The sequence below is a fragment of the Streptomyces canus genome, assembly GCF_041435015.1.
Classification (GTDB): domain Bacteria; phylum Actinomycetota; class Actinomycetes; order Streptomycetales; family Streptomycetaceae; genus Streptomyces; species Streptomyces canus_G.
In genome coordinates, this window is record NZ_CP107989.1 from 9190054 (window position 1) to 9302960 (window position 112907).

Sequence of the window (112907 nt, forward strand, 5' to 3'; positions counted from 1 at the left end):
GCCGGGTCGATCAAGGAACACCAGGCTCGCCGAGGTTGAATGCCGAGCCGAGACCTGCGCTGCTCGCCTACGGCAGGGTCCATTTCTGGTTGGTGCCGTTGTTGCAGGACCAGATGTTCAGCCGGGTGAGGTTGGCGGTGTTGCCGCCGGGGACGTCCAGGCAGCGTCCGGACTGCATGCTGCGCAGGCTGCCGTCAGCCTGCTGAGTCCACTTCTGGTTGTCTCCGCCGTTGCAGGTCCAGATGTCGACGAGGGTGCCGTTGATCACACCCTGCTTTACGACATCCAGGCATTTCCCGCCGATGGTCAGGCTGCCGTCGACGTTGTAGGTCCAGGTCTGTGACCCTGGCTTCTGGTTGCAGTCGTAGAGCTGCACCGCGGTGCCGTTGGTGGTGTTGCCTTGGTTGAGGTCGAGGCACTTGCCGGCGAGGCCGGAGGGCACGGGGCCCGAACGGGTGGGGATCGGGTTGCTCCCCGGGGTGACGGAGAAGTTGTCGAACTGCTGTGTCTGGTAACCGCCCCCGTTCACGCTACTGGTGGAGTCCACGGTGCCCAGTCCGGCGCGGCCGTGGGTGTAGCTGTTGTCCGTGACACTGCCCAGAGCCGTGCCGTCGAGCTTGGCGCTGATGGTCGACCCCTGCATCGTCAGTGAGACGGTGTGCCACTGGCTGGTGCCCGGTGCCGTTGTAGTGCCGCTGGCGAGGGTCGTGAACCCCCACGTGTTATTGCTGTTGACAACGGACTTGACGATCGACCACGTGCCGGTGCTGCTCACCCGCAGGTGGTACGCCTGCAGGCCGTTGTCGTTGCGACCTTGCATGCCGATGCGGCCCAGCAGCTCCACCGCTCCGGACTGCTCGAACATCGTGTCCGCCGTGACGGTGTAGTTGCCCCATGAGTCGTCGCCCATGAGGGTGTACGGCGCGTAGTAGTTCTCGCCGGTCCAGCGGACGGGAGCCGCTGGTGCCATCTGGCGCAGGCAGGTGCCGGTGCGTCCTCCGCCGCAGGCCACGGTCTGGAAGGCGCCGTTCATGTCGGTGAAGTACTTCGGGGACGTGGTGGTCGCCGGGGTCTGGAAGTTGTTGGAGTACGGCAGGCTCAGGGGGGCCGCCGAGGGCGCGGTGGCGGTTCCCTTGCCCTGCCCGGTCGTCGTGGTGACCGTGTACACGTAGCCGGGCTGCAGTGCCAGCGTGTAACTGCCACCGGAGGGGGTGACGTCGGTGGTGTGCACGAAGTGGTCACTGTCGTTGGGCGAGTTGAGGTCGGTGCCCCAGACGTGCACCTGGCCGGTGGACAGGCCGCCCGTGACGTGAACGGTCAGGGACTGCGCGGCCGTGGCGTCCACCGTCTCGATGACGGTGCTGTAGTCACTGTGGTTCGGCGACTTCAGTGTCACGTAGCTGCCGTTGGACTTGGCGCCGCCCAGGTAGCCGCTGGCCGAGTCCTGGTACTGCCAGCCGATCTGCGCGAACTGGGACGTGTGTGCGAGGACCCAGGCCGTCTTGGCGATGCTGTAGTGGCCCGACCAGGGCTGGTTGGCGACGGCCAGCCCGTTGAAGGCGAAGTAGGTGTTGGGATAGAGCGCGGCCACGAGCGGCCAGTTGTAGTAGGCCGTCATACGGCCGTCGATGTAGTCCCGGTTGACGGCCCGTGCGACCGATGTCGCGCCGGCCTCGGCGTCCTCCGACCCGTTCTCGCTCGCCCACAGCGGTTTGCCGAGGTTCTGCGCGGTGCTGGTGCTCGCGCAGCTCTTGAAGTCGGAGTTGTTGCCGATGGCCCCGCCGTTGCTGTAGCCGCAGGGGTAGTGGACGCCCACGATGTCCACCGCGTTCTTGAACGTCGGGTCGCCGGCCATCGCGTCGGCCACCGACCAGTTGTCGTCGGCCGCGACCAGCTTGGTGGCACCGTAGCCCTTGGAGACCAGGGCGGACTTGAGGTTCTCGTACCAAGTCTTGTTGAAGCCGCGCTCGTTCCAGCCGCCCAGGTAGTCGATGTCGAGCTTGTGCTGGGCGGCGCAGCCCATCCAGTCCGTCAGGTAGCTGATCGCGTCGGAGGTGAAGAAGGTGTTGCTGCCGCCACCGACCCAGCCGGGCGCGCCCCAGGCGAGCCCGTAGAGTTTGATGTCGGGGTTGCGGGTCTTGGCCTGCTCCGCGAGCCACCACTCGTAGCCCTGGTTGCAGTCGACCACGCCCTGGGTGTGCTCGTGGCTGGCCTCGGCGCCGTCGGTGGTGTTGGTGTCGCCGCCTATTTCGATCTTGAGGGACTGGAGCGAGGCGCCGTAGCCGGGCTTGAACAGGTAGTCGAGGATCTGGCCGCGCTGCGGCTCCGGATAGTCGATCAGCAGCCGGGTGTTGCCGCCGCCGCCGGAGATCGCGCCCACACCGTCGAAGGTCCGGCCCGTGCCGGAGCCGTCGACGGTGATCGAGGTCTCGGTGGCCGCCTGTGCCGCCGGCGCCGACCAGCTCACCAGCGCCGCGGCGGCGAGGGAGAGGGCGGCCAGGAACGATGTCCGTCTCGTGCGTCGCCGGTGGATCGGGGACCTAAGGTTCATGTCGCCTCCAAGGGCGCTAGGCCATCAATTGAGAACAGGTACGAACGGACCCGAGACCGCGGAGGGCTTGGCATGTCCTACGGACAGCGGCGGATACGCCATGACGGCACGAGTGCGGTACGGCAGACCCCAGCTCCCGACGTCGACCAGGACGCGTGCCGACCGGATGCCATCACCGCGGGACGCTGCTGCGGGACGGTGCCGGCTCATGTGGCCGGCACCGTCCCGCAGCCGGGATCAGCCCACGTTTACAGCACCGCGGGGAGAGCCATCGCAAGCACCGCGGACAACTTACGGATACGAGAGGTGGATTGCTTCATCGTCTGCCCCTCCCGCCGGTTCGGGCGATCCAGTGAACGTTCATACGGCGGCTCCGTGGGTGTATGTGGTGCGTGTGACGCTGATCTTCGTCCCGCCCGGACCTGAACGCCGCGAAGGCGTGGGGCGCGCCGGTGAGCGGCACAACCACCCGGTCGAGGGGGCGGCCCAGTCGGCCACTGCCTCGATCAGCGGTTCCCGCTCCGCGAGGGCGAGCAGGTCCTGAGCAGGTCCTCGCGCCAGGTCTGCGGACGCCGGTCGAGGTCCCGGAGGTGGCGGTCGGCGTCGATGAGGGCGGCGCGGGTGGGTGTGCGGGTCACGGCGGGTTCCAAGTCGGTCGGTCTGGTGGGGCCGCGTCAGACAGTGGATTCCTCACCGGGCGGGAGGATGTGCCAGATCTCGGCCGAACGGATGGGGGCGGCGCATGGAAAGGGCGACGCCTGGCAGTCCTCGCCGGGCGTCGGGTACTGCGGCGGCCGAGTCGCTGCCACCGCCTAAGAATTAGCCGCCTTATCGAGGATTCCGTCAAGAGTGCGCGCGGCTCTTTTCGAGCCTTCCGGGCAGGACACTTGGGGGTTCTGGTGCGAAAGAGACGATATATACCCTCATGTTCGATCGCTCGCTGAGCTTGCGACCGGATCACCCGGAAATATGAGTACGATTCATTTTCCCGGGGTGCGATACGAGGCTTCGCAACGTTCAGCCACCGTCGTTGGTGGCGATCCGGGCCCCGCGCCGTCCGACGACTTGGGGCCGCGCCGCCCATCCTCAAGACGCTTCGGAAGAACACGGACGATCCGTTGACTTCTACGCGACCGGGAAGCTAACTGCAGCGTCGTCCGGTTCGACAAACGGTGCACCGGAACTGGAAAGACCTGCGCCGCCGCTTCTGCGGCGGCGGTTGGTGGCCGGCCGGCGAGGAACGGGAACTGTTCGGCCCGGCGAGGGTGCACACCACCCGCTATCGCTACCGCGGATCAGTCATCCCCTCTCCATGGCCGGTCGCGGGATGAAGGCAACTCTCAAGAGTCTTCCGGGACTTGTGGAGCGCCCGTTGCGTTGAGAGGCGCGTGGCGGGTGCGGGAAGCGGTCCGGAGAGACGGGCCGGTCGAAAGCCGGTACCGCGCTCGGGGCCGACTTCACGGACTGGAACTGGAAGACCCCGGCTTCCATCACAGCGTCCTGTCCGACTTCCGCGACCGGCTCGCCGAAGGCGACCGCGCCGACCGGCTGTTGGGTCTCGCGCTTACCCGGATCCGGCGGGCCGGCCTGCTCAAGGGACCCGGCAAGCAACGCGCCGACTCCACCTACGTACTGTCCGCCGCGCGGGAGCTGACACGCCTGGAACTGGTGTCCGAGGCGGTTCGCGCCGTGCTGGAGTACATGGCCCGAGATACGCCGGAACTGCTGGATGAGCTGGTCACCGCCGAGTGGGCCGAACGCTACGGGCGGCAGGTGTGCCTGTGCTCCCAGCCCAGCCACCCCGTCGCCCGGCTCGAGCAGGTGGGCGCCGACGGCCGCGAGCTGCTCGGGCGCCTGTTCGCCCGCTTCTCCGGCGGCGCCGTTCCGGCGCAGGCCGAGGTGCTCCGAAGGGTCCTGGTGCAGCACTTCCTGAGGGACGGGCGCGGAAGGTTCCGGCCGCGTACCGAGCGCGATGGCCAGCCGCCGTCCCGGGTGCGGATCACGTCGCCGTATGAGACCGAGGCTCGCTGGACGCGGCGCGGTGACACCCGCTGGACCGGCTATCGAGCGCACGTGACCGAGACCTGCGACGACAAGCGTGTCAACGTCATCACCGACGTGGCCACAGTCGTCTCCAGCGCGGACAGCCGGGCCCTGCCCGGCATCCATGCCCGCCTCAGGCGGCTGCGCCTGCTGCCCGGACAGCACCTGGTCGACGGCGGCTACACCTCCGTCGCCGGCATGGACGCCGCAGCCCGCCTCCACCGAGTCACCCTGATCGGGCCGCTTCCACCCAGCACCACCCCGCAGCACCGGGCCAAGGACGGCTTCGGCCGCGAGAACTTCGTCATCGACTTCGACCGACGCGAGGTCACCTGCCCTAACGGGCAGGTCAGCGGCAACTGGCGGGACCTTCCGGTGGCCGAGCCGACATCAGAGTCCCTCAAGGGGAAACGCCCGGTCGCTGACACGAGGACCTCCTGGACCCGCCAGGCTCGGTTGTAGGCACGGTCGTCGACCAGCACCCACCCGAAGAGCAGGCGCAAGTCGTCGATGCCTTGTGCGCGGTCGGCGGCGGAACGCCCTCTTCTGCCGGGGCGCGGGATCTCGGTGGCACGGCCGGGGTCGGCATCCGCAGAGCCCAGCCGCCCTCTTCACTCGACCTGTCAAGGCAAATAGATCCAATGAATCGAGTCACTCAGCCCGGCACTCGAACGCGTCTCAGCTGCGATATTGGGGCTGGTCTGGCAATTTTCGTCGAGGCCCTAGACAGATCGCGGACTAGTGCCTGTTAATACATCCGATGTTGCTCGGCTGAACACACGCAGTGCTCAAGGCCTGTCATGGCAGCGTGTGCTGTCCTGCGAACTGCCAGGAGAAGACCTTGTCAGAGTCGATCACCCGCCGACGGGGCGCTCGTCGGCATCGCGGTTACTCACGGCGGGCTTCGCCGTCGCGTGCGGGGCACCGGTATCGAACGGAAGACCTGCTGCCCAGCGCGCCGTAACGCTTGTGCCGGGCGCCTCACTCAGGGGGCCAGTAGACCTGCGGAAGCCGGCTCGACCAGCAGTTCACGCTGCGGAGCGTCACCTCCTGAGCGCCCCAGCCCCCTCGACCCGCACGTCCCCAGGCGGAAGAGCCGCACGTCCCCACCCAGCAAAGAAGGGCCGCCCATGCACACCTCCCCAAGACTCGCCGCCAGACTCACGGCCACGGCATCCGCCACCTGTCTGGCCGCCGCCGGACTCGCCCTCGTCCCGGCGGCAGACGCCTCGGCCGCGGGCGCGCCGCAGGGCGGCCACGTCTACACCCTGACAGTGGCCAACAGCGGCAAGAACGCCGCCGTGCTGTCGGACTCCCTGGCCAACGCAGCGGCGGTCGTGCAGAAGACCGCCTCCGGCGGCCCCGGCCAGCTGTGGGAGGCGGTCGACCACGGCGACGGCACCTTCTCGCTGGTCAACATCAACAGCGGCAAGTGCATGGACGTCCAGAGCGGCTCCACGACCGCGGGGGCCGCGATCATCCAGTGGCCCTGCAACGGCGCCGGCAACCAGAACTGGACCTTCAGCGGTTCGGCGATCGTCTCCGCCCGCAGCGGCCTGTGCCTGGACGTCTCCGACGGCTCCACCGCGCAGGACCACGCGATCATCCAGTGGACCTGCAAGAACACCACCAACCAGCAGTGGAGTCTGACCGAGCGCCCGCGCTCGGCGACCTGGGGCCCGGCCATGGTCAAGGGCGGCCAGAGCTTCACCTCGCAGACCATCCGGATGGTCGTCCACAACAACACCTCCGGCGCGGGACTGCGCATCCGGCTGTCCAACCTGCGCAGCACGACCGCCCTCTCGGTCGGGGCCGTCACCGTGGCCGTCCAGTCCAGCGGCGCCACCGCGGTCGCGGGCACCACACACACCGTCACCTTCGGCCGGTCGGCCACGCCGACCATCCCCGCCGGGCAGGAACTGACCAGCGACGTCATCCCGATGCCGGTCGCCGCGGAGCAGAACCTGCTGGTGAGCGTCTACCTCCCGGGCACCACCGGCGCCTCCACCTACCACAACGACGCCCACCAGACCTCGTACCTGTCCGCCGCGAGCACCGGCAACCACGCCGCCGAGGAGGCCCCGACGAACTTCACCACCACCACGGCCCGCTGGTTCTACGTCGCGGGACTCGACGTCGTGTCACCCACGGCCAGGGGAACCGTCGTGGCCATCGGCGACTCCATCACCGACGGCTCCAGCGCCACCGACAACGCCAACCAGCGCTGGCCCGACTACCTCGCCCGGCGGCTGCAGGCCGAGTCCGGCGGCCAGCGCCTCGGCGTGGCCGATGCGGGCATCGGCGGCAACCGCGTGGTCACCGACAGCCCGAACACGGGGCAGGGCATCGCGGCCGTCACCCGGTTCTCCCACGACGTCCTGACCCAGCCGGGCGTGAAGGACGTCATCCTGCTGGAGGGCATCAACGACATCAACAACACCACCACCCCCACCAGCGCCGACCAGATCATCGCCGGCTACCAGACCATGATCGACCAGGCGCACCAGGCCGGTGTCCGGATCCTCGGCGGGACCATCCTGCCGAACTCCACGCAGACCACCGACAAGGCCGCCATCCGCGCCCAGGTCAACCAGTGGATCCGCACCAGCGGCGCCTTCGACGCGGTGATCGACTTCGACGCGGCGCTCCGGGACCCGGCCAACCCGGCGCAGCTGCTCCCCGCCTACGACAGCGGCGACCATCTGCACCCCAACAGCGCCGGCATGCAAGCCATGGCCAACACGGTGAACCTCTCGCTGCTCACCTCCTGAGCGGTACCCACCTCCCGGACGGCGTAGTTCCGTTCGGCGCCCCCTCTCCGCGTACGGGGCACCGGACGGAACGGCCCGTCATCCGTGCGCCTGCGGGCAACTGCTGCCCACAATGACGGCCAAGGCATACCGCTCCTCAAGGCCATCATGGAGACCGCCGTGGACGACGAGCTGATCACACGCACATCCTTGCCGCATCCAGGTGCCGGTAGGAAAAGGCGGCTGAGCGGCGCATCGCCACGGTCACCCAAGTCGACGCGCCGGCCAACGCCGTCGGGATGCAGTGGCGTCTCATGATCTACCTCGGCGCCCACGGTGCGATGAAGAGGCGTACCCGGATGTTCGCACTTCGGGCGGAGTCCTTCCCCGCGAGGCAGTCCGGGAGTCAGTGTTCGTTCGCCGTGATCGTCGCCCCCGCGAGCCTCTCCGAAAACGCCGTAGGGATACAGCTTCTCGACCAGGCCAAGAAAACGTACCCACCATCTCCAGAAGCTGGGTCGACGCCGACTTCAAGAACACCGTCATCAAGCACGGCACCAACCTCGGAATCGACGTCGAAGTGGTCAATAGAAACCCGGAAATCCGCGGCTTTCACGTCGTCAAAAGACGCTGGGTAGTAGAACGAAGCCTCGGTTGGCTCATGCTGCACCGACGCCTGTCCCGTGATGACGAGACCCTTCCCGCCAGCTCCGAAGCCGTGATCCACATCGCCTCGATCGACAACCTCACCATGCGCGTAACAGACGAGACCACACCCGCCTGGCGAGGAACTTACTAGAACTTAAAGGTCAATTCGGCTAGACCAAACACCCTCTCAGAGTCTTCAGACGGAGAGGACAGTGGAACGCCACGCTTACCGAATCCGGTCGGCACCATGGGTCGGCATCCCCCGCTTCGACTACAACCCCTCCGACCGCCTGCGTTTCATTCTCCGAGGCGGCAACCCCCACCGAGCCACCGAATGGGCCGACATCCCCCAACGCCCCCTCGAAGACTGGCAGACCTGGAAGCGGCCAGACAGCAGAGACTGCGCTGGAAAGCCGCGATGCAGCCGGCCCGCATCGACTACGCCGAGGCATGCCGCGTGAAGCGCCTCGAAGCCCAGGCAGAAGCATGGCACCCCGCGAGTCGGCTGGCCGAATACGTCGCCGCCGCCCGAGCCCAAGTAGAAGCTCTGCCGAGCGGGCAGGACCAGAGCCGAGGCAGAGATGGGACCCATGTAGTCATCGTGATCGCGGGCTGCGCGGACCCAGATCGTTCGCGCGCCACGGGATGATGGAACCGCAACGGGTGCCGGGGAATGTGCACAGACGCACGGGAGTTGCCGCGACGGCCGCTGGCCTCCTGCCGCGCTGCTGAGCGGGAGGTCCGGCGACCGCGATGCCTTCGGGTCCGGCCCCTCGAACTCCGGGCAGACCGGCCCCGACCGACGCCGAGATGCTGGCGGCGGCGAGCGGGTGTTTTCGGGCCTGCACCACAGGACGTGCGTCTCTCGGGGCTGTGTGCCACCCCGCTCCGTGTGGGCGGCGGCTTCACACAGTCATCGGATGAATGCCGCTTCGGGGCGATTAGGGTATCGCCCAGTGAAGTCGTGAAAATGCGAAAGGTTGAGCTTTCTCTCGTTCCGGCAGAGCGAAAATTCGTCAACTAGCTGGCATTTTGATGTTTCCAAGCTCACGTGGGGTGGTCGGAACGGAGCCGTCGAAGCCCAGTAAGACATCGGATCTATTGCCATGGTGCCTCACACGGACGTCACCGTCATCAAGCCGCCGAGATCATAGACCGGCCCGTCAACAGGATGAAAACTTCTCATTGGTTGGTGACGCACGAGTATCAGTTCCGCGAGTTCCCGAACAGCAGGCGATAGCCGATCAGCAGCACCAGGGAGCCGCCGATGGCAGCGCCCCAGGTGTAGAGGTCGAAGAAGTGACTCTCCACCGGGCGGTCGAGGAAGCGCGAGGAGAGCCAGCCGCCGACGAACGCTCCCGCGACCCCGATGAGGGTGGTGCCGATCAGGCCGCCCGGGTCGCGTCCCGGCAGCAGGATCTTGGCGATGGCTCCGGCGAGCAGACCCAGGATGATCCAGCCGATGATGCCCACGTTGTAGTCCTCCAGTCAGGTCGGGGCCGGGGCAAGTCCGCCCGGCACCGTCCTCAAGTTGCCTGATTGCGCAAGCCTATGGACTGATGCGAGGGACGAACGAGCCCTGCCGCGCCTGGTGACAAGTCGTCGACGTTCTTTCACACGCTTATTACATTGCGCAATCGACGAACTGGAGGTGCCCTCGTGGACGGAACCCCGCCGCCCTTACACTGAGACATCGCGCATGCGTCGACAGTGACCGGGACGGGAGGGGACCGTGGCGACACTCGCCGGTGGTTCGGAGGATCCGTCCGCCGAGGTACTGACGGAGGCGGCCGCCGCGTTCGGACTCCTCGCCTCCGCCGCCCGGCTGCACATCATGTGGGCGCTGTCCCAGGGCGAGAGCGACGTCACCCACCTCGCCGACCGGGTCGGCGGCGCGCTGCCCGCGGTCAGCCAGCACCTGGCCAAGCTGAAACTCGCCGGGCTCGTCCGCTCCCGCCGTGAGGGCCGCCGGCAGGTCTACTACGTCGACGACCCCGACATCGTGACCGTGGTCCGCGTCATGGTCGGCCAGCTCACGGCCCGTACAGCCCCGGCCGCTGCGCGCGGTACCGTCTCGGGCAGGCCTTGATCCGTTTCCTGTGCCGGGTGCCGTCACGGGCGCGGGAAACGCCGTAGGTGAAGGCGAATGTGTCCGCGAGGTTGCCGCGTTCCTTCATGAGATCTCTCACCTGTGAAATGCGGCGGGCTCCGTGCTGCCCGGGCCAGGGGTTTGTTAGATTGCGCAACTACGCAACCCAGGCGAAGTTCCTGCTTGGGCTGCCTGTACACCGCCGCGCTTGCCCGGCCGCCCACCCCATGGCCCGGCCTGAGAGGCCCGACCGTTTCCTGGGAGTGGTAGATGAGCGACCCGTGGGACGGACCGGGCGGTCAGGCCACGCGCAGCCGCACCGGCCGGGTGCCGGAGCAGCGGGCGGGCGCGTCCGGCGGCGCGCCTCGGCCCGGAGGCCGGGCCGCGGCGCGGGCCGAGGCCCGCTCGCACGGTGGCAAGCGTTCGCGTCGCCGGGCCCGTCCGGTGCGACGCGGCAGGCGGGTGCTGAAGATCGTCGGGATGTGCCTGGCGATGCTCGTCCTGGCCACGGCCGGTGCCGGATGGTGGTTCTACCAGCACCTCAACGGCAACATCAACAGCGTCTCGCTCGACGGCAAGGGCGGTTCGGAGAAGGCCGACGCGTTCGGCCGCACCCCGATCAACATCCTGGTCATGGGCTCGGACGGCCGGACCAGCAAGGCGGACTGCAAGCTGGGCGGCGGATGCTCCCAGACCGGCGTACAGACCGGAAACGGCAACGCCGACGTACAGATGGTGGTGCACATATCCGCCGACCGCTCCAACGCCACCGTCATGAGCATCCCCCGCGACACCATGGTCGACGTCCCGGCCTGCAAGGACACCGGGAGCGGCCAGTCCACGCCCGGCTACTACGGCCAGATCAACAGCGCCCTCCAGTACGGTCCCGCCTGCCAGGTCGCCACCATCCACCGGCTCACCGGCATCCCCATCGACCACTTCGTCAAGCTCGACTTCTCCGGCGTGGTCAAGATGTCCGACGCGGTCGGCGGTGTCTCCGTGTGCGTCGACCACAACGTGTACGACACCTACTCGCACCTGAAACTGTCCAGTGGCAGCCACACGCTCAAGGGTGAGGCGGCCCTGGAGTTCGTCCGCTCCCGCCACGGCTTCGGGGACGGCAGCGACCTCGGCCGCACGGTCTCCCAGCACATATTCCTCAGCGCGATGATCCGGAAGTTCAAGAGCGCGGGCACGCTCACCGACCCCACCGCGGTCTACGACCTCGCCGACGCCGCCACCAAGGCGCTCACCGTGGACGACGGTCTCGGCAGCGTCAAGAAGCTGATCGGGCTCGCGGCCGACGTGAACAAGGTCCCCACCAAGCGGATGACCTTCACCACGATGCAGACCGCCGCCGATCCGAACGACACCAACCGGGTGGTGGTGGGCGCGGGTGCCAAGGCCCTCTTCTCCAGCATCGCCGACGACCAGTCCCTGACCACCGGCTCCGGAAAGAAGTCCACGGCGGCCTCCGCGACGGCCACGGCTTCGGCGGTACCCGCCTCCGAGATCGCCGTGACCGTCGAGAACGGCACCGAGATCACCGGCCGCGCCTCCGCGATCGCGAACGCGCTCACGGACCAGGGCTTCAGCTCCGCGACCACCACCGCCAACGCGCCGAGCCCGGCGACCACCACCACCCTCACCTACGGCACCGGCCGGAAGGCCGCGGCCCAGACGGCCGCCAAGACGCTCGGGCTCTCCACCTCACACCTCGAGGAGGGGACCGGTACCGGTCTGACCCTGGTGATCGGCAGCGACTGGACGAGCGGCACCACGTATCCGGGCGGTTCGTCCTCGCCGGCGCCCGCCGACACGAAGGCCGCGGTCTCCAACGCGCACGCCCAGACCGCCGACGAGGCCAAGAAGTGCGCCAAGGTCAGCCCCTACAAGACGGTCGCCCTCAACGGGGTCGCCATGACACCGGAGCAGGCGTACGCGGCGTCGCCCCACAAGAAGGACTCCGACGAGTGAGGCGGGGACGGGCCCGCGGTTGTACAGTTGCGCAAGCTGGCAATCGTGAGTGAGAAGGGACGTGCGGCATGCTGCGCAACGGACTGGAGCCCTGGCATCTGCTGATCGTGGCGATCATGATCATCTTGCTGTTCGGCTCGAAGAAGCTGCCCGAGGCCGCCCGCGGGCTCGGCAAGTCGATGCGCATCCTCAAGAGCGAGGCCAAGGCGATGAAGGAGGACGGCACGGCCCACTCCTCCGCGGCCCCCGCTGAGTCTGCCCCGCAGGTCGTCCAGTCCGCGCCGGTGGAGACCACGGCAGCGCAGCCGACGGCCGAGAGCAACCCTGCCCACTGAGCTCCCGTACGGCGTCCTTCGCCGGGCGACGGTCTCCTCGGCGTGGCCGAAGAACTCACCGTCGAGGCGGCCCAACAGCCGTACAGCAAAAGCGTGTTGCGGCGCGGAGCGGCATGTCGTCGACGAAACCCGGCTGCCCGGACGGTGATTGCGGGAGCATTCCGGCCCGTGTCCGTGATGCAGGCGGCGGCGATCGCTGTCGGTGGGGGCAACTAAGCTCCCGCCCATGAGCGAGGCAGACGAGGTCCCCGGCAGACGAGTCGTCGACGGGCGCTTCGCGTTGGAAGCGCGTCTCGGCGGCGGCGGGATGGGCACGGTCTGGCGGGCCAGGGACCTGGTGCTGCACAGGATGGTCGCGGTCAAGGAGGTCCGCCCGCCGGACCGGGACCTCGCCGAGTACGACCCCGACAGCGCGCGGATGCTGCGCGAGCGGGTGCTGCGCGAGGCGCGGGCCCTGGCCCGGATCGACCATCCCAACGTCGTCACCATCCACCACATCGTCGACGGCGGCGACGGCACCTACCCGTGGATCGTCATGGAGCTGGTCAGCGGCGGCTCGCTCGCCGACCGGCTGACCCGGGAGCCGATGCCGCCGGCCGAGGCGGCGCGGATCGGCCGGGGCGTGCTGGCCGCGCTGGCCGCCGCGCACGAGGCCGGAATCCAGCACCGGGACGTCAAGCCCGCCAACGTCCTGCTCAGGTCCGACGGGCGCCCCGTCCTCACCGACTTCGGCATCGCCGCGATTCGCGAGACGACCAGCCTCACGGCCACCGGCTCCATCATCGGCACCCCCGACTTCATGGCACCGGAGCGGATCTCGGGCCACGAGGGCGGCGCCGCCTCCGACCTGTGGTCACTCGCGATGATGCTGTACACCGCCGTGGAGGGCCACCACCCGCTGCGCCGCGGCAGCACCCTCGCCACCCTCGCGGCCGTCCTCAACGAGGACGTGCCGCCGCCCGTGCGGGCCGGTGCCCTGGGTGACGTACTGATGAACGTGCTCGTACGGGATCCGGCGGCGCGGCCGTCGTCCGCCGTGCTGGACCGACGGCTGGCCGAGATCGAGTCGGGGTCCGTCGGCCCGGTGACCGCGTGGCACCAGCCCACGGCCCCGTACCCGCCGTTCGCCGGTGCGGCCCCTTCGTACCCGGGGGCCTTCGCCCCGCGCACGGCTCCCCTCACCGGAGCCCCCGCTCCGGCGGGCGTAGCAGGCCCCGTCGGATTCGGGCCGCCACCCGTTCCCGCCGGGCCCGGCCAGCCGGTGACCTCGCCCGTCCGGGCGGGACGCAAGAGCGGGGCGGGACTGCGTGTCGTGCTCAGCGTCTCGGGGACCTCGCTGGCCGGGGCCCTGGTCCTGATGTGGTGGCTGCTGCCCTTCGGGGGAGACGCGGGCGGATCGGGCGAGGCGGCGGACGGCGGCGCCTCCTCCTCCGTCGCATCGGCCCGCGAGGCGACCGGCTCCCCGGCCGCCGCCCCGGCCGTCCAGCAGTCGAGGGACACGACGACCACGAGCCTGCTCACCCCCGACGGCATCCGCACCGCCATCAAGGCGTTGAAGCAGGAGACCGGGCGGGACAGGTTCGGCGACTTCAGCGTCTACGAGGACTTCGTGTCGGCCGAGGTGATGGTCAAAGGCAGCGACAGCAAGTACGACACCTACACCTACCGTCCGGGACAGGGCGTGGAGAAGGGCCTCATCAAGGGCACCCTGTCCGGCGGCGACCAGCCCTTCCGCCTCGACGGCTTCAACTGGGACAAAGTGCCCACGCTCCTGGAAGAGGCCCGGAAGAAGCTCGACGTCGACCATCCGAACACCCGTTACGTGCTGGTGAGACAGCCCAACGACGTCTTCGACACCCCCCTCGGCATGGCCGTCTACCTCAGCAACGAATACAGCCAGTCCGGCTATCTGGAGGCGAACACCAAGGGCAAGGTGACCCGCGTCATGCCCGCGGAGGACTGACGGCCTTCCCGGGGGGCTCGTACAGCGCTGAGGCGCCGCTACCGGCTCGTCTCACAGGCGGATGACGACGAGAGCGGTGTCGTCGGCGTTGCCGGTGGGTGGGAGCAGCTCGGCCAGGAGCGCGTCGGCCAGGTCCTCGGGGGCGGCGTGGCGGTGGCGGGTGAGCGTGTCGGAGAGGCGTGCCAGGCCGGTGTCGATGTCCTCGGTGCGGCGCTCGATCAGACCGTCGGTGTAGAGGACCAGCGTGGCGCCCTCGTCGAAGGGCGCGGTGGCCTCGGGACGGATGGTGTGTTCGAGGCTGGCACCGAGCGGCGGGTCGGTGGCCCGGTCCAGGAAGGTGACCGTGCCGTCGGGGCGGAGCAGGGCGGGCGGGAGGTGGCCCGCGCTGCTGTAGGTGAGGGTGTGGTCGCCCCAGTCGATGAAGGCCGTCGCCGCCGTCGTCGACTCGGCGCCGTCGACGGAGCGGGCGTACAGCCCGAGCGCCTCCAGAGCCCGGGCAGGCCCGTCGGCGACGCGGGTGGCGGCGCTGAGCGCGCTGCGCAGCTGACCCATGACGCAGGCGGCCGCCAGACCGTGACCGACCACGTCACCGACGGCCACCGCGAGACAGTCGTCGGCCAGGTCGACGAGGTCGTACCAGTCACCGCACACGTTCAGGGAGCCGACGGCGGGCCGGTAGCGCACGGCCGCCTGATGGTGGCCGAGGGGCCCCGGGGCGGGCAGCAGGGCCTCCTGCAGAGCCAGGGCGACCTCGCGTTCGCGGGCGTGTGCCTTGCGCAGGCGTTCGTTGACCTCCTGGAGTTCCCGGGCGCGGGTGTACAGCTCGGCCTCCAGCACGCGTGCCCGGCTGTCGCCCCCCGGTCCGCCGCGGGCACGAATGAGTTCGGTGACCTCCTCCACCCGGTGCACGAGCAGCTTCACCTTCCCGTCGGTGCCGAGGACGGGCGCGTTGACCGGGCTCCAGAAGTGCTCCTGCCAGTGGCCGGCCCGATGGGGATCCTCGATGTCGTAGCGGAGCACCGCCATCGTGTCGCGCTCCCCGGAGGCCACCGCACGCAGCATCGACTCCCGCGTCTCCCGCATCCCGGCCGCGGCCGAATCATTGGGGTTCTCGGGGAAGACATCGAAGATGTAGCGGCCCAGCAACTGCTCGCGGGCACGACCGGTGAGCCGTAGGAAGTCGTCGTTGACGTCGACGTACACCAGCTCGGGCGTCAGCAACGCCACCATGCCGGGCAGAGCCCGGAACACCGCCGCGTAATCGATGTGCGGTTTCCTCATGTGCAGCCTGCCTCGACACGAGCCATCATGATGTGATTTTCCACGATAGATGGGAACAGGTCGCCGCCTCGACAGCTACCGTCATGACGCGACAGCGAACGACCTGGTCGGTTTTCTCATGGGCGCGGCCCCGGGCCGACCGCCCGAGTCCCGGAAGGACCCACTCGCATGCGTTACGCAGTCCTCGGTACCGGCATCGTCGGCCGGACGCTGGCCGGCAAGCTCGCCTCCCTCGGTCACGACGTCGTCATCGGCACCCGCGATCCCGGGGCCACTCTCGCCCGCACCGAACCCGACGGCATGGGCAACCCGCCGTTCGCCCAGTGGCACGCCGACCACGGCCAGGTGCGTCTGGAGACCTTCGAGGAGGCGGCGGCCTTCGGCGAGACGGTCGTCAACACCACCGCGGGCGAGCGGAGCCTCGATGCCCTGCAAGCGGCCGGCGCACCCCACCTGAGCGGCAAGATTCTCATCGATGTCGCCAATCCGCTGGACTTCTCCGGCGGGAGGCCGACGCTGGACCCCGTCAACACCGACAGCCTCGGCGAGCGCATCCAGCGGGCCTTCCCCGAGGCGAAGGTCGTCAAGACCCTCAACACCATGAACTGTTTCGTCATGGTGGAGCCGACCCGCGTGGCAGGGGAGCACACCGTGTTCGTCAGCGGTGACGACACCGGGGCCAAGAAGGCCGTCACGGCACTGCTGGGCTCCTTCGGCTGGCCCGAAGCGAACGTCATCGACCTGGGCGACATCACCACCGCCCGCGGCGTCGAGATGCTCCTGCCGATCTGGCTGCACCTGTACGGCACGCTCGGCCACGGCGACTTCAACTTCCACATCCAGGGGGCCCGGCCCGGCGGCTGATCCCAGGTCCAGTCCGAGCTCGGGCATGGGGCAGGGCCCTTCGGCTCACGCGGTGACCGTGCGCGTGGCGGTGTGATGGAAGGGTGGGCCTGGTGGGTTTCCGTTCGCGGCGATGAGTTCCGGGCGAGTCGGGAGTCTGTTCCGGAGACTGCCGTAGAGACATACGGCCGTCTGGAGACGTAGGGCCGTCGTAGCGACCGTACGACTGTCGCAGAGAGCACACGACTCTGCCCGGCACGAGACATCACGGAGGAACCATGACCACCACGTCTGACGACCCGAGCGCCGCGCTGCCCGACCGCCCGCCCGTCGTCGACCTGGCCACCTGGCAAAGCGCACGTGACGAGCTTCTGGTCCGCGAGAAGGCCCACACCCGTGAGGGCGACGCCATCGCCGCGGCCCGCCGCCGGCTGCCGATGGTGGAGTTCGACGGGACGGTCGAGGTCGTCGGCCCCGACGGCCCGGTGCCGTTCCTGGACCTGTTCCAGGGACGCGACGAGCTCGTGGTCTACAAGCACATGTGGTACGACGGCGCTCCATACCAGGGGCAGTGCGAGGGCTGCACCACCACGGCCTGGCACCTGAAGGACGCCGTCTACCTGAACGCGCGCGGCGTCTCGTTCGCCATCGTGACCACGGGCCCGTGGGACGAGGTGGCCCCCTTCGTCGAGTTCATGGGCTACACCCAGCCCTGGTACTCGGTGCGGGGCGTGGACGGGCCGGTCGGCGGGGACATGGGGTACCTCACCTGCTTCCTCCGCGACGGCGACCGCACGTTCCTCACCTACTCCACGACGGGCCGGGGCAACGAGCGGGTCAGCGCGTCCCTCGGCCTGCTCGACATGACCCCCTACGGCCGCGGCGAGACATGGGAGGACAACCCCGAGGGCTGGCCCAAGGGGCGCGGTGCGTGCTGGACCTGGCGCTCGGACGCGGAGGGCAACCCCACCTGGGGCCCGACCGGCCGCCCCGTCCCGCAGTGGACCCGCCCCGGCGCGACCCCGGTGCAGACGCTCGGCCGACACGGTCACCACCACTGACACGCCTCCGTCGACGGCGCCGGCGAAGGTGCCCGGCGCCGGTCGGAGGCCCTGAAGGACGTACGTGTCGGCGGCCCCGGTAACCGCTGCCCCGCTCTACCGCTCTTTCTCAGCCGACAGGCGGACGCACCGAATCCCGGATCACGAGTTGCGTGCTCAGCACGACGTGGTTGTCGGAGGCGAACCCCACCTCGCGGTCGAGGGCGAGGCGTACGGCGGTGCGGCCCAGTTCCTCGTACGGGACCCGGACGGTGGTGAGGGCCGGGGTCAGATCGGCGGCGAACGGGACGTCGTCGAAGCCGACCACGGAGACCTCACCCGGGACGGACAGGCCGGCCTCGCGCTACGTGGCCGGGGGAGCCGGGTCAAGACCTGCGGGGCCCAGGCGTCATGGATCCGCCTGGGCCCCGGGGCGGGCCGGCGTCGATGCGCCGCCGCCGTGATGACGTACTGGAGGGTGTGGGCGCGGCTGAGCAGGATCAGGAGTCAGTAACGTGTCGGTGCGCCCGACCCGACGCCGAAGACGCGCCTCCATGACGCCGGGGCACCGTTCACCGGGAGGCCGCCCCGGCCGGCGGACCGCTCACGGACGTGGAGTCGGCGATCACAACCTGCCCGACCTGTCGGGGCTCTGGTTCTTCCGCATGCGGACGGCGACGAAGAAGGGTGTGTGAAGAGTCTTGAGGTAGCGGACCTCGTCGACCTGGCGGGCGGCCTCCGTGGCCCGTGGCTCCACGAATCGCTCCAACGCGAAGCCGGCGTCGAGGAGTTCTCCCAGGAAGGTCTGCATCGTCATACGGCGGTGGGAGTTCGTGGTGCCGCTGTCCCCGAACCGCGTCTCGACACGGTCCTCGTCGAAGTAGGAGCCGCCGTGCCAGACCCAGTCGGCGGTCGGATGGACCGTGGAGACCAGCAGGATCCCGCCGGGACGCAGCACGCGGTGCAGTTCGGCCAGCAGTTGCCGACGGGCCTCCAGGTGATGATGCACCAGGGCCATGACCCCCAGGTCGAACGAGTCGTCCGGCAGGAAGTCGAGGGGTTCCTCCAGGTCGTGGTGGTGCAGCGTGACGGCGTCGTCGTCGCCGATGCGGTCGCGGGCATGGCCCAGCAGCGTCGCGCTGCCCTCGACGCCGACCACCTCGGCCGCGCCTCGTGCCCGCAGTTCCGTGATGTAGTGCCCGGCGCCGCAGCCGATGTCCAGGACGCGCAGCCCGGTGACGTCACCGGCCAGGGCGAACATGGCGGGCCGGTCGGTGTGGGCGTTGTAGGGGCCGTCGGTCGCGTTGTCGGCGAAGTAGTCGCCGAGAGCCCCCTCGTAGGCGGTGTTGATGCGCATCACCGCATGCTGCCAGGGATTCAAGCAGGGACAACAGACGACGGCAGGGGGTCACGGTCCCCGGCCAGCCACAGTGTCATGAAGGCCGCCAGCCCTGCCGTGGCCCCGAAGGTGAGGGCGGCGGGGACGCCTGTGCCGAGAGCGGAGAACACATGTACGGGACCCCACACGGTGGCGGTGTCGTCGATCACCATGTGCAGGACCTGGCTCGCGAGCAGTCCGAGCACGGTCGCGCAGACCGCGCCCGCCGCCATCGCCGCCACGGTGGTCCGGGTGAGCAGGCCGGGCAGCAGACGCAGTGACCACCACACCACGGCCAGCAGGAGCACGTCGGCGGCCCGGTACAGCAGCCAGTGTCCGAGGGACGTCGTCGCCGGACCCGACCAGGCGCCGAGCAGCAGCCACTGACGCAGCAGGTCACCGGGCTCGGACAGCAGGCCCGCGCCGTTGAACGTGGTCTGTATCGAGGCCGCCACCGACTGGTACGACAGGACCACCAGGGACAGCGCGACCACCGCGGTTCCGGCGCTCGCCGCCAGGCGCGCGGGGCGCGCCGGCACCTCGCGCCGGGGCAGTGGTTCCGCGCCCTTCGCGGAGACGCGGGCCACGAGCACCGTGAGCAGGGCGGTCAACAGTCCCGCGAACACCGGGACCGGTCCGCTGGAGGCGATCACCCCTGCCAGTTGCGGCAGGACCCGGTAGCTGCCGCGCCCCCGGGACGCGATCAGCCAGGGCGCGGAGACCGTCACGGCCAAGGTCGCGGTCACCGGTCCCCAGGCCCACAGCGCGAGCAGCGTGGCCGGTGTACGGCCCCCCGTCGGCGGGATCCTGCGGAGCAGGAGCAACGTGCCGGCCAGGTAGCACGCGAAGACGGCCACGAATCTGATCTGCATCGCGGTGCTGTACAGACCGGCGTACCGGGTGTCTCCGCCCGTGCCCGCGTCCGCGGATCCGTCGGAGGGCAGAGCCACCGAGGAGTCGTACGACCAGGGCGTGAGCCAGCGCCGCAGTTCGTTCACGGAGTCCACGTCGAACACGCTGGTACTGCCGCGCAGTTGCAGTGCCTGCGCGCTCGCGCCCGCCCACCACAGCAACAGCGTGATCAGCAGGCCTCCGACCAGGGCTGGTATGACCGCGCGCCGGTATGTCATGTTGGCTTCCCCCACCTTGTCCCTGTGTCCGTGTGGTCTCGAACAGAGGAAGAGTAGGGCGTGGTGATCGTGTGAGAACGGGCGGGGCGATCACTCCTGCCGCTCTCCGGTGCGGACCGGTTGGGCGAGATCCGCAGAGCGCTGCGCCAAGGGTGAGTCGGCTGCCTTCCCGGCTGTCGATCTCGAGCCCGGCGCACCCTCTCTGATCGTTTTCGAGGACGCGTGACTCCCGGAGCCGCCCCCAGGCCGATAGTGTCGACGGCGCCTGAACCAACGACCAAGGCAGAGAAGTTGACCACGCAGAACCACCCCGTCGATCACGAACTCGTCCAGGCCGCGGCGCACGTCGCTCGCACGCGTTGCCGGGGCGACAACCACACCATGGCAGCCGCGGCCCGTGCCCGGGACGGGCGGATCATCACCGCCGTGAACGCCTACCACTTCACGGGAGGCCCCTGCGCCGAACTGGTCCTCATCGGCGCGGCGGCCGCCCAGGGCGCCTACGAACTGGTGACGGTCGTCGCCGTGGGAGACCGCGACCGTGGGGTCGTTCCGCCGTGCGGCCGGTGCCGACAGGTCCTTCTCGACTACTTCCCCGACCTCGAGGTCATCGTCGGCGAAGAGGCCCGCATCCGGAGCGTGCGCATCACCGACCTGCTGCCCGAGGGCTACGTCTGGGCCGACCACCAGCTCGACGCCGAGTGACACCGATCGCTGACGACGGTGTCGACGGGAGCGTGGCATGGTCATCAGTGCAGGGGACAGCAGCCTCGTAAGCCTGCCCCGGAACCGGCGGCCCACCCGACCCTAGGAGCGACAACCATGCGGTACCGCACACTCGGCAGCTCGGACCTGAACGTCTCGGAGATCTCGCTCGGGTCCTGGCTCACCTACTCCGGCGGCGTCGAGGCGGACGCGACCCGCGCCTGCACCGAGGCCGCCTTCGACGCGGGCATCAACTTCTTCGACACCGCCAACGCCTACGGACGGGGAGCCGCCGAGACGGCCTGGGGAGAGATCCTGTCCTCCCACCCCCGTGACTCGTACATCCTGGCCACCAAGGTCTATTTCCCGATGTCGGACGACCCGGCCGACCGCGGGCTGTCCCCCGCCCATATCGCCCAGCAGATCGACGCCTCCCTCACCCGCCTCAGGACCGACCACGTCGACCTGTACCAGGCGCACCGCTTCGACTCCGGCGTGCCGATCGAGGACACCGTCGAGGCGTTCCAGAAGGTCGTCGAGCAGGGCAAGGCCCGCTACATCGGCTTCAGCGAGTGGACCCCCGAACAGATCCGGGCCGCGATCGACCTCGCCGGCCCCGATCTGTTCGTCTCCTCCCAGCCGCAGTACTCCATGCTCTGGCAGGCCCCCGAGGCCGAGGTGTTCGGCCTGTGCGCCGCCAACGGCATCTCCCAGATCGTCTGGTCCCCCCTCGCCCAGGGCGTCCTGACCGGCAAGTACAAGCCCGGACAGCCCGTCCCCGAAGGAAGCCGGTTCGCCTCCGCGGACATGGCGGTCTCCCAGGACCTCGTCTACAGCGACGCCATCCTCGAAGCGGTCCAGCGCCTCGTCCCGATCGCGGAGGAGGCGGCGATGAGCATGGCCACCCTGGCGCTCGCGTGGGTCCTGCGCCGCGGCGAGGTCGCCTCCGCGATCACCGGCGCCTCCCGCCCCGACCAGGTCCACGCCAACGCCGCTGCCTCCGGCGTGGAACTGTCCGACGACCTGCTGACCGCCGTCGACCAGGCCCTCGGCGAGGTCCCCGTCACCGAGCCCACCCTCGCCCCCGGCGCCGAGGCCGGCATCAAGCACCGCTGAACTCATACGGCTGTCCGTCCCGGCGGGCCCGACCGGCACCCTGCCCGCCCTCACCCTCGCCGCCGGCCCGCTCGGCAGGGCAGGGCAGGGCAGGGCAGGACTGGCTGACGCTGCCCGCGAAGTGCGGGGCGAGGGGGCGGACACCACCGGCACGAAACGGCAAGGAAGACCGCCCGACCGCCGTGGCGTCTCATCAGCCGCTCTGCCCGGCGCCAGGCGGTTCCCGGAATGCGACGGCCCACGCGGCCCGAGCACAGCCGTCCGCCGAGGAACCTGCCGGTCCGGTGCGCGAGGAAGACGCCCGCCACAACGGCAGGAGAGGAAGTCGCCCGCCACCACAGCACCGGCCGCGGCGTCGATGACACCGGGCCGGCTGATGTGGCCGCCGCGGGCCGGCGCGCCCGCGGGGAGAGCACCGCTCTGCCCCGCCGGGCCGGACTGCTCGGCGTGCCGGACGTGAGTGGGTGCAGGTTCGGCCCCCCCCACCGACCAGCGGCCGATGCCGTGCGTTCAGCAGCTGCTGGTCCAGGTGTGCGAGTCTCCCCGGTCGTTGGCGCCCGCGTTGGACGGCACCTCCTGCCCGGGGCTCAGGCAGATGGTGACTCCGCCGCCCTGCCAGGCACTGGCGTACACCTTGACGTGGTCCTTGATGCCCGGGCCCGAGATGCCGTGGTTGGCCCACGAGCTGTCCTCGTCGGCGATGTTGCTCTCCCACCAGCCGTCGTCGCCGGTCCAACCCACCGACAGCCCGCCGTAGTTGGCGTCGGTGTAGGCGCAGAAGCTCCCCTGGGCGCAGGGTGCGGCGGCCTGGGCCGTGCCCGGTACGACGGCCAGGGCGGTGCCGGCGGCGAGGAACAGTCCGGCCGCGGTGATGAAGGTCTTGCGCATGATGTCGATCCCTTCGATGTGGTGTTCGTGAGGTGAGGTGACAGGAAAGAGCCTCAGAGGCCGTGCCGGACGGCGTACCGCAGCCCGTGGTCCCGCAGCCGCCGGTGTTCGGCGATCACGTCGGCGTACTCGGCGCGCAGCTCGGCGGCGTGCCGCTTCTCCAGCCGGGCACCGGTCCGGGCGAGGTCCGTGCGCCGCACGCACCGCGCCTCGGTCACGGCGAACCGCTGTTGCAGAGCGGTCGCTTCCCGTGGAACGAGGCCACGGGCCCGGCGCTGCCACGCACCGCGCAGCTCCCCGGGGTTGTCGGCCTGCTGTACGGGGGCGACACAGCGCGACCAGCGGGCGAGCGCGGCCCGGTAGGCCGGGTCCTGGGTCACCCGCCGGTGAGCGGCGGCGGCGAGGTTGTCGACCGTGACCTCGGTGCGGAACCAGCGGTCCAGGTCGCCGTACAGGACCCGCTGTGCTGCGGCGAGACAACCGTCGCTGTTGGCCTGGACGACCAGTCCGGTGTCCGTGCGGGTGGACAGCTCACGGCGCCCGGCGCCGAACAGGGCGTCGGACAGGCGCTGTTGCTCCTTCGAAGCGCTGACCCCCTGTTCCCGCGAGCCGCGCTCCACCGGGATACCGAACCCGTGCCGGGCTGCCCAGCCGGGATCGTCGATCCCGTACGGGAACTCCCGCTGCGGTGCGACTCCCCGCCCCTGCCCGTCGCCGCCATCGGAACGCGCCGGTATCCGACGCTCCGTCAGGCACCGCCGTACAAGCGCGGATTCGGCGCTCTTCAGCAGATCGTCCTGGGCGCGGACGGACCGCGGTACGGGCCCCGGGCCGCTCCCGTCGCCGCCGTCCGCGCAACCACCCGCCAAGGTGGTCACGCACACGGACAGCGCCACAGCGGAGACAAACCTCGAAGCCCGCACCGCGGACACCCCCGTCCTTCGTCCGGCCGTACCGCAGCGGGCTCAGCCGTTTCCGACTCCTCGTCGGCTCGCCATCCAGTAGAGGGGAGCGCGGGACGGCTGTGATCCTCGGAAGTCATAGGGAGGGTCTTGCGGACGTTGCGTGATTGACGCCCCCGCGCCCCCTGCCTACGGTCGCCCCAACACATCTGAACAGGCAGGTTCGACGATGACAGACTCCTCGGGATCCCCCGACAGCAGATCCATCGCCTGGCAGCTCCAGGTGGAGACCCACGGGCTGGACGTGATCGGCGACGCCGAACGCAAGGGCACCCCGCGGACGCTGTTCTGGCCGTGGTTCGGCGCCAACGTGTCCATCCTCGGCCTGAGTTACGGCTCCTTCGCCCTGGGCTTCGGGATCTCCTTCTGGCAGGCGCTGGTGGCCGCCGTGATCGGGATCGTCTTCTCGTTCCTGCTGTGCGGCTTCGTCGCGGTCGCCGGAAAGCGGGGCTCCGCGCCGACGATGGTGCTCGGCCGTGCCGCCTACGGGGTGCGCGGCAACCGCCTTCCGTCGGTGGTCTCCTGGGTGCTCACCGTCGGCTGGGAGACCGTGCTGTGCTCCCTCGCCACCCTGGCCACGGCGACCGTCTTCGGACGGCTCGGCTGGGGCGGCGGCACCGGGACCCAGGTGATCGCCCTGATCGTGGTCGCGGGGCTCACCGTCGTCGGCGGGGTGATGGGCTTCGACCTGATCATGCGGCTCCAGACCGTGATCACCGTGGTGACGGGCGTACTGACCGTCGTCTACATAGGCCTGGTCGCCGACCACATCCACTGGAGCTCCGTCAGCGCCCTCCCGGCGGGCTCCGCCCAGGAGTTCATCGGCGCGCTGGTCTTCATGATGACCGGTTTCGGTCTCGGCTGGGTCAACGCCGCCGCCGACTACTCCCGCTATCTGCCCCGGACTTCGTCGAGCCGGGGCGTGGTCGGGTGGACCACCTTCGGGGCCTCCGCGGCCCCGCTGCTCCTGCTGGTCTCCGGACTGCTGCTGGCCGGATCGTCCACCACGCTCAACCAGGCCGTCGCCGCCGACCCGATCGGCGCCCTCACCACCCTCCTGCCCACCTGGTTCCTGGTGCCTTTCGCCGTCGTCGCGGTTCTCGGCCTGGTCGGCGGCGCGGTCCTCGACATCTATTCCTCGGGCCTCGCCCTGCTCTCGGCGGGCCTCAGGATCCCGCGTCCCCTGGCGGCGCTCGTCGACGGCGTCCTGATGATCGCGGGCTCCCTCTACATCGTGTTCTTCGCCGACGACTTCCTCGGCCAGTTCATGGGCTTCCTCACCACTCTCGGCGTCCCCATCGCCGCCTGGTGCGGCATCATGCTCGCCGATCTCTCCCTGCGCCGCCGTGACTACGACGAGGCCGACCTCTACCGTCCGAGCGGCCGCTACGGCGACGTGCCGCCCGCTCCGCTGATCCTGACGGTTCTCGCCACCGCCCTCGGCTGGGGGCTGGTCACCAACTCGGCCGCGAGCTGGCTGGACTGGCAGGGCTATCTCCTCGCGCCCTTCGGCCTCGGCGGCAAGTCCGGCGCCTGGGCCTACGCCAACCTCGGGGTGCTGGCCGCCCTGGCGCTCGGCTTCCTCGGCACGCTGGCCTTCGGTCGCGGGCGGGTCCGCGCACAGGAGGGCGTCGTATGACGACCGGGTTGCTCGCCGTCATCGACATGCAGCGCGTCTTCGCCGAGCCCGAAAGCCCCTGGGCCACCCCTCGTTTCGCCGAGGCGGCGGCAGGCGTACGGCGGCTGGTGCCGGCCTTCGCCGAACGGGTCACGTTCACCCGCTTCGTGGCCCCCGACCAGCCGACCGGTGCCTGGCGGGCGTACTACGCGCGGTGGTCCTTCGCCCTGAAGCCACCGGACGCCCCGCTGTGGCGGCTCACCGACGAGTTCGCCGACCGGGCACCGCACGTCATGGACGCGACCACCTTCGGCAAGTGGACCCCCGAACTCGCCACGCGCGTCGGCCCCGGGGGCCGCCTGGTCCTGGCCGGGGTCAGCACCGACTGCTGCGTCCTGTCCACGGCCCTCGCCGCCGCCGACGCGGGCGTCGAGACCCTGGTGGTGTCCGACGCCTGTGCCGGGGCCGACGACGACTCGCATGCCAAGGCGCTGGACGTGATGGAGCTGTACGGCCCGCTGGTCCGGGTCGTCACCGTGAATCAACTGATCGGAGACTGAAGGTACTTGGCGATATCCGGTCGGTACCGGGCAGCGCTCCGCCGTGTTGAATCGCTCGTAGCGCATCACGAACGGACGGCTCCCACACGCCAGGAGGCATCGTGACCGCCGCACCCGAGACCGGCCTCACCGAGCGGGAGATCATCGAACGGGCCGTGGCCCTCAGGCCCGCCCTGCTCGCACGCCAGGCGGAGACCGAACGGCTCACGCACTACCCCGAGGACACCCACGACGACTTCCTGAGGGCCGGCCTCTACCGAATCCTGCAGCCGCGCCGCTACGGCGGCCACGAGTTCGGCCTGCCCGTGTTCTACCGTGTGGTCGTCGAGATCGCCCGCGGCTGTCCCTCCACCGGCTGGGCCCTGTCCCTGACCGCCGCCCATGTGCTCCAGGTCTGCACGGTCTTCGACGAGAAGGCCCAGGACGAACTCTTCGGCACCAGCGGCGACTTCCGGGCCGCCTCCACCGTCGCGCCGGTGGGCATCGCACAGCCCGACGGCCCCGACCACGTCATCCTCGACGGCACCTGGCCCTACTCCTCTGGCGCCCCCTACTCCACGCACTACCTCGGCCAGACCCTGCGCGCGGGCAGCCCACCGGGCCCACCCGTGCTGTTCGTCGCCCCGCGCTCGGCGTGGACGGTCCTCGACGACTGGCGGGGCGCCCTCGGTCTGCGCGGCACCGGATCCAACAGCATCCGAATGGACCAGGCCCGTATCCCCGCGCACTTCACACGGGAGACGAGCCTGCTGGACCTGCCGGTGGAGGGCGGCAGCGTCGGCTCGAAACTGCACGGCAACGCGATGTACGCGGGACGCGCGCCCAGCTTCTTCCACGGCGAGCTGGCCGCCGTCATGATCGGCACCGCCTACGCCGCCGCCGACGAGTACGCCCGGATCGTCGCCGCCCGCCCCCTGCTCCTGGAGCCCGACCGCACCCGGGCCGACCTGCACGACTACCAGCGCCACCTCGGCGAGGCCCTCGGGGTGATCCACCTGGCCGAGGCGGCCCTCAGGCAGACCGCCGAGGACTGGATGGAGGCCTGCCGCCGCAACGTCAGCGGCGAGGCGCCCTTCACCGTGGTCGAGGACAACCGGCTCGCGCTGACGTTCCTGAACGCGGGGCGTATGGCCTGGGACGTCCTCCAGGGCATCCTGTTCCGCACGGCGGGCTCGCGCCACGCGCGCGACGGCGAACGGATGCAGCGCTACTTCCGGGACGCGGCCACGTACTGGACCCATGTGGGACCCAGCATGTACGAGCCACTCGTACGGCGGGTCGGATGCGACACCCTCGGTCTGCCCTCGGAGCACATCGCGCTGATTCCCTGACGTCCCGAACGCATGCTCTCGGCACGCTCGGGTACGCGAGCAGGACCGCGCCCCGGGCGATCATGTCCGCGGGCGGGGCCGCACGACCGCCGCTACCAGGGGATCTGCCATGGACACACCCGCCAACGACCACACCGCCACTCCGGCCCAGCGGGCGCTGGACGCGCTGACGCAGAACACCGAGGACGCGACGGCGCTGGACACGCTCGCCACCAGCGACGTACTCATTCCGGTGCCCGACGACGCCGCGGACGAGGACACCACCGTGGCGCTGCCCGTGCTGGAACAGCAGGACGGCGCTCCCGTGGTGCCCGTGTTCACCTCGGAGACGGAGATGGCCGAACTGCTTCCGTTCGTGTCCCGCTACCGTCTGGTGCCGCTGGGCGCGCTCGCCGCGCAGTGGCCGGACGGCGATCTGTCGCTCTCGATCGACGCCAGCTCCACGCACCCGCTCACCCTCACGTCCGAGGGCGTGCGCACACTGCTGGCTCGGCCGTAGGGCTGATCACGCAGTGGGGCCCGGCCACCACATGCGACGGAGGGGGAGCGGCCGGGCCCGCAGAGGGGTGCGGACTGCTCCCGCCGCCGCGCCCCGGTTCTCGCATGCGAAAACAGAGATGAGCGGCGCCGACCCTGCTCATCCCCGGCGCGCCGTGCGATCGCCGTGACCCGACCATAGGACCGATCCGGACGGCCGTCGCTCCGGAATACGTGGCGCATGTCCGCAAAGCGCGGCGGATCGGCGGACGCGACGGCTCACGTGGTGCGCAGTGTCTGCGAGGGTGACTCCCCGTAGCGTTCCCGGTACCGCCGCGCGAACCGGCCCAGATGGACGAACCCCCACGCGTGAGCCACTGCTGTCACAGTCGTCGTGCCCGGCGCCGCCGCCCGCAGCTGCCGGTGGACGCGCTGGAGCCGTACCTCGTGGACGTACGCCATGGGCGACATGCCGACATGGCTGCGGAAAGCTTCCTGCAGTGTGCGCAGACTGACCTGGGCGATGGTCGCGAGCCGGTTCGCGTCATACGGCTCGGCGGGCAGCTCCTGTACGGCGTCCATGACCCGTTTCACCGACGCCGGGCGCATCGGCGGGGGAGGGGCCTCCAGCGCGTCGCGGAAGGTGTGGTCGGTGGCCAGCAGTATTCCCTCCAGGAGGGTCTGTTCGAGACGGCCGCGGATCATCGGATGGCTCAGCAGTCCGAGCGGGACGTTCCGTTCGAGCAGGTTCCACATCGCGAGGCGCATCCAGCTCTGGCCCGGCCCCCGCGAGACGTCCATGTACGGCCCGAAGCGGGGCGGGCGCCGCACCGACCGGCCCAGCAGCACCTCCAACTGCCTGAGCACGGCCGCCTTGTCGATCTTGACGGTGAGTGCCTGGCAGTCGCCGGACCAGGTGTCGATGCGGATGTCCCGCGCCGGGTCGAAGACGAGCGCCCGCCGCGCGGTCGCGAAATCCGTGCCCCCGTGCCCCTCCTGGACGCTGAAGCAGCCGCCGAAGGGCACGGCGACGTGGTAGACGCCCGGCTCGCCGAAACTCATCCGCATCTCGGTGCCGAAGCGGACGTCGCCCACGGTGAGCGCGCCGAGGTCGACGACGCTGAGCCTGGTCTCGAACTCCGTGGCCCGGCCCGCGACTTCGAGACGCAGGTCGTAGTAGTGGGCCGCGATCGCGTCGTGCGCCTCCTCCAGGGAGTTCGTCGCGTAGCTGTGGAACCCGGCCGCCCGGTCCTCTCCCACGGCCAAGGCGTCCACCCCCTTCCCCGCTCGGCGTCTGCTGTTCAACATGACCCGCGGACGGGCGGTCATGCCGGGCAGGAGCGGACGCGGGTTTCACAGCGCCTTTCCGGGGTTGAGAATGCCCCGCGGATCGAACACCTCCTTGATCCGGCGCTGCAACGCGTGTGCGGCGGACCCGAGTTCCTCGGCCACCCACTGCCGCTTGAGCACGCCCACCCCGTGTTCACCGGTCAGCGTGCCCCCGAGCCTGAGCGCCAGCGCGAAGATCTCTCCGGCCGCCTCCCACGCGGCGTCCGGCAGCCGGTCCAGGTCCGGGTCGACGACGATGATCGGGTGCAGGTTGCCGTCCGCCGCGTGCGCGATGGTGAATACCGGGACGTCGTGGCGGGCCGAGATCGCCCGGATCTCCCGCACGGCCCGAGCGAGCCGGGAGCGCGGCACCGCGATGTCCTCGATCAGTGGCCGGCCCAGCCGCTCCAGCGCGGGCAGCGCGAGCCGGCGGGCTGCCAGCAGCGCCTCGGCCTCGGCGGGGTCCTCCGTCGTCTCCACCGTCGAGGCGAGGGGCCCGAGCAGCCCGGCGACGGCTGCCGCCTCGGCTGCCGCACCCGCCCCGTCGCACTGCACCACCAGCAGCGCGGCCCCCCGCTCCCGCAGCGCCGGATCGATGGCGTGCAGCACGGGCCCGTCGACGAGCTCGGCCAGCGCCGGCTCGACCCCGGCCCGGGCGATCGCGTACGACGCCTCGGCCGCCGCCTCGAAGGACGGGAAGTACGCGGCGAGCGTGGCCGTCGCCACGGGAACCGGCCTGAGCCGAAGCGTCGCCGAGGTGATCACCGCGAGGGTGCCCTCCGAGCCGGTCAGCAGCGCGGTGAGGTCATAGCCGGTGACCCCCTTGACCGTACGACGGCCGGTGCCGATCACCGTCCCGTCGGCGAGGACGGCCTCCAGACCGAGCACGCTGTCCCGGGTCACCCCGTACTTCGCGCACCGCAGGCCGCCCGCGTTGGTCGCGATGTTCCCGCCGATGGTGGACAGGGCCGCACTCGCCGGATCGGGCGCGTACCGCAGTCCGTGCGCACTCGCGGCCCGGTCCAACTCGGCGGTGATCACGCCTGGTTCGACGACGGTGAGCTGGTCGTCGGCCGAGAGCTCGCGGATGCGGTTCATCCCGGAGAGATCCAGCACCAGGGCGCCCTCGTCCGCCGTCGCCCCGCCCGACAGGCCGGTGCCCGCGCCCCGCGGGACGACCGGTACGCCCAGTTCGTGGGCGTGCCGCAGCGTGACGGTCACGTCCTCCGTGCGCCGGGCATGGACCACGGCCAGCGGCTCGCCGGTGGGCCGGGTGCCCGAGCGGTCGGTGGCGTGGGCGGCGAGCACACCCGGGTCCGTGCTCAGCCTGTCGGGCGGCAGATCGCGGGCCAGCAGCCCCAGGAAGCGCGCCGACACGGTGGTGTCTTGCGTTGCCGTCATGGGTTCAGCGCACTCGTTTCTCCACGGCCCGCACACCGTGCGACTCCGCCCACGCTGCGGTCCCGCAGGCCGTGGCGAACGGCAGGAGCAGGGCGAGAGCGGCTGCGGACGTGCGCAGGGAACGTCGGAACAACACGGGGTGGGGTCTCCCTCAGGCGGCTTGGCCGGTGGCGGCGCGGTGGGCGAGTTCCTGCCGGACGAGCGGCAGGACGTGACGGGCGTAGTCGACGGCGTCGTTGAGCGGGTCGTAGCCGCGGATCGACAGCAGGTCGCAGCCGATGTCGACGTAGTCGAGCAAGGCCTGCGCCACGGTCTCCGGAGAGCCGACCAGGGCGGTGGACGCCCCGGCCGCGTTGGTGGCGACCGCCGGGGCGGTCCACAGGCAGCGGTCGTAGACCTCGCCCCGCTCGGCGATGTCGAGGAGGCGCTGCGAGCCCACGTTGGCCGGGCGCCCGGTGGTGCGGTAGTGCCGCAGCAACTCGGTGTTGCGCGCCTGGTCCTTGAGGACGCCGAGCGTGCGGTGCGCCTTCTCCCAGGCCAGTTCGTCGGTGGGCGCGATGATCGGGCGGAACGACACCCAGATCCGGGGGTGGGGGCGACCTGCGGCATCGGCGACCGCGTTCACGGCGGCGATCTGTTCGCCGGTCTCCTTGAGCGGCTCGCCCCACAGGCCGAAGATGTCGCCCTGCTGTCCGCCGACCCGGTACGCGTCCGGCGAGGAGCCGCCGACGGAGATGGGGATCAGCCCGTTCACCGGCTTCACGTCCGAGTAGTAGCCCTCGAACCGGAAGTGCCTGCCCTCGTGCGAGACCGGACCGTCGGACTGCCACACCTTCCTCAGGATCTGGATGTACTCGTCCGAACGCTCGTACCGCTCGGCCTTGTTGAGATAGTCACCCTCCCTGCGCTGTTCCTCGTCGCTGCCGCCGGAGATGATGTGGACGCTCAGCCGCCCGTCGCTGATCCGGTCCAGGGTGGCGAGGGCGCGGGACGCGTGGGTGGGGAAGACGACGCCGGGCCGGTGGGCCAGGATCGGGCGGATGCGTTCGGTGTGGGTCGCGACGAACTGGGCGACCTGGAAGGCGTCCGGCGACGCCGAGTGATAGGCGACCAGGGTGTGGTCGAAGCCGCCGTCGTCCAGGGCGCGGGCGTACCTGCGCAGGTGGTCGCGGTCGAAGCCGATGCGGCTCGCGGCGGCGGGCCCTGAGGCTCCGGAGTCGGTGTGGACGGCACTGATGAACTCGACAGGCATGAGGGCTCCTAGGGGAGAAGAGACGTGTCGGCCGACTTCGCCACGTCCACGTTGGGCTCCAGAACACCGATGCCGTTCATGAGGTCGGCCACGTCCTGGACGGTCGTGTTCACGTCGTCGGTGATCGGCAGGACCTTGCTGTACGCCGCCGAGGCCAGCGTCCTCGCCACGGAGGCGTCGGCGCCGTTGCGGGTCTCGATGGCCTCGGCGTAGGCGTCCTGGTGGGTGCTGGTCCATTCCAGGGCGGTACCGAGCCGCCTGAGGAAGTCGGCGAGCGCGGCCTTCTTCGCAGGGTCGGCGAGGGCCTGGTCGGAGGCGCCGACGAAGCCGTAGCCGCTGACCCGGCCGTCGGCACCGTCCACGAGCAGCTTGCCGCCCTGCTCCAGGCCGACGGCCTGGTAGACGCCGAAGGTCGCCCAGGCCTTGATCTTCCCGGAGGCGAAGGCGGCCTGCGCGTCGGTCGGCAGCAGATACTGCACCTTCACGTCCGCGTAGCTGAGCCCGTTCTGCTGGAGCGCATTGGCCAGCAGGTACTCGGCGATGCTGCCCTTCGCGGAGGACACCACGACCTTCTGGCTTTTGAGGTCCTTGACGCTGTCGATGCCGGAGTCCTTGCCGACGACGATGCCGACATGCCGGCCGTCGTTCTTCAGGGCGGCCACGTTCTTGAACTTCACCCCACCGCTGAGCGCCTGGAGGGCGGGGAGATCCGCGGAGTACGTCGTGTCGGCGGCGCCCGCCTGCACGGCCTGGTAGAGCGGGGCCGCGCCCTCGAACTCGGCCCACTTCACCTTGTACTCGGCGCCCTTGAGGGCGTCGGAGGCGGCGACGATGGTCTGGAGGGTCTTGGCCTGGTCGCCGATGACGAGGGTGCCGTCCTTCGACGAGGCGTCCGCCGAGGAGTCCGCGCCGCAGGCGGTCAGCGCCAGCAGGGCGGAGAGGCTCAGTGCGGCGGCTGCGATTCTGCGGATCACGACGGGGTTCCTTCCCACGTACGGGTCACGCCGAGCCAGTTCAGGAGGCGGGCGCGCAGGGTGACGAACTCGGGGGCGGTCAGGTCGCGGGGGCGGGGCAGGTCGACGGTGAGTTCGTGGGCGATACGGCCCTCGTCCATCACCAGCACCCGGTCGGCGAGCAGCAGCGCCTCCTCCACGTCATGGGTGACCAGGAGGATCGCGCAGCCGTGCCGCTGCCACAGCTCGGCCACCAGCTGCTGCACCCGGCCCCGGGTGAGGGCGTCGAGGGCGCCGAACGGCTCGTCCAGCAGCAGCAGTTCGGGCTCGCGGACCAGAGCGCGGGCCAGGGAGACGCGCTGGGCCTGGCCACCGGAGAGCGTCTTGGGCCACACAGAGGCGCGGTCGGCGATGCCGACCTCGGCGAGGGCCCGCTCGGCCAGGGCACGGTCCGGACGCCCGGGCAGCCCGAGGACGACGTTGCGCCACACCTTCAGCCACGGCAGCAGCCTCGGCGACTGGAAGGCGGCACTGCGGCGGGCGGGCACGGTGACCTCGCCGCCGATCTCCTCGTCGAGCCCGGCGAGGATCCTGAGCAGCGTCGACTTTCCGCAGCCGCTGTGGCCGAGCAGGGCCACGAACTCGCCCTCCCGGATGTCGAGATCGAGCTCGTGCAGCACGGTGTTGCCGTCGAAGGCCCGCGAAAGCCCCCGTATCTCCACACTGTCGGCCATGCCTATGCCTCGCCCTCGAAGTTGGCCCGCCAGGTCAGCAGGCGGCGCGAAAGGATCCGTACGGCGAAGTCACAGGCGAGTCCGAGGAGCGCGTACACGACGAGGCAGAGCACGATGACGTCCGTGCGGAAGTACTGCTGGGCGTTGCTCATCAGATAGCCGAGGCCCGCGTCCGCGTTGATCTGCTCGGCGAAGACCAGCGCCAGCCAGGCGGTGGACAGCGCGTACCGGAGCCCCACGAGGGCGCCGGGCAGCGCGCTCGGCAGGATCACGTACGTGATCAGCCCCAGCCTGCCGAGCCCCATCATCCGTGCGGCCTCGACGAGTTGGGAGTCGGTGGAGCGGATGCCGCCGTAGATGTTGAAGTACAGCGGATACGTCACGCCGAGCGCGACCAGGGCGATCTTCGGCGTCTCCTCGATACCGAACCACACGATGAACAGCGGGATCAGACCCACCCACGGGATCGCCCGGAACATGCCCATCGAGGAGTCGATGACGTCCTCGCCGAGCCGGAACAGCCCGGCGAGCAGGGACAGGCTCAGCGCGATCACCGCACCGATGAGGAAGCCGGTCGCCGCGCGGCGGCCCGACGCGGCTATGGCGCTGGGGAGTTCGCCGTTCCTGGTCAGCTCCACAGCCTGCTTCAGCACGTCGACCGGCGAGGCCAGGACGGACTCCGGGAGGACCCCGGTGGCCGAGGTGAGGAACCAGAGCAGGACGAGACCCACGGGGCCCGCGGTCCTCCGCACGGAACGGGGGATCGTGACACGGCCGCCCGTCTTCGCGGTCCCGCGGATGGTGATCCGGGCGGGCTTGTCCAAGGTGGTCGGCAGTGCCGGCGAATGGGTCGTCATGGCCGGCTTCCCTTCGTGGCCGGGCGGTCCGGGTCGGCGGACCACGCGGACCAGGAACCGGGGAAGAGGGCCGCTTCGAACCCGGCGATCTCCAGCGCGGCGATCTGGTGGGCGGCGGTGACGCCCGAGCCGCAGTACACGCCGATCCGGTCCGCCGTACCGGCACCCAGCTCCTCGAGCCGCTTGCGGAGCTCCTCGGCCGGCAGGAAGGTGCCGTCCGCGGCGAGGTTCCGCCCGGTCGGCGCGGACACGGCGCCCGGGATGTGACCCGCGCGCGGGTCGACCGGCTCCACCTCCCCGCGGTACCGCTCGTCCGCCCGTGCGTCCAGGAGCAGCCCGGAGAAGGGGAGTTCGGCGGCTTCGTCGGCATCGAGAACGGGAAGCGCGCCCGCTCGCAGGACGACGTCACCCGGCGGCGGATCCGTCGGGAGCCCTGACTCCAGGGGCAGCCCGGCGGCCCGCCAGGCACTGAGTGCCCCGTCGAGCAGCGTCACTTGGTCGAGCCCCGCGTGCCGCAGGAGCCACCAGGCCCGGGCGGCAGCCGTGTTCCCCGAGTCGTCGTAGACGACGACCGGTTGGCCCTCCCGGACGCCCCACCCGCGTGCCGCCTCCTGCAGGTCCCCGATCGCGGGCAGCGGATGCCGGCCGCCCTCGGGGCTCGGGGCGGAGGCGAGTTCCGTGTCCAGGTCGACGTGGACCGCGCCCGGGATGTGTCCCTCGACGTAGTGCTCGCGTCCGTGCGGATCGCCCAGCGCCCAGCGGACGTCCAGCAGGGTCGGGGGAGTGGCGGAGGCGAGTTGCTCGCGGAGCTCCGCGACGGTGGTCGTGACGGTCATGCCCGCTCCTCGGCGATCAGCGGCAGTTCGGGGGACCGGCGCAGCCGCTCCAGGAAGAGGACGACCGAGGCGGCGGCGGTGCGGTGCAGGGCGTCGTTGAGGACGTCGTGCCGGCCACCGTCGAACAGGACCGTGCGGACACCCGCGTACGTGCGGACACCCGCGTACGCGGCGAGGGCCTTGTCGACCGGGCTCACCGTGTCGTCCTTGCCGTGCAGCGCCAGGACGGGTACCTGAACGCGGTCGAGGTGGAGTTCGGGCGGTTCGGGGAGCGATCCGAGCGCGCCCCGCCGGAAGTCCGGGTCGTTCGCGAGGCGCCCCTGGTGGGTGGGGCAGCCGGTACGGGCCTCGACCTCGGCCTCCCAACTCCCCGATGTCCAGGGGGAGGTGGGCAGACCGACGAGGATCAGCGCGTCGGCGCCGGGCGTCCGCTCGGCGGCCAACCGGGCGGCGTACAGCGCGCCGGTGTCGGAGCCGACCAGCACCTTCGGGCCGGGCAGTGACTCGTCGGCGAGGAGCTTGGCCGCCTCGTCGAGCACGGCGGGGTCGGCGGACGCGTCGCCGAGAGCGCGGACCCGATAGGCGTCGAAGGCGAGCCGGCGGCCGAAGCGCTCGTACACACCGCCGTGTTCGCCACGGCCGGCCAGCACGATCAGGGTGCCGCGCGCGGCGAGACCTTCGGGTTCGTCCCAGGAGAAGGGTGAGGGCATGAGGGGGTCAGCTCCCGTTTCAGGGCAGGGGGCATCCGTACGGAAAGGGGCAGCCGGAGACGGCTGTCACGTGTCAGCGGGAAGAGAGCGCGGTCGGCTCGGACCGCGAGGAGAGGTTGCGGAGGATCAGCGACAGCGCGCGCTGCACGCCACGCCGAAGTCGATGACTCGGCGCTGCGTCAGAAGGGCAGCGGTAGCGGTCGTGTGCAACATGCGTTCATCATGACCGGCCGTGACGCACCACGTCCAACGACGATTCCGCATCGAAACCGATCAGGGATCGCGATCGATCGCGCCGGGCGACTAGGGTCGCGGCATGCCCCAACCCGTCCTGGACATCGTGGCCCTGCGCAGCCTGACCGCGATAGCCGACTGCGGCGGCTTCCACCGGGCCGCCCTGGCCCTCACCCTGAGCCAGTCCGCCGTCAGCCAGCACGTGCGCAAACTCGAGAAGGTCCTGGGGCGGGCCGTCGTGGAGCGCGAGGGACGCGGCACCCGTTTCACCACCGAGGGGCGCCTGCTGCTCGAGCAGGCCCGCCGGATCATCGCCGTCCACGACGAGGCCGTACGCACACTCCTCGGTGCCGACGGCGACACGGTCACGATCGGTTCCACCGAGCACGCCGCCGACCAGTTCCTGCCCCGGCTGACCGCCGCGGTCGAGGCGGTACGGCCCGGCTGCCGGGTCCGCTTCCGCATCGACCGCTCCGCACGGCTCGTGGAGGCCGTGGAGCGCGGGAGCGTGGATGTCGCGGTGTACGTCACCGAGGCCGCCGCGACCGAGGGCACCCGCGTCGGCGGCCTGCCGCTGACCTGGCACGCCGTGCCCGGCTGGGAGCCGCCGCCGGCGCCCGCTCCGGTGCCGCTGGTGGCCATCGAGGACCCGTGCGCCATCCGCCGCCGGGCCATCGCGACCCTGGCCGCGCGAGGAGTGCCCGCCACGGTCGTCGGGGACGCCGGCTATCTGGCGGGCGTCCTGGACATCGCCCGTACGGGGCAGGGGGTGGCGCTGCTCGCGGCGGTCGGACCCGCCCCCGACGGGCTGACTCCCTGCGAGGGTCTGCCCGAGGTCACCCCGATCCCCATGAGCGCGCTCGCCCGCCCGGGCGCGGACCCGGCAACCGTCGAGGCCGCCTTCGCCGCCGTACGGGAGCTGTTGGCGTAGGGCGTGCTCCGGGGCGGGGCCGGTACGACACGACCACTCGACCCCGCCAGGACCAGGACGCCGGCGCCGCTGCCCGCGGCCGGCTCCAGCAGGACCCCTTCCCAGGGAGTCGTCACCTGGTGCTCGGTGATCTGCGATGCGCTCTCTCCGTCACGCATGCGCGGGGCCCGCGTCCTCGATCACCACGCAGGCGTCCCTAGCCGTCGAGCATCTTCGCCAGCACTTCGCGCTGCAGCGGCAGCACCTCGGAGTGCAGGTCACGGCCCTTGCGGGTGAGGGACACCCACACCCCCCGCCGGTCCTCCACGCACATGGACCGCTCCACCAGGCCGTCCTTCTCCAGGCGGCCGATCAGCCGGGACAGCGCGCTCTGGCTCAGATGCACCCGCCCGACGAGGTTCTGCACCCTGCACTGGTCGCCCTCTCGGGGCGACTCGGTGGCGAGGATGTCGAGCACCTCGAAATCGCTCGCTCCCAGCCCGTGCGGGTGCAGCACGCGGTCGATCTCGCACATCGTGCGCGCATGCACCGCCAGGATGTCCCGCCACCGTTGCTCGAGGCTGGTCGAGACCGTGTTCACCGCCATACATGCACGGTAACACCGATGCCGCCATTTGTTGACTGTGCAACTAGTGCATGTGCAAGGAGAGGCGTCAGGCCTGCGGATCCTGGGTGATCCCGACCAGGTTGCCGTCCGCGTCCTTGACGAAGGCGATCAGCTTGCCGCCGCCGACGTCCTGGACGTCCTGCAGCGTCTCGGCCCCGGCCGCCACCAGCGCCGCGAGCGTCGCCCGGATGTCATCGACGTGCCAGTACGGCACCGGGCCGGTCATGCCCCGGGCGTGCCCGTTCGGGTCGAGGCCGACGTCCTGTCCCGCGTCCTTGAAACCGACGTAGTACGGCTCGTCCGCATACGGCTCCACCCCCAGCAGCGCGCTGAACAGGGCCTTCGCCGCGGTCAGGTCCTTGACGGGGTAGATGATCGTCTTGAGGCCGGCGGTCATGGTGTGCTCCTTCGTGAAGTTCCCGACGGTCGGTGTCGGTGGTTTCACGCTAGGCCTGGGGAGGGCAGGCGCGCTTCTCCGATCCTGATCGGTCACCGCCCGCCGGAAACGAACGCGCCGGGTCAGGTCGCCGTGAGCGCGTCCCGGCGCGCACTCGCCCAGTCGGGGGAGGCCGCGTTCTCTGTACGGCGTGCTCGGCGCTGCCGCCTCGGGCGTGGGCGCCGGCCGCGGCGGGGGAGGTTGTGGCGTGGACCGACTCACCGTGCCCGACCGGCCGCCGGGTTCTCACGCCCAGCGGAGGGCGCGTCCTCGTCGGCCAGGGCTAAGACACGCTCGTCGTCGACGCGGGCGACCCGGACCGTCCGCACGATCGTCCATGTGTGTGCCGATCGGGTCGCCCCGCCAGTGACCGCCCGTACCTACCGGCGCCCGCTGCTCGATGTGGGACCGAGGCACGTCGATGTGTGCGTCGCCGGGCGGCGTGAACGCACCAGCAGGACCGATTGCGTGGCCTTGGCGGCTGGCGGCCGCCCCGGTTCGTCGTCGACGCGGGCGTCGCGGCCCGTCCGCACGATCGTCCATGTGTGTGCCGATCGGGTCGCCCCGCCAGTGACCGCCCGTACCTACCGGCGCCCGCTGCTCGACGTGGACCGAGGCGCGTCGATGTGTGCGTCGCCGGGCGGCGTGAACGCACCAGCAGGACCGACTGCGCGGCCCTGGCGGCCGGCGGCAGCCCCGAAGCCCGGCCTCAGGTCGACTCGCGCCGGACCAGCTCCGTGGGCAGGATCACCGCTGCCGGATCCTCTCCACCCAGCTGGGCCAGCAGCACCCGCACCATCTCGGCGCTGATGCGGTCGTAGGGCTGGCGGATCGTGGTGAGGGGAGGAGTGGCCTCGGTCGCGGCGATGGAGTCGTCGAAACCGCCGACGGCCACGTCCTCGGGGATCCGGCGGCCCGCTCGGCGCAGCGCCGTCAGGGCGCCCAGCGCCATGAGGTCGGAGGCGACGAACACGGCGTCCAGGTCGGGAGCCTGCGCCAGCAGCCGTTCGGCGCCCGCCTCCCCGGCGGCCCGGCTGTAGTCGCCGGAGACGACGAGCCGCTCGTCGATCCCGACGCCCGCCTCCGTCAGCACCTCCTTGTAGCCGGCGAGACGGTCGACACCGCCCGGCGAGTCCAGCGGGCCTGTCACGATGCCGATCCGGCGGCGACCCAGGGACAGCAGATGGCGCACCATGTCACGGGCGCCGTCGCGGTCGTCCGCGGCCACGTAGCTCACCTTGGAGCCGGACCTCATGGGTTTGCCGCACTGCACGACGGGCACGCCCGCCTTGTGCAGTTCCTCGGCCACCGGGTCGGCGGAGTGGCTGGTGACCAGCAGCACGCCGTCGAGGTGGCCCGCCGTGATGAACCGCTTGATCCGGCGCCGCTCGTCCTCGGTGCCCGCCAGCATCAGCAGCAGGGGGATGTCGTGCGCGGCCAGTGCCTGGGTGCAGCCGCGCAGCAGCACGTTGAAGTTGGGGTCCTCGAAGAACCGCTCCTGGGGCTCCGTGAGCAGGAAACCGACCGAGTCCGAGCGGCCGGTGATCAGCGAACGGGCGTGCCGGTTGACGACGTAACCCGTCTTGCGGATGGCGGCGTTGACCGCCTCCAGGGCGGGTGGGCTGACGTAATGTCCGCCGTTGAGGACGCGCGAGACGGTGCCCCGCGAGACCCCGGCCACGCGGGCCACGTCGTGGATCGTCGGTGGTTTGCGCCGGGCCCCCGCATTGTTCATGGTCAAGACTCTAAGCCCCTGTGGGCGGCACGAGGGTGCTCGAGCGGCGGGACGGCACGGGCAGGAGGCGACCACACTGGGATCGTGCACAGAAAAGCTTGCTGTAAGGCACTTGGCAAGGGTTGCTTCAGTACGGTTATCTTGGGCCGCGCACTTCTGGAGCCGTGTGTGCACGTTCCCAACCACTCGAAACGGGAGAGACCATGCCGGAGACCACCCCCAGGGGCCTCACCAGGCTTGCCTTCGGCGGGGACTACAACCCGGAGCAGTGGCCCGAGAGCGTCTGGGACGAGGACGTCCGGCTGATGCGCGAGGCCGGGGTCACGATGGTCAGCGTAGGGATCTTCTCCTGGGCGCTCCTGGAGCCGGAACCCGGCGTGTACGACTTCGGCTGGCTGGACCGGATCCTCGGACTGCTGCACGAGAACGGCGTCCGGGTCGACCTGGGCACGCCCACCGTCGTCCCGCCCGCCTGGTTCTACCGCGCCCACCCCGACGCACTGCCGGTCACGGCCGACGGCACCCGCCTCGCGTTCGGCTCGCGCGGCGCCATCTGCCACAGCAACCGTGCCTACCGGGCGGCCGCCGCCAACATCACCACCCGGCTCGCCGAGCGGTACGCCGACCACCCGGCTCTGGCGATGTGGCACGTGCACAACGAGTACGGCGTCCCCGTCTCCGCCTGCTACTGCGACTCCTGCGCCGCCCACTTCCGCCGCTGGCTCGCGGCGACGTACGGCGGCGTCGACGGCGTCAACGAGGCCTGGGGCACCGCATTCTGGGGCCAGCACTACACGAGCGTCGAGCAGATCGACCCGCCGCGTACCGCGGCCACCGTCGGCAACCCCGGCCAGGCGCTGGACTACAAGCGGTTCGCCGACGCCACCATGCGGGAGAACTTCGTGACGGAGCGGGACATCCTGCACCGGCTCTCCCCGGGCGTCCCGGTCACCACCAACTTCATGACCGCGCTCAGCCAGTGCGACTCCGTCGACTACTGGGCCTGGGGCCGCGAAGTCGACATCGTCACCAACGACCACTACCTCATCACCGACGGCCGCCGCACCCACGTCAACCTCGCCATGGCCGCCGACCTCACCCGCTCGGTCGCGGGCGGCGCCCCCTGGATCCTGCTGGAGCACTCCACCTCGGGCATCAACTGGCAGCCCCGCAACCCCGCCAAGGCCCCCGGCCAGATGGCCCGCAACTCCCTGGCGCACGTGGCCCGCGGCTCCGAGGGCGCCATGTTCTTCCAGTGGCGTCAGTCCCGGCGCGGCGCCGAGAAGTTCCACTCGGCGATGGTCCCGCACGGCGGCACCGACACGCGCGTGTGGCGCGAGGTCGTCGAACTGGGCGCCTCTCTGGACTCGTTGAGCCCTGTCCGCGGCTCCCGCACCCAGGCGGACGTGGCCGTCCTGTGGGACTGGCACTCCTGGTGGGCGCAGAACCTCGACTGGCGCCCCAGCGAGGGCCATGACGCGCGCGAGCGTGCCGACGCCTTCTACGAGGCCCTCTACGACCGCCACCTCACGGTCGACTTCGCCCACCCGGAAGCCGACTTGTCGGTTTATCCCCTTGTCGTCGTTCCCGCCCTGTACCTGATGACGGAGACTGCCGGGAACAACCTCAAGTCGTACGTCGAGAACGGCGGCACCCTCGTCGTGTCGTACTTCTCCGGCATCGTCGACGAGCACGACGCCGTCCACGCGGGTGCCCATCCGGGCGTGCTGCGGGATGTCCTGGGCCTGACCGTCGAGGAGTTCTCGCCGCTCCTGTCGGACCAGCTGGTGCGGATCACCGGACCCGACGGCTCCGAGCTCACCGGCGACGTGTGGACCGAGTTCGTCGTGCCGCGCGGCGCCGAGACGGTGTGGACGTACGCGGATGGCCTGGCCGCAGGTCACCCCGCCGTCACCCGGCACCGCCACGGTGAGGGCACGGCCTGGTACGTCTCCACGCGCCTGGCCGCCCAGGGCCTTGACGCGCTGCTCGGCTGGGCCGCCGAGGACGCCCAGCTCCCCTCGCGCGCCGACCTGCCCCACGACGTCGAGGTGGTCCGGCGCAACGGAGAGTCCGGTTCCTACGTCTTCGTGATCAACCACACCGCGTCGGAGGCCAAGGTGCCCCTGGACGCGGCGGGCACCGAACTGCTGACCGGCGAACGTGCCGCGGGCCGCCTGGCCGTCCCGGCGGGCGCCGTCCGGGTCGTCCGGCTCGACGCCTGAACCGACTCCCCTCCGCCCGCGAGACCACGAGCCGCGGGCGGAGGGGGCCTCACCCCAGGGAGCGGCAAGCCCGCGGATTGGCCTCGCAGGCAGGCCCGCATGCGCTTGCGGTCGGGATTGGCCTCGCGGCTCGGCCCCGGGTCCCGGCTCTGCCTCGCGGACCGGATCGGCCGCAAGCCGGCGGACCGGCATCACGGCCCGGATCTGCCTCGGGTCCAGGATCAGGCCCCGAACCCCCGGACTGGCCCCGGGTCCAGGACCGGCCCCAAACCCTGAACCGGCCCCGGGTCCAGGATCAGGCCCCAAACCCCGAACCGGCCTCCGGTCCAGGACCGGCCCCGAACCCCGGAGGAAGCCCCGAACCCCGGCCCGGCCCAAAACCCCCGCCCGGCCCAAAACCCCGGACCCAGCCCCCAGCCCCCGGAGGCAGCCGCGTTTGGCCTCCCGACCGCCCTGAGTGCCAACAGCCCTTTTTCTCAGAGGAGTTCGATCTCGGACAAGCTCGGTGACTCCGGGACAGGGCGGCTTCGACTGCGGGACAGTGGACGCACCCAGAAGGAGGGCGGAGGGGACGAGATGCTGAGGATCCCGGCCGGCCAGCGGCGTCTGGACATCCTGGAGTGGCTGAAGGACCCGGCCGCGCACTTCCCGCCGCAGCGGCACGGCGACCCCGCCCGGGACGGAGTCACCGCCGACGCCGTCGCACGCAAGCTCGGTGTGCGCCGCTCGGTCGCGGAGACCCACCTCGGCCTGCTCATGGACATCGGCCTGCTGCGTACCAGGAGAATCCGGTGGCGCACGTACTACCGTCGCGACGAGATGCGCATCGCCGAGGTGGCGCGCATGTTCGAGAAGGGCTGGTAGCGACCCGCACCGGAAGGGCAGGCACCTGATGGACCGTTCCACCGCACTGACTCCCCGCCACTACGTCGCGATCGGCGGCCACGGCCCCGAGGACGTCGTAGCCGACGCCCGCGGCCGGGTCCTCACCGGAGTGGCGGACGGCCGCATCCTGCGCATCGACGGACTGACGGAACCGCTCGCCGCCCGCGTCGAGGTGCTCGCCGAGACCGGCGGCAGGCCGCTCGGCCTCGAACTCCTCCCGGACGGTGCCCTGTTGGTGTGCGACGCCGAACGCGGACTGCTGGGCGTCGACCTCGCCGACGGCACCGTACGCGTCATCGCCGACGAGGTGGCGGGGGAGCGGCTGCGGTTCGCCAGCAACGTGGTCGCGCTGTCCGACGGCAGCGTGTACTTCACCGTCTCCAGCCGTCGTTACCCCCTGGACCAGTGGATCGGCGACATCGTCGAACACACCGGCACCGGCAGCCTCCTGCGCCTGGCGCCCGGCGACGACACTCCCGAAGTCCTGTTGGAGGGGCTCCAGTTCGCCAACGGCCTCGCCGCGAGCGGCGACGAGTCCTTCCTGGTCGTCGCCGAGACGGGGGCCCGCCGGCTCACCCGTTACTGGCTCGACGGACCGCAGGCCGGACGCGCCGAACCCCTCGCCGAGAACCTGCCCGGCATGCCCGACAACATCTGGCGCGGCGGACCCGACGGCCCGATCTGGGTCTCGCTCGCCGGGCCCCGGGTACCGCCGCTCGACCTGCTCCACCGCGCCGCCCCACCGGTCCGCCGAGCCGCCGCCCGCATCGCCGTACGCGCCCCCTACCGCCCCACGGGCAGCATCGGCGTCCTCGCGGTCGACGACACGGGCGAGGTCGTCCACCACCTCGCCCGCAACCGTTCCCGCTTCCGCATGGTCACCAGCGTCTGCGAGGCCTCCGGCCACCTGGTCCTCGGCAGCCTCTGGGAGCGCGGCATCGCGCTGTGCGAGCCGCCCGCCGCGAAGTGACCCCGGCGGCGCCCCGGCGTTACCCTGGTCCTCGGTCGCGATCACCCTCGCGGCGCGGCGGTGGGGCCCGCCGTACCCGAACCGCGGCGAAGGCGCCGCCAACGGTCCCTACTTGCGGTGGAGCGCGCCCGTGTGCCGGGCCCCGGCGAGTAGGAGAGACACGACCATGACAGCCCCGGAGAGCCTCCGCGCCCCCGCCGGACCCGCGCGCCCGTCGCTCTGGCACGGTCAGGTGCCGGTCGTCGCGGTGGTCGCGCTGGGCGGCGCCCTCGGGGCCGCCGCCCGGTACGCCCTCTCCCTCCACTGGCCCACCCCGCCCGGCGGATTCCCCTGGGCGACCTTCTGGACCAACGTCGTCGGCTGTGCCGTCATCGGCGTGTTCATGGTCGTCATCACCGACGTGTGGGCCGCCCACCGCCTCGTCCGCCCCTTTTTCGGCACCGGCGTCCTGGGCGGCTTCACCACCTTCTCGACCTACGCAGTCGACATCCAGAAACTCGTCGATCGCGGCCGGCCCGCCACGGGCCTGGCCTATCTCGCCGCGACGCTGCTCGCGGCCCTCACCGCGGTGTGGCTCGCGTCCACAGCGACCCGTCGCGTCCTGAAGTGGAGGCAGCCATGACGAGGCTGACCGGCAGCGCCCTGCGCGTGACCGTCTACATCGGCGAGAACGACACCTGGCACCACAAGCCCCTCTACACCGAGATCGTGCACCGCGCCCACGCGGCGGGGCTCGCCGGGGCCAGCGTCTTCCGCGGCATCGAGGGTTTCGGTGCCTCCTCCCTGATCCACACCTCCCGGCTGCTGTCCCTCAGTGAGGACCTGCCGGTGGCCGTCGTGATCGTCGACACCGAGACCCGCGTACGGGAGTTCCTGCCGCAGCTCGACGAACTCATCACCGAGGGCCTGGTGACCCTCGACCCGTGCGAGGTGATCCGGTACGTCGGCCGCGACGGAACTCAGGACGCAAGCCAGGGCAGAACGGGCATGAAGGGTAAGAAGTCGTTGTGAACTGGATGCTGGTCGTCACGGGTGCCATGGTCGGTGCCCCGCTCCGCTATCTCACCGACCGCGCGGTGCAGTCCCGGCACGACTCGCTCTTCCCCTGGGGCACCTTCGCCGTCAATGTCACGGGCTGTCTGGTCCTCGGCCTGCTCACCGGGGCCGTGGCCGAAGGGGCTGGCGGATCCCACCTCCAGCTCCTCCTGGGCACCGGTCTGTGCGGGGCCCTGACGACGTACTCGACCTTCTCCTACGAGACCCTGCGGCTCAGCGAGACCGGGGCACGCTTCTACGCGGCGACCAACGTGGCCGCGAGCGTGGTGGCGGGTCTCGGGGCGGCCTTCGCGGGCGTGGCGCTGGCGCGGGCCGTGTGGGCGTAGGCCTCGACGCTTGTCCGCGTGTAGTAAGACTGTGCCCTCCGCACCTGCCTTCCCCTGAGAAGAACTGGATCCCATGAGCGTCATCAGCGTCGGTCAGGCCGTCGTCCTCGGAGCCGTCGAGGGGGTGACCGAGTTCCTGCCCGTCTCCTCCACCGGCCATCTGAAGATCGTCGAGGGTTTGATGAACATCCCCGTCGACGACGACGCCGTCGTCGGGTTCTCGGCCGTCATCCAGGTCGGCGCGATCGCCGCCGTGCTCGTGTACTTCTTCAAGGACATCGTGCGGATCGTCTCCGCGTGGGGGAGAGGGCTGGTCAACAAGGAGGAGCGCTACCACCACGACTACAAGTTCGCCTGGTGGGTGATCGCCGCGACCATCCCGATCGTCGTCGTCGGCCTGGCCGCCAAGCCGCTCATCGAGGGACCGCTCGCCTCCCTGTGGGTGGTCGCGGGCTCCCTGATCGTCGGCAGCGGGGTGATGTGGGCGGCGGACCAGATGGGGCGGCACAAGCGCGGTGAGGACGACACCTCGTTCAAGGACGCGATGCTGGTCGGCAGCTCGCAGATCCTCGCGCTGCTCTTCCCCGGCTTCTCCCGATCCGGCGCGACCATGTCCACGGCCCTGATCCTCGACCTGGACCGTGTGGCCGCCACCCGCCTGTCGTTCTTCCTCGGCATCCCCGCCCTCACCGGCGCCGGCATCTACGAGCTCAAGGACGCCCTCGGTGCGGGCGTGGGGGCGGCTCCGCTCGCCGTCGGCACGGGCGTCTCCTTCGTCGTCGCCTACGCCTCCATCGCCTGGCTGCTGAAGTTCGTGGCCAAGCATTCCTTCAACGCCTTCGTGGTCTACCGGCTCGTCGTGGGCCTGCTGCTCTTCGGCCTGCTGACCACGGGGACGCTCAGCAGCTGACCGCCAGGCGGGTGCGAGGCGGCTCCGGCTCCTCGCACCCTCGTCCGCCCGGCCCCTTGACAGCACCCTCTCGCCGCCCGGAGTATCTCTCCCGTGAACCTGTCAGACAGCCGGACAGCCAGTCAGCCTCCGCGGCGCATCAGCGCCATGGAGGCGGTGCTGGCGCATCTGCGTGACGCCATCGAGCGTGGGGAGTACGCCATCGGCGACAAGCTCCCCTCCGAGGCGGAGCTCTGCCGCACCCTGGAGATCAGCCGACCCGTCCTGCGTGAGGCCCTCAGGGCCCTGCAGACCATGGGCCTGACGGTCTCCAAGACCGGCAAGGGCACCTTCGTCGTGGCCAACGCGGTGGAGGACCCCACCTTCGGCGACTACGCGGCCAGCGACCTCCTGGAGGTGCGCCGCCACGTCGAGATCCCGGTCGCCGGGTACGCGGCCCGGCGTCGCACCCCGGAGAACCTGGACCACCTGGCCCACCTGCTGGACCGGATGGAACGGGAGACCGACACCACGGCGTGGGTCGCCATGGACACCCTCTTCCACCTCGCCGTGGCCGAGGCCGCCCAGAACCCGGTCTTCCGCCGGGTCATCGAGGAGATCCGGGACGCACTGGCGCGTCAGTCGGCGTTCCTCAACGAGCTGGGCGGGCGGCGGGAGCAGTCCAACCGCGAGCACCGCGCGATCGTCGAGGCGCTGATCGACGGTTCCGAGCACGACGCGGTGGAGGCCATGTCCCACCACCTCGACCGCGTAGAGACCACCCTCACCGACATCGTGCGTTCCCCGCGCACGGACAGTCCCACGGAAGGCGGACCCGAGGCGTGAGCGAGCAGTCACTGCACGACGGAGTGCAGAAACGTTCCGGCCATGTCGACGCCGGAGACGAGGGCTACAGCAAGTCCCTCAAGTCACGACACGTCAACATGATCGCCATCGGCGGCGCGATCGGCACCGGCCTCTTCCTGGGCGCCGGCGGCCGTCTGGCCGACGCCGGCCCCTCCCTGTTCATCGCCTACGCGGTCTGCGGAGTCTTCGCCTTCCTCGTCGTGCGGGCTCTCGGCGAACTCGTCCTGTACCGGCCCTCCTCCGGCGCCTTCGTGTCGTACGCCCGGGAGTTCCTCGGCGAGAAGGGCGCCTACGTCGCCGGCTGGATGTACTTCCTGAACTGGGCCACCACCGGCATCGCCGACATCACCGCCGTCGCCCTCTACACCCACTACTGGGGCATGTTCTCCGACATCCCGCAGTGGGTGATCGCGCTCATCGCGCTCGCGGTCGTCCTCACCGTCAACCTCATCTCGGTGAAGATGTTCGGCGAGCTGGAGTTCTGGTTCGCCATCATCAAGGTGGGCGCGCTCGTGGCGTTCATGCTGATCGGCATCTTCCTGCTGGCCACCCAGCACCCGATCGACGGCCACCACCCCGGCCCGTCCCTGATCACCGACAACGGCGGCGTCTTCCCCAGCGGCCTGCTGCCCATGCTCCTGATCATCCAGGGTGTCGTCTTCGCCTACGCCTCGGTCGAACTGGTCGGCGTCGCCGCGGGCGAGACCGAGAACCCCGAGAAGATCATGCCCAAGGCGATCAACTCGATCATGTGGCGCGTCGGCGTCTTCTACGTCGGCTCGGTCCTCCTGCTCTCGATGCTGCTGCCCTGGAACAAGTACAGCGCCGGCGAGAGCCCCTTCGTGACCGTCCTGTCCAACATCGGCATCCCGGCGGCCGGCGGTGTGATGAACCTCGTCGTCCTCACCGCGGCCATGTCCTCGCTCAACTCCGGCCTGTACAGCACCGGGCGCATCCTGCGCTCCATGGCGATGTCCGGCTCCGCCCCGAAGTTCACCGGCGTGATGAGCCGGAGCCAGGTCCCCTACGGCGGCATCCTGCTCACCAGCGGCATCTGTGTCCTCGGTGTCGGCCTCAACTACGTGGTCCCCGCCGACGCGTTCGAGATCGTGCTCAACTTCGCCGCCATCGGCATCCTCGCCACCTGGGGCATGATCATGGTCTGTCACCTGCTCTTCTGGCAGAAGACCGAGAAGGGTGACCTCACCCGCCCCGGCTACCGACTGCCGGGATCCCCGTGGACCGAACTCGTGACGCTGGCCTTCCTCGCCTCCGTCCTGGTCCTCATGTACGCCGACGGCGGCGCCGGCCGCACCACCGTGCTGTGCCTCCCGCTGATCGTCGCGGCCCTGATCGCCGGGTGGTTCGCCGTCCGGGGCAGGGTCTCCCGTACCTCCACCGAGAGCGAATCCACCGGCGCGTGATCGCTCGCGCGCATACCGAGCCCGAATCGACCGGCACGCACGCGTGACCCGCGTGACGTCCCCGGAGAAGCAGGAAGTGATGCACAGCAGTCCCGTCGCGGCCGCACCCCTGGTCCGTGAACCCCTCCACGCTCCCGTCGCCCACCTCATCCGCGGTGGGCTGATCGAGGGCACCCACTACGGTTCCGTCGTCGTCCTCGACGGCGACGGGGACGTCCGTTTCCAACTCGGTGACATCGAGGCCGCGTTCTACCCGCGGTCCGCGCTCAAGCCGGTCCAGGCCGTCGCCATGGTCCGGGCCGGGCTGCCGCTCGACGGCGAGCTCCTCTCGCTCACCGCGGCCAGCCACTCCGGCGAGGAACGCCACCTCGCCGGGGCTCGGCGGATCCTGGAGCTCGCGGGCGTGTCCGAGGACGCCCTGCGCAACGTCGAGGACATGCCGTTCGGCCCGGCCGTGAGGGACGCGTGGATCCGGGAGGGCCGCGCGCCCTCGCGGCTCGCGCAGAACTGCTCCGGCAAGCACGCGGCGATGCTGTACACGTGCGTGCTCAACGACTGGCCTCTCGAGGGGTACCTCGACCCCTCGCATCCGCTCCAGCAGGCGATCGCCGAGATCGTCGAGGACCTGACCGGGCAGCGGATCGCGCGGGTGACCGTCGACGGGTGCGGTGCGCCATTGTTCTCCGTCTCGCTGCACGGCCTCGCCCGGGCCGCGGCACGGATCACCTCGGCGGCTCCCGGTACCCCCGAGGCCCGGGTCGCCGACGCGATGCGGGAGCATGCCGAGATGGCGTCCGGGGCGGGGCGGGACGTGGCCGCGCTGATGAAGGCCGTGCCCGGACTGCTCGCGAAGGACGGGTTCGAGGGCGTTCAGGTCGCCGCGCTTCCGGATGGGCGCGCTGTCGCCGTGAAGATCTCCGACGGGGCGAATCGGGCGCGGGTGCCGGTTGCCGCGGCGGCGTTGGCGTGGGCCGGGGTGTCGCCGGATCTGCTCACGGAGTTCCGGGGGGAGGCGCTTCTTGGAGGCGGCCTTGAGGTCGGGTGTGTGCGGCCCGTTCGTTCGCTGGAGCCCGTTGGTGTCTCGGCTTGCGCCTGAGGATGTGCCGGATTGCTTTGAATGGCGGCTGACGGCCGGTAGTGGCTGGTCGCGCCGCGCGGCGGAGCCGCACATGGATACAGCCCCGCGCCCCCAAGAGATTCACCCTCACCCTCTCGGAAAGAGGAACCGAACCACATGAGCGTCGTCGTTACCCGCCGTGAGCACGACCTGCTCGGGGATCGTGATATTCCCGCCGATGTCTACTGGGGTGTCCACACCCTGCGTGCCACCGAGAACTTCCCCATCACCGGGACGCCGATCTCCGCCTACCCGCACCTCATCGACGCGCTCGCCGCCGTCAAGGAGGCAGCAGCTCTCGCCAATGAGGAGCTCGGGCTGCTGGAGCCCAGGAAGGCCGCCGCGATCGTCGAGGCCTGCCGGGAGATCCGGGACGGGAAGCTGCACGACCAGTTCGTGGTCGACGTGATCCAGGGCGGGGCGGGCACCTCGACCAACATGAACGCCAACGAGGTCGTCGCCAACCGGGCGTTGGAGCTGCTGGGGCACGAGAAGGGGCAGTACTCGTTCCTGCACCCCAACGAGGACGTCAACCTGGGCCAGTCGACCAATGACGTCTACCCGACCGCCGTCAAGACAGCGACGGTCTTCGCCGTGCATGGACTGCTCGAGGCGATGGCTGTACTGCAGGACGCGTTCGCCCGTAAGGCCGTGGAGTTCCGCGACGTGCTCAAGATGGGCCGTACACAGTTGCAGGACGCCGTCCCCATGACGCTGGGCCAGGAGTTCTCGGCCTATGCCGTCATGATTGACGAGGATCGGTCCCGTCTTGACGAGGCCGTCCAGCTGATCCACGAGATCAACCTGGGTGCCACGGCGATCGGGACCGGACTCAATGCTCCCGCCGGGTACGCCGAGTCGGCCCGGCGCCACCTGGCCGCCATCACGGGGCTGCCGCTGGTGACCGCGGCCAACCTGGTGGAGGCGACGCAGGACTGCGGTGCGTTCGTGCAGATGTCCGGTGTGCTCAAGCGGGTCGCGGTCAAGCTCTCCAAGAGCTGCAACGACCTGCGGCTGCTGTCGTCCGGGCCGCGCGCGGGCCTCGGCGAGATCAACCTGCCGCCGGTGCAGGCCGGTTCGTCGATCATGCCGGGGAAGGTCAACCCGGTGATCCCGGAGGTCGTCAACCAGGTCGCCTTCGAGGTGATCGGCAACGACGTGACCATCACGATGGCCGCGGAGGCGGGACAGCTCCAGCTCAACGCCTTCGAGCCGATCATCCTGCACTCCCTGTCGGAGTCGATCACCCACCTGCGCGCCGCCTGCCTCACCCTCGCCGAACGCTGCGTGGACGGCATCACCGCCAACACCGAGGCGCTGCGCCGGACGGTCGAGAACTCCATCGGCCTGGTCACCGCCCTCAACCCGCACATCGGGTACACGGCCGCCACCGACATCGCCAAGGAGGCCCTCGTCAGCGGCCGGGGAGTGGCCGAACTCGTCCTCGAGAAGGGCCTGCTGCCGGCCGAGCGCCTGGCGGACCTCCTGCGTCCGGAGGTACTCGCCGGCAGCGGCACGGCACAGGCGATCTGACGAGCGGCCTCCTCGCGCCGCGTGACACCGGTGTGCCGCGCCGCACCGACACGCGGCGCCGTCACACCCAGGGGTGAACCGCGCCGGGGGAGTGCACCCGTCACAACCGAATGCTGGCGGGAGAACGAGAGACGACGTCCCCTCGGCCGGTGCCGCTGATCGGCGCAGCCCGTGTCGCTATTCCCCGTAAAGTCTTATTAATACTCATATGGTGAATTGTGCGGCCTTCGAAACAGGCCGTCTCCTGTCCTGGTGAAAGACCCTGCACACTCTGCGCCGGGCGGAGCGATGGAATCCCTTCGGTGAGTCCAGGAGAATTTCATGCGTGTGGCCGTGACAGGTGGCGGCGGTTTTCTCGGTTCCCATCTATGCGAAGCACTCCTTCGGCGCGGCGACGAAGTCGTATGCCTCGACGACTTCTCGACCGGCGATCCGGCGAACATCGCCCCCTTTCTCGGAGATCCGGCTTTCGAACTCGTCCGCGGGGACGTCAGCCTTTCCGTGGAGGTGTCGGGCACCGTCGACGCAGTGGCCCACCTCGCCAGCCCCGCCTCGCCTCCCGACTACCTCGCCCGCCCGCTGGAGACGCTCGCCGTGGGCAGCAGAGGTACGGAGAACGCGCTGCAGCTCGCGGCGCGTCACTCCGCTCGCTTCGTGCTCGCCTCCACGAGCGAGGTGTACGGAGACCCCGAGGTACACCCTCAGGACGAGACGTACTGGGGCCACGTCAACCCCATCGGCCCGCGCAGCGTCTACGACGAGGCGAAAAGGTTCTCCGAAGCACTGACCCAGGCCTACCGGACGAACCGCGGAACGAACACGGGAATCGTGCGGATCTTCAACACCTATGGTCCGCGCATGCGCCCGCACGACGGCCGGGTCGTCTCCAGCTTCGTCGTCCAGGCACTCGCCCAGGAGCCGTTGACCGTCTACGGAGACGGAAAGCAGACCCGCAGTTTCTGCTACGTCGACGACCTGGTGCGCGGAATCGTCGCGATGCTCGACCACGACGAACCCGGACCGGTCAACCTCGGGAACCCCGTCGAACTGACGGTCCTGCAACTGGCGGAACTCGTTCTCGACCTCACGGGATCGCAGGCCGAGATCCAGTTCCACTCGCTGCCGGTCGACGACCCCACCCGCCGCCGGCCGACCATCGCCAGAGCCATGCAGCGCCTGGGCTGGAGCCCCGAAATCGGCATCGAGGACGGGCTGCGGCGAACGGTGGAATGGTTCGCCTCCCGGCCGGACGACATCGCCGCCGCGCTCTCCGCGATCCGGGGAGGTCAGCACGACGGCGTCGTCACGGCGGCCTCCTGCCGGGTCGGCGCGACCGTCGCCGCCGCGTCGTGACCCAGACGGATCACGGTGGCCGGACGCCCGGCACCGCCCTGGACGGTGCTGCGGGTGCGGCGCACACCGACGAGGCGATGCTGAGAACCCACCTGCGGACCCTGTCGGCGGGCAACGTCGTCGACATGCCCGCCGACGGACCGGTTTTCGGCAAACCGCGCAGAAGGCTCACGCCCGGACCCGCGTCCTGCATTCCGCTGCTGGGGCGCCTCGACCAGATGAAGGTGTCCCTGCTCGCGGTGGGCTGGTGGGCCGCCTTCGTCTGCTTCTGGGAGTGGTGGCTGCGTCCGGAACACCGGGCCGGCCTGGTGGGCTTCGCGGTGAACAGCGCCCTCCTGGTGTACCTGTCCGTGCTGCCGCTGTACTTCGTCGTCGTGATGGTACGGCTGCGCACCTTCGACCCCGCCGTCGAGGTGCCCCGGCTGCGGACCGCGTTCGTGGTGACCCGGGCCCCGTCGGAGCCCTGGGCGGTCGCCCGCACCACCCTGAGCGCGATGCTGCGCCAGGAATTCCCGCACCCCTACGACGTATGGCTGTGCGACGAGGACCCGAGCCAGGAGATCCTGGACTGGTGCGAGGCCAACGCCGTGCGCGTGTCCTGCCGCCGCGGTGCCGCGTCGTACCACCGCGACGTCTGGCCCCGCCGCACCCGGTGCAAGGAGGGCAACCTCGCGCACTTCTACGACCACTGGGGCTACTCCGACTACGACGTGGTCGCCCAGTTGGACGTCGACCACGTACCGCACCTCCGCTACCTGGGGGAAGTGGTCAGGCCGTTCGCCGATCCGGCCATCGGCTACGTCGCCGCACCCAGCGTGTGCGACGCCAACGCCCGCACCTCGTGGTCGGCACGCGGACGGCTGTACCGCGAGGCCACCTTCCACGGACCGATGCAACTGGGCCACTCCGACGGTCTGGCACCGCTGTGCATCGGTTCCCACTACGCCGTACGGACCCGTGCTCTCCAGGACATCGGCGGGCTCGGCCCCGAACTGGCCGAGGACTTCGCCACCACGTTCCTGCTGAACTCAGCGGGCTGGCACGGGGCGTTCGCCATCGACGCGGAGGCGCACGGCGACGGCCCCATCACCTTCGCCGCCATGGTGACTCAGGAGTTCCAGTGGTCGCGGAGCCTGGTGTTCATGCTGCTGGGCATGCTCCCGAAGCATTTGCGGCGCATGCCCGGCCGGCTGCGGATCCGCTTCGCCTTCGCCCTCTCCTACTATCCGCTGCTCGCGCTGACGACCACCGCCGGACTGCTGCTGCCGCCGATCGCCGCGGTCACCGGCCGGCCGTGGATCAACGTGAACTACGGCGCTTTCCTCCTGCACTTCTGGGCCATGTCGTTCTTCCTGATCCTGCTCACCCTGCTGCTGCGCAGACGCGGCCTGCTGCGGCCCGTCGACGCGCCGCTGCTGAGCTGGGAGGGCTGGCTGTTCGGGCTGACCCGCTGGCCGTGGGTCGCCTGGGGAGCCGCGGCCGCGCTGGTGCAGCGCCTGCGGCCGAGGAAGGTCGTCTTCACGGTGACGCCCAAGGTCCGTGACGGCATGGAGCCGTTGCCCCTGCGCGTGGTGCTCCCCTACCTCCTGATCACCGTCGTCCTGTCCGGTGCGGCCGTGGTCGGGCAGCTGACCGGACCCGCCATCGGCTATGTGTTCCTGTGTCTCCTCGGCTCGCTCTCCTACGCCTTGGTGACCCTCGCCGTCAGCGTGCTGCACATCCGTGAGACCGCGAGGTCCGCGGGCGTGGGCGCGCATCGGGCGCTGCGGACGGCGATGCTGCCGCTGGCCTCGGGTCTCGTCGCGCTCGTGCCGCTGGGTTTCGCGCTGCTGCTGTTCCCGACCTATGTGCGGGGCTTCCTATCGGGCTGATGCCGGTGGTCGCCCGGCGTCCCGCCCGCAACGTCCCCCTCCCTTGTGACGAAGAACGAGGTTCCCGATGTCCGAAACCGTCCTGGTGACCGGTGGCGCCGGCTTCATCGGCAGCCACACCTGCGTCGAACTGCTCGCCCACGGCTACGAAGTCGTCGTCGTCGACAACCACGTCAACAGCTCTCCCCACGCCTTGGAGCGCATCGCCAAGACCGCGGGCCGACCGCTCGCCGCCGCCTACCAGGTCGACGTGCGCGACCGGCCGGCTCTCGCGCAGGTGTTCGCCACCCATCAGGTGGACGCGGTCATCCATTTCGCGGCCCACAAGGCGGTCGGGGAGTCGGTGGCGCTGCCGGTCGAGTACTACGACACGAACGTGGGCGGCACCTGCGCCCTGCTGTCGGTCATGCACGAGCACGCCGTCCGACGGCTGGTCTTCTCCTCGTCGTGCTCCGTCTACGGCGACGCGCGGACCGTGCCCCTGACCGAGCGGAGCCCGGTGGCGCCCACGAACCCCTACGCCCGCACCAAGCTGACGTGCGAGCGGATCCTGGAGGACGTCTGCGCCCACCTGACGGACATGAAGGTGCTCGCCCTGCGCTACTTCAACCCGGTCGGAGCCCACCCCGGCGGGCTGCTCGGCGAGGACCCGCGGGGCGTCCCCGACAACGTCATGCCGTACGTCGCCCAGGTCGCCGTGGGCCGACGGGAGCGGCTGAGCGTCTTCGGGGACGACTACCCCACGCCGGACGGCACCGGAGTGCGGGACTACATCCACGTCATGGACGTCGCCGAGGGACACCGGGTGGCCCTCCAGCACCTGGACGACCGCACCGGCATGCGGGTGTTCAACCTGGGCACGGGCACCGGCACCTCCGTGCTGCAACTGGTCGCGGCCTTCGCCGAGGCGAGCGGCCGACCCATCCCCCACCAGGTCGTCGACCGCAGACCCGGCGACGTCGCCGAGCTCGTCGCCGACGCGAGCGCGGTGGCCGAGGCCTGGGACTGGACCACCACGCGTGACCTCGCCGCCATGTGCCGTGACGCCTGGCGGTTCCAGGAACTCAACCCCCACGGCTACGCCCGCTGACCCGTCGACTCGGCGGTCCCAAGACAGGAGTACTCCCATGCGGTTGACCGTCATCGGTACGGGCTACCTCGGAGCCGTGCACGCCGCGTGCATGGCGGACATCGGACACGACGTCCTCGGTGTCGACACCGACAGCGGGAAGATCGCGGCACTCGCGGCAGGCCGGGCGCCCTTCTTCGAACCCGGCCTGCCGGAGATCCTCATCAGGAACACCCGTGCCGGGCGGCTGCGTTTCACCACTTCCCTGCAGGAGGCCGCCGATTTCGCCGACGTGCACTTCGTGTGCGTCGGCACACCGCAGCGCGCCGACTCCCTCGCCGCCGACCTGCGCCATGTGGAGGCGGTCGTCGACGGTCTGGCACCGCTCCTCACCCGCGACAGCCTCATCGTCGGAAAATCGACCGTGCCGGTGGGCACCACCCGGACGCTCACCCGCAGGGTGACCTCACAGGTTCGCCCCGGCGTCGACGCCGAGGTCGCCTGGAACCCGGAGTTCCTGCGCGAGGGATTCGCCGTACAGGACACCCTGCGCCCCGACCGGCTGGTCGTGGGAGTCACCTCGCCCCACGCCGACCGGACGCTGCGCGATGTCTACGCACCGATGCTGCGGACCGGTGTCGCCTACGTCAGCACCGATCCCGCCACCGCGGAACTGGTGAAGGTCGCCGCCAACTCCTTCCTGGCGACGAAGATCTCCTTCATCAACGCCATGGCGGAGGTGTGTGACGCGTCGGGCGCCGACGTGGTGACCCTGGCCGAGGCCCTCGGCCATGACGCCCGCATCGGGCGCGCCTTCCTGTCCGCGGGCCTCGGGTTCGGCGGCGGCTGTCTGCCCAAGGACATCCGCGCGTTCCTCGCTCGGGCCGAGGAACTGCAGGTGGGGGAGGCCGTGTCCTTCCTGCACCAGGTCGATCAGATCAACCACCGGCAGCGGCGGCGGACCGTCGACCTGGCCCGGCAGCTCCTGGGCGGTGAGTTCGCCGGACGGCGGGTCGCGGTGCTGGGCGCCACCTTCAAACCCGACAGCGACGACGTGCGGGACTCGCCGGCGCTGGCCGTCGCCGCCGAGATCGCCGCCCAGGGCGCCGACGTCCGCGTGCACGATCCGGAAGGCATCGACAACGCGCGGGCGGCGCTGCCCGGACCGTCCTACTCCACGGACGTCATGGAGGCGTGCCGGGACGCGGATCTGGTGCTGCACCTGACTGAGTGGCGCCAGTACCGGGCGCTGGACCCGGTGAAGCTGTCCCAGGTGGTCCGGGCCCCGCGGATGATCGACGCGCGCAACGCCCTGGACCCGGCCCTGTGGCGGGAGGCCGGCTGGCACGTCCGTGCCCTGGGCCGCCCGGTCCACGTGCCGACGCCGGGCCCGGGCGACACCCTCCGGGTGACGATCCCTCAGGCGGGCGGACCGGTCTCCACGGCTCCCACGCCGGGCGATCCGCTCAGTGGCGCTCCGAAGTAGTCCACCTGCCCGGGGTCGACCCCCATGGCCCGCAGGTCCACCGCGGCAGCGGCCAGCGTGTCGGCGCACCGTCCCGTGAGTGCGCCGCGCCTCGGTTCGCTGCCGCGCAGGTTCGGCCCGGCCGCGGGCACCGGGACCTGGGCGAGGCACGGGTCGCGGTCGGTGCCGGTGACCTGCGCGCCCAGCGACTCCTGACTCGTCTCCTGGCGCCAGGTGGCCAGGTCGCTGTACTCGCGCCCGCCCCACAGCAGGGCCCAGACTCCCGAGCTGTGATAGTCGTTGCCCTGCATGAGCACGGACGACGCGTCGAAGGCCCCCTGGGCCGCGACGACGGGCGAGCCGTCCGTGACGAACACGTTGTTGCGCACGGTGACGCCGCGCAGGCTGGGCTCGAGCCGGAGCGCCGGTGCGCGGACGGCGCCGTTCGCCGTGGTCAGCACCGTGTTCTGGTAGATCGAGAGATCGGACACCCGCCATCCCAACGCGACGATGCCGCCGTAGTGGGCGAGCTTGCGGCCGTCGTCGTGGCTGATGTTGTACCGGATCGTGTTGTCCCGGTGCGCCGTGTTCGGGGCGGCGGAGTACGCCAGGAAGCCCGAACCGTCGTTCCGGTAGGCCAGGTTGTACTGCATCAGCGAGTGGGACACGTTGTTGTCGAGGCCGAACCCGCCGCCGTCCACCGTGGAACCGGTGTGGTTGCCGTAGGAGACGTTCTTCTCCAGCGTCATCCACGACGAGTCGTACGTCCAGATGCCCTCGGGGCCCTCGACGGCGTCCGGCGAGGACGAACTCCCGTTGTCGTGGCTGACGGACCGCTCCACCCTGCCTTGGTGAACACTGCCGAGGACGATGCCGCTGCCGGTGTTGCGGTCGGACGCGAGGGGGTCTCCGACGTTCCGGTAGGCCGTCACCCTCGACACCGTCACCTTGTCGTGCGCGTAGGCGGGCGCGTCCGCGGAGAAGGGCGGACCGTCCGCCACGAGACCGGCGTCCTGGTTGTCGTGCAGTGCGCAGTCACTGATCACCACGTCGCGGAAGCCGGACGCCTCGGTGCCGCCGTGCAGCCGGAGGCCGTCGCGGAACCCCGACACCTCGACATCCGAGACCCGGACGTACGGCAGCTTCCGGTCGCCGGGCAGATCGTTGACGAAGGCGATGCCCTCGTGCGTTCTGTAGGACGCGGCGTCGCCGACGAGGGTCAGGTCACGGATGACGACTCCGCTCGTGTTGTGCACCTCGATGGCGCGCGTGCCGCGGGCCGTGATCGTCGCGCGACCCTCTCCATAGGATTCGATCACGACAGGCTTGTGGGCGTTGCCGGCGTCCCCCTGGCCGATGGTCAATCTGCCCGCAAAGCGTGCCCCCGCCTTCAGCCGCAGCCGGTCGCCCGGCTTGAACCGCAGGGCGTCGGCGCGCACGAGCGTGCGCCAGGCGGTCTGCGGTGTCCGACCGTCGTGGCCGTCGTCTCCCTGAGGACTGACATAGAACGTTCGTCCGTCCCTGGGGTTCTCCAGCAGGGGTACGTACGGGTCGGGTGTGCTGCACCCGGCCAGCAGCAACGCCGTCGCGCACAGGCCGGCCGCGGTACTTCGCCGCAGCGGACCGGCGACCGCCCTGGTGCCCTTCCGGTGGGCCGACCGCTGCAAGCCGGTGGCTCCGTCGCCTTCGTTCCGCTGGCGCAACATCGCTCCTGTCTGCTCGATGGCCGAGCGGACCCCGATTCATGAAGGCCCGCAGACTCACCCTGACGTGCGGGGCCGGGGTCGGCGGGCCAGCACGCGGAGTTCGGCTCAAGACATGCCTGATTGGCCTCCTGCCGATACCGCCGAGCTGACGGAGACCCGAAGACACCCCGAAGACAGGCGTGCGGCATGATGACGCTCATGTCCTCGCAGTTCCAACCGGTCCTGGAGCGCATCGCCGCCGAGATCGAACGGACCCCCGGCCGCGGCCGCCCCGCCGACTACATCCCGGCGCTCGCGGCCTGCGACCCGCGCAGTTTCGGCATGGCCGTGGCCGAGCTCGACGGCACGGTGTACGGGGTGGGCGACTGGCGGGAGCCGTTCTCCACGCAGTCCATCACCAAGGTCTTCACCCTCGCTCTCGACCTGGCCCGCGAGGGCGACCAACTCTGGGAGCACGTGGGCCGCGAGCCCTCCGGCAACCCCTTCAACTCCCTGGTCCAGCTGGAGTACGAGAACGGCATCCCACGCAACCCGTTCATCAACGCGGGCGCGCTGGTGGTCACCGACCGCCTCCACACCCGTACCGGTGACGCGACCGGCGAACTGCTCGCCTTCCTCCGCTCGGAGTCCGGCAACCCCACCCTGGACTTCGACAAGGGGGTCGCCGCCTCCGAGTCCGCGCACGGCGACCGCAACGCCGCCCTGGCCCACTTCATGGCGTCGTACGGCAACATCGGCAACCCGGTCCCGGTCCTGCTCGACCAGTACTTCCGGCAGTGCTCCCTCCGGGCCTCCTGCGCCGATCTCGCCCTGGCCACCACGTTCCTGGCCCGGCACGGTGTGCGTGCCGACGGCACGCGGCTGCTCACCCAGAGCCAGGCCAAGCAGGTCAACGCGGTGCTGCTGACCTGCGGCACGTACGACGCGGCGGGTGACTTCGCCTACCGCGTGGGCCTGCCCGGCAAGAGCGGTGTGGGCGGCGGCATCATCGCGGTGGTCCCGGGCCGCTGCACCCTGTGCGTATGGAGCCCGGGTCTGGACGAGCGGGGCAACTCCGTGGCGGGCGTGGCGGCCCTGGACAGGTTCACGACGCTGACGGGTGTCTCCGTGTTCTGAGAGGGGGTGAGCGCATCCCGCACCCGACCACGCACCGGTCACACCCCGGTCGTCACCTCGTCGCCTTCCAGCCACCCGAAACTGACACGCTGCTGACGTGTTGGCCAAGGTTCCCGTAGATCTCCGTCGCTGCCAGATCCTCGGTCTGGTCGGCACCGCCTTCCTCGCCGCGGGTGGTGAGACCTCAGGAGCGCTGCCCGTCCGCGAACTCCTCACCCCGGCCTCGCCCCAGGCGGCACTCGGCCTGGTCGGCGCCTACTTCGGCGTCGTCCTGCTGATCGCGGCCTGGCTCCTCCTCGGCCGCCTGGTGCGCAGCCCCGAGAAGCGGCCCACCACGCGCGAGCTCATGGCCGTCCTGGTCATCTGGTCCCTCCCGCTGCTGCTCGCCCCGCCCCTGTTCAGCCGGGACGTCTACAGCTACCTCGCCCAAGGCGCCATGGCCGATGCCCACATGGACGTCTACAGCCACGGCCCCGCCCTGCTCGGCGGTCCCCTCGCGGACGAGGTCGCCCCGATGTGGCGCAACACGGCCGCCCCGTACGGACCCGTGTTTCTCGGCGTGGCCTCCGCGCTGGCCAAGGCGTCCCACGGCGAACTCCCGGCCGGGCTGCTCGGGATGCGGCTCGTCGCCCTGCTCGGCGTGGCCCTCATGGCGGCCGCCCTGCCACGCCTGGCCCGCCACAGCGGCGCGGACCCGGCTGCCGCGCTCTGGCTCGGCGCCCTCAACCCGCTCGTCCTGCTCCACCTGGTCGCGGGTGCCCACAACGACGCCGTCATGCTCGGTCTGCTCGGTCTCGGCCTGGTCGCCGCCCTCGGCCGGTGGCCGGTCCTGGGCGCGGTCCTCGTGACGCTCGCCGCGCTGGTGAAGGCGCCCGCCGTCCTGGGACTGGCGGCGATCGTCGTGCTGCGGATCCGGGCCGGTGACCACCCGGCGAGAGCCGTCCTGACAGCCGCCGTCTCGGCAGCCGCCACCACGGTCGCCGCCACGGCCGTCGCGGGCACCGGCTACGGCTGGATCGGCGCCCTCAACACCCCCGTGTCGTCCGGGAACTGGGCCCTCACCAGCCTCCTCGGCCGCGCCACCGGAGCCCTGCTGGAACGTCTCGGCAGCGACCTGGCACCGCTGGCCGTCCCCGCCTGGCACGCCCTCGGCGTCGTGACCGCCGTCGCCGTCATCGGCCACATATGGTTGCGCCTTCGCCCGCGCCCCGTCTACGCCCTGGGCCTGAGCCTCGCCACCGTCGCCGCCCTCGGCCCGGCGATCCGCCCCTGGTACGCCCTGTGGGGACTGTTCCTGATAGCGGCTGCCGCGCCGAGCGCCTCGGTACGGCACCGGGTGGCCGCCGTGACGGGTGTGCTCGCGCTCGCCACCCTCCCGAGCGGCGGCCCGGCCGACGCCGGGCAACTCGTCCTCGCCGTCTCCGGAGGCGTCCTCGCCCTCGTCGTGCTCGTCCAGGCCCACCAGACGGCCCAGGCCCCCGTGACGGGACGTACGGCATGAGGGCCCCGACCACGGATCGCGGCCGACTGCTGCTGGGCCTCGTCGCCGTCGCCGCCGTCAGCGCCTTCACGGCGACCGTGCCGCTCCTGCGCGACTGGTTCGACCTGCGCGTCTACCACGGAGCCATCGACACCTGGGTCCATCACGGCGGACGGCTCTACGACTACCGGGTGCCGGGGACGACGTACGGCTTCACCTACCCGCCGTTCGCGGCCGTCGCGATGCTCCCGATGGCCCTGTTCGACCTGCGCACCGCGATCGTGGTGGGCCTGCTGCTCAACCTGGCGGCACTGGCCGTGGTCGTGCGCCTGCTCACCGGCCGGGCCTGGCGGCGGCACGGCTGGTACGGCTGCGCACTCGGCGCCTGCGCGCTCGCGCTGTTCGAACCGCTGCGCGACACCTTCAGCTTCGGCCAGGTCAACCTCCTGCTGTTGGCGCTCGTCCTGGTCGACGCGTGGCTGCTCGCGACGGGCCGGGAACGCCGGGCCGGTGTCGGTATCGGTCTGGCCGCCGCGGTGAAGCTCACGCCGGCCCTCTTCATCGGACTGCTTCTGGTCGCCCGGCGCTGGCGCGCGGCGGCGGTCGCCACGGTCGTGGCCCTGGCGGCGACGGGGTTCGCGGCCGTCGTGGCCCCGGACGCCTCGCGTTTCTACTGGACCGACGCCCTGTGGGACACGACCAGGGTGGGCCGCCTCGACTATGTCTCCAACCAGTCGCTGCAGGGCATCCTGGCCCGGCTCGGCGAACCGGACCGCGGGGTCTGGGCGGTGGCCGTGGCGCTGACCCTCGGTGTGTGGGCCGTACGGGGCCGGCGGGCCGTGGCGGCGGGGGACTGGGCGGCCGCGTTCGCACTGACGGGGCTGACCGCGTGTCTGGTGAGCCCGATCACCTGGGTGCACCACCTGGTGTGGCTGTTGCCCTCCTTCGCCGTCCTCGTGCGTACCGGGCACCCGCGGATCGCGGGCGCCCTGTACGCCGTGCTGTGCACCAGCGTGGTGTGGCTGTGGTTCGACGACGCGTCGGGCGTCGACGGCTTCCTCGGCAGCAACATCTACACCTGGATCACCCTGGGCCTGCTGCTGTGGCTGCCGGTGGGTCAGACGCGATCCACCCGCCCGATCCGGGACCGCAGGGCCAAGGCCATCGATCCCGCACCGAGTCCGGCGGCGCCCAGGATGGCCCAGGTCTCCAGCCAGCCCGGCCCGTCGTCGTGCGCTGCGACGGCCGCCGCGACCGGTACGGCGTCGGGGCCCGGCCGCGGTCTCGCCCGCAGCGCGTCCAGCGAGCCCACCGGATCCACCCGCCCGGCCGCGCCGAATCCCCAGTCGAGCAGCCGGCGCGCCTCCTCGTAGACCGCGAAGCCACCGCCGACCTGAGGGTTCATCACCGTCACGACCAGCGTCCGGCCGCCCCGTCGGGCGGCGGCGACGAGCGTGTTGCCGGCATGACTCGTGTAGCCGTTCTTGATCCCGATCAGCCCGTCGTAGCGTTCCACCCCGTCGGCGCCGGTCAGCAGCCGGTTGGTGTTCCGGATCCCGTACGACCATCCGCCCGGGCCCGGGAACCGCGCCTCGGCCGTGCCGCAGTACCGCGAGAAGTCCGCGTTGCGCAGGCCCGCCCGGCCGAAGACCGCGAGGTCGTACGCGGAGGAGACCTGGCCCGGCGTGTCGTAGCCGTCGGGGGAGCGGACGTGGGTGTCACGGGCGCCCAGGGCGCGCGCCTTGGCCTGCATCCGGGTGGCCGCCGTACGCCAGCCGCCGCTGAGCCGTGCCAGGACGTGCACGGCGTCGTTCCCGGAGTTGAGGAAGACCCCGCGCCACAGGTCGGCCACCTGGTAGGTCCGTCCCTCGGCGACCCCGACGAGACTGCTGCCGGGGCCGATGCCCGCGAGGTCCTCCGCGCCGACCGTGTGTCTGAGGCCACCCGGCAGCACCGGCAGGACGGTCAGGGCGAACAGGGTCTTGAGCGTGCTGGCCGGGGGCAGCCTGCGGTGGGCGTCGTGCGCCGCGAGAACCTCCCCGCTGTGGGCGTCGGCCACCACCCACGACAGCGCGGACACGTCCGGGACCCGGGGCGCGCCCCGGCGCGGCCGGACCTGGGTGCCGGAGTGGTACAGCAGGTCGGGAGAAGCGGCCGCGGCCAGTGGCCCGCCGGGCGCGGCGGGGTCGGAGCCCGTGTGCGCGGCCGCCGTCGTGGGGGCGCACACCAGAAGTCCCGTCATGCACAGTGCGCAGGCCGAGACGGCAAACCGGGAGGGAAATCCGATAGTCATACCGCAAAGCTAGGAACGGACCGTCCCTGCATCGCGCTGGCCGGGCCGGGGGGCGGGCACGAACACCCGGATGCCGCACACCGCTCGGCGTGTCGCGGCGCTCCGGACCGGCCTGGCCGAGCAGGCCTCGGCTATCCGCTGGGCAGTGTCGGCTGGATCCGGCGCAGGAAGGTCGCGTTGTCCGGCGTCTCGCGCATGCGCTCCAGGAGGGTCTCCAGGTTGGCCTGGCCGTCCCGGCTCTGCAGCGCCCGGCGCAGACCGTGCACGGTCGTCAACTCGGCCGGGGGCAGGAGGAGTTCCTCGCGGCGGGTGCCGGACGGGTTGATGGCGACGGCCGGGAAGACGCGCCGGGAGGCGAGCTCGCGGTCCAGCCGGAGCTCCATGTTGCCGGTGCTCTTGAGCTCCTCGAAGTAGAAGTCGTCGGCGCGCGAGCCGGTCTCCACCAGGGCGGTGGCGAGGATGGTGAGCGAGCCGCCCTCCTCGGCGAGCCGGGCGGCGCCGAAGAACTTCTTCGGCCCGATCAGCGCCGTGGCGTCGACGCCACCGCTGAGGGTGCGGCCGTTGCCGGGAGCCGCGTTGTTGTGGGCCCGGCACAGCCGGGTCAGGGAGTCGAGCAGGATCACGACGTCCTCGCCGGCCTCGACGAGCCGCTTGGCCCGTTCGATCACCAGCTCGGCGAGCGCGATGTGCTCCTTGGGCGTGCGGTCGAACGTCGAGGCGTACACCTCGCCGCGCACGGAGCGCCGCATGTCGGTGACTTCCTCGGGGCGTTCGTCGAGCAGCACGACCATCAGGCGGCACTCGGGGTGGTTGCCGGCGACGGCGGCCGCGATCTGCTGGAGCAGGACGGTCTTGCCGGTCTTGGGCGGGGCCACGATCAGCCCGCGCTGGCCCTTGCCGACGGGTGCGATCAGGTCGGCGACCCGCCCGGTCAGGCCGGACGCCGGGTGTTCGAGACGGATCCGCTCACGCGGGTGCAGCGGAGTCAGGTCGCGGAACGCCCGACGCTTCGTGTCAGGCGTGCGGCCGTTGACCCGGGCGACCTCGGTGAGGGCGCGCTGGGTGCCGCGCACCCCGTCGACCTGGTCCCCCTTGCGCAGGCCGAACCTGCGGATCAGCGCGGGGGAGACCTGGAGGTCGGTGGGCGAGGGCAGCAGGCCGGCGGCGCGCAGGTGGCCCTTCCCGCTCGCGTCGACGTCGAGGACGCCGGTGACGGCCCGGACCGGGGGCTGCTGCTGGACTGGAGGGTGTTCGAGAGTGGTGGTCATGGTGGTCTGTCCTTTCGAGGACGGAAGGCATGGGACATGCGGAAGGAAGGGGGAAGCCGCGAGAGGGAAGGCGGACAGCGCCTTCGGCGGCGGGAAACAGCACCTCGGGTGTGGCAGGGCCACTGATCACGAGATGGTGAGGAGAAGCCGGTACATCGACCGGCGAACTGAGGAGGAACTGGCACCGGCGCCCTCAACAGGGCGTACACAAGTGCTGTCGGCAGAGTAGCACGCGGCTGTCAGCGATGGGCCAGAAGTCCGTAGAGAAGCGGGATCCGCGGCTCGGGAAGCCGCCACCAGCCGGACGGCGTGCGCTTCATGTGGGGCCAGCGCGCCCACGGCAGCTCCTCGTTCTCCCGGAGTCGCCGGACACTCAGTCCCGCCCCCGTCAACGCGCCCACGACCTCACCTATTCCGTGCATCCACTCGTAGCTTTCGGTGGCCCCCTCCACGGGCGGGCCGTCGGTGTAGGTGCGGGTCGCGTCCCGGCGCACGGGCCCCTCGCCACCCAGGTAGTCGTGGCGCAGCAGCAGCTCGGGCCCCTCGCCCGGCGCGGGCTTCGGGCCCAGCGAGTTGAGCAGCGGATGGAACTCGACGACGTACAACAGGCCGCCCGGACGCAGCAGTTGGGCGATCACGCCGGCCCATCGCTCGAGGTCGGGGAGGTAACACAGGGCGCCCTTGCCGGTGTAGACGACGTCGAAGCGCCGCCCGCCCAACGCCTCGACGGCGTCGTAGACGTTCGCCTGCACGTACTCGACGGCCACGTCCGCCCGCGCCGCGATGGCGGTCGCGGCCGCCACCGACGCCTCCGAGAAGTCGAGCCCCACCGCGCGGGCGCCACGGCGGGCCAGGGCGAGCGTCTCCGTGCCGAGATGGCACTGGAGGTGGAGCACGTCACGGCCGGTGAGGTCGCCGAGGTCCTCCCACTCGAAGGCGGCGAACCAGCGCTCGGGGTCGAGGTCCTGGTCGAGGCCGTAGAACCGGCTGGCGAGGTGGACGGGGGTGCGGGCGTCCCAGTTGGCCTGGTTGGCCCGCATCAACCGCGCGTGCTCGTCGGACGTCATGGCACCATCCAACCAGCCGTACGCGTGCCTCTCATATTTCGTGCGCGTCGGGTGTCGATTCGGGTCGGTCCTGTTCGTCGGGTGGGTGTAGGAAGCTCATGAGGACCGGGAGGATCCATGAAGTACATGCTGCTCGTCTGCGGCGACGACACCAACGACGCCTCGGGCATGGCCCCCGTCGAACCCTGGGTCGAGGAACTCGGGGACCGCGGCGTGCGGCGGCACGGGCACCGGCTCGCGTTGCCCGCCGACGCGGTCACCGTGCGGGTGCGCGGCGGTGAAGTGCTGCGCACCGACGGGCCGTTCGCGGAGACCAAGGAGTACGTCGCCGGCTTCGACATCCTGGAGTGCGACAGCCTGGAGGAGGCGATCGAGGCGGCCGCGAAGCACCCCGTGGCCACGGTCGGCGCGATGGAGGTGCGCCCGTTCTGGGAGGACGAGGACGCCGAGGGGGAGATCCGCCGGCTCGACGCCGACCTGACGGACGCGGCGCGCGCGGGCGACGCCGAGCGGGTGGTCGCCTGCTACGCGCGGGACGCGGAGGTCGTGGAGAACGGCCGACACCGCAGGGGCGTCGAGGCGCTCCGCAAGGCCTGGGAGGCGGTGGGGCCGGTCACCCGCGAGGTACTGGAGTTCCGGGTCCACGTCGACGAGAGCATCGCGTTCGGCCACGCCCTCGTCCGCGCCGACGGAGACCTGCTGCGCGTCACCACCGGCTACCGCAACGTCGGTCCGCGCTGGCTGATCGTCCACGAGCACACCACGGAGGCCACGTCATGAAGTACGCCCTGCTGATCTGCACCCCCGTGGGCGGTGCGGAACTGAGCCCCGCCCAGATCGCCGACGACCCCCGCTTCACCTCCTACATCGAGGAGGTCCGCAGCCGCGACCTCGTCAAGGGCGGCGCCCGTCTGCGTCCCGCCTCCGACGCCACCACCGTGCGCGTCCAGGGCGACGAGGTCCTGCTCACCGACGGGCCGTTCATCGAGTCCAAGGAGTACATCGCCGGCATCGACTTCATCGAGGTCGCCGACCTGGACGAGGCGATCTCCCTCGCGTCCCGGCATCCGGCGGCGCTCGCGGGCGGCTCGGTGGAAGTACGGCCAGTGTGGGAGTGACGGCCGAAGAGGCGGTCGCCGCCGCCTTCCAGGAGGAGTGGGGCCAGGTCGTCGCCACCCTGATCCGGGTGACCGGCGACTGGGACCTCGCCGAGGAGTGCGCACAGGACGCCTTCGCCCAGGCCCTCGACCGGTGGCGGCGCGACGGCGTCCCGCGCCGCCCCGGCGCCTGGCTCACCACGACCGCCCGGCACCGGGCCATGGACGTACTGCGCCGGGAGGCGGTCGGGGCACGGAAACTACGGGAGGCGGCGATGCTCACGGCACCCGAGGAGCCGTACGACGACGACGTCCAGGACGACCGGCTGCGGCTGATCTTCACCTGCTGCCACCCCGCGCTGCACATCGAGGCCCGCGTCGCCCTGACCCTGCGCACCCTCGCGGGCCTGACCACACCGGAGATCGCCCGCGCCTTCCTCGTCCCCGAGGCGACGATGGCACAGCGCCTGGTGCGCGCCAAGAAGAAGATCCGCAACGCCGGCATCCCCTACCGCGTACCGCCCGCCCACCTCCTGCCCGAGCGCACGACCGGCGTGCTCGGCGTGATCTATCTGCTGTTCAACGAGGGGTACGCGGCCACGTCGGGGGCCGATCTCGTACGGCGGAACCTGTGCGCGGAGGCGATCCGGCTGGCCCGCGTGCTCGCCGGGTTGATGCCCGACGAACCCGAGGCCCTCGGTCTGCTCGCGCTGTTGCTCCTGCACGACGCCCGCCGCGAGACCCGCGTGGACGCGAACGGCGAACTGGTGACGCTGGAGGACCAGGACCGCACCGCGTGGGACCACGCCGAGGTCGACGAGGGCACCGCCCTGCTGGAGACCGCACTGCGCCGCGGACGCCCCGGGCCGTACCAGATCCAGGCCGCCATCGCCGCCTGTCACACCACCGCCGCCTCGGCCGAGGACACCGACTGGGCCGACATCGCCGCCCTCTACGGCGAGTTGGTCCGCTTCGTACCCTCGGCCGTCGTCCGCCTCAACCGTGCGGTGGCCGTCGGCATGGCAGAGGGCACGGACGCGGGACTGGCGCTGGTCGCGGAACTGGAGCGGGAGGGCGAGCTGAGCGGCTACCACCTGCTTCCGGCCACGCGCGCCGACCTGCTGCGCCGCAGCGGCCGTACGACCGAGGCGGCGCAGGCGTACGAGCGGGCCCTGGAGCTGGCGGAGAACGACGCCGAGCGGCACTTTCTCGAGAAGCGTCTCGGGGAGTGTCGATCCCCGTAGCGGCCGTTCGGGGGACCGGGCGTCGCGGCCTGTGCGGTCGCCGCCGAGCCCCTGAGCTCAGGAGCGCTGAGCTCAGGAGGCGGACGCGACCCGTGCCTCCGCCTCCTTCGCGATCTGCTCGAACCGCGCCCCCATGGCCGCCGCCAGGGCCTGCGCGCCCGACAGCGGACGGACCATCACCATCAGCCGGTCGATCAGGCCGCTCTCGTCGAGGTGGATGAAGTCGCAGCCGTCCAGCGCCCGTTCGCCGACCCTGGTCGCGAACACCAGTGCGTGGTCGCGGCCGTCCTCACTGCTCAGCTCGCTCACATACCGGAAGTCCTCGAAGACCTTGACGACCGCGCCCAGGATCGCCGCCGTGATGGCCTTGCCCTCGTACGGCTTGAACACCACCGGACTCGTGAAGACCACGTCCTCGGCCAGCAGGGCCTCCACGGCGTCGAGGTCACCCGCTTCGACCGCTTCTCGGAACGCTCGCATCGAGCCTCCATAGTCAAGTTGTTGAGTAGGTGTGGAATAGAATAATCACCTGCTGCTGGCGTGTCCACATGTCGCCCAAGTACGCCGTCCTGGCGGCCCTGCTGGAGGGCGAGGCCTCGGGCTACGAACTGTCCAAGGCCTTCGACGTCTCGCCGGCGAACTTCTGGCCCGCGACACCTCAGCAGCTCTACCGCGAGCTGGAACGACTGGCGCAGGACGGGCTGATCGGCCCTTACCTCACGCTCGTGGGCGGACTCACCCCTCGAAACGGACATCATCCGCTGGTGCGAGCGCGCTCTTGCCATTGTGAAACGCCGCGCTCCCCTAAGCTGACGCGGATGTTCAGCCCAGAAGGCCCCAGCCTCCGCGAACTCGCCGTCCAGGCGCTGTCGTCCGTCGAGCGCGGCTACGACCTGCTCGCCCCCAAGTTCGACCACACCCCCTTCCGTACGCCGGACCCGGTGCTGGACGCGGTCGCGTCCGCGCTCCGCCGCATGGGCCCCTTCGACGCCGGGCTCGACCTGTGCTGCGGTACCGGCGCCGGAGCCCGCGTGCTGACGCGGGTCTGCCGGGAGAGCGTGACCGGGATCGATTTCAGCGCCGGGATGCTCGACGTGGCCCGAAAGCGGACGCGGTCCGGGGGGCCGCGCGTGTCCTGGGTACGGGGTGACGCGCGCGCCCTGCCGTTCGCCCCCGCCTCCTTCGACCTCGTCGTGAGCTTCGGGGCCTTCGGCCACTTCCTGCCGGCCGAACTGCCCGGCCTGTTCGCCCGGACCCGCGAGGTGCTCCGGCCGGGCGGCACGTTCGCCTTCCCGGTCGTCGCCCCACCCCGCCCCTCGTCTCCCGCCTACTGGACGCTCCTCGGTTTCGACGCCGCGATGCGGGTGCGCAACGCCCTGTGGCGGCCGCCGTTCGTCATGTACTACCGGGCCTTCCGGCTCGGGGACGTACGACGGGAACTGGAAGCGGCCGGCCTTCGGGTGGAGCTGTACGCCCTGCCCGAGTTCGGCGTGCGCCGGGACGGCAGCCCACGGGTCCGGATGGTCGTGGCGAGGCGTCCGGTCCAGGCGGCCGGGATGTCCACCTAGTCCGGGCCGTCGTGAACCTTCGCGCACGTCCCGCCGTCACAGCGCGCTGTACAAGGCGTCGATCAGCGCCATCTTCCGGGGATCGTCGGCGATGTGAGGACCCATCCTGTTCATGACGTAGCCCAGTGAGACCCCGGCCTCCGGATCGGCCAGGCCGCACGATCCGCCGAAGCCGTCATGTCCGAAGGCCCGCGGATTCGGCCCGTACGAGCCGTTCGGCCCGCTGAGCCACAGGCCGAGCCCGAGCTCCGTCTCGCTGCCGAGCCCCGCGCCCAGCACCAGGTCGCGGCACCTGCCCTGGCTCTCACGGACCCGCTCGGCGGCCTCGGGGGACAGGACTCGGTGGCCGTCGCGGGTACCGCGGCCCGCGAAGATCCCGTAGAGCGCGGTGACGGCCCGGGCGGTGCCGTGGCCGTTCGCGGCGGGGATCTCCGCGGCTCGCCACTCGGGAGTGTTCGCCTCACCGGCCCCCACCACGGGGTTGGCCAGCGCGGCGATCGCCGCGGGCGCCAACTGGGCGAAGATCGCGGCCTGTTCGCTTGCCGACGCGGCCGGCGGATGCACCAGCTCGGCGGCCCGCCCGGCCTCCTTCTCCGGCAGCCCGATGGTGAAGTCGATGCCGAGTGGCCCCGTCACCTCCCGCTCAAGGAAGGCGCCGGGCAGCAGTCCCGAGACCCGCCGGACGACCTCCCCGACCAGGAAGCCGTAGGTGAACGCGTGGTACCCGGACACCGTGCCCGGCTCCCACCAGGGCTCCATCGCCGCGAGCCGCTCCGTCGTCAGCTCCCAGTCGAAGAGCTCGGCGAGGGAGTGGGGCTCGCGCAGCCCGGACAGCCCGGCCCGGTGCGACAGCAGGTGCCGTACCAGGACCTTCTCCTTGCCCGCGGCGGCGAACTCCGGCCAGTAGGCGGCCACCGGGGCGTCGAAGTCGAGCAGGCCCCGGTCGGCGAGGATGTGAGCGCACAGGGCCGTCGGGCCCTTCGTCGTCGACCACACGTTGACCAGCGTGTCGCGCTCCCAGGGGCGGGTGCGGGCCGCGTCGGCCCAGCCGCCCCACAGGTCCACGACCGTCTCGCCGCCGACCATGACGCTCACGGCGGCGCCCAGCTCGGCACGGTCCCGGAAGTTCTCCTCGAACGCCGTGCGCACTGCCGTGAAGCGCGTGTCGCAGTGGCCGTGGACAGGTGGCTGGTGCTCGGACATGGACCCTCCGTCGTCGCCGGAAGCCCGGACCGCGACACTGCGATCCAGGTCTTCCGAACATACCGACTGGTCGGACTGGAGGGAAGGTTTCAGGCGGGACTTCAGACAGGACTCAGGCGTACGAGCGCAGCCAGCCCAGCTTCGCGGCCTGCTGGTAGGGACCGCCGCCCTCATGGTCGTTGAAGTCGTAGACCTCGATGGCCTTGTCGTCGTGGCCCCAGGCGTTGAAGGCCGCGAAGACGGTGGAGGGCGGGCAGGTCTGGTCCTCCAGGGCCGCCGAGAAGAGCGCCGGCGCGCGGCCGCGGCTCGCGAAGTGCACGCCGTCGAAGTAGGCGAGGGTGCCGAGGACGTCCTCGAAGCGGCCGCGATGCGTCTTGAGGTAGAGGCCGATCTCCCGGTACGGGTGACGGTCCGTCATGGTCGCCGCGCGCGGGAAGTCGCACAGGAACGGCACGTCCGGGGCGACCGCCGCCAGATCCGGGACCAGACCGCCGACCGCGATCGAGATGCCCCCGCCCTGGCTGCCGCCGAGCACGACCGTGCGCGCCGGGTCGGTCAGCGGGTGCGAACGGGCCGCCTCCACCGCACGCACCGCGTCCGTGAACACCCGGCGGTAGTAGTAGTTCTCGGGCGCGTCGATGCCCCGCGTCATGAACCCGGGGTACGCGGGCGCCCCGGCCACCGGGTCCGCGGTGCCGCCACCGCCGCCCCAGGCACTGCCCTGACCTCGGGTGTCCATCACGAAGTGCGCCCGGCCCGTCGACGCCCACAGCAGATGCTCGTGCGGCAGTCCGCGCCCGCCGCCGTACCCGATGAACTCCACGACCACCGGCACCGGGGCGGAGACCTCGGCGGGGATCGTGAACCAGCCCTTGACGGGGTGGCCGCCGAACCCGGCGAACGTCACGTCGTACACCTTGACCGTGGTCAGGCCCGTGTCGACGAGTTCGAAGCGGGCGTTCAGGTCGAACTCGCGGGCCTCCTGGAGGGTCTTGGACCAGAACGCGTCGAAGTCCTCGGGCTCGGTGGACTCGCTGCGGTACTCGCGCAGCTCGTCGATGGGGAGGTCGAACAGGGCCATGTAGGACCGCCTTTGCGAAGGGACAGTGCCGGATGATCACACCGTACGTGCGTCGTCGGACGAATCGCCAGGTCTTTGCGGTTACCGGCCGGCTGCCATGACGCCCTGTCGACAGCCGTGGACCTGCTGGTCAAGGACGCCGGCCTGCTGGTCGTGGACGGGAAGCGGGAGATCGCCGGCGGCTGGCCGGCCGTCACGAATGGTCGGGTCACCGCCGTCGGCACCGTGGGCACCGAACCCGGGGCCGGGACGACCATCTCGGCGGCCGACCGCCTGGTCACCCCGGGCCTGGTCACCACGCACCACCCAGGGAGCAGGCCCGGACTGCTCGGTCAGGCCCGGCGGCGGGTCCACTGTGGTTCGGTGAGAGCCCAGTCCCGTTCCCACTCCGCGAGCCGGTGACGGGTCGCCGCACCGCGGACGAGGGAGTGGCCGAGGACGAGCACGGCGATCGTGGCGCCCGCGCCACAGGCACCCATCGTCACCGTGTGCTGCCAGACTGCGGTGTCGTCCGGCGGCGGGGCCACGCTCCGGCCCCGGGAGTCGAACCACACGTCGACCTTGTCCCCCTGGTCGGTGCCCGAGGGGACGCGGGCGGTGGCCGTCTTCGCGGCGCCCCCGGCCTCCGTCCAGCGCACGGTCACCCGGTAGGAGCGCTCCCGGCCGCCCTGGACCGAGGGCAACGAGTCCGGGACCCTGCCGACGACCTCCGCGCGGACCCGGTGGCGTTCGGAGCGCTGCGCGGCCGCCACCGCACGGGCGTCGTCGTGCGCCCACCAGCCCACCACCACGCCCACCAGCGGGGCGCCCAGCAGCATCAGAGCAGCGACGGCCAGTGCCGTCCACGCCTCGACGACGTCCGACCGGCGCCTGAGCGGATTACGCCGCCAGCGCCAGCCGCGCACCCGGGTTCGCATGTCGACCTCCGCACCACGCCCGCCTGCGAGTGGTCACACAGATGTAGTACCCCTCCATCCGCGTCGTTCACTTGTGGGGGAGCGCACATATGTACGGGAACATCCACGGGGGGCACATGCGCACCACCGTCAGCCGAATCGCTCGATCCGGATACGGTCCACCGGCTGACCGGCCTCCACCAGCAGCCGCGAGGCATGCTCGGCGAACGCGTTGGATCCACACACATAAGCCTCCCACCCACCCTCGGGTGGCGCAGCCAGGAGCGGCGCCACATGTGCGGCCGCCATACGTCCTACCGGCACCCCCTGGGGAGCGCTCCGCGTGAACACACGGGTCGTCTCGGCGCCGAGCTCCCGCGCGTAGATGAGTTCGTCGGGGCTGCGCGCCGACACCAGCAGCCGCAGCGGCACGGACAGCCCGCGCGCCCGGTGGTGCCGCACCATCGACATCAGCGGTACGACACCGGAGCCGGCCCCGATCAGGAGCGCGGGCCGGTCGCCGGGCCAGGCGAAGAACCCGCTGAGCGGACCGCGCACCTCGACCGCGTCACCGGCCCTCGCGACCTTGTGGAACCACCCCGAGACCTCACCGCCCTCGACATGGTCCAAGGTCAGCTCGATGTGTCCGGAGTCCTCGGGCGGGGACGCGATCGAGTAGTGGCGCTGGGCCGTGTAGCCGTCCTCGGCGGTCAGCCTCAGCATCAGATGCTGGCCGGGCAGATGTCCCTGCCAGGCGGGCACCGCGAAACGGAACGTGGAGGCGTGCGGGGTTTCGCGGCGGACCTCGGTGAGCGTGGCGGTCTGCCACTCGGCGGCGGCGCGGTTGCTCACCTCGATACGTCCTGGCACCGCGAACCGCGTGACGGGGGCGAAGGTCTCAGTCACCGGAGTACCGCTGCTCCTCCCACGGGTTGCCCCGCGCGTGATAGCCGTTCTGCTCCCAGAAACCGGGCTCGTCGTGATCCAGCAGCGTCAGCCCCGCGACCCACTTGGCGCTCTTCCAGAAGTACAGGTGCGGGACCAGCAGCCGCGCCGGTCCGCCGTGTTCGGCGGGCAGCGGCTTCCCGTCGTACTCCCACGCGATCCACGCCCGCCCGCCGGTCAGGTCCGCGAGCGGCAGGTTCGTGGTGTACCCGGTGTGCGAGTACGCGACGGCATGGGTGGCGGACCCATGGGGCCGGACCACATTCAGGAACGCGTCCAGCGACACCCCCGCGAACCGCACCCCGAACTTCGACCAACTCGTCACACAGTGGATGTCACCCTCGTAGGCCGACGCGGGCAGCGCGTGCGCCTCGTCCCAGTCCCAGGTGCGTGGCTGGTCGACCAGTCCGTCCACGCGGAACGTCCAGTCGGCGGGCGAGAGCTCCGGCGTGACCTCGGCGGAGAGCACGGGCCAGTCGTCGCCCGCGTCGTACTGGCCCGGCGGGAGCCCGGTGTCGAGGACGCGGGGGCGTCCGGTGAAACCTCGGGTGACGTTCATGCCTTAAACCGTACGCCGTCGCAGCGCGTGCTCCGTCCCAGGTCAGTGCCCCGATCATTGCGGCCGTATGAACACTGCGCCGGGCCGGGAATAGCCGTCGCGCGCCGCTCCTTGGCGCTGGAGTGCCGGGCCGGTGTCCCGGTGACAGTGCGAGGAGAGCGAGGAAGCAGATGCCCAAGGCGTACGTCTTCACGCGGTACGGCGGACCGGAGACCGAGGCGTTCGTGGACGTGGACCGGCCGAGTCCCGGACCGGGTCAGCTCCTGGTGGCCGTTCGTGCCGCGGGCGTGAACCCCGTGGACTGGAAGATCCGCTCGGGCTACCGGCGACCCGGCGACAGCGCTGACCCGGTCTTCCCCGCGGTACTCGGCAGCGAGGTCTCCGGCGTGGTGGCGGAACTCGGCGAGGGTGTCGAGGGGTTCGCGGTCGGGGACGAGGTCTTCGGTAACACGCTCGGCGGAGGCTACGCCGAGTACACCCTGGTGCCGGTCGACATCGCCGCGCACAAGCCCGCCGAACTGTCCCACCTGGTCGCCGCCACCCTGCCCGTCGCCGCCGCGACCGCCTACGACGGTGTCCGCCAGCTCGATCTGCCCCCGGGCGCGACGCTGCTGGTGACCGGCGCGGGCGGCGGAGTCGGCGCGGCGGCCGTGCAGATCGCCCGTGCCTTCGGGGTCCACGCGGTCGGCGTCGCGAGCGAGGGCAAGAAGGACTTCGTCGAGTCGCTCGGCGCCGACCACGTCTCCTCCGGGCCGGCCTGGCCCGAGCGGGCCCGGGCGGCCGCGCCGGACGGCATCGACGGGGTGTACGACCTCGTCGGCGGTGAAGTGCTCGCCGAGGCCGCCGAGTTGCTCACCGACCGGACGAGGCTGATCACCGCCGGCGCCCCGGAGGAGGACGTGCGGCGGCTGGGCGGTACCCGCGTGGCGCGGGCCCGCAACACGGCCGTACTGGAGGAGGTGGCGCGGCTCGTGCTCACGGGCGACCTGGACCCGCACATCACCGCAACGTTTCCCCTCGACCGTGCCGGCGAGGCGCTGCGCGCGGTCGAGGACGGCCACGCCCGCGGCAAGACGGTCATCGAGGTCGCCCGATGACCGCCGGCGCCCCGCACGTCCTCGACAACCCCGCCCTCGCCTCCCTGACCGGCCCGCACGCCCACTTCGCCGAGAAGCGTGGCCGGGTCCTCCGCTACCCCGTCGACGTCTCGCCGTGGCTGGCCCTGCCCGACGCGCCGGACGCCGGCGACTGGGCCGACCTCGCGGCGCTCGCGGGCCCCGGCGCAGAGGTGCCGCTGACGGCATACGCGGGACAGATCCCGGAGGGCTGGGAGATCACGTTCCACGTCGAGGGCGTGCAACTGGTGGACGACGGCCTCACCACCGCACCCGACCCGGAGGTGGTCCGACTCGGCCCCGCCGACGTCCCCGAGATCCTCGACCTGATCGAACGGACCCGGCCGGGACCCTTCCTGCCGCGCACCATAGAGATGGGCACCTACCTGGGCATACGCCGGGACGGCGCGCTCGTGGCGATGGCGGGGGAGCGGCTGCACCCGCCGGGCTGGACCGAGATCAGCGCGGTCTGCACCGACGCCGCCGTCCGCGGCCAGGGCCTGGCGACCCGGTTGATCCTCGCCGTCGCGCACGGCATACGCGAGCGCGGCGAGACCCCGTTCCTGCACACCGGCGCGAAGAACACCGGTGCCATCCGGCTCTACGAGTCCCTCGGCTTCCGGCTCCGGCGCACCACCGCCTTCCTCGCCGCCCGGGTGCCCGAGCGGTTGCCGGAGGCGGTGTCCTAGACACCGTCAGTCGGACCGCGGCCAGGCGTTGTACCGCACCAGGTACCCGGCGAACCGCTCCAGGTCCTCCGGCGACCAGTCCGCGAGCCGCTCGCCGACGGCCGCGCGGCGACTCACGGTGACCTGGCCCAGGATGTGCCGGCCCGCCTCGGTCAGATGCAGCACCTGGACACGGTGGTCCTCCGGGTCCTGGCGCCGTTCGACGAGGCCGGCCCGCTCCAGGGCGGCGACCTGGCGGCTCACCGTGGACTTGTCCAGGGCGTAGTGGGCGGCCAGGTCGGTGGCGCGGCAGCCGTCGCGCTCCTCCAGATGCCCGAGGAGCGTGTACGACACCAGCGACAGCTCGGGATGCAGACGGCCCGCCGAGGCCCGGGCCCGTCGCGCGAAGACCGTCATCTCGCGCTGGATCGTCTCCACGGACGTTGCTGCTTCCATCGGACCTCCCTCGCAGTACTGGTTGCAGACTACAACTCGTGCCGTTCTGGGGTAGGGTGGCGCTCCGGCTGAGGGCGGTCCCAGCCGTGCGGGACCAAGGAGGTGAGACCCATCAACGCTGTGTCAGATCGGGTGCTCTCTCCTCGAATCGGCGCGGATCACCGCCTGTAGGTGACCGCGGGAGCGCCCTTCGGCTCCCGAAAGGCTCTCGGCTTCCATGCCTTCACTCTCTCCCCGCTTCGCCTCTCCCGACTCCGTCGTCGCCGCACTCCGCGCCGCGGGCTGTGTCTTCGCCGAGGACGAAGCCCGGCTGATCCTCGCCGCCGCCCGCACCCCCGACGAACTGGCCGACATGGTGGACCGCCGGGTCACCGGCCACCCTCTCGAACTCGTCGTCGGCTGGGCGGAGTTCCGCGGACTGCGCATCACGGTGGGCCCCGGCGTCTTCGTGCCCCGCCGTCGCACCGAGTTCCTCGTCGAACAGGCCCTCGCCCAGGCGCCGGACGCCTCGGTCGTCGTGGACCTGTGCTGCGGCTCGGGTGCGGTCGGCGCCGCGCTCGCCGCGGCGCTGGGCCCGGTCGAGCTGCACGCCGCCGACATCGACCCGGCCGCGGTGGACTGCGCCCGCCGCAACACCGCCGACGCGCGCGGGCGGGCCCACACCGGCGACCTCTTCGACGCCCTCCCCGCCGACCTGCGCGGCCGGGTGGACATCCTCGCGGCCAACGTCCCCTACGTCCCCACCGACGAGGTCGCGCTCCTCCCCACCGAGGCTCGCGACCATGAGCCCCTGGTCGCCCTCGACGGCGGCGCGGACGGCCTGGACATCCTGCGCCGCGTCGCCTCTGAGGCCCCTCTTTGGCTCGCCCCCGGCGGCTGCCTCCTCGTCGAGACCAGCGAACGCCAGGCCTCCGTCGCCGTCGACACCTTCACCCACAGCGGCCTCACACCCCGCCTCGCGGTCTCCGAGGAGCTCTACGCCCACGTCGTGATCGGCACCAGGGACTAGGCCGAGCCAGGCGCCCACGTCCCCACGCCCGGCGGCTCGGGCCGGGTGGCGTGCAGATGCTCCCGGAGGGCGGCGAGAGCCGGGTGGGAGGTGTCGGCGCGCCAGATCAGGGAGTGGGGGGAGACCGGCGTGGGCCCGTGCACCGGGATGCGGCGCAGGTCTTGGTTGTCAGAACGCCCTGCGCTCCTCGGCCGGGTCCCCGTGACGCCGGTCTTGCGGGCTGTGGCCGGGAGGTTCGTAGGGCCTGTGGTGCTTCCAGGTGCTGGTGGTGAGGCGGGTGGCGGTCCTGGTGTCGGGGCGGTGAGGTGCTGGGACGCCGTCCGGTACCCGTAACGGCAGGCCCCCTCAGGTCTCAGGCGTCTGCACCCGTGCGATCAACAGCGCCACGTCGTCGGAGTTGTCCGGCTGGTGCAGTGTGCGCAGCAGCAGGTCGCAGACCTCCTCCAGCGGACCGTCGGGGCTGTCGAGCAGATCGAGGAGTGCGTCCAGGCGCTCGTCGAGCGGATGCTGCCGCGTCTCGACGAGACCGTCCGTGTACAGGACGAGCCGGTCGCCGGGTGCGAGGTCGACGGTGGTCGTGGAGAAGGCGACACCGCCCACGCCCAGGGGCGCCCCCGTGGGCAGTTCGAGGAGCTCGGGCGGACGGCCGGGGCGCAGCCGTACCGGAGGCAGGTGCCCGGCGTTGGCGATCCGGCACTGTCCGAGCCGCGGATCGTACACGGCGTAGACGCAGGTGGCGATGGAGTGGTCCAGGTCCTCGGTGATCCGGTCGAGGTGTTCGAGGAGCTTGGCCGGGTCGAGGTCGAGGGAGGCCAGGGTGTTCGTCGCGGTGCGCAGCCGGCCCATGGTCGCGGCGGCGGTGATGCCGCTGCCCATCACGTCACCCACGACGAGGGCGGTCTTGCCCTCGCCCAGCGGGATCACGTCGAACCAGTCGCCGCCGACCTCGGCGGTGGCGCCCGCGGGCTGGTAGCGCGAGGCGACCTCCAGGCCGCCGGTCACGGAGGGGTGGCTGGGCAGCAGGCTGCGCTGCAGGGTGAGAGCGGTGTTGCGGGCGTCCTGGTACCAGCGGGCGTTGTCGATCTGCACCGCCGCGCGGGCCGCCAGCTCCCGAGCGAGCAGCAGGTCGTCCTCGCCGAACGACTCCGGATGGTGGACGCGCTTGAGGTCGAGGGCGCCGAGCACCTCGCCGCGCGCGATCAGCGGCACGGCCAGATAGGAGTGCACGCCGGCCTTGGCCAGCAGCGCGGCCGCCTCCGGTGAGCGGGCGATCCGGGCGAGGTCGTCGGGCCCGACCTGCGCCACGAGGACCGGGCTTCCCGTGCGTACGCACTCGGTGACCAGGCGATCGGGGGCGTAGCGGGCGACCTGCCCGGGCGGATCGGCCGCGCTCAGAACCTCCGGAGCACCGGCCGCGTCGACGGCCAGGGGACGCATCACGGCGGGCTCGGTGGGGCCGAGGGTGCTGGGTCTGCCCTGCACCACTGCCTCCAGCAGGTCCACGGCCGCCACGTCCGCGAGCTCCGGCACGGCCACGTCGGCCAGCTCACGGGCGGTACGGTCCAGGTCGAGGGTGGTGCCTATACGGGCGGAGGCGTCGGCGACGAGCGCGAGGCGGCGCCGGGCCGTCTCGGCCTCCACGGTCGCCAGATGCTGCTCGGTGACGTCCAGCACCGAGCCCGCAACTCCCAGGACGGTCCCCAGCGCGTCCTCGAGGCGGTACAGCGAGACCGACCAGGCGTGCTCCCGGTCCGGGTCCGCGGGCGTGTAACCGACCGTGTGCTGGTCGACGAGTGGTGTGCCGGTGCGCAGCACCTCGCGGGCGGCGGCCTCGAAGGCGGCCACGTCGAGATGCGGCAGGACCTCGCCGATCTTCCGCCCGACGTGTTCCTCGGCCGGTACGCCGTTCAGCTGCTCCAGGGCCGGATTCACCGAGACGTACCGCAGCTCGGTGTCCAGCACGGCCAGCCCGATCGGCGACTGCGAGATCATGCGCGTCGAGAGCGCCACGTCCCGCTCCAGCCGGCGCACGGTCTGCTGGTCGGCGCACAGCCCCAGTGCGTAGACGTCCCCGTGGTCGTCCAGCAGCCGCATGTTGCGGAACTCGACCAGCTTGGTGCCGCCGTCCTTGCGCCGGATGGGGAAGGCGCCGGCCCAGCTCTGCCCGGTCTCCATGACGTCGGCGAACAGCTTGACGACCAGGTCGGCATGCTGTTCGTGGATCATCAGATGCGCCGCGTACTGCCCCAGCGCCTCCCGCGCGGTGTAGCCGAACAGCTCCTCGGCCTGTGGGCTCCACAGCACGATGCGCCCCTCGGCGTCCAGCACCACCGAGGCCATGCCCAACTCGTCGAGCAGCCCGCTCGGCCGTACCGCCCCGCGCGGGGGCTCTGCGCCCTCGGCCGCGGGTATTCCGGCTGCACCCATTGCACGAACCGCCTTAGACCGTCCTCGCGGCACGCCGTACCCCCGTGCCGACTCCCCTTGTTCTACCGCGCTCAACCGTCTCCGTGACCACGCGGTCGTGTTCTTCCACCATCCCTCAACACGGGGGCGCGCGTCCGGTGAAGTCCGATGGGGTGACGAAGGCCGCTCATTCATTCGATTGGCCTGTACATGACTGCCATGGGGGCGCCAGACTGTCCGCCGTCCCACCTCACCCCGCTCCAGGAGCCTCAGGAGTCCTCCATGCCCCTGCGCGCCGGACAGCGTTGTCACGCGCTCCTCGCCGCCCTCGTCACCCTCACCGCGACAGCCCTCCTCGCCGCCGCCCCACCGGCCTCCGCCGCCGACACCTGGACGGAGACCGGCTCCGACCGCGCCGACCCGCTCACCGAGAGCCAGGGCCTGACCTCGGTCGAGGTCCCCGCCGGAGCCGCCAACCGGTACACCGGCATCGGCACCATCCCCATCGGCGTCTCCACCCGCGGCTGGAACCACGTGGGCGACCCCGACGCCTCCTACGACGGCCACTACATCGAGCCCTACCAGGCCGACTCCGGCACCGCGAAGATGTACCGCGTGCAGGCCCCGGACGGGACCTGGTCCGAGTACGTCCACACGCTCGGCTCCGGCGAGGCGCTCAACAACTCCTGGGTCGCGATCTCACCTGACGGACAGTGGATGCTCTCCGGTGAGTGGGGCACCATGACCCGCTTCCTGGTCTTCCCCACGCCCGGCGTCAACGCGAGCACCTCGCCCTCGGCGAACCTCCCGCAGGCGGCCGGCGTCACCCTCGACCACGCCGTCCGCGACGTACAGGGCTGCGACTTCCTGAGCGCCACCCAGCTGCTGTGCTCCTCCGACGACCCGGCGGGCACGCTCTTCGGCTACACCAAGCCGCTCCTCCAGATCGACCTGTCCGCCGCCCCGACCGGCTCGGCGAACGTCACCGGCCATGTCACGGCACTGCGCCAACTGCCCCTCAGGAGTTCCTGCTCGGGCGGGTTCGAGGCGGAGGGCATCGACTACGACCGCCGTACCGGAACCCTGCGTGTGATCGTCGTCTCACCGGGCTTCTGTGTGCTGACGGACAGCAAGACGTACCGCTTCACCAGGAGTTGAGCCCTTCACGGGCGGGTGCCGGCCCTCGCGAACATGAGGGTCGGCACCGATGGCGGGGCCCTGCGGCCGGATGCGACGGTGACACGAACACCCCCCCCCGACAGACAAAGGGAGATCCCGCATCCACCCCCGTGAAGCACAGCACGCACGTCCTTCTGCGCCCTCGCGGGAGGTGAACCATGGGACACGCTGACACCCTGCTCGCCATGGGCGGCGCCTTCCTGGCCGCCGCGTTCCTCGCCCGCCTCGGCGGCCGGATCGGACTGCCGACCATCCCGCTGTTCATGCTCGCCGGCATCCTGCTCGGCCCGCACACCCCTGGCCTCGTCCTCGTCGAGGACGCGCACGACTTCGAGATGCTCTCCGCGCTCGGCCTGGTGCTGCTGCTGTTCTACCTGGGCCTGGAGTTCCACGTCGACGACCTGCGCACCGGCGGCAGGCGCCTGCTCGCCGCGGGCGGCATCTACCTCCTGGCGAACGTCGGCGCCGGTCTCGGCTTCGGGTTCGCCCTGGGCTGGGGGACCCGGGAGGCACTGGTGCTCGCCGGGGTCCTCGGCATCTCCTCCTCCGCGATCGTCACCAAGATCCTCATCGACCTGGGGCGGATCGGCCGCCCCGAGACCCGGCTGATCCTCGGCGTGATCGTGGTGGAGGACATCTTCCTCGCGCTCTACCTCGCCGCGCTCCAGCCGGTCATCAGCGGCGCGCGCGGGCCGATGGAGGTGCTCCTGCAAGCGGGCAAGGCCTTCGGGTTCCTGCTGGTGCTGGCCGCCGCCGCCCGGTACGGGACGCGCTGGATCGGTCGGCTGATCCACGTCCGGGACAACGAACTCCTGGTCATCAGCTTCCTCGGCGCCGCGGTCCTCGTCGCCGGTGTGTCCGAGGTCCTCGGCGTAGCCGACGCCATCGGTGCCTTCATGGTGGGCCTGATCCTGGCCGGCACGCCCTCCGGACCCCGCATCCGCCGACTGGTGCACCCGCTGCGCGACGCCTTCGCCGCGATCTTCTTCTTCGCCTTCGGGCTGTCCATCGACCCCGGGGTCGTCACATCCGTCGCCGGACCCGTCGCTGCCGCGGCGGCCGTGACCATCGTGATGAACGTCGTCGCCGGACTGCTCGTCGCCCGTCTCTACGGCTACGGCGCCCATCCCGCGGCCGACATCGCCACGACCCTCGTGGCCCGGGGGGAGTTCGCCCTGATCCTCGGCGCGATGGCGGCGAGTGCGGGACTCGACGCACGTCTGGCGCCGTTCATCGCCGGGTATGTCCTTGTCCTGGCCGTTCTCGGCCCGGTGGCCGCGGGGCGGGCCCATCTGCTGGCCCGGGTGCTGGGGTCACGTCGCGCCCGGGAGCAGGGGGACGACGTCACAACGGAGCCGGTTTCGCTCGCGGTGGGGGCTGACGCCGAACGGTAGGGCCCGTGCGAAGGAGGAGTCATGCGCCAGCCCGACGACGAACACCTGGTCGAACTCGCGGCACGGCTGGAGCGTGACGACCCACGGTTCGCTCGCGCACTGGGGTCGGGCCGCCCCGCCCGGCCCCGCGAGTACCGGCGCACCCGCGCCTGGGGGAGCCTCGCCGTCGCGGTGAGCCTCCTGGCCGCGGGGATGGCTCTGCCCGAGGGAATTCTGGTGGCCGCGGGCCTGGTGCTCGCCGGTATCGCCGTCCCCTTGTTCGACCCGCACCGGGATCGCCCGCCTCGCTGACCCCCGCCGCCGGTAGTGCTCCGCGAAAGGTGGTGCTTTTCTGAGGGTGTGGCGCGGTTCGCGGGGAACCCGGCGGTCCGGTCATCGCCATGAGAGGAGCGATCACGATGGATCGTGAGCGAGCGCACGAGGAGTCCGTCTCCCTGGAGATCAGCGGTTGCAGCAAGGAGGACGCCCGGATCGTCTTCGACACGCTGGCCGCGTGCTTCGAGTCGGACCGGGGTACCGACGAGGTGCCGCAGCAGCTTCATGAGTCGCGGCCGATGGTGTGGCTGGGGACGTTCGAAGTGACGGAAGCGCGTTCATGTCCGCCGCCGGCGCCGTTGTCGTCCTCTGTCGAGGCCGACGCGCAGGGAGGTTACTGGGCCATCGAGAGGCTGCGGACGACGTTGGACTCGATGTTCACGGTGCGGGACCTCGCGTCCGCGTCGGGCGATCAGGAGCGGGAGCTGCATGTGCGGCTCGAGAGTCGTTGACGGGTTGTTGATTGTCTACGGCGCCCGGTGGCCGGCCGCGCCCTCTTCGCACCCCGCGGGCGCGACCGGCCACCCTGTGATCAGCCCTGCCGCACCGGCACCACCACCAACTCGGCGACGTTGACGTTCGGCGGGGCCGCGACGGAGAACGCGATGGCCTCGGCGATGTCCGGCGCGGTCAGGGGCTCGAGGTCGGTGCGCATGCGGGACAAGGACGCGCGTGTCTCGTCGTCCCGCATGCCCGCGCCCAGTTCGGTGGTGGTGACCCCGGGCTCGATGTTCTTCACGCGGACGCCGCGCGGCCCGAGTTCGGCGCGCAGATTGCGCGTGAGGTGGGCGACGGCCGCCTTGGTGGCGCAGTAGACGGACCAGTCGGGGAAGAGGAGGTGGCCGCCCACGGAGCCGACGTGGACGAGGTCCGCCGGGCCGCCGCGCGAGGCCGATGCCAGGAGGTCGTCCGTGAAGGCGCGGGAGGTGTGCAGCAGACCGCGCAGGTTGACGTCGATCATGCGATCCCACTCGTCGGTCCCGGCCCGCTCGAAGGGGGCCCCGAGCATGACGCCGGCGTTGGCCACGACCAGGTCGACGGCGCCGAGCGCTCCGGTGACGGTCCCGGCCGCTTCCGTGACGGCCGCGGCGTCGGTCAGGTCCACGGCGACGGGCAGGACCGATCCGGTGGCCGTGCCGCGCAACTCGTCGGCGAGTGCCTTGAGGCGGTCCTCGCGGCGGCCCAGCAGCGCGACGCTCGCTCCGCCGGCGGCGAGGCGCCTCGCCGTGGCCGCGCCGATCCCGCTGGTGGCGCCGGTCACGACCGCGACGCGGTGGTGGAGGTTCCAGGTGTGTGTCATGCCGTCAACGGTGGGACCCGCCCTGGCCCGTGACCAGGCCGTATCACCCAGAGGAGAACGGATCGTAGGAGTACCGCGGCCACCTTGCGGACTCCCGTGGGCCCGTGACCGGACCTAGGGTCGACGGCATGGACAGTGACAACCGGCTCGGCCTCTTCCTGCGTGCCAGGCGTGCCCTCGTCCGGCCCGAGGACGTGGGGCTGTCGGCCGGGAGCCGGCGCCGGGTGGCGGGCCTGCGCCGCGAAGAGGTCGCGGTGCTGGCCGGAGTCAGCACCGACTACTACGTCCGCCTGGAGCAGGGACGCGAGCGGAACCCCTCGGCGCAGGTGATCGAGGCGCTGGCACGCGTCCTGGGCCTGGAGGAGGACGCCGTCGACCACCTGCACCGGCTGGCGCGCCCCGTGGCCGGCCGTGCCCAGGACCGTCCGCACCCCCAGGCGGTCAGCCCCGCCCTGCTGCGGATGATGGAGGGCTGGCACCGCACGCCGGCAGTGGTCCTGGACCAGTGCCTGACCGTGCTGGCCCACAACGTCCTCGGTGGCGCGCTGTTCGCCGGTCACACCCACAGCGGTGACCTGCTGCGGCTGGTCTTCCTCGACCCGGACGCCCGGCAGTTCTACCCGGACTGGGAGCCCGTGGCGGTGAACACCGTGGCCGCGCTGCGGGCCGCCGCCGCAGCCGGGCACGAGAATCCGCGGCTGTTCGCCACGGTCGGCGAACTGTCGCTGCGCAGCGAGGAGTTCCGCAGGCTCTGGGCCCGCCATGACATCCGCCGCAAGACCCGCGAGAGCAAACGCTTCGGGCATCCACTGGTCGGCGAACTGACCCTGGAATACGAGTCCTTGACCGTCAACAGCGCCCCGGGCCAGCAGTTGGTCGTCTACCAGGCCGATCCGGGCAGCCCGTCCGAGCAGGCGCTCTCCCTGCTGGGGAGTCTCGCCGCGGACGCGGCTCACTCCGACGAGGCCGCCGACAAGGACACATACACCTGAGGGCGCCGACGTGGTCCGGATCACCCCACCCCGGTTGTGCAACTAGTTGCACAAAGATGGTGCGGTCCTCTACAACAAAGGGGCACGAGACCGCGACGGAGGGGCCCCATGAGCCGTTACCCGCACCTGCTGAACCCGCTCGACCTGGGCTTCACCACGCTGCCCAACCGCGTCCTGATGGGCTCCATGCACGTGGGCCTGGAGGAGGCCGAGCGCGGCTTCGAGCGCATGGCCGCCTTCTACGCGGAACGAGCGCGCGGGGGAGTGGGCCTGATCGTCACCGGCGGCATCGCGCCCAACGAGGAGGGGCGGCCCGCCGAGGGCGGCGCCAAGCTCACCACGGACGCGGAGGCCGAGCAGCACCGGACCATCACCGAGGCCGTGCACCGCGAGGGCGGCCGGATCGCGATGCAGATCCTGCACTTCGGCCGGTACGCCTACCACCAGGACCTCGTCGCCCCGAGCCCCCTCCAGGCGCCGATCAGCCCCTTCGTGCCCCGCGAGCTCACCGACGCCGACGTCGAGCGGACCATCGGCGACTACGCCCGCGCCGCCCGCCTCGCCCGGCAGGCCGGCTACGACGGCGTGGAGATCATGGGCTCAGAGGGCTACCTCATCAACGAGTTCATCGCCGCGCAGACCAACCACCGCACCGACCGCTGGGGCGGGTCGTACGAGAACCGCATGCGCTTGCCCGTGGAGATCGTGCGGCGGGTGCGCGAGGCCGTCGGTGAGGACTTCATCATCGTCTACCGGCTGTCCATGCTGGACCTCGTCCCGGGCGGCTCGACGCTGGACGAGGTGATCACGCTCGCCCAGGCCGTCGAGGCCGCCGGGGCCACGATCATCAACACCGGCATCGGCTGGCACGAGGCCCGCATCCCCACCATCGCGACCTCGGTGCCGCGCGGTGCCTACACATGGGTGACGAAGCGGCTCATGGGCGCGGTGTCGATCCCGCTCGTCACCACCAACCGCATCAACACCCCCGAGCTGGCCGAGGAGTTGCTCGCCGACGGGTTTGCGGACATGGTGTCGATGGCCCGCCCGATGCTCGCCGACCCGGAGTTCGTGAACAAGGCGGCCGAGGGCCGCCCCGAGGCCATCAACACCTGCATCGGCTGCAACCAGGCCTGTCTCGACCACACCTTCAGGGGGAAGATCACCTCCTGCCTGGTCAACCCGCGCGCCTGCCACGAGACCGAGCTGGTGCTGGCCCCGACCCGGCTGCGCAAGCGCGTTGCGGTCGTCGGAGCCGGCCCGGCGGGCCTCGCCTGCGCGGTCTCCGCCGCCGAACGCGGCCATGACGTCACGCTCTTCGACGCCGCGAGCGAGATCGGCGGCCAGCTCAACGTGGCCCGCCGGGTCCCCGGCAAGCAGGAGTTCGACGAGACGATCCGCTACTTCCGCCACCAGCTCGACGCCCACGGCGTGGACGTACGGCTGAACACCCCCGTGGACGCGGGGGACTTGTCCGCCTACGACGAGGTCGTCGTCGCCACCGGCGTCACCCCGCGCACCCCCGACATCCCGGGCGTCGACCACCCCAGCGTGATCGGCTACCTCGACGTCCTGCGCGACGGCGCCCCCGTCGGCGACCGGGTGGCGATCCTCGGCGCCGGGGGCATCGGCTTCGACGTCGCCGAGTTCCTCACCGACGGCGGCGACAAGGCGCACGAGAACCCCGAGACGTACTTCCGCCAGTGGGGCGTCGACATGGACTACACGGCACCCGGCGGACTCGCGGCCCCCGAACGCCCCGCCCCGCCGCGCACCGTGCACCTCCTCCAGCGCAAGACCAGCAAGGTCGGCGCCGGACTCGGCAAGACCACCGGCTGGATCCACCGCACCGAGCTCAAGCACCGGGGCGTCACCATGGTCCCGGGGGCGCGCTACGACCGTATCGACGACGCCGGACTGCATCTCACCGTCGGCGAGGAGAGCATGGTCCTGGAGGTCGACACCGTCGTGCTGTGCACCGGGCAGGATCCGCGCCGGGACCTGTACGAGGAGCTCGTCGCCGCGGGCCGCAGCGCGCACCTGATCGGCGGGGCCGACGTGGCCGCCGAGCTGGACGCCAAGCGGGCGATCAAGCAGGGCACCGAGGTCGCGGCCGCCCTCTAGGGCGTCCCTAGGATGACTCCATGTCACTCCCGCACGCGATCCTCACCGCTCTGCTCGAAAGGCCGTCGGCGGGGCTGGATCTGACCCGTCGGTTCGACAGGTCGATCGGCTACTTCTGGTCGGCCTCGCACCAGCAGATCTATCGCGAGCTGGGAAAACTCGAGGCCGAGGGCCTGATCCGGGCCCTGCCCGCGGCTCAGCCGACCCGCGGGCAGAAGAAGAGCTACGAGGTCCTGCCGGCGGGCCGCGCCGAACTCGAACGCTGGACGGCCGCGGCGCAGGACCCCAAGCCGCACCGGGACACGCTGCTGTTGCGTCTGCGCGCGGCGGCCGTCGTCGGCACGGAGGGCCTCGAAGCCGACCTGCGCCGCCATCTCGACCTGCACCGGCGGCAGTTGGCCGAGTACGAGGAGATCGAGAAGCGCGACTTCCCGGCCGGGAACGACAGCGCGCAGGCCAGGCTTCAGCACCTGGTCCTGCGCGCGGGCATCGAACTGGAGACCTTCTGGACGCAGTGGCTCACCGAGGCCCTTGAGGAGTTCGCCGACCTCCCGGACAACTGAAGGCCTTCCGGAGGCGTAGGGCCGCCGAACGTTTTCAGAGGCGGTACGGCCGCGACCGGCGACGCAGGAACCAGGCCGCGGCCACCCCGCCGACCGCCACCAGGCCGCCGCCGACTGCCAGCGTCAGGGTGCCGTAGTCCTTGGTGGCGCCGCCCAGGCCGCCCATGACACCGCGGGACGGCGAGGCCGTGGCCGTCGCCGAGATCGTGGGCGTCGCGGCCCCCGAGACGATGATCGACTGGGTGCCCGCGGTGCTGTTGTTGAAGGCGCACCTCACGATGACGGTGTACGTCCCGGGGCTCACGCTCGACCAGGCCGCGGACTGCAGCGAAGTGGTTCCCGACAGGGCCACCTGGCGGCCCTGGCTGAAGTTCGCCTGGCTGCTGGTGAGAAGCGAGGCGGTGCCCCAGCCGCCGGTGGGCGCGGTGCGGGAGCATGCCGTGGTCGTGACGGAGACCGTGGATCCGGAGGTGCTCACGGAGATGCCCGACGCGGCCGCGGCCGGCCCGGCGGTCAGGGCGAGCGGCAGCGCGGCGACGGCCGCGACGGTCAGGCCGGAGCGGAGAAGAAGCTGAGTAGTGCGCATGGACTGCCCTCCGGCGGCACGGTTGGCGGTACATCCGTGGCGCCGCCGAGGTGGGGGAAGGGCCGTGCTGCCTCAGGGAGAGCCAACGCGCACACGGGTCGGCCCGCATGCGGAGCGCCGCCGGGCAGGTGACGGGTTCCCTCGTACGGCGCAGGCGTGAGGAGCCGTCACCCGTCACCGGCAGGGCCCGTCGTCACCGTCCTTTCGGCCGACAGTCCGCCCCAGGTGCCGTCGGGCAGCCGTGCCCGGATCCGCACCCGGTGGCTCTCCCCGGCCTCGCGTCCCAGGTAGAAGCTGTACGTCGCCCTCCCTCGCGGAGGCGTCCCGCCGAACACGAGCGAGGTGGCCGCCCTGCCGTCGAGGTGGACCCGGTACTCCGTGACGACGCCGTCCGTCTCGGGCGGCTCCCAGGCCAGGTCGAGGTAGTACGCGCCGTCGGCCTCCCGCCGCGTGGTCGCGACGAAGTCCGTCGGCGCGGTGCCCCGGCCGTCGTCGCTGCCCGGCGTGGTCAGACGGACGCTGTCCCCGGCCGGCGAGAGGTTGTCGGCCGCGTCCCGGGCCCGGACGGTGAACGAGTAGCGGGTGCCCGGACGCAGCCCGGTGACCACGGCCGCCGTTTGGTCGCCGCCCACACTGTGGATCTTCGTATCGCCCTGGTAGATGTCGTACGACACCACGTCCCGGTCGTCCGCCGAGGCGCCCCACGTCAGCTGGACGGCCCGGCTGCCCGCCGTCCGGCCCCGTGGCTCGCCGGGGCGTGTCGGGGCCGAACGGTCCGCCGCCGTGGCCGCCGGAGTCGTCGCCCGCACCTCCCGGCTGGGTGGACCGAGGCGTCCCTCCCTGTCGCGGGCCCGCACGCTGAAGACATACGGGGTGGCGGGTCTGAGCCTGGTCACATCCACCATGTGCTGTGTACCCGGCACATCCTGGACCTTCGCGGTGCCGCGATCTACCTCGTATCCGTGGATGCCCGCACCGGAGGACACGGCGTTCCACATCACGTGCACGCTGGTCGCGCTGCCCGCCGCGGCGGTGACACCCACGGGTGCGGCGGGCAGCCGGCCGCTCTCGCCGTCGTCGGCTCCGGCCCACGCGCAGGAGGAGAGCAGCGCGAGCAGGGCGCAGAGCAGCGCGGAACGCCGTAGGGGAACGGGCACGTCGCTGCCTCCCCGGTGAGGACATCGCTGCAATGGTCCGGACCAATATGGCGCCGCCGCGTGTTCGTATCAAGAGGGCGGACCGTGTGGGTCGGGCTCGGGAGGGTTACGTAAGCTGAGAGTCCTCACGGCCGAACTCTCCATGAGGAAACCGGAGTTCGCGCTGGTGGCGCGGGCCCCTGTCGTCGCTGTCCCCGCGCCGGTACGGGTGGCCGGGAGGCCCGGGTTCGTCGAGAGCTCGGGCCTCCGGTCCCTGCCCCGTCCGGACCCCTACGGTGGCCGCATCGCTGAGACGGCATCAGATTGGGCTGAGTGCTCGTCGATGCCTCCAAGGAGAGGGTCCCCTATCGTGCGTGTCCAGTCGCTGACGCTGGCCGCGGCAAGCGCCGCCCTGCTCGCCCCGACGACGTCTCCCGCCACGGAGTTCACCGCCGCCCGGCCGGAGTCGGCGGTGCGACGCGAGGGTGATGTCAGGGCCGCCGACCTCCTGGCCAGGGTGCGGGAGTGCGCCCCCGTCTCAGGCGGCCGCTATCGCAGTGACGACGGCACGGCCGCGACCATCCGGGTCTGCGGCACCCGGGAGGCCGTCTTCTGGAAGGCCGACATGGACATCGACTGTGACGGCCGGCCCGGCAGCCACTGCAACCGCCGCACCGACCCGCTGTTCTCCGACGCCACCGCTTACCAGCAGTCCGACGGCCGCTACCTGAGCGCCGAAACCCTGCCGTACATCGTGGTGCCGGCCGCGAGCGGGATCTGGGACTACCGCGAGCACGGGGTGCGCGGCGGCGCGGTCGCGGCCGTCGTGTACGAGGACCGGGTGCAGTACGCCGTCGTCGGGGACGTGGGCCCGGGCCACATCATCGGCGAGGCGTCCTACGCCACCGCGAAGGCCCTCGGGATCCGTTCCGATCCGCGCGGCGGCGGAGCGCCCTCCGGCGTCACCTACATCGTCTTCAAGGACGCGCAGGTGAAGCCGATCGAGGACCATGCCGCCGCCGTCGCGACGGGGGAGCGGCTGGCGAGACTGTTCGTGGGGAAATGACGCGGGGCGAATCCGTCAGACCGCCGACCAGCCGTCGTCCACGGGCAGGACCACGCCGTTGATGTTGCTCGCCGCGTCCGAGGCGAGGAACACGATCGCGGCGGCCTGCTCCTCCGGCTCGGCCAAGCGGCCGGCATTGACGAAGTGCGGGCCGAGCGCCGCCGGGCCGTGGGCCTCCTGGTCGACGTCCACGACGATGGAGGTCGCGGTACCGCCCGGGGCGACGGCGTTCGCGCGGATCCCCTGCTTGCGGTACATCACCGCGAGGTTCTTCGTCAGACCCACCACACCGTGCTTCGAGGCCGTGTAGGCGGCGCCCGCCGTGCTGCCGCGCAGGCCCGCCTCGGAGGCCGTGTTCACGATCGCGCCCCTCCCCGCGGCCAGCATGTGCGGGAGCACGGCCCGGGTGAGCAGGAAGGGCGCGGTCAGGTTGACCCGTATGACCCGCTCCCACTCCGCGTCGCTCACGTCCGCGACCGCCGACATCCGGTCCATGATCCCGGCGTTGTTCACCAGGACGTCCACGCCGCCGAACCGCTCCACGGCTGTTCGCGTCACCTGGTCCACCACGGTCTGCTCGCTGAGGTCGCCGGTGACGGCGACCGCGGTGCCGCCCGCCTCGTCGATCTCCTTGACGACGGTCTCCGCGGCCACGGCGTTCAGGTCCGCGACCAGGACCCGGGCGCCCCGTGCGGCGAAGGCCAGGGCGGTCGCGCGCCCAATGCCCGAACCCGCTCCGGTGACGATGACGCTGCGTCCCTCGAATTCTCCGGCCATGGGGTGCTCCCGTCGGTCAGTGCCCGGTCCCGCGCGGACCCTTCGCCCTGCGCTGCCGCCACCATACGAGTGGAGCACGGACGCGTCATCACCGTGATCACCGGAGCCGGAGGAACTGATGACCGCAGCGCGCCGACGCACGGGACGGTCGCCGTGGAGCTGTTCGTCACCCAGGGCGTGGCGGCCACCACCGGTGAACGGATCGGACAGGCGGTCGGCGTCTCCGCACGACCCGCACCGAGCCGGGCCTGCGCGCCGTCTGGCTCCAGACGTACGACGAGGCGGAGCCGGCGTTCGCCCGCGCCCTGGCGACGCGAGCTCGACTCCCCGCCGACGGACTCGAACCGACGATCCGGGCGGCCATGTTCAGCGCGGCCCTGCGCGCGGCGGTCGAGCATCATGCGTGGCGCTCCGCCGACACGGGCACCGATCGTGCGACGGCGGAGACCGAGCTGATGGAGATCCTGCGCTCGGCCCTCGCCGTCGCGGCGGGAGGGGTCGAACAGGGGCTAGGGGGCCGGACAGAGGGCTGCGGCGGGGGCTGTCACACCTTCCGGTAGCTGTACGCCTCCGCGGCGGCCGCCTCCACCGCCGCGAGGTCCGCTCCCGTCGCCGCCGTGACGACCGCGGCCACCGCCCCCTCGACGAACGGAGCGTCCACCAGGCGGGTGCCCTCGGGGAGCTCGTCGCCCTCCGCCAGCAGCGCCTTGACCGTGAGCACCGCGCTGCCGAGGTCCACCAGAACGGCGATCCCGGCTCCCCGGTCCACGGCCGCGGCGGCGCCGGCGATCAGCTCCGCACTCGTACCGAGTCCGCCGCCCTCGGTGCCCCCGGCCGCCGCGACGGGCACCTCCGCGCCACCGCCCGCGAGCCCCTTCGCCAGCTCCGCGACGGACGCGGCGACCTCCGCGCTGTGCGACACCAGCACGATTCCGACCAGCTTTCCGTCACTCACCTGCGGCCTCCGCGAGCGCGGCGATCAGCAGGGCGGCCGAGGTCGCGCCCGGGTCCTGGTGGCCGATGCTGCGCTCGCCGAGATAACTCGCCCTGCCCTTGCGGGCCTGCAACGGCGTCGTGGCCAGGGCCCCCTGCTCGGCGGCCGTCCGGGCCGCGGCGAAGCCGGTACCGAGCGCGTCGACGGCCGGCACCAGCGTGTCGATCATGGTCTTGTCGCCCGGCGCGGCCCCGCCCAGCGTCATGACCGCCTCCACGCCGGCCCGCAGCGCCTCGGCGAGCTGCTCCTCACCGACCTCGCCGGCGTCGCCGAGTGCCTTGCCGGTCCGTCGCAGCAGGGTCCCGTACAGGGGCCCCGAAGCGCCACCGACCGTCGAGATGAGCTGCCGTCCGGCGAGAGTGAGGACCGCTCCCGGGGTGTCCGGGGCTTCCTTCTCCAGAGTCGCGGCCACCGCGGTGAACCCGCGCTGGAGGTTGCTGCCGTGATCGGCGTCCCCGATCGGGGAGTCGAGGGCGGTGAGCCGTTCCGCCTCGCGGTCGACGGAGGCGGCGGTCGCCGTCATCCAACGGCGGAAGAAGTCGGCGTCGAGCACTGGATCTCCTTGCGTGGTCGGTACGTTGATCGCTTGCTCACACTCCCCAGCGCAGCCCCGGTGTCTTCACCGGCGCGTCCCACAGCCGCAGCAGCTCCTCGTCCACCTGGCACAGGGTGACCGAGGCGCCGGCCATGTCGAGCGAGGTGACGTAGTTGCCGACCAGGGTGCGGGCGACGGCGACCCCGCGGTCGGTGAGCACCCGCTGCACCTCGGCGTTGAAGCCGTACAGCTCCAGGAGCGGGGTGGCTCCCATGCCGTTGACCAGGACGAGGACGGGATTGCGCGGGCTCATGTCGTCCAGGATCGCGTGCACCGAGAAGTCGGCGATCTCCCGCGAGGTCATCATCGCCCGCCGCTCCCGGCCGGGCTCGCCGTGGATGCCGACCCCCAGCTCCAGCTCGCCGGCCGGCAGATCGAAGGTGGGGCTGCCCTTGGCGGGCGTGGTGCAGGCGCTCAGCGCGACGCCGAAACTCCGGGAATTCTCGTTGACCTGCCGGGCGATCGCCTCCACCCGCTCCAGCGGCTGCCCCTCCTCCGCCGCGGCGCCCGCGATCTTCTCCACGAACAGCGTGGCGCCGGTGCCCCGCCGACCGGCCGTGTAGAGGCTGTCGGTCACCGCCACGTCATCGTTGACCAGGACCTTCGCCACCTGAATGCCCTCGTCCTCGGCGAGTTCCGCCGCCATGTCGAAGTTCAGCACGTCGCCCGTGTAGTTCTTCACGATGAACAGCACCCCGGCCCCGCTGTCCACGGCGGCAGCCGCCCGCACCATCTGGTCCGGCACCGGAGACGTGAACACCTCGCCCGGGCAGGCCGCGGACAACATGCCGGGTCCGACAAAACCGCCGTGCAGCGGCTCGTGCCCCGAGCCGCCACCGGAGATCAGGGCGACCTTCCCGGCGACAGGGGCGTCCCGCCGTACGATCACACGGTTCTCGACATCCACGGTCAACTCGGGATGGGCGGCCGCCATACCGCGCAGAGCGTCCGCGACCACGGTTTCCGGGACGTTGATCAGCATCTTCATGGGTTCCTCCGGGTCAGGATGGCAGATGGGCTCGTCGTCTGCGTTCTAACAGTTCAGAACCAGTGTGGCCAGTAGCCGACGGTGCCGTCGGCGGGTCAGTCCGCCAGTCCGTGGCTCGAAGCCGAGTGCCACGTCCGCACCGGCACCTCACGTCGTGAGGAGTTCCCGGCCCAGCCAGTCGGTGGCGTCGCGGACGCCGGGCAGGGCGAAGAAGTAGCCGCCGCCGGTCGGGGAGATGTAGTCGACGAGGGGTTCGTCGATCAGGCGGGTCTGGGTGGCCTCGAACTGGCGCTGTACGTCCTGCTGGTAGCAGCAGAAGGCCAGGCCCATGTCCAGGTTGCCGACGTCGTCGATCCCGCGGTCGTAGTTGTAACCCCGGCGCAGAATGCGGGAGTTGTCGGTCCTGCCGGTGCGCGGGTTGGCGAGGCGGATGTGGGCGTCCAGGGGTATCGCCGTGCCGTGCGGATCCTTGGCGTAGCGCGGGACGTCGGTCTCCTTGACACCGTCGAGCGGAGCGCCGGTGTCCTTGCGGCGGCCGAACATCAGCTCCTGTTCGGACAGCGAGACCCGGTCCCAGAACTCGACGAGCATCCGGATGACACGGATGACCTGGTACGAGCCGCCGGTCGCCCAGGCCGGCTCGCCCTGCCCGGCGCTCCCGTGACCTTCTCCCGGATCTCACGGGAGAGGGTGCGCGCCGAGCGGCGCATCCAGAACACCATCGCGGTGACGAACCCGACGGCCACCACGCTCAGCGCGCCGCCGAACGCCTCCTGGGCGGTCGCGGACAGGGAGGCGGCGGTGAAGGTCAGCACCGCGCCGAAGCTCAGCGCGAGGGAGATCGCCGCCAGGACGCCCGTCCACACCTGCGGCAGCCTGGACCGGGCACCGGACCGCACCAACGTGGCGATGAGAACGGAGACGATGAGCCCGGCCTCGAGACCCTCCCTCAGCCCGATGAGAAAGCTCGGAAACGCGTCGTCCCACATGGCTGCGGCGACCCTTCCTGACAGTTGTCCTCGGCCGCCGTCGTCGCTGGTTAGCGAAGGCACGCCTTACCTACGCCGACCATCATGCGTGCGGGTCTGCCGCTGTCCGGTCATGGATCAGCAGTTGTCCGGTCATGTCCGCGCAATGGGGCAGCAAAGATCGCCGTCATCGGGATGCGCGGCGCGCGTCGGACTGAGCAGGAGGACGCCGACCCGCGAGTTCACTCACCCCGATGCCGACCGACGGCCGACGTGGGTGCCCGCCACGCAGACCCTCGCAGGGCAGAGCGATCGATCAGCCGACGGCAGCCGTCGGCATCCCCGCAGCGGCATCGAGGGGATGTTGGTTGAGCAGGAACTGCTGGACTGTGCCGCCGTTCCACACCCGGCGAACTCCGCCGGGACGGCAAGCGGCGCGACGCCGAACTCAAGGACGCGCGCCGCAGGTTGACTCCGTGGTGAGCGGGCGGGGAGTCAGGCCCGCAGAGGATTGGCGCGGGCCGCGGCCAGGAGGTACCAGGCCGTGGCGCCGGTGTGGCGGTAGGGGTAGTAGCCGAACCCGAAGCCGGTGTCGAGCGGGCTGCTCGCCGAGACGATCCCGGTGCGGGCGGGGAGGGCCGTGCCGCCGATGGTCTGAGAGGTGCCGAGGAGGTCCTGGGCGCGCTCGATCGAGCCGAGCAGGCGGCGGGCGCGCTTCTCGTCGCCGGGGTGTCCCCGGTGGCGCAGGGCGAGGGCGAGGTGGGCGGTGCCCTCGAACCAGACGCCGTTGCGGTCCGGCCGGGGCTGGCCGTCGGCGATGGGGGCACCCTCGTTGGCCAGCAGGCTCGCGGAGCTGAAGGTGACGCCCTCGTAGGACTGACCGGAGGGGACCGTGCTGTTGGGGCGGTCGGCCGTGTCCAGCACGGCCAGCTGGGTAGCGGCCCAGTCCAGGGAGCGGGAGTGGGCCGGGGAGGCGAGGGCGAGGTGGGTCCAGGTCTGGGTGTCCTCCGGGATCGGGGACTTGTTGATCGTCACACCGTCGTTGGTGCCCGTGTAGAAGAAGCCCCCCGACGGGTCCCACATCTTCTCGACGAAGGCTCTGGCCCGCGTACGGCGCTCCCGCCAGACCTTGTCCCCGGTCAGCCTGGCGAGCCGTCCGAACAGGCCGACCAGGTCGGTGTTGTGCTCGGTCGAGGTGAACGGCAGTTTCCCGTCGGCCCCGTCGACCCCGAACTTGTAGCCGCCCAGCGGCTCGTCGGTCCGTCCCACCCGCTCGATCCACTCGCCGATGCGCACCGCGCCGTTGAGGAAGCGCCGCTCACCGGTGCGCCCGGCGAGTGCGCTCAGCGCGATGCCGGCCCACGCCATGTCGCCCACGGCGGTCCCGGTGAAGCCGAACTGCGTACCGACGTTGGCCGTGCCGTCCGCCTTGACGAACCCGTCCGGCTGCGGGGAGCCGTCATAGAAGGTGTACGGCCCTACGTTGTAGGCCTGCCGGAGTCGGCCGTCGTCGTACACGGGGTCGTGGGCCTGGGCGTACAGCAGCGCGTCACCGAGGGCCACGGCCCGCGACGTGCCCGCAGGGCACGCGAGATGGGCCAGGATCGCGAGGGCGTTGTCGTACGTGAACGCCGTGCTGAACAGTCCCGCCTGGTCCGTGTAGCTCTGGGTGAGCCGGATCGTGCCGTGGTCCGGGTAGGCGTCCATGGCGGCGGCGAGGAACGCCTGCGCGCGACGGGGCGCGGAGGCCGCGGAGGTGTGCTGCGCGGCGCGGGCCGTGCCGGTGCCGGCCGCGGTGAGGACCGCGACACCGAGACCTGTCCCGATGAGCGTACGGCGGCTGAGGGGTGGGCGGGGGCGGCCGGTCATGGGTCTCCTCGGGAGATGCGAGCGAGTCGTGAGAGCGCTCTCAAAGTGGCGGGATCATTCTGCTGTTGCTCCAGGGGCGGGTCAACGCCTGTGATCCGAACAGCAGTTGGCGCTCGGAAGAAGCGGTGATCGGGCGGGGGGGGGCGTGATCAAGCACCTGACCGTTGGGCCGGCTGCTCCGTGGCCCTTGCGGACACCGGGCCCGCCCGACCGGTACGCGGAGGCCGAGGCGCGGCTGGTGAAGAGCGGGCCCGCCCGGCTGGAGCCGGTGTGGAGCGACGACCGGTGGCGGGTGTACCGGGTGCGCGACGCGGCCTGGCCTGGGTGGTTGCGGTCGGCGGGGTGCCGGGCCGATGGGTCGCTTTCGGCTCCGGTTCCGTGGACGACCGAGTCGTCTGACAAGGGGGGGGTGGCTGGGTTCCGGTGTCCTGGACGTTCGATCCGTCGGGCGAGGCGGATGTCGTCCCTGAATGGTCGGCCGCCTGAACCGAACTCTCGCCCTGACGAGCACCGAGCCGTCGGATCCACGGAAGTGTGGGTCGCTGCGGCGTCGGCTATCCGCGGCCCGGCCCCGACCCTGACTCACGGCCCCCGACCTCGCTCCCGCCCCACCCTCCGCCACCACCGTTGACCGCCCCACCCCCTGGGTACCCGTACGCCATGAGCACCCCCTTCCCGCCCCATGCGCTGCACGACTACGCGCTGCTGGCCGACGGAGAGCGCGGGGCGCTCATCGGGCCCGACGGCGCCATCGGGTGGTTGTGTGCGCCCACCTGGCACGACGAGGCCGTCTTCAGTGACCTGGTCGGGGGGCGGGGCGCGTACGCCGTCACTCCCACCGGCCGGTACGTCTTCGGCGGCTACTACGAAGAGGGCACGCTCATCTGGCGCAGCCGCTGGGTCACCGACGACGGCATCGTCGAGTGCCGCGAGGCGCTGGCCTTCCCCGGCGCCCCGGACCGGCTCGTCCTGCTCCGGCAGCTGCGCGCGGTCGACGGGCCCGCCCGCCTCTCCGTGGTCCTCGATCCGCACAGCGGGTACGGCGCAGGACCGGTCGAGTCCGTCCGCCGTAGCGGCGACGGAGTGTGGGAGCTGCGCACCGGCAGCCACCGACTGCGCTGGCAGGGCGCCCCACAGGCCGTCGCCGGGGAGAGCGGACTCACCGCCGACATCGAGCTGAAGCCCGGCGAGCGGCACGAACTGGTCCTGGAGTGTGCCGTGTCCCCCCTGCCGGCCGACCTTCCGAAGCCGGAGCAGGCCTGGGCGGCGACCGAGGGGGCCTGGCACGAGGCGGTCCCCGTGCTCGACGACACCGTCGCACCCGGTGACGCGCGGCGGGCGTACGCCGTCCTGCGCGGCCTCACCACGCAGGGTGGGGGCATGGTCGCGGCGGCCACGACCAGCCTGCCCGAGCGCGCCGAGGAGGGCCGCAACTACGACTACCGGTACGTGTGGATCCGCGACCAGAGCTACGCCGGACAGGCCGCTGCCGCCGTAGGAGCCCACGATCTCCTCGACGCCGCCGTCGGCTTCGTCACCGCCCGCCTGCACGCGGACGGCTCCCGCCTGGTGCCCGCCTACACCGTGCACGGTGACCCGGTCCCCGCCCAGCGCGAACTCGACCTGCCCGGCTACCCCGGTGGCTTCGACCGCGTCGGCAACCAGGTCGGCGAGCAGTTCCAGCTCGACTGCTTGGGCGAGGCCCTGCTGCTGCTCGCGGCCGCCGAACGCCACGGGCGTCTCGATGAGGGGCACTGGCAGGCCGTCGAGATCGCCGTGCGGGCCATCGCCGACCGCTGGCGCCAACCGGACGCGGGTATCTGGGAGTTGGGTGGCCGGCTCTGGACCCACAGCAGGCTCATCTGCGTCGCCGGTCTACGGGCCGTGGCCGCCGCGGCGCCCCGCCGGCCACTCGCCGATACCTGCACCGCCCTGGCCGACACCCTCCTCGACGCCGTTGAGCGGACCTGCCTCCACCCGGACGGCCACTGGCAGCGCACCCCCGACGACCCGTCGGTGGACGCCGCCCTGCTGTTGCCCGGCGTGCGCGGCGCCCTGCCCGCCGCCGACCCGCGCACCCGGGCCACCCTCGCCGCGTGCCGTCGCGAACTGGCCGAGGACCACTTCCTCTACCGCTTCCGCCACGACGATCGGCCTCTGGAAGAGGCCGAGGGCGCGTTCCTGCTCTGCGGGTTCGTCATGGCGCTCGCCGAACACCAGCAGGGCCGGACCGTCGAGGCGTTCCGCTGGTTCGAACGCAACCGCGGCGCCTGCGGCGCGTCCGGCCTGTACGCCGAGGAGTTCGACATCGCCCAGCGCCAGCTGCGCGGCAACCTCCCGCAGGCCTTCGTCCACGCAGTGCTGCTGGAGACGGCCGCCCGGCTCGGCGAGTGAGTGAGCCGGGCGGCCGTCTCCAGCTGGTGCGGACCTGTTGCCTCGACGACCGCGAGGCAGACCGCGCGACACGGCCCGTGACACGGCCGTGGAGATGTCAGCCGGGCGCCATGGCCGTGCGAGATGTCAGCCGCGCCCCGGCCCGCCACTGCCGAACGAGCCGCTGCCGCCCTCGTTCCAGCGAGGCCGTTCTCGCGCCGGGCCCGTCCGGGTCGGACTGTTGCCGTGGCCCGGAAGCTCGTGCGGGGTCAGTCGGGTGTCGCTCCTGGGCACCTCGTCGGGCTCCCGGTTCTCCCTGACCTCACGGACCGGCCCGCCCTCCGGCATCCTCGGCTGTTCCTCGGGGGTGGGCGGCGGCGACTCGCGGCGCTTGACGCGGACGCCCAGCCAGAAGGCGCCGATCAGCACCGCCACGACCACCACACCCGCCGCGATCACTCCGGCCGCGAGGGCGCCCCGGCCCGCGGCCATGTCCATCCATTCGGTGTTCAGGGCTTGGTTCATGGCACGCGAGTACCCCTGGCACCCCGGGCGAACCGACTCGTCCCACGGACGGAGGAAACCCCCAGAACACCGGGTTTGACGGCCCAAACCGCGGCTACCCGCCCGATGTGACGACTTCGACTTCCCAGCAGGAGCTCTTCCGCTTCCTGGAGGACCGCTTCGCGTGCGCCCAGGCGTGCACCGAGTGCGCGCGGGCCTGTGCGCTGCGTGCGAGCCTGGTCGATCCGGACGGGACCGAGGAGCAGGAACTACTGCGACGCAAGGGCATCATGTGCGCCGAGGTGTGCGACGCCACCTGCCGTGTGCTGTCCGAGGACAACCATCTCGACGAGGCCGGCATCCGCGTCCAGCTGGAATGGTGCCGTTCGGTCTGCCTGGAGTGCGCGCAGGTCCTCGACCGGCATGCCGGCGCCGAGGACGCGGCCAAGGCGTGCCGTGAGTGCGCCCAGGCGTGCACGGACTTCATGGCGACCCTCGTCTGAAAAGGCCTCTTCCGCCCACGGGACGCTCGCCCCGCGCCCGACGGAATCCTCCTGGCCGTTCCCAATTTCTGGAACACGTTCTACGGTGTGCGCCGTCAGGACCGGTTCAGGGGAGCCTGGAGGCGCCGTGCATCTCGACCACACACCCGAGCAGCAGCGGCTGCGCATCGAACTGCGCACCTACTTCGCCGAGCTCGTCCCGGACAACGCGCACGCCCGCTTCACCGACCGCGACGCCCAGAAACGCTTCTACCGGGACACCATCCGGCGCCTCGGAACGGACGGCTGGCTCGGTGTCGGCTGGCCCAAGGAGTACGGCGGCCGCGGCCTGACCGCCATGGAGCAGTTCATCTTCTTCGACGAGGCCGCCCAGGCCGGCGTACCGCTGCCGCTGATGGCCCTCAACACCGTCGGGCCGACGATCATGCGGTACGGCACCGAGGAGCAGAAGTCCTGGTTCCTGCCGCGCATCCTGTCCGGGGAGATCGACTTCGCGATCGGTTACAGCGAGCCCGGCGCGGGCACCGACCTGGCCTCCCTGAAGACGCGCGCGGTGCGGGACGGCGACGAGTACGTCGTCAACGGGCACAAGATCTGGACCACCAACGGCGACACCGCCGACTGGGTCTGGCTCGCCGTGCGCACCGACCCGGACGCCCCGCCGCACAAGGGCATCACCATGCTCCTGATGCCGACCACCGACCCCGGCTACTCCTGCACCGTCATCAACACCCTCGCCTCGCACGACACCACGGCCAGCTACTACGAGAACGTCCGCGTCCCCGTCACGCACCGGGTCGGCGAGGAGAACCAGGGCTGGCGGCTGATCACCAACCAGCTCAACCACGAGCGGGTCACCCTCGCCGCCCACGGCACCATGGCCATCCGCGCCCTGCAGAACGTGCAGCGCTGGGCCATGGAGACCAAGCTCGCCGACGGCCGCCGCGTCATCGACCTGCCGTGGGTGCGCCGCCGCCTCGCCCAGACCCACACCCGCCTCGACGCGCTCAAGCTCCTGAACTGGCGGATGGTGGGCGCCGCGGAGGACGGCACCCTCACCCCGCAGGACGCCTCCGCGGTCAAGGTCTACGGCTCCGAGGCCCGCCGGGACGCCTACGCGTGGCTCATGGAGATCGTCGCGGCGGCCGGCGCACTGAAGGAGGGTTCGGCGGGCGCGGTCCTCCACGGAGAACTGGAACGGGGCTACCGCTCGGCGGTGATCTTCACCTTCGGCGGGGGCAACAACGAGATCCAGCGGGAGATCATCTCGTGGATCGGTCTGGGGATGCCGCGGGTACGGCGGTAGCTCGCGGGTGCCGATGCCGAGGATGTGTGGCGGCACGCACGGCGGAGAGCAGGTCCTCGCAGGTCTCCTCGAGTCACTCGGGGGCTCGGCGGAGGACCGGGCGCAGGGTTTCGATGACGCCGGGGTCGTCCACCGTGGAGGGGATGGGTTCGTCGCGGCCGTCGGCGATGCCGCGCATGGTCTTGCGCAGGATCTTGCCCGAGCGGGTCTTGGGCAGGGCGGCCACGACCGTGACGTCCTTGAGGGAGGCGACGGCGCCGATGCGCTCGCGTACGAGCTGGACGAGTTCGGCCTCGACCTCGCCCGGTTCGCGGCCGCTGCCTGCCTTGAGGACGACGAGGCCGCGCGGGACCTGTCCCTTGAGTTCGTCGGCGACGCCGATGACGGCGCATTCGGCGACGTCCGGGTGGGCGGCCAGGGCTTCCTCCATGCTGCCGGTGGACAGTCGGTGTCCGGCGACGTTGATGACGTCGTCGGTGCGGCCCATGACGAAGACGTAGCCGTCGTCGTCGAGGTGGCCGCTGTCGCCGGTGAGGTAGTAGCCATCGTAGGCGGAGAGGTAGGAGGCGATGTAGCGGTTGTCGTCGTTCCAGAGGGTGGGGAGTGCGCCGGGCGGCAGGGGGAGCCTGACGACGATCGCGCCGTCGACGCCCGGGGGCACCGGCTCGCCCGCGGGGTCGAGGACGCGGACGTCCCAGCCCGGCAGGGGGCGGCTGGGCGAGCCCGGCTTGATGGGGGCGGCTTCGATGCCGGCCGGGTTGGCGACGATGGGCCAGCCGGTCTCGGTCTGCCACCAGTGGTCGATCACCGGGATGTCGAGGAGAGCGCTCGCCCAGTGATACGTCTCCGGATCGAGACGCTCACCGGCGAGGAAGAGGTAGCGCAGGCGGGAGAGGTCGTAGCCCGCGGTGAGCGCCCCCTTCGGGTCCTCCTTCCTGATCGCCCGGAAGGCGGTGGGTGCCGTGAACATGGTCTTGACCCGGTACTCGGCGGCCACCCGCCAGAACTGGCCCGCGTCCGGCGTGCCGACCGGCTTGCCCTCGTACAGGACCGTCGTCGCGCCGGCCAGCAGGGGTGCGTAGACGATGTAGGAGTGGCCGACGACCCAGCCGACGTCGGAGCCGGTGAACATCGTCTCGCCCGGGCCCACGTCGTAGACGGCGCCCATCGACCAGTGCAGGGCGACGGCGTAGCCGCCGCAGTCACGCACGACTCCCTTGGGCTTTCCGGTCGTTCCGGAGGTGTAAAGGATGTACAGCGGATCAGTGGCGGCGACGGGAACGCAGTCGGCAGGCGGCGCGGTGGCGACCAGGTCGGCCCAGTCGAGATCGTCTGAGCCCAACTCGGCACGTTCCTGCGGGCGTTGCAGGATCACGCTCTTCTCCGGCTTGTGGGCCGCGAGTGCGATCGCCTGGTCGAGCAGGGGCTTGTACGCGATGACGCGCTTGCCCTCGATGCCGCAGGAGGCGGAGACCACCACCTTGGGGGCCGCGTCATCGATACGGAGGGCGAGTTCGCGCGGGGCGAACCCGCCGAAGACGACCGAGTGGACCGCGCCGATACGTGCGCAGGCCAGCATCGCGACGGCGGCCTCGGGGACCATCGGCATGTAGATGACGACACGGTCGCCGTGCCCCACGCCGAGCTGTGCGAGTGCTCCCGCGAAGGCCGCCACCTCGTCCGTCAGCTGCGCGTAGGTGTAGGTGCGGCGGGTGTCGGTCACGGGGGAGTCGTAGACGAGCGCGGGTTGTTCGCCACGGCCGGCTGCGACGTGCCGGTCGAGCGCGTTGAAACAGACGTTGAGCCGCCCGTCGGGATACCAGCGGTAGAACGGTGCGCCCGACGAATCCAGGGCACGCTGCGGAGTGACGTCCCAGTCGATGCCCTCGGCCGCCTTCAGCCAGAAGCTCTCCGGATCCTCGGTACTGGCGCGGAAGACTTCCTCGTACGTTCCCATCGGGCACTCCTTTGTGGCATCGACGGACGGTGGTGGGACCGCCTGCGAAACGGTGTCGGACACAAGTACCGCACGCCGGCCGCTACGGTCGAGCAGCATGCCGGAGGCCGGTCGGTGCGGCTGCTGCTCACGCGCCGAGGTGCTCACGCAGCCACTGGTCCATCTGCCGGATGGCCTGGTCCACCTCGGGTACCCGCCCCGCGCCCAGGACGAACGAGTGCTGTCCCTCGGGCATCGGGTGGACCTCGGAGGTGACCTTGAAGTCCGCGAGCCGGCGGCCGCGCTCGCCCGCCGTCGTCGGCGAGGGTCACGTACTCGCCGTAGTGGACGGTCGTGGGGGGCAGGCCGGTGAGGTCGGCGTTCGCGATGCTGATCTCGGGTGAGGTGAAGTCCACGGCGGGGTCCCGCAGCCAGGCTCAGCGGAAGAATTCCAGCGTGCCCCGGCTGGGCATCTTGCCGTGGTCTTCGTTCGCGTCCACCGACGCGTTCTGGAGGGTCAGGTCGGTCCACGGCGAGACGCTGACGATCGCGCCCGGGGGCCTCGCCCTTCGCGAGCAGACGCAGCGGCAGCATCACCGCGAGGGTGCCGCCGATCGAGTGACCGGTGCTGCCGATGTTCCGCGGCTCGTAGCCCTGCGAGAGGAGCCACCGGTGGGCCGTCTCGGCATCGTCGAGCTGGGCGGGGTAGGGGTGCTCCGGAGCCAGGCGGAAGTCCACGACGAGGGAGCGGGCTCCGGCCCCCTTCGCGACATGACCGCCGACACCGGTATCGACGCGCTCATCCATGCCGTCGAGGCGTATGTGAGCCGCAGGGCCAATCCGTTCTCCGACAGCCTCGCGCTGAACGCGATCCGGACCATCGGCCGCCACCTCCGCCGCGTCCACTCCGACGGGGGAGACCTCGAGGCTCGCGAGGCGATGATGCTCGCCGCGACCCAGGCCGGCATCGCCTTCTCCCACTCCGGCGTGGCGCTGGTGCACGGCATGAGCCGCCCGATCGGCGCTCACTGCCACGTCGCCCACGGTCTGTCGAACGCGATGCTCTTCCCCGCGGTGACCGCGTTCTCCGCGCCGGCCGCCGAGAGCCGGTACGCCGACTGCGCCCGCGCCCTCGGAGCCGCCGCCGACGGCCACGGTGACGCCCTGGCCGCCGACCGGCTCGTAGAGGCACTGCGATCACTGTGTCAGGATCTTGACGTGCCCACCCCGCAAGCCCACGGCATCGACAAGGACGAGTGGTTCCGTCTCTCGCCCCTCATGGCCGAGCAGGCGCTCGCGTCCGGTTCGCCCGCCAACAACCCCGTCGTACCCACCGTGGACGAGATCCAGGATCTCTACGCGCAGATCTACGCCTGACACCCGGCGCATGAGGAAGAGGAACATGATGGCCACGACAGCCAGGTCCGCGCGGACCACGAGGTACTGACCCATGACTGACACCGCTGCCGCAGAGATAGTCGCCGACGTCCACCGGGGCGTCGGCCGCATCCTGCTGAACCGGCCCAAGGCGCTCAACGCCCTGACCACGGACATGGTCGCCGCCATCGACCGCGAGCTCGCCGAGTGGGAGGACACCCCGCTGTCCGCCGTGGTGCTCGCGAGCACCAGCACGAAGGCGTTCTGTGCCGGGGGAGACATCCGCACGATCCGCGAGCACAGCCTCGCCGGGGACGCCGAGGCCAGTGAGCGGTTCTTCGCCTCCGAGTACCGGCTCAACGCCCGGATCGCCGAGTATCCCGTGCCGGTCGTGTCGCTCATCGACGGAGTGTGCATGGGCGGCGGCCTCGGTCTGTCCGTCCACGGCGGCTTCCGCGTCGTCACCGAGCGCGCGGTACTGGCGATGCCCGAGACCGGGATCGGGTTCTTCCCGGACGTCGGGGCCAGCTACTTCCTTCCGAGGCTGCCCGGCGCGATCGGTATGTACCTGGGACTGACGGGGCACCGGCTCGACGCGGCCGACACCCTGTACACGGGGCTGGCCACGCACTTCGTCCCCGCGGACGGGCTCGACGCGGTCGGCGACGCGCTGGCCGACAATCCCGGCGACCCGGTGGACATGGTCCTGAACCGTCTCGACAGCCGTTCCCCGGTGGCGGAGAGCGGGCTGGCGGCGGTACGTGGGGAGGTGGACTGGGCGTTCGGCGCGGCGACCCTCGGCGAGATCGAGAAACGCCTGCGTCACCTCGACACCCCCTGGGCGGCAGGCGCACTGGCCGCCTTGGAGTCCGCCTCGCCGCAGAGCCTGGAGATCACTCACGCCCTGCTGTCCCGGGGCAGGCAACGCACGTTGCGCGAGTGCCTCGCCGCTGAACTCGCCCTCGCGCGTACGACCATCCGCACGCCGGACTTCCTGGAGGGCGTCCGTGCGGCCCTGGTCGACAAGGACCGTACCCCCGACTGGCAGCGTGTGGCGCTCGGCGGACGGACATCGCCGTCCTGATCATGCCCGCCGTGAGGAGGGTATGGCGTGCTGGTCGCAGGGTCCGGGGCCGGCACGGTCTCAGTCGTTGTCGGGCACCATCGAGACCACGACCTTGCCCGCCTCGGTGCGGCCCTGCTCGACGTACGCCATCGCCTCGAGCGTCCGGTCGAACGGGAAGGTGCTGTCGATCACCGGGTGGAGGTTCCCGCTGTCGTAGAGGGCGCCGAGCTTGCGCAGTTGGGAGCCGTCGGTCCGCATGAAGAAGAACTGGTAGCGCACGCCCAGTGCCTTCGCCTGCTTGCGGACCTTGCGGCTGAGCATGCTCATCACCAGGCCGAGGAAGGAGGGGGCGCCCAGCTGCCTGGCGAGGCCGGGGTCCGGCGGGCCGACGACACTGATGGCCAGACCGCCGGGCCTCAGCACGGTCAGCGACTTCTCGAGGTTGGCTCCGCCCACGGAGTCCAGCACCAGGTCGTAGCCGGACAGCATCCTCGAGAAGTCTTCCTTGGTGTAGTCGACGACGATGTCGGCGCCGAGACTGCTGACCAGCTTCTCCGTGGCGGTGCTCGTGGTCGTGGCGACCGTGGCGCCGAGGTGCTTGGCGAGCTGGATGGCCGTCGAGCCGAGGCCACCGGCACCTGCGTGGATGAGCACCTTCTGCCCCGGCTGCACGTGAGCCCGGTCGACGAGGATCTGCCAGGCGGCCAACGCCACCAGTGGCACGGCGGCCGCCTCCTGGAGGGTGAGGGAGGCCGGCTTGGGGGCGACATCGTCCATGTCGATCGCGATGAACTCCGCGAAGCCGCCGATCCGCAGGTCGCGCGGACGGGCGTAGACCTCGTCGCCGACTTCGAGACCGTGTACGGCGGAGCCGACCCGCGTCACGACACCGGCCACGTCGTGGCCGAGCACGAACGGGGGCTTGTACTTCAGGAGCTGCTTGAACTCCCCGTTGCGGACCATTTTGTCCAGCGGATTGATACTGGCGGCGCTCACTCTGACCAGGACGTCGCGGTCTCCGACCGTGGGCTCGGGTACGTCTGCGGCGCGTGTGCCGTCCCTGCCGTATTTCTCGACGACGAACGCCCTCATGCCCGGCCGCCTTTCTGTGGGGGTTTTCGGTGTTCGATGTGATTCTTCGCGCAAGTCGCCCTGCGTGCCCGTTCGCGTGCGGTCGGGTCGGTGCGCCGACCATGGCGGGCGGCTGTGGCGGGGTGATCGTTGTGGCCCAACGACCGCTTAATGGCGTGGTGTTGGCCCCGGACGCGTGGCCCGCGTCCAGGGTTCCGGGTCACGCGTCGTGTGGTGCGGTCAGGGCTTCGTGGGTGGACTCCAGGATCTTCTCCGACAGGTCCGTGCCCGCCGTGGCCCGGGCGAGCAGGATCGCGCCGACCAGGGTGGCCACGACGGGAAGGCCGTCGTCGGCGTCGGTGGACATCCACGCGGCGAATTTCTCGACGCCGGTCGCGTACGTTTCGCGCACCTCCCCGGCTGTGGGCTCGCGAGCCGCGTCCCCTGCGAATCCGGCGGTGGGGCAACCGGTGCCGGGCTGGTCGCGGTGCTCGGCGGACAGATAGAAGTCGATGAGCGCGCCGCGCGCGGTGTCGTGGTCGCCCTGGGCTGCGTCGAACGACTCCAGGAGCAGGTCGAGGTCCCCGAACGCGGCTTGGGCCGCCTCGGCGATCAGGGCCTCCTTGGAGGGGAACTGTTTGTAGAAGCCGCCCGTGGTCAGCCCGATGGACTTCATCAGATCGGCGACGCTGATGCCGTTCACGCCGCGCTCCCGGAAGAGCTGGGAGGCCGCGGCGACCGCGCGCCTGCGGTTCTCGAGGGCTTGTGCTTGCGAAACGCGACTCATCACTCACCTGCCACGTTAGATACCAAAGTGCATCTATCGTATGCGAAGTGCCGGGCGATCGGCCGCAGTGCCGAGCGGCGCCTCTCGAGACGGCTCCTGTCGTGGCCGGAATGCGGACAGCGTGCGGATCTCCGCAGGAGTGTCACCGGCCGGCCGTGCTCCGTACTCGCCTTGATCGGTGCACGAGACCGCTCCACGGCGACACATCGGCGGTGACCGACGACATCGGGCGTTGACGGGATCTGTTTAGATACCTATCGTAATCTAAAGCGGGATCGGGGCCGACGCTCCCTTCCCCCCTCATCCCCCGGCCCAGAAATGAGACCCCACCCATGACCACGCAGAACAAGACCGCTGTCGTCACCGGCGCATCCGCCGGCCTGGGCACCGCCTACGCGCGGCGGCTTGCCGACCGGGGCTACGACCTGATCCTGGTGGCCCGGAACACTGCGCGGCTGGAGACGCTGGCGTCGGACATCCGCAGCCGCACGGGCCGCGCGGTGGACGTCGTCACCGCCGACCTCACCGACGCGGCGCAGATCTCCGCGGTCGAGGAGCGTCTGCGGACCGACGAGAGCATCGAGGTACTGATCAACAATGCCGGGGGTGCGCTGCTCACGCCGCTGGCAGGCTCCGACGCGGCGGCCTACGAGGCGCTGATCAACCTCAATGTGACAGCGCTGACCAGGCTGACCATCGCGGTCCTGCCGGGGCTGACGGCCCGCGGGAACGGCACCGTCGTGAACATCTCCTCTGCCATGGCTCTCAACGTCCTGCCCGTCAGCGCCGTCTACAGCGGCACCAAGAACTACGTGCTGACGTTCACCCAGGCCCTGCAGCAGGAACTCGCCGAGAGCCCCGTCACCGTGCAGGCCGTGCTGCCGGGCGCTGTCCGCACGGAGCTCTGGGACGGCTCCGGCGTCGACCTCGAGGCGTTCCCCGACGAGTGGGTCATGAGCGTGGACGACGCCGTCGACGCGGCGCTCGCCGGCCTCGACGCCGGGGAGCCCGTCACGATCCCGTCCCTGCCGGAGATCAGCGACTGGGAGTCGTTCGAGAAGGCGCGTCAGGCACTCGTCCCGAACCTGTCCCGGAAGGTCCCGGCCGATCGCTACCGGGGCTGACCGCCACTCCGGCCCCGGGCGCGGGAGTCCCGCCGTGACAACGGAACGGCCGCCGCTCCTGCCGTACGACCGATGCGTCCGGCGGCGGTCAGGTGCGCGGCAGGCCCGTCCGCACCGTCGACCACCCGCAGCTCACTCTCACCTTTATCTGAGGAAACATCCATGCTGAACGCCCTGTGGAACCCGATCGTCGCCGGGGAGTTCTCCCTGCCGCACCGACTGGCGATGGCCCCCATGACGCGGGACCGGTCCACCCCGGAAGGCATACCCACCGAGCTGAACGCCGAGTACTACGCCCAGCGCGCCTCGCACGCCCTCATCATCACCGAGGGCACCCAGCCCAACGCCGACGGCCAGGGCTACCCGCTGACCCCGGGCATCCACTCCCAGGAGCACATCGCCGGGTGGCGCAAGGTCACCGACGCCGTGCACGGCGTCGAGGGACGCATCGTCATCCAGCTCATGCACGCCGGACGGATGTCCCACCCCGACAACACCCTCCACCACCGGCAGCCGGTCGCCCCTTCCCCGGTCCAGCCGGCGGGCACCATGTTCACCGCGTCCGGACTCCAGATGCTGGTACCGCGCGAGCTGTCCACCGAGGAGGTCGCCGCGACGGTCGACGACTTCCGGCGCGCCGCGGCGGCCGCCGTCGCGGCAGGCGCCGACGGCGTCGAGATCCACGGCGCCAACGGCTATCTCGTGCACCAGTTCCTCGCCGACAACACCAACCAGCGCACCGACCAGTACGGCGGTTCCCTCGCCAACCGCATCCGCTTCGCCGTCGAGGTCGCCACCGCCGTGGCCGAGGAGATCGGCGCCGGCCGCACCGGCTTCCGGGTCTCTCCCGGCAACCCGTTCAACGACATCGCCGAGAGCGACACCCACGGGCTGTACCCGGCACTCGTGCGTGCCCTCGCCCCGCTCGACCTCGCCTACCTGCACATCGGCCACGGCGGCGACGACGAACTCCTGCACACCCTCCGCAAGCTGTGGCCGCACGCCTTGATCCTCAACCGGGCCGGCACCGACATCGCCACCCGGGCCAAGGACATCGAAGACGGCCTGGCCGACATCGTCACGGTCGGTGTGATGGCCCTCGCCAACCCCGACCTGGTCGAGCGCGTACGCACCGGCGCGCCGCTCAACACCCCCGACCCCGCCACCTTCTACGGCGGCGGCGAGGCCGGCTACACCGACTACCCGACCCACACCGCCTGACCAACCCGCCATACCGGTCCTGGCCGGCCGGTATGGCCGCAATGGCCCCACGGAGGTGCCACGTGTCTGAGCAGACTGCTGTTGAACTGAGCCCGGAAGCCCTCGAGTTCGCGAACTTCATGGCCGGGCTGGCCATTCCCGAGTCCGAGTTGGACGCGATGCGCATCGTGTCGGAGAGTGTCCATCTCACGGCCCGGGAGCCGGAAGGCGTCACCTATCGCGAGGTGGACGCAGGTGGCGTTCTGGGAATCTGGTGCGAACCCGTCGGCGCCAACACCGACTACGTCCTCCTGCACGGTCACGCCGGGGGCTCCGTTCTGTCGTCGGCGTTCGTCGACCGAAAGCTTGCGGGTCATATCGCCAAGGCCGCCGGGGCCCCCGTACTGGTCCTGGACTTCCGGCGGGCGCCGGAACACAAGTACCCGGCACAGGTGGACGACGCCGAGGCGGCCTTCAACTGGCTGCTGTCCAAAGGGTATGAGCCGGGGAACATCATCACGATCGGCCACTCGATCGGCGGGTTCATCGCCGTCGCCCTGGCGCTGCGCCTGCGCGACAAGAAGCTGCCACTGCCCGGCGCCATCGTGTCGATCTCTCCCTGGTGTGACCTGGAGATCGCCAACGAGACCATGGTGACCAAGGCCGAGACGGACAAGATCCTCAGCAGGGAACTCCTGCAGTTCTTCCGGGACGCCTGGATCGGCGGCACGGGCATCGAGGTCACGGACACCCGGATCAACCTGAACCGGGCGGACCTGAACGGGCTGCCCCCGACCCTCGTCTCATGGGGAACGTACGAGGTCCTGGCCGGCGAGGACGAGGAGTTCGCCGCCCGCCTCAAGGACGCCGGAATCGACACGGCGACCGTGGTGGTCCCCGGAGGCCAGCACTCGTACGTCTACGGCGCAGGCCGGGTTCCGGAAGTCGACGCCGCCCTCGCCCGGATCGGAGCGTGGGTCCGGGAGAAGGCGAAGATCTGACCGAGCGGTAAGGGCGCGGCAGTCGCACGATCCGCGCGCTGCCGGACCGGATCAGGGATCGGACGCGCTCGTGACCTGCGGCGGCGCGCAGATCTCACGTTCGCCGCTCTGCCGCGACCGGGAAGTCGACCGCTTCGTACGGCCTCCGGACGTCGTCCCCACGTGACCTGCCCCGTCTTCGGCCACGCCGAGAATCAGGAGAACGACGATGGGCAGCCCGACCCGCAACTTGTCACGTGTACTGACGGATTCCGTGTCCCGGTACCCGCAGCGCACCGCGATCGTCTTCGGCGACGACCGCATCACGTACGGCGCCCTCGACGCCGCGGCCAACCGGCTCGCGAACCCGCTCGTCTCGCGCGGCATCCAGCCGGGGGCAAGGTCGCGCTGTCCCTCGGCTGATGGCCGACCGCTGTCCTGCCTACGACCGTGACCGCGAGGTCGATGACTCAGGACCGGAGGCGGGCGCCCCTTCCCGGTCGGGCGGTGACGTCGCGGGGAGTGAGGGCGGAGTGGTCCGCGGAGCATTCGACGACGACCCGGACCGGGGCGTCGCAGTCGGTGTGGCGGACGTCCAGGACAGGCCCCTCGGGGCCGAGCGCGTATGCCTCGCCCCACTGGGTCAGCGCCATCAGAACGGGCCACAGGTCCCAGCCCTTGCGGGTCAGGCGGTATTCGTTGCGGGGGCGGCTGCCGGGCTCCCGATAGGGGACGGTCTTCAGGATGCCGGCCGCGGTCAACTTGCGGAGGCGGTCGCTGAGCACGGCTTCCGAGAGGCCGATGTGGCGGTGGAAGTCGTCGAAGCGACGGACGCCGTTGACGGCGTCACGCAGGATCAGCAGCGTCCATTTCTCCCCGATCACATCGAGCGTGCGCTGGACGGGGCAGTTCTCGGTGCTCGCCTCAAGCCACTCCATCCCGCCATCGTAAGGGACCTGGCTTCTCCATTGACAGTCAGGCGAACAAAAGCCTAGCTTCGCTTGGGATAGTCAGCTGGCAGTCAGAGGAAGGACGCTGGACCGTGGGGCGAACGCGTACGTATCAATGGGAGGATCCCGCGATCTCGGCGGAGGCCGCCGGGCGTATGGCCGGGATCGACTTCCTGCGCGAGGTGCAGGCGGGCCGGCTTCCACCGGCGCCGATCAGTCGCACCGTCGACTTCGCCTTGGACGAGGTGGAGCCCGGTAGGGCGGTCTTCTCGCTGACGCCGGGGGAGGAGCACTACAACCCCATCGGGAGCATGCACGGCGGTGTCTTCGCCACGCTGCTCGACTCGGCGGCGGGCTGCGCCGTCCAGTCGCTTCTCCCGCAGGGGATGGCATACACCTCGCTCGATCTGACGGTGAAGTTCCTGCGACGGGTCACCGTGGACACCGGCCCGGTGCGCGCCATCGGCACGGTCGTCAACAAGGGCCGTCAAACCGCCCTCGCCCAGGCTCAGTTGGTCGACGCGAAGGACCGTCTCCTCGCCCACGCCACCAGCAGCTGCATGCTCTTCCCGGTACCCGCCCCTCGGGTGTGACTCCGGACAACGCCTTCGTTCCGCCGGGGGAGGGTGGCAGCTGGTACTTCTCACCCAACAGCGCGACGACATCGAGGACGGCTGTCCCAACGCCGCCCTCCTCGACGAGATCGCCCGCTCCACGGACACCACCCGGCCGGCCTGCACCGACGGCGCGCTGACCCTCATCGACGGCTTCGCCGCCCGCCTGGCACCCCACGACCCGCCCTCGGCACGCCTGAAGTCCCTCAGCCTCCTCGGCATGCCGGCCGGCACCCTGCAACTCTCCCGCGCCCTGACCGACCGGCAACTCGCCGACCAACTCCTCGAACAAGGCGTCCACACCGCCCTCGCCCTGATAGACGCCGAACAGCACAACTGATAC

The 112907-nt window shown here is 71.1% G+C and carries 103 protein-coding genes and 7 pseudogenes; 60 read left to right on the top strand and 50 right to left on the bottom strand.

From position 1 onward, the window contains the following. Window positions 1-67: 67 nt before the first annotated feature. Window positions 68-2551 (bottom strand): ricin-type beta-trefoil lectin domain protein, encoded by a 2484-nt coding sequence (locus tag OG841_RS41790; protein WP_371569626.1) that lies wholly within the window; start codon window positions 2549-2551, stop codon window positions 68-70. Between the two features lie 506 nt (window positions 2552-3057). Beyond that, window positions 3058-3189 (bottom strand): hypothetical protein, encoded by a 132-nt coding sequence (locus tag OG841_RS41795; protein WP_328636606.1) that lies wholly within the window; start codon window positions 3187-3189, stop codon window positions 3058-3060. Between the two features lie 757 nt (window positions 3190-3946). On the opposite strand from OG841_RS41795, the gene OG841_RS41800 reads away from it, so the two are divergent. After that, the gene (locus OG841_RS41800) at window positions 3947-5056 is read left to right on the top strand and encodes a hypothetical protein (protein ID WP_371569628.1); all 1110 of its coding nucleotides are present in this window, start codon (window positions 3947-3949) and stop codon (window positions 5054-5056) included. On the opposite strand, the pseudogene OG841_RS41805 reads toward OG841_RS41800, so the two are convergent. Continuing rightward, window positions 5023-5133, bottom strand: a pseudogene (locus OG841_RS41805) (PIN domain nuclease); the annotation flags it as partial. The gene OG841_RS41800 and the pseudogene OG841_RS41805 overlap by 34 nt on opposite strands. Before the next feature lie 591 nt (window positions 5134-5724). Here OG841_RS41805 and OG841_RS41810 point away from each other — a divergent pair. Together OG841_RS41810 and OG841_RS41815 are read left to right on the top strand one after the other, a co-directional pair. Beyond that, window positions 5725-7365 (top strand): GDSL-type esterase/lipase family protein, encoded by a 1641-nt coding sequence (locus OG841_RS41810; protein ID WP_371569630.1) that lies wholly within the window; start codon window positions 5725-5727, stop codon window positions 7363-7365. A gap of 398 nt (window positions 7366-7763) precedes the next feature. Continuing rightward, window positions 7764-8143, top strand: a pseudogene (locus OG841_RS41815) (transposase); the annotation flags it as partial. Window positions 8144-9198: 1055 nt separating this feature from the next. Here the strand turns inward: OG841_RS41815 and OG841_RS41820 are convergent. Next, window positions 9199-9465: a GlsB/YeaQ/YmgE family stress response membrane protein gene (locus OG841_RS41820; RefSeq protein WP_057617750.1), complete on the bottom strand. Its 267-nt coding sequence runs from the start codon at window positions 9463-9465 to the stop codon at window positions 9199-9201. Between the two features lie 259 nt (window positions 9466-9724). On the opposite strand from OG841_RS41820, the gene OG841_RS41825 reads away from it, so the two are divergent. From OG841_RS41825 to OG841_RS41840, 4 genes are all read left to right on the top strand, one after another. Continuing rightward, window positions 9725-10081, top strand: a complete 357-nt coding sequence (locus tag OG841_RS41825; protein WP_328636603.1) for an ArsR/SmtB family transcription factor — start codon at window positions 9725-9727, stop codon at window positions 10079-10081. A gap of 270 nt (window positions 10082-10351) precedes the next feature. Beyond that, on the top strand, window positions 10352-12058 hold the full coding sequence (locus OG841_RS41830) for an LCP family protein (protein WP_371569632.1): 1707 nt from the start codon (window positions 10352-10354) through the stop codon (window positions 12056-12058). Between the two features lie 68 nt (window positions 12059-12126). Continuing rightward, a complete protein-coding gene (gene tatA, locus OG841_RS41835) occupies window positions 12127-12393 on the top strand; it encodes a Sec-independent protein translocase subunit TatA (RefSeq protein WP_328636601.1) in 267 nt (88 codons plus the stop codon). Between the two features lie 226 nt (window positions 12394-12619). Further along, window positions 12620-14356 (top strand): serine/threonine-protein kinase, encoded by a 1737-nt coding sequence (locus OG841_RS41840; RefSeq protein ID WP_365116880.1) that lies wholly within the window; start codon window positions 12620-12622, stop codon window positions 14354-14356. 51 nt (window positions 14357-14407) lie between these two features. Here the strand turns inward: OG841_RS41840 and OG841_RS41845 are convergent, their stop codons facing one another. Next, entirely contained in the window at window positions 14408-15637 is a 1230-nt protein-coding gene (locus OG841_RS41845; protein WP_328636599.1) for a PP2C family protein-serine/threonine phosphatase, read from the bottom strand. A 168-nt stretch (window positions 15638-15805) separates the two neighbouring features. On the opposite strand from OG841_RS41845, the gene OG841_RS41850 reads away from it, so the two are divergent. Further along, complete coding sequence (locus tag OG841_RS41850; RefSeq protein WP_365116884.1) at window positions 15806-16501, top strand: NADPH-dependent F420 reductase; 696 nt, start codon at window positions 15806-15808, stop codon at window positions 16499-16501. Window positions 16502-16758: 257 nt separating this feature from the next. Beyond that, window positions 16759-17541 carry a DUF899 domain-containing protein gene (locus OG841_RS41855; RefSeq protein WP_365116886.1) on the top strand — a complete coding sequence of 261 codons (783 nt, stop codon included), beginning with the start codon at window positions 16759-16761 and terminating at the stop codon, window positions 17539-17541. 109 nt (window positions 17542-17650) lie between these two features. Here the strand turns inward: OG841_RS41855 and OG841_RS41860 are convergent. The 3 genes and pseudogenes from OG841_RS41860 to OG841_RS41870 form a co-directional block, all read right to left on the bottom strand. Continuing rightward, window positions 17651-17884: pseudogene (locus OG841_RS41860) on the bottom strand (substrate-binding domain-containing protein); the annotation flags it as partial. A gap of 261 nt (window positions 17885-18145) precedes the next feature. Next, on the bottom strand, window positions 18146-18877 hold the full coding sequence (locus OG841_RS41865; RefSeq protein WP_328636596.1) for a class I SAM-dependent methyltransferase: 732 nt from the start codon (window positions 18875-18877) through the stop codon (window positions 18146-18148). Between the two features lie 20 nt (window positions 18878-18897). Further along, the gene (locus OG841_RS41870; RefSeq protein WP_371569637.1) at window positions 18898-20028 is read right to left on the bottom strand and encodes a hypothetical protein; all 1131 of its coding nucleotides are present in this window, start codon (window positions 20026-20028) and stop codon (window positions 18898-18900) included. Window positions 20029-20319: 291 nt separating this feature from the next. Between OG841_RS41870 and OG841_RS41875 the strand changes: the two genes are divergently transcribed. Together OG841_RS41875 and OG841_RS41880 are read left to right on the top strand one after the other, a co-directional pair. Next, window positions 20320-20733, top strand: coding sequence for a cytidine deaminase family protein (locus OG841_RS41875; RefSeq protein ID WP_328636594.1), 414 nt, complete (start codon window positions 20320-20322; stop codon window positions 20731-20733). A 117-nt stretch (window positions 20734-20850) separates the two neighbouring features. Further along, complete coding sequence (locus tag OG841_RS41880; protein ID WP_371569639.1) at window positions 20851-21849, top strand: aldo/keto reductase family protein; 999 nt, start codon at window positions 20851-20853, stop codon at window positions 21847-21849. A gap of 510 nt (window positions 21850-22359) precedes the next feature. On the opposite strand, the gene OG841_RS41885 is transcribed toward OG841_RS41880, so the two are convergent. Then, window positions 22360-22737 carry a peptidase inhibitor family I36 protein gene (locus OG841_RS41885; RefSeq protein WP_328636592.1) on the bottom strand — a complete coding sequence of 126 codons (378 nt, stop codon included), beginning with the start codon at window positions 22735-22737 and terminating at the stop codon, window positions 22360-22362. Between the two features lie 53 nt (window positions 22738-22790). Continuing rightward, window positions 22791-23633 (bottom strand): hypothetical protein, encoded by an 843-nt coding sequence (locus tag OG841_RS41890; protein WP_371569642.1) that lies wholly within the window; start codon window positions 23631-23633, stop codon window positions 22791-22793. A gap of 235 nt (window positions 23634-23868) precedes the next feature. Between OG841_RS41890 and OG841_RS41895 the strand changes: the two genes are divergently transcribed. The 4 genes from OG841_RS41895 (at window position 23869) to OG841_RS41910 (ending at window position 27707) form a co-directional block, all read left to right on the top strand. After that, window positions 23869-25338: a purine-cytosine permease family protein gene (locus OG841_RS41895; protein ID WP_371569644.1), complete on the top strand. Its 1470-nt coding sequence runs from the start codon at window positions 23869-23871 to the stop codon at window positions 25336-25338. Next, on the top strand, window positions 25335-25877 hold the full coding sequence (locus OG841_RS41900; RefSeq protein WP_328636589.1) for a cysteine hydrolase family protein: 543 nt from the start codon (window positions 25335-25337) through the stop codon (window positions 25875-25877). Before OG841_RS41895 ends, OG841_RS41900 begins: the two co-directional genes overlap by 4 nt. Before the next feature lie 101 nt (window positions 25878-25978). After that, window positions 25979-27208 (top strand): acyl-CoA dehydrogenase family protein, encoded by a 1230-nt coding sequence (locus OG841_RS41905; protein WP_328636588.1) that lies wholly within the window; start codon window positions 25979-25981, stop codon window positions 27206-27208. 109 nt (window positions 27209-27317) lie between these two features. Beyond that, on the top strand, window positions 27318-27707 hold the full coding sequence (locus OG841_RS41910; RefSeq protein WP_266552988.1) for an SseB family protein: 390 nt from the start codon (window positions 27318-27320) through the stop codon (window positions 27705-27707). A 257-nt stretch (window positions 27708-27964) separates the two neighbouring features. Here the strand turns inward: OG841_RS41910 and OG841_RS41915 are convergent, their stop codons facing one another. From OG841_RS41915 to OG841_RS41955, 9 genes are all read right to left on the bottom strand, one after another. Further along, complete coding sequence (locus tag OG841_RS41915; protein ID WP_371570985.1) at window positions 27965-28945, bottom strand: AraC family transcriptional regulator; 981 nt, start codon at window positions 28943-28945, stop codon at window positions 27965-27967. 93 nt (window positions 28946-29038) lie between these two features. Then, window positions 29039-30415 (bottom strand): FAD-binding oxidoreductase, encoded by a 1377-nt coding sequence (locus tag OG841_RS41920; RefSeq protein WP_328636587.1) that lies wholly within the window; start codon window positions 30413-30415, stop codon window positions 29039-29041. A gap of 4 nt (window positions 30416-30419) precedes the next feature. After that, window positions 30420-30551, bottom strand: a complete 132-nt coding sequence (locus OG841_RS41925; RefSeq protein WP_328636586.1) for a hypothetical protein — start codon at window positions 30549-30551, stop codon at window positions 30420-30422. A 15-nt stretch (window positions 30552-30566) separates the two neighbouring features. Then, entirely contained in the window at window positions 30567-31667 is a 1101-nt protein-coding gene (locus tag OG841_RS41930) for an LLM class flavin-dependent oxidoreductase (RefSeq protein ID WP_371569647.1), read from the bottom strand. Between the two features lie 8 nt (window positions 31668-31675). Then, window positions 31676-32641: an ABC transporter substrate-binding protein gene (locus tag OG841_RS41935; RefSeq protein WP_328636584.1), complete on the bottom strand. Its 966-nt coding sequence runs from the start codon at window positions 32639-32641 to the stop codon at window positions 31676-31678. After that, window positions 32638-33354, bottom strand: coding sequence for an ABC transporter ATP-binding protein (locus OG841_RS41940; protein WP_328636583.1), 717 nt, complete (start codon window positions 33352-33354; stop codon window positions 32638-32640). The genes OG841_RS41935 and OG841_RS41940 overlap by 4 nt, the downstream gene beginning before the upstream one ends. Before the next feature lie 2 nt (window positions 33355-33356). Further along, window positions 33357-34211, bottom strand: coding sequence for an ABC transporter permease (locus tag OG841_RS41945; RefSeq protein WP_328636582.1), 855 nt, complete (start codon window positions 34209-34211; stop codon window positions 33357-33359). Beyond that, the gene (locus OG841_RS41950; RefSeq protein ID WP_328636581.1) at window positions 34208-35047 is read right to left on the bottom strand and encodes a sulfurtransferase; all 840 of its coding nucleotides are present in this window, start codon (window positions 35045-35047) and stop codon (window positions 34208-34210) included. Before OG841_RS41950 ends, OG841_RS41945 begins: the two co-directional genes overlap by 4 nt. Next, complete coding sequence (locus OG841_RS41955; protein ID WP_328636580.1) at window positions 35044-35757, bottom strand: alpha/beta hydrolase; 714 nt, start codon at window positions 35755-35757, stop codon at window positions 35044-35046. Before OG841_RS41955 ends, OG841_RS41950 begins: the two co-directional genes overlap by 4 nt. A 316-nt stretch (window positions 35758-36073) precedes the next feature. Here OG841_RS41955 and OG841_RS41960 point away from each other — a divergent pair, with 316 nt between their 5' ends. Continuing rightward, a complete protein-coding gene (locus tag OG841_RS41960; protein ID WP_328636579.1) occupies window positions 36074-36922 on the top strand; it encodes a LysR family transcriptional regulator in 849 nt (282 codons plus the stop codon). Window positions 36923-37118: 196 nt separating this feature from the next. On the opposite strand, the gene OG841_RS41965 is transcribed toward OG841_RS41960, so the two are convergent. From OG841_RS41965 to OG841_RS41975, 3 genes are all read right to left on the bottom strand, one after another. Then, complete coding sequence (locus OG841_RS41965; RefSeq protein WP_328636578.1) at window positions 37119-37508, bottom strand: MarR family winged helix-turn-helix transcriptional regulator; 390 nt, start codon at window positions 37506-37508, stop codon at window positions 37119-37121. Window positions 37509-37575: 67 nt separating this feature from the next. Next, on the bottom strand, window positions 37576-37926 hold the full coding sequence (locus OG841_RS41970) for a VOC family protein (RefSeq protein WP_280855727.1): 351 nt from the start codon (window positions 37924-37926) through the stop codon (window positions 37576-37578). 748 nt (window positions 37927-38674) lie between these two features. Next, window positions 38675-39706 carry a LacI family DNA-binding transcriptional regulator gene (locus OG841_RS41975; RefSeq protein ID WP_328636577.1) on the bottom strand — a complete coding sequence of 344 codons (1032 nt, stop codon included), beginning with the start codon at window positions 39704-39706 and terminating at the stop codon, window positions 38675-38677. A gap of 197 nt (window positions 39707-39903) precedes the next feature. On the opposite strand from OG841_RS41975, the gene OG841_RS41980 reads away from it, so the two are divergent. From OG841_RS41980 to OG841_RS42050, 15 genes are all read left to right on the top strand, one after another. After that, on the top strand, window positions 39904-41925 hold the full coding sequence (locus OG841_RS41980) for a beta-galactosidase (RefSeq protein WP_328636576.1): 2022 nt from the start codon (window positions 39904-39906) through the stop codon (window positions 41923-41925). Window positions 41926-42501: 576 nt separating this feature from the next. Next, window positions 42502-42789, top strand: a complete 288-nt coding sequence (locus tag OG841_RS41985) for a helix-turn-helix domain-containing protein (protein WP_328636575.1) — start codon at window positions 42502-42504, stop codon at window positions 42787-42789. Window positions 42790-42817: 28 nt separating this feature from the next. After that, on the top strand, window positions 42818-43780 hold the full coding sequence (locus OG841_RS41990; RefSeq protein WP_328636574.1) for an SMP-30/gluconolactonase/LRE family protein: 963 nt from the start codon (window positions 42818-42820) through the stop codon (window positions 43778-43780). A gap of 166 nt (window positions 43781-43946) precedes the next feature. Further along, a complete protein-coding gene (gene crcB, locus OG841_RS41995; RefSeq protein ID WP_328636573.1) occupies window positions 43947-44402 on the top strand; it encodes a fluoride efflux transporter CrcB in 456 nt (151 codons plus the stop codon). After that, window positions 44399-44791 (top strand): DUF190 domain-containing protein, encoded by a 393-nt coding sequence (locus OG841_RS42000; protein WP_328636572.1) that lies wholly within the window; start codon window positions 44399-44401, stop codon window positions 44789-44791. Before crcB (OG841_RS41995) ends, OG841_RS42000 begins: the two co-directional genes overlap by 4 nt. Next, window positions 44788-45162 (top strand): fluoride efflux transporter CrcB, encoded by a 375-nt coding sequence (crcB, locus tag OG841_RS42005; RefSeq protein ID WP_328636571.1) that lies wholly within the window; start codon window positions 44788-44790, stop codon window positions 45160-45162. Before OG841_RS42000 ends, crcB (OG841_RS42005) begins: the two co-directional genes overlap by 4 nt. A gap of 73 nt (window positions 45163-45235) precedes the next feature. Then, window positions 45236-46072, top strand: a complete 837-nt coding sequence (locus OG841_RS42010) for an undecaprenyl-diphosphate phosphatase (RefSeq protein WP_328636570.1) — start codon at window positions 45236-45238, stop codon at window positions 46070-46072. Window positions 46073-46219: 147 nt separating this feature from the next. After that, a complete protein-coding gene (locus OG841_RS42015; RefSeq protein ID WP_306986815.1) occupies window positions 46220-46897 on the top strand; it encodes a FadR/GntR family transcriptional regulator in 678 nt (225 codons plus the stop codon). Beyond that, the gene (locus tag OG841_RS42020) at window positions 46894-48342 is read left to right on the top strand and encodes an amino acid permease (protein ID WP_365116902.1); all 1449 of its coding nucleotides are present in this window, start codon (window positions 46894-46896) and stop codon (window positions 48340-48342) included. The genes OG841_RS42015 and OG841_RS42020 overlap by 4 nt, the downstream gene beginning before the upstream one ends. Before the next feature lie 79 nt (window positions 48343-48421). Continuing rightward, a complete protein-coding gene (locus OG841_RS42025; RefSeq protein WP_365116905.1) occupies window positions 48422-49438 on the top strand; it encodes an asparaginase in 1017 nt (338 codons plus the stop codon). Between the two features lie 138 nt (window positions 49439-49576). Next, on the top strand, window positions 49577-50992 hold the full coding sequence (gene aspA / locus OG841_RS42030; RefSeq protein ID WP_328636567.1) for an aspartate ammonia-lyase: 1416 nt from the start codon (window positions 49577-49579) through the stop codon (window positions 50990-50992). 321 nt (window positions 50993-51313) lie between these two features. Continuing rightward, window positions 51314-52345 (top strand): UDP-glucuronic acid decarboxylase family protein, encoded by a 1032-nt coding sequence (locus OG841_RS42035; protein ID WP_328636566.1) that lies wholly within the window; start codon window positions 51314-51316, stop codon window positions 52343-52345. After that, a complete protein-coding gene (locus tag OG841_RS42040) occupies window positions 52342-54216 on the top strand; it encodes a glycosyltransferase (RefSeq protein WP_371569653.1) in 1875 nt (624 codons plus the stop codon). Before OG841_RS42035 ends, OG841_RS42040 begins: the two co-directional genes overlap by 4 nt. A 67-nt stretch (window positions 54217-54283) precedes the next feature. After that, window positions 54284-55306 (top strand): UDP-glucose 4-epimerase GalE, encoded by a 1023-nt coding sequence (gene galE / locus OG841_RS42045; protein WP_328636564.1) that lies wholly within the window; start codon window positions 54284-54286, stop codon window positions 55304-55306. 37 nt (window positions 55307-55343) lie between these two features. Beyond that, complete coding sequence (locus OG841_RS42050) at window positions 55344-56771, top strand: UDP-glucose dehydrogenase family protein (protein ID WP_328636563.1); 1428 nt, start codon at window positions 55344-55346, stop codon at window positions 56769-56771. Here the strand turns inward: OG841_RS42050 and OG841_RS42055 are convergent. Continuing rightward, window positions 56705-58456 (bottom strand): right-handed parallel beta-helix repeat-containing protein, encoded by a 1752-nt coding sequence (locus OG841_RS42055; protein WP_365116910.1) that lies wholly within the window; start codon window positions 58454-58456, stop codon window positions 56705-56707. The genes OG841_RS42050 and OG841_RS42055 overlap by 67 nt on opposite strands. 186 nt (window positions 58457-58642) lie before the next feature. Here OG841_RS42055 and OG841_RS42060 point away from each other — a divergent pair, with 186 nt between their 5' ends. The 3 genes from OG841_RS42060 (at window position 58643) to OG841_RS42070 (ending at window position 62425) form a co-directional block, all read left to right on the top strand. Further along, a complete protein-coding gene (locus OG841_RS42060) occupies window positions 58643-59572 on the top strand; it encodes a glutaminase (RefSeq protein WP_365116913.1) in 930 nt (309 codons plus the stop codon). Between the two features lie 97 nt (window positions 59573-59669). Next, window positions 59670-61073: a polyprenol phosphomannose-dependent alpha 1,6 mannosyltransferase MptB gene (gene mptB / locus OG841_RS42065; protein ID WP_328636560.1), complete on the top strand. Its 1404-nt coding sequence runs from the start codon at window positions 59670-59672 to the stop codon at window positions 61071-61073. Further along, window positions 61070-62425, top strand: coding sequence for a glycosyltransferase 87 family protein (locus tag OG841_RS42070; protein WP_371569656.1), 1356 nt, complete (start codon window positions 61070-61072; stop codon window positions 62423-62425). Before mptB ends, OG841_RS42070 begins: the two co-directional genes overlap by 4 nt. An 83-nt stretch (window positions 62426-62508) precedes the next feature. On the opposite strand, the pseudogene OG841_RS42075 reads toward OG841_RS42070, so the two are convergent. The 3 genes and pseudogenes from OG841_RS42075 to OG841_RS42085 all read right to left on the bottom strand — a co-directional run. Further along, window positions 62509-63345 (bottom strand): annotated as a pseudogene (locus tag OG841_RS42075) (D-alanyl-D-alanine carboxypeptidase family protein); the annotation flags it as partial. A 131-nt stretch (window positions 63346-63476) separates the two neighbouring features. Continuing rightward, on the bottom strand, window positions 63477-64613 hold the full coding sequence (rho, locus tag OG841_RS42080) for a transcription termination factor Rho (protein WP_328636558.1): 1137 nt from the start codon (window positions 64611-64613) through the stop codon (window positions 63477-63479). A gap of 239 nt (window positions 64614-64852) precedes the next feature. Further along, entirely contained in the window at window positions 64853-65680 is an 828-nt protein-coding gene (locus OG841_RS42085; RefSeq protein ID WP_328636557.1) for a class I SAM-dependent methyltransferase, read from the bottom strand. A gap of 117 nt (window positions 65681-65797) precedes the next feature. Here OG841_RS42085 and OG841_RS42090 point away from each other — a divergent pair, with 117 nt between their 5' ends. The 3 genes from OG841_RS42090 to OG841_RS42100 are packed head-to-tail and all read left to right on the top strand — an operon-like array spanning window position 65798 to window position 68021. Beyond that, window positions 65798-66460 carry a YciI family protein gene (locus OG841_RS42090; RefSeq protein ID WP_328636556.1) on the top strand — a complete coding sequence of 221 codons (663 nt, stop codon included), beginning with the start codon at window positions 65798-65800 and terminating at the stop codon, window positions 66458-66460. Continuing rightward, on the top strand, window positions 66457-66798 hold the full coding sequence (locus tag OG841_RS42095; RefSeq protein WP_328636555.1) for a YciI family protein: 342 nt from the start codon (window positions 66457-66459) through the stop codon (window positions 66796-66798). The genes OG841_RS42090 and OG841_RS42095 overlap by 4 nt, the downstream gene beginning before the upstream one ends. Continuing rightward, complete coding sequence (locus OG841_RS42100) at window positions 66795-68021, top strand: RNA polymerase sigma factor (RefSeq protein ID WP_328636554.1); 1227 nt, start codon at window positions 66795-66797, stop codon at window positions 68019-68021. Before OG841_RS42095 ends, OG841_RS42100 begins: the two co-directional genes overlap by 4 nt. 72 nt (window positions 68022-68093) lie before the next feature. Here OG841_RS42100 and OG841_RS42105 read toward each other — a convergent pair whose 3' ends face one another. Continuing rightward, window positions 68094-68501 (bottom strand): nuclear transport factor 2 family protein, encoded by a 408-nt coding sequence (locus OG841_RS42105; protein ID WP_328636553.1) that lies wholly within the window; start codon window positions 68499-68501, stop codon window positions 68094-68096. A gap of 338 nt (window positions 68502-68839) precedes the next feature. Here OG841_RS42105 and OG841_RS42110 point away from each other — a divergent pair, with 338 nt between their 5' ends. Beyond that, window positions 68840-69589 (top strand): class I SAM-dependent methyltransferase, encoded by a 750-nt coding sequence (locus OG841_RS42110; protein ID WP_328643459.1) that lies wholly within the window; start codon window positions 68840-68842, stop codon window positions 69587-69589. 36 nt (window positions 69590-69625) lie between these two features. Here OG841_RS42110 and OG841_RS42115 read toward each other — a convergent pair whose 3' ends face one another. From OG841_RS42115 to OG841_RS42135, 5 genes are all read right to left on the bottom strand, one after another. Next, window positions 69626-70792, bottom strand: coding sequence for a serine hydrolase domain-containing protein (locus OG841_RS42115; RefSeq protein ID WP_328636552.1), 1167 nt, complete (start codon window positions 70790-70792; stop codon window positions 69626-69628). A 112-nt stretch (window positions 70793-70904) separates the two neighbouring features. Next, window positions 70905-71873: an acetylxylan esterase gene (locus tag OG841_RS42120; RefSeq protein ID WP_371569661.1), complete on the bottom strand. Its 969-nt coding sequence runs from the start codon at window positions 71871-71873 to the stop codon at window positions 70905-70907. Window positions 71874-72205: 332 nt separating this feature from the next. Continuing rightward, complete coding sequence (locus tag OG841_RS42125; RefSeq protein ID WP_328636550.1) at window positions 72206-72790, bottom strand: Rv1733c family protein; 585 nt, start codon at window positions 72788-72790, stop codon at window positions 72206-72208. 129 nt (window positions 72791-72919) lie between these two features. Beyond that, window positions 72920-73675 carry a ferredoxin reductase gene (locus OG841_RS42130; protein ID WP_328636549.1) on the bottom strand — a complete coding sequence of 252 codons (756 nt, stop codon included), beginning with the start codon at window positions 73673-73675 and terminating at the stop codon, window positions 72920-72922. Continuing rightward, window positions 73668-74273 (bottom strand): sulfite oxidase-like oxidoreductase, encoded by a 606-nt coding sequence (locus OG841_RS42135; protein WP_328636548.1) that lies wholly within the window; start codon window positions 74271-74273, stop codon window positions 73668-73670. Before OG841_RS42135 ends, OG841_RS42130 begins: the two co-directional genes overlap by 8 nt. A 170-nt stretch (window positions 74274-74443) precedes the next feature. Between OG841_RS42135 and OG841_RS42140 the strand changes: the two genes are divergently transcribed. Then, on the top strand, window positions 74444-75370 hold the full coding sequence (locus OG841_RS42140) for a quinone oxidoreductase family protein (RefSeq protein ID WP_328636547.1): 927 nt from the start codon (window positions 74444-74446) through the stop codon (window positions 75368-75370). Beyond that, window positions 75367-76077, top strand: coding sequence for a GNAT family N-acetyltransferase (locus OG841_RS42145; protein ID WP_328636546.1), 711 nt, complete (start codon window positions 75367-75369; stop codon window positions 76075-76077). Before OG841_RS42140 ends, OG841_RS42145 begins: the two co-directional genes overlap by 4 nt. Before the next feature lie 6 nt (window positions 76078-76083). On the opposite strand, the gene OG841_RS42150 is transcribed toward OG841_RS42145, so the two are convergent. Next, window positions 76084-76512 carry a MarR family winged helix-turn-helix transcriptional regulator gene (locus tag OG841_RS42150; RefSeq protein ID WP_328636545.1) on the bottom strand — a complete coding sequence of 143 codons (429 nt, stop codon included), beginning with the start codon at window positions 76510-76512 and terminating at the stop codon, window positions 76084-76086. Between the two features lie 217 nt (window positions 76513-76729). On the opposite strand from OG841_RS42150, the gene OG841_RS42155 reads away from it, so the two are divergent. After that, window positions 76730-77521: a putative protein N(5)-glutamine methyltransferase gene (locus OG841_RS42155; protein ID WP_328636544.1), complete on the top strand. Its 792-nt coding sequence runs from the start codon at window positions 76730-76732 to the stop codon at window positions 77519-77521. Window positions 77522-77866: 345 nt separating this feature from the next. Here OG841_RS42155 and OG841_RS42160 read toward each other — a convergent pair whose 3' ends face one another. Beyond that, a complete protein-coding gene (locus OG841_RS42160) occupies window positions 77867-79948 on the bottom strand; it encodes a SpoIIE family protein phosphatase (protein ID WP_328636543.1) in 2082 nt (693 codons plus the stop codon). A 261-nt stretch (window positions 79949-80209) separates the two neighbouring features. Between OG841_RS42160 and OG841_RS42165 the strand changes: the two genes are divergently transcribed. The 4 genes from OG841_RS42165 (at window position 80210) to OG841_RS42180 (ending at window position 83267) form a co-directional block, all read left to right on the top strand. Continuing rightward, window positions 80210-81085 carry a hypothetical protein gene (locus tag OG841_RS42165; protein ID WP_365116928.1) on the top strand — a complete coding sequence of 292 codons (876 nt, stop codon included), beginning with the start codon at window positions 80210-80212 and terminating at the stop codon, window positions 81083-81085. A 179-nt stretch (window positions 81086-81264) separates the two neighbouring features. Then, window positions 81265-82500 (top strand): cation:proton antiporter, encoded by a 1236-nt coding sequence (locus OG841_RS42170; protein ID WP_328636541.1) that lies wholly within the window; start codon window positions 81265-81267, stop codon window positions 82498-82500. A 21-nt stretch (window positions 82501-82521) separates the two neighbouring features. Further along, the gene (locus OG841_RS42175; RefSeq protein WP_328636540.1) at window positions 82522-82791 is read left to right on the top strand and encodes a DUF3040 domain-containing protein; all 270 of its coding nucleotides are present in this window, start codon (window positions 82522-82524) and stop codon (window positions 82789-82791) included. A gap of 107 nt (window positions 82792-82898) precedes the next feature. Then, window positions 82899-83267 (top strand): hypothetical protein, encoded by a 369-nt coding sequence (locus OG841_RS42180; RefSeq protein ID WP_280855678.1) that lies wholly within the window; start codon window positions 82899-82901, stop codon window positions 83265-83267. An 80-nt stretch (window positions 83268-83347) separates the two neighbouring features. Here the strand turns inward: OG841_RS42180 and OG841_RS42185 are convergent, their stop codons facing one another. Beyond that, window positions 83348-84115, bottom strand: coding sequence for an SDR family oxidoreductase (locus OG841_RS42185; RefSeq protein WP_328636539.1), 768 nt, complete (start codon window positions 84113-84115; stop codon window positions 83348-83350). A 128-nt stretch (window positions 84116-84243) separates the two neighbouring features. Between OG841_RS42185 and OG841_RS42190 the strand changes: the two genes are divergently transcribed. From OG841_RS42190 to OG841_RS42200, 3 genes are all read left to right on the top strand, one after another. Next, window positions 84244-85107, top strand: a complete 864-nt coding sequence (locus OG841_RS42190) for a helix-turn-helix transcriptional regulator (protein ID WP_328636538.1) — start codon at window positions 84244-84246, stop codon at window positions 85105-85107. 108 nt (window positions 85108-85215) lie between these two features. Then, a complete protein-coding gene (locus tag OG841_RS42195) occupies window positions 85216-87231 on the top strand; it encodes an NADPH-dependent 2,4-dienoyl-CoA reductase (protein WP_365116935.1) in 2016 nt (671 codons plus the stop codon). A 20-nt stretch (window positions 87232-87251) separates the two neighbouring features. Beyond that, window positions 87252-87794: a PadR family transcriptional regulator gene (locus OG841_RS42200; protein WP_371569668.1), complete on the top strand. Its 543-nt coding sequence runs from the start codon at window positions 87252-87254 to the stop codon at window positions 87792-87794. 34 nt (window positions 87795-87828) lie between these two features. On the opposite strand, the gene OG841_RS42205 is transcribed toward OG841_RS42200, so the two are convergent. Together OG841_RS42205 and OG841_RS42210 are read right to left on the bottom strand one after the other, a co-directional pair. Continuing rightward, on the bottom strand, window positions 87829-88380 hold the full coding sequence (locus OG841_RS42205; RefSeq protein ID WP_328636535.1) for a hypothetical protein: 552 nt from the start codon (window positions 88378-88380) through the stop codon (window positions 87829-87831). A gap of 167 nt (window positions 88381-88547) precedes the next feature. Next, window positions 88548-89537, bottom strand: coding sequence for a fibronectin type III domain-containing protein (locus tag OG841_RS42210; protein ID WP_371569671.1), 990 nt, complete (start codon window positions 89535-89537; stop codon window positions 88548-88550). A gap of 349 nt (window positions 89538-89886) precedes the next feature. Between OG841_RS42210 and OG841_RS42215 the strand changes: the two genes are divergently transcribed. Continuing rightward, window positions 89887-90582, top strand: coding sequence for a glycoside hydrolase family 75 protein (locus tag OG841_RS42215; RefSeq protein ID WP_328636533.1), 696 nt, complete (start codon window positions 89887-89889; stop codon window positions 90580-90582). A 15-nt stretch (window positions 90583-90597) separates the two neighbouring features. On the opposite strand, the gene OG841_RS42220 is transcribed toward OG841_RS42215, so the two are convergent. Next, window positions 90598-91359 carry an SDR family NAD(P)-dependent oxidoreductase gene (locus tag OG841_RS42220; protein ID WP_365116943.1) on the bottom strand — a complete coding sequence of 254 codons (762 nt, stop codon included), beginning with the start codon at window positions 91357-91359 and terminating at the stop codon, window positions 90598-90600. Window positions 91360-91607: 248 nt separating this feature from the next. Here OG841_RS42220 and OG841_RS42225 point away from each other — a divergent pair, with 248 nt between their 5' ends. After that, complete coding sequence (locus tag OG841_RS42225) at window positions 91608-91919, top strand: hypothetical protein (RefSeq protein ID WP_328643458.1); 312 nt, start codon at window positions 91608-91610, stop codon at window positions 91917-91919. Here OG841_RS42225 and OG841_RS42230 read toward each other — a convergent pair. The 6 genes and pseudogenes from OG841_RS42230 to OG841_RS42255 all read right to left on the bottom strand — a co-directional run bounded on the left by OG841_RS42230 (window position 91904) and on the right by OG841_RS42255 (window position 96773). Then, window positions 91904-92314 (bottom strand): PTS-dependent dihydroxyacetone kinase phosphotransferase subunit DhaM, encoded by a 411-nt coding sequence (locus tag OG841_RS42230; RefSeq protein WP_328636531.1) that lies wholly within the window; start codon window positions 92312-92314, stop codon window positions 91904-91906. The two genes, OG841_RS42225 and OG841_RS42230, sit on opposite strands and share 16 nt — an antisense overlap. Continuing rightward, window positions 92307-92906 carry a dihydroxyacetone kinase subunit DhaL gene (gene dhaL, locus OG841_RS42235; RefSeq protein ID WP_328636530.1) on the bottom strand — a complete coding sequence of 200 codons (600 nt, stop codon included), beginning with the start codon at window positions 92904-92906 and terminating at the stop codon, window positions 92307-92309. Before dhaL ends, OG841_RS42230 begins: the two co-directional genes overlap by 8 nt. A 37-nt stretch (window positions 92907-92943) precedes the next feature. Continuing rightward, window positions 92944-93936 (bottom strand): dihydroxyacetone kinase subunit DhaK, encoded by a 993-nt coding sequence (gene dhaK, locus OG841_RS42240; protein WP_328636529.1) that lies wholly within the window; start codon window positions 93934-93936, stop codon window positions 92944-92946. 147 nt (window positions 93937-94083) lie between these two features. After that, window positions 94084-94587 (bottom strand): annotated as a pseudogene (locus OG841_RS42245) (Dyp-type peroxidase); the annotation flags it as partial. Window positions 94588-94589: 2 nt separating this feature from the next. Further along, a pseudogene (locus tag OG841_RS42250) lies at window positions 94590-94925 on the bottom strand (FTR1 family protein); the annotation flags it as partial. A 474-nt stretch (window positions 94926-95399) separates the two neighbouring features. Further along, on the bottom strand, window positions 95400-96773 hold the full coding sequence (locus OG841_RS42255; RefSeq protein ID WP_328636528.1) for a Tat pathway signal sequence domain protein: 1374 nt from the start codon (window positions 96771-96773) through the stop codon (window positions 95400-95402). Window positions 96774-97433: 660 nt separating this feature from the next. On the opposite strand from OG841_RS42255, the gene OG841_RS42260 reads away from it, so the two are divergent. After that, window positions 97434-99167: a glycoside hydrolase family 15 protein gene (locus OG841_RS42260; protein WP_365116951.1), complete on the top strand. Its 1734-nt coding sequence runs from the start codon at window positions 97434-97436 to the stop codon at window positions 99165-99167. A 126-nt stretch (window positions 99168-99293) separates the two neighbouring features. On the opposite strand, the gene OG841_RS42265 is transcribed toward OG841_RS42260, so the two are convergent. Beyond that, window positions 99294-99671, bottom strand: a complete 378-nt coding sequence (locus OG841_RS42265) for a DUF6479 family protein (protein WP_328636526.1) — start codon at window positions 99669-99671, stop codon at window positions 99294-99296. Window positions 99672-99778: 107 nt separating this feature from the next. Between OG841_RS42265 and OG841_RS42270 the strand changes: the two genes are divergently transcribed. Both OG841_RS42270 and OG841_RS42275 read left to right on the top strand, forming a co-directional pair. Continuing rightward, the gene (locus tag OG841_RS42270; RefSeq protein WP_059208767.1) at window positions 99779-100153 is read left to right on the top strand and encodes a ferredoxin; all 375 of its coding nucleotides are present in this window, start codon (window positions 99779-99781) and stop codon (window positions 100151-100153) included. A gap of 127 nt (window positions 100154-100280) precedes the next feature. Next, on the top strand, window positions 100281-101459 hold the full coding sequence (locus OG841_RS42275) for an acyl-CoA dehydrogenase family protein (protein ID WP_371569677.1): 1179 nt from the start codon (window positions 100281-100283) through the stop codon (window positions 101457-101459). Between the two features lie 73 nt (window positions 101460-101532). Here OG841_RS42275 and OG841_RS42280 read toward each other — a convergent pair whose 3' ends face one another. Next, the gene (locus OG841_RS42280; RefSeq protein ID WP_328643457.1) at window positions 101533-103416 is read right to left on the bottom strand and encodes a propionyl-CoA synthetase; all 1884 of its coding nucleotides are present in this window, start codon (window positions 103414-103416) and stop codon (window positions 101533-101535) included. Between the two features lie 600 nt (window positions 103417-104016). After that, window positions 104017-104202 (bottom strand): annotated as a pseudogene (locus OG841_RS42285) (alpha/beta hydrolase fold domain-containing protein); the annotation flags it as partial. Here OG841_RS42285 and OG841_RS42290 point away from each other — a divergent pair. Both OG841_RS42290 and OG841_RS42295 read left to right on the top strand, forming a co-directional pair. Continuing rightward, window positions 104167-104772, top strand: coding sequence for an iron-containing alcohol dehydrogenase (locus OG841_RS42290; protein WP_328636524.1), 606 nt, complete (start codon window positions 104167-104169; stop codon window positions 104770-104772). The pseudogene OG841_RS42285 and the gene OG841_RS42290 overlap by 36 nt on opposite strands. Before the next feature lie 73 nt (window positions 104773-104845). Beyond that, window positions 104846-105856, top strand: a complete 1011-nt coding sequence (locus OG841_RS42295; RefSeq protein ID WP_328636523.1) for an enoyl-CoA hydratase/isomerase family protein — start codon at window positions 104846-104848, stop codon at window positions 105854-105856. A gap of 60 nt (window positions 105857-105916) precedes the next feature. Here the strand turns inward: OG841_RS42295 and OG841_RS42300 are convergent, their stop codons facing one another. Together OG841_RS42300 and OG841_RS42305 are read right to left on the bottom strand one after the other, a co-directional pair. Next, on the bottom strand, window positions 105917-106930 hold the full coding sequence (locus tag OG841_RS42300; protein WP_328636522.1) for an NADP-dependent oxidoreductase: 1014 nt from the start codon (window positions 106928-106930) through the stop codon (window positions 105917-105919). 199 nt (window positions 106931-107129) lie between these two features. Next, the gene (locus OG841_RS42305) at window positions 107130-107696 is read right to left on the bottom strand and encodes a TetR/AcrR family transcriptional regulator (RefSeq protein ID WP_328636521.1); all 567 of its coding nucleotides are present in this window, start codon (window positions 107694-107696) and stop codon (window positions 107130-107132) included. A 332-nt stretch (window positions 107697-108028) separates the two neighbouring features. Here OG841_RS42305 and OG841_RS42310 point away from each other — a divergent pair, with 332 nt between their 5' ends. The 4 genes from OG841_RS42310 to OG841_RS42325 all read left to right on the top strand — a co-directional run bounded on the left by OG841_RS42310 (window position 108029) and on the right by OG841_RS42325 (window position 111454). Then, the gene (locus tag OG841_RS42310; RefSeq protein WP_328636520.1) at window positions 108029-108820 is read left to right on the top strand and encodes an SDR family NAD(P)-dependent oxidoreductase; all 792 of its coding nucleotides are present in this window, start codon (window positions 108029-108031) and stop codon (window positions 108818-108820) included. A 162-nt stretch (window positions 108821-108982) separates the two neighbouring features. Continuing rightward, a complete protein-coding gene (locus OG841_RS42315; RefSeq protein ID WP_328636519.1) occupies window positions 108983-110041 on the top strand; it encodes an alkene reductase in 1059 nt (352 codons plus the stop codon). A 62-nt stretch (window positions 110042-110103) separates the two neighbouring features. After that, on the top strand, window positions 110104-111021 hold the full coding sequence (locus tag OG841_RS42320) for an alpha/beta hydrolase (RefSeq protein ID WP_371569681.1): 918 nt from the start codon (window positions 110104-110106) through the stop codon (window positions 111019-111021). A gap of 208 nt (window positions 111022-111229) precedes the next feature. Then, a complete protein-coding gene (locus OG841_RS42325) occupies window positions 111230-111454 on the top strand; it encodes an AMP-binding protein (RefSeq protein ID WP_371569683.1) in 225 nt (74 codons plus the stop codon). 16 nt (window positions 111455-111470) lie between these two features. On the opposite strand, the gene OG841_RS42330 is transcribed toward OG841_RS42325, so the two are convergent. Further along, window positions 111471-111938: a winged helix-turn-helix transcriptional regulator gene (locus tag OG841_RS42330; protein ID WP_328636516.1), complete on the bottom strand. Its 468-nt coding sequence runs from the start codon at window positions 111936-111938 to the stop codon at window positions 111471-111473. 104 nt (window positions 111939-112042) lie between these two features. Between OG841_RS42330 and OG841_RS42335 the strand changes: the two genes are divergently transcribed. Continuing rightward, entirely contained in the window at window positions 112043-112543 is a 501-nt protein-coding gene (locus OG841_RS42335) for a PaaI family thioesterase (protein WP_328636515.1), read from the top strand. Window positions 112544-112907 lie beyond the last annotated feature (364 nt).

Excerpts from the sequence above, each read along its gene's own strand:
- OG841_RS41790 (WP_371569626.1), bottom strand. The coding sequence starts at position 2,551 with ATGAACCTTAGGTCCCCGATCCACCGGCGACGCACGAGACGGACATCG.
- OG841_RS41810 (WP_371569630.1), top strand. The coding sequence starts at position 5,725 with ATGCACACCTCCCCAAGACTCGCCGCCAGACTCACGGCCACGGCATCC.
- OG841_RS41830 (WP_371569632.1), top strand. The coding sequence starts at position 10,352 with ATGAGCGACCCGTGGGACGGACCGGGCGGTCAGGCCACGCGCAGCCGC.
- tatA (WP_328636601.1), top strand. The coding sequence starts at position 12,127 with ATGCTGCGCAACGGACTGGAGCCCTGGCATCTGCTGATCGTGGCGATC.
- OG841_RS41840 (WP_365116880.1), top strand. The coding sequence starts at position 12,620 with ATGAGCGAGGCAGACGAGGTCCCCGGCAGACGAGTCGTCGACGGGCGC.
- OG841_RS41845 (WP_328636599.1), bottom strand. The coding sequence starts at position 15,637 with ATGAGGAAACCGCACATCGATTACGCGGCGGTGTTCCGGGCTCTGCCC.
- OG841_RS41850 (WP_365116884.1), top strand. The coding sequence starts at position 15,806 with ATGCGTTACGCAGTCCTCGGTACCGGCATCGTCGGCCGGACGCTGGCC.
- OG841_RS41855 (WP_365116886.1), top strand. The coding sequence starts at position 16,759 with ATGACCACCACGTCTGACGACCCGAGCGCCGCGCTGCCCGACCGCCCG.
- OG841_RS41865 (WP_328636596.1), bottom strand. The coding sequence starts at position 18,877 with ATGCGCATCAACACCGCCTACGAGGGGGCTCTCGGCGACTACTTCGCC.
- OG841_RS41870 (WP_371569637.1), bottom strand. The coding sequence starts at position 20,028 with ATGACATACCGGCGCGCGGTCATACCAGCCCTGGTCGGAGGCCTGCTG.
- OG841_RS41880 (WP_371569639.1), top strand. The coding sequence starts at position 20,851 with ATGCGGTACCGCACACTCGGCAGCTCGGACCTGAACGTCTCGGAGATC.
- OG841_RS41885 (WP_328636592.1), bottom strand. The coding sequence starts at position 22,737 with ATGCGCAAGACCTTCATCACCGCGGCCGGACTGTTCCTCGCCGCCGGC.
- OG841_RS41895 (WP_371569644.1), top strand. The coding sequence starts at position 23,869 with ATGACAGACTCCTCGGGATCCCCCGACAGCAGATCCATCGCCTGGCAG.
- OG841_RS41900 (WP_328636589.1), top strand. The coding sequence starts at position 25,335 with ATGACGACCGGGTTGCTCGCCGTCATCGACATGCAGCGCGTCTTCGCC.
- OG841_RS41910 (WP_266552988.1), top strand. The coding sequence starts at position 27,318 with ATGGACACACCCGCCAACGACCACACCGCCACTCCGGCCCAGCGGGCG.
- OG841_RS41920 (WP_328636587.1), bottom strand. The coding sequence starts at position 30,415 with ATGACGGCAACGCAAGACACCACCGTGTCGGCGCGCTTCCTGGGGCTG.
- OG841_RS41930 (WP_371569647.1), bottom strand. The coding sequence starts at position 31,667 with ATGCCTGTCGAGTTCATCAGTGCCGTCCACACCGACTCCGGAGCCTCA.
- OG841_RS41940 (WP_328636583.1), bottom strand. The coding sequence starts at position 33,354 with ATGGCCGACAGTGTGGAGATACGGGGGCTTTCGCGGGCCTTCGACGGC.
- OG841_RS41945 (WP_328636582.1), bottom strand. The coding sequence starts at position 34,211 with ATGACGACCCATTCGCCGGCACTGCCGACCACCTTGGACAAGCCCGCC.
- OG841_RS41950 (WP_328636581.1), bottom strand. The coding sequence starts at position 35,047 with ATGACCGTCACGACCACCGTCGCGGAGCTCCGCGAGCAACTCGCCTCC.
- OG841_RS41955 (WP_328636580.1), bottom strand. The coding sequence starts at position 35,757 with ATGCCCTCACCCTTCTCCTGGGACGAACCCGAAGGTCTCGCCGCGCGC.
- OG841_RS41960 (WP_328636579.1), top strand. The coding sequence starts at position 36,074 with ATGCCCCAACCCGTCCTGGACATCGTGGCCCTGCGCAGCCTGACCGCG.
- OG841_RS41965 (WP_328636578.1), bottom strand. The coding sequence starts at position 37,508 with ATGGCGGTGAACACGGTCTCGACCAGCCTCGAGCAACGGTGGCGGGAC.
- OG841_RS41970 (WP_280855727.1), bottom strand. The coding sequence starts at position 37,926 with ATGACCGCCGGCCTCAAGACGATCATCTACCCCGTCAAGGACCTGACC.
- OG841_RS41980 (WP_328636576.1), top strand. The coding sequence starts at position 39,904 with ATGCCGGAGACCACCCCCAGGGGCCTCACCAGGCTTGCCTTCGGCGGG.
- OG841_RS41985 (WP_328636575.1), top strand. The coding sequence starts at position 42,502 with ATGCTGAGGATCCCGGCCGGCCAGCGGCGTCTGGACATCCTGGAGTGG.
- OG841_RS41990 (WP_328636574.1), top strand. The coding sequence starts at position 42,818 with ATGGACCGTTCCACCGCACTGACTCCCCGCCACTACGTCGCGATCGGC.
- crcB (WP_328636573.1), top strand. The coding sequence starts at position 43,947 with ATGACAGCCCCGGAGAGCCTCCGCGCCCCCGCCGGACCCGCGCGCCCG.
- OG841_RS42000 (WP_328636572.1), top strand. The coding sequence starts at position 44,399 with ATGACGAGGCTGACCGGCAGCGCCCTGCGCGTGACCGTCTACATCGGC.
- OG841_RS42010 (WP_328636570.1), top strand. The coding sequence starts at position 45,236 with ATGAGCGTCATCAGCGTCGGTCAGGCCGTCGTCCTCGGAGCCGTCGAG.
- OG841_RS42015 (WP_306986815.1), top strand. The coding sequence starts at position 46,220 with ATGGAGGCGGTGCTGGCGCATCTGCGTGACGCCATCGAGCGTGGGGAG.
- OG841_RS42025 (WP_365116905.1), top strand. The coding sequence starts at position 48,422 with ATGCACAGCAGTCCCGTCGCGGCCGCACCCCTGGTCCGTGAACCCCTC.
- aspA (WP_328636567.1), top strand. The coding sequence starts at position 49,577 with ATGAGCGTCGTCGTTACCCGCCGTGAGCACGACCTGCTCGGGGATCGT.
- OG841_RS42035 (WP_328636566.1), top strand. The coding sequence starts at position 51,314 with ATGCGTGTGGCCGTGACAGGTGGCGGCGGTTTTCTCGGTTCCCATCTA.
- galE (WP_328636564.1), top strand. The coding sequence starts at position 54,284 with ATGTCCGAAACCGTCCTGGTGACCGGTGGCGCCGGCTTCATCGGCAGC.
- OG841_RS42050 (WP_328636563.1), top strand. The coding sequence starts at position 55,344 with ATGCGGTTGACCGTCATCGGTACGGGCTACCTCGGAGCCGTGCACGCC.
- OG841_RS42055 (WP_365116910.1), bottom strand. The coding sequence starts at position 58,456 with ATGTTGCGCCAGCGGAACGAAGGCGACGGAGCCACCGGCTTGCAGCGG.
- OG841_RS42060 (WP_365116913.1), top strand. The coding sequence starts at position 58,643 with ATGATGACGCTCATGTCCTCGCAGTTCCAACCGGTCCTGGAGCGCATC.
- OG841_RS42070 (WP_371569656.1), top strand. The coding sequence starts at position 61,070 with ATGAGGGCCCCGACCACGGATCGCGGCCGACTGCTGCTGGGCCTCGTC.
- rho (WP_328636558.1), bottom strand. The coding sequence starts at position 64,613 with ATGACCACCACTCTCGAACACCCTCCAGTCCAGCAGCAGCCCCCGGTC.
- OG841_RS42085 (WP_328636557.1), bottom strand. The coding sequence starts at position 65,680 with ATGACGTCCGACGAGCACGCGCGGTTGATGCGGGCCAACCAGGCCAAC.
- OG841_RS42090 (WP_328636556.1), top strand. The coding sequence starts at position 65,798 with ATGAAGTACATGCTGCTCGTCTGCGGCGACGACACCAACGACGCCTCG.
- OG841_RS42095 (WP_328636555.1), top strand. The coding sequence starts at position 66,457 with ATGAAGTACGCCCTGCTGATCTGCACCCCCGTGGGCGGTGCGGAACTG.
- OG841_RS42105 (WP_328636553.1), bottom strand. The coding sequence starts at position 68,501 with ATGCGAGCGTTCCGAGAAGCGGTCGAAGCGGGTGACCTCGACGCCGTG.
- OG841_RS42110 (WP_328643459.1), top strand. The coding sequence starts at position 68,840 with ATGTTCAGCCCAGAAGGCCCCAGCCTCCGCGAACTCGCCGTCCAGGCG.
- OG841_RS42115 (WP_328636552.1), bottom strand. The coding sequence starts at position 70,792 with ATGTCCGAGCACCAGCCACCTGTCCACGGCCACTGCGACACGCGCTTC.
- OG841_RS42120 (WP_371569661.1), bottom strand. The coding sequence starts at position 71,873 with ATGGCCCTGTTCGACCTCCCCATCGACGAGCTGCGCGAGTACCGCAGC.
- OG841_RS42125 (WP_328636550.1), bottom strand. The coding sequence starts at position 72,790 with ATGCGAACCCGGGTGCGCGGCTGGCGCTGGCGGCGTAATCCGCTCAGG.
- OG841_RS42135 (WP_328636548.1), bottom strand. The coding sequence starts at position 74,273 with ATGAACGTCACCCGAGGTTTCACCGGACGCCCCCGCGTCCTCGACACC.
- OG841_RS42140 (WP_328636547.1), top strand. The coding sequence starts at position 74,444 with ATGCCCAAGGCGTACGTCTTCACGCGGTACGGCGGACCGGAGACCGAG.
- OG841_RS42145 (WP_328636546.1), top strand. The coding sequence starts at position 75,367 with ATGACCGCCGGCGCCCCGCACGTCCTCGACAACCCCGCCCTCGCCTCC.
- OG841_RS42150 (WP_328636545.1), bottom strand. The coding sequence starts at position 76,512 with ATGGAAGCAGCAACGTCCGTGGAGACGATCCAGCGCGAGATGACGGTC.
- OG841_RS42155 (WP_328636544.1), top strand. The coding sequence starts at position 76,730 with ATGCCTTCACTCTCTCCCCGCTTCGCCTCTCCCGACTCCGTCGTCGCC.
- OG841_RS42160 (WP_328636543.1), bottom strand. The coding sequence starts at position 79,948 with ATGGGTGCAGCCGGAATACCCGCGGCCGAGGGCGCAGAGCCCCCGCGC.
- OG841_RS42165 (WP_365116928.1), top strand. The coding sequence starts at position 80,210 with ATGCCCCTGCGCGCCGGACAGCGTTGTCACGCGCTCCTCGCCGCCCTC.
- OG841_RS42170 (WP_328636541.1), top strand. The coding sequence starts at position 81,265 with ATGGGACACGCTGACACCCTGCTCGCCATGGGCGGCGCCTTCCTGGCC.
- OG841_RS42175 (WP_328636540.1), top strand. The coding sequence starts at position 82,522 with ATGCGCCAGCCCGACGACGAACACCTGGTCGAACTCGCGGCACGGCTG.
- OG841_RS42180 (WP_280855678.1), top strand. The coding sequence starts at position 82,899 with ATGGATCGTGAGCGAGCGCACGAGGAGTCCGTCTCCCTGGAGATCAGC.
- OG841_RS42185 (WP_328636539.1), bottom strand. The coding sequence starts at position 84,115 with ATGACACACACCTGGAACCTCCACCACCGCGTCGCGGTCGTGACCGGC.
- OG841_RS42190 (WP_328636538.1), top strand. The coding sequence starts at position 84,244 with ATGGACAGTGACAACCGGCTCGGCCTCTTCCTGCGTGCCAGGCGTGCC.
- OG841_RS42195 (WP_365116935.1), top strand. The coding sequence starts at position 85,216 with ATGAGCCGTTACCCGCACCTGCTGAACCCGCTCGACCTGGGCTTCACC.
- OG841_RS42200 (WP_371569668.1), top strand. The coding sequence starts at position 87,252 with ATGTCACTCCCGCACGCGATCCTCACCGCTCTGCTCGAAAGGCCGTCG.
- OG841_RS42205 (WP_328636535.1), bottom strand. The coding sequence starts at position 88,380 with ATGCGCACTACTCAGCTTCTTCTCCGCTCCGGCCTGACCGTCGCGGCC.
- OG841_RS42220 (WP_365116943.1), bottom strand. The coding sequence starts at position 91,359 with ATGGCCGGAGAATTCGAGGGACGCAGCGTCATCGTCACCGGAGCGGGT.
- dhaK (WP_328636529.1), bottom strand. The coding sequence starts at position 93,936 with ATGAAGATGCTGATCAACGTCCCGGAAACCGTGGTCGCGGACGCTCTG.
- OG841_RS42255 (WP_328636528.1), bottom strand. The coding sequence starts at position 96,773 with ATGACCGGCCGCCCCCGCCCACCCCTCAGCCGCCGTACGCTCATCGGG.
- OG841_RS42260 (WP_365116951.1), top strand. The coding sequence starts at position 97,434 with ATGAGCACCCCCTTCCCGCCCCATGCGCTGCACGACTACGCGCTGCTG.
- OG841_RS42265 (WP_328636526.1), bottom strand. The coding sequence starts at position 99,671 with ATGAACCAAGCCCTGAACACCGAATGGATGGACATGGCCGCGGGCCGG.
- OG841_RS42280 (WP_328643457.1), bottom strand. The coding sequence starts at position 103,416 with ATGGGAACGTACGAGGAAGTCTTCCGCGCCAGTACCGAGGATCCGGAG.
- OG841_RS42290 (WP_328636524.1), top strand. The coding sequence starts at position 104,167 with ATGACCGCCGACACCGGTATCGACGCGCTCATCCATGCCGTCGAGGCG.
- OG841_RS42295 (WP_328636523.1), top strand. The coding sequence starts at position 104,846 with ATGACTGACACCGCTGCCGCAGAGATAGTCGCCGACGTCCACCGGGGC.
- OG841_RS42300 (WP_328636522.1), bottom strand. The coding sequence starts at position 106,930 with ATGAGGGCGTTCGTCGTCGAGAAATACGGCAGGGACGGCACACGCGCC.
- OG841_RS42305 (WP_328636521.1), bottom strand. The coding sequence starts at position 107,696 with ATGAGTCGCGTTTCGCAAGCACAAGCCCTCGAGAACCGCAGGCGCGCG.
- OG841_RS42310 (WP_328636520.1), top strand. The coding sequence starts at position 108,029 with ATGACCACGCAGAACAAGACCGCTGTCGTCACCGGCGCATCCGCCGGC.
- OG841_RS42315 (WP_328636519.1), top strand. The coding sequence starts at position 108,983 with ATGCTGAACGCCCTGTGGAACCCGATCGTCGCCGGGGAGTTCTCCCTG.
- OG841_RS42325 (WP_371569683.1), top strand. The coding sequence starts at position 111,230 with ATGGGCAGCCCGACCCGCAACTTGTCACGTGTACTGACGGATTCCGTG.
- OG841_RS42330 (WP_328636516.1), bottom strand. The coding sequence starts at position 111,938 with ATGGAGTGGCTTGAGGCGAGCACCGAGAACTGCCCCGTCCAGCGCACG.